The sequence below is a fragment of the Streptomyces sp. NPDC004435 genome (genome assembly GCF_042873895.1).
Lineage (GTDB): Bacteria > Actinomycetota > Actinomycetes > Streptomycetales > Streptomycetaceae > Streptomyces.
Genome location: NZ_JBIAMB010000006.1, coordinates 115,344 through 230,686 on the forward strand (window position 1 = coordinate 115,344; position 115,343 = coordinate 230,686).

The 115,343-nt window shown below is 70.7% G+C and carries 95 protein-coding genes and 1 riboswitch (2 of these 96 cut by a window edge); of the genes, 63 read left to right on the forward strand and 32 right to left on the reverse strand.

The genetic code is table 11. The features are described from left to right. Positions 1 to 691 carry the 3' portion of a CobW family GTP-binding protein gene (locus tag ACFYT9_RS12680; RefSeq protein ID WP_389162871.1) on the forward strand. 359 nt of this gene lie to the left of the window's left edge, so the window shows 691 of its 1,050 coding nt (coding positions 360–1,050); the start codon falls outside the window, past its left edge; the stop codon is at positions 689 to 691. A 10-nt stretch (positions 692 to 701) separates the two neighbouring features. Here ACFYT9_RS12680 and ACFYT9_RS12685 read toward each other — a convergent pair whose 3' ends face one another. Continuing rightward, positions 702 to 2,189 carry an FAD-dependent monooxygenase gene (locus ACFYT9_RS12685; RefSeq protein ID WP_389162874.1) on the reverse strand — a complete coding sequence of 496 codons (1,488 nt, stop codon included), beginning with the start codon at positions 2,187 to 2,189 and terminating at the stop codon, positions 702 to 704. 93 nt (positions 2,190 to 2,282) lie between these two features. Here ACFYT9_RS12685 and ACFYT9_RS12690 point away from each other — a divergent pair, with 93 nt between their 5' ends. Next, positions 2,283 to 2,948, forward strand: a complete 666-nt coding sequence (locus tag ACFYT9_RS12690) for a TetR/AcrR family transcriptional regulator C-terminal domain-containing protein (RefSeq protein WP_389162877.1) — start codon at positions 2,283 to 2,285, stop codon at positions 2,946 to 2,948. 133 nt (positions 2,949 to 3,081) lie between these two features. Here ACFYT9_RS12690 and ACFYT9_RS12695 read toward each other — a convergent pair whose 3' ends face one another. Further along, on the reverse strand, positions 3,082 to 5,541 hold the full coding sequence (locus ACFYT9_RS12695) for a DNA topoisomerase (ATP-hydrolyzing) subunit A (RefSeq protein ID WP_387275033.1): 2,460 nt from the start codon (positions 5,539 to 5,541) through the stop codon (positions 3,082 to 3,084). Between the two features lie 182 nt (positions 5,542 to 5,723). Between ACFYT9_RS12695 and ACFYT9_RS12700 the strand changes: the two genes are divergently transcribed. From ACFYT9_RS12700 to ACFYT9_RS12715, 4 genes are all read left to right on the forward strand, one after another. Beyond that, positions 5,724 to 7,088 carry a M16 family metallopeptidase gene (locus ACFYT9_RS12700; RefSeq protein WP_387275031.1) on the forward strand — a complete coding sequence of 455 codons (1,365 nt, stop codon included), beginning with the start codon at positions 5,724 to 5,726 and terminating at the stop codon, positions 7,086 to 7,088. Positions 7,089 to 7,114: 26 nt separating this feature from the next. Then, positions 7,115 to 8,479, forward strand: a complete 1,365-nt coding sequence (locus tag ACFYT9_RS12705; RefSeq protein ID WP_389163346.1) for a M16 family metallopeptidase — start codon at positions 7,115 to 7,117, stop codon at positions 8,477 to 8,479. A 196-nt stretch (positions 8,480 to 8,675) separates the two neighbouring features. After that, positions 8,676 to 8,836: riboswitch (cyclic di-AMP (ydaO/yuaA leader) on the forward strand. An 8-nt stretch (positions 8,837 to 8,844) separates the two neighbouring features. Then, on the forward strand, positions 8,845 to 9,615 hold the full coding sequence (locus tag ACFYT9_RS12710; RefSeq protein WP_376600079.1) for a M23 family metallopeptidase: 771 nt from the start codon (positions 8,845 to 8,847) through the stop codon (positions 9,613 to 9,615). 193 nt (positions 9,616 to 9,808) lie between these two features. Continuing rightward, positions 9,809 to 10,492, forward strand: coding sequence for a GntR family transcriptional regulator (locus tag ACFYT9_RS12715; protein WP_389162881.1), 684 nt, complete (start codon positions 9,809 to 9,811; stop codon positions 10,490 to 10,492). 177 nt (positions 10,493 to 10,669) lie between these two features. On the opposite strand, the gene ACFYT9_RS12720 is transcribed toward ACFYT9_RS12715, so the two are convergent. Continuing rightward, the gene (locus ACFYT9_RS12720; protein WP_360318181.1) at positions 10,670 to 10,951 is read right to left on the reverse strand and encodes an HPr family phosphocarrier protein; all 282 of its coding nucleotides are present in this window, start codon (positions 10,949 to 10,951) and stop codon (positions 10,670 to 10,672) included. Positions 10,952 to 11,155: 204 nt separating this feature from the next. On the opposite strand from ACFYT9_RS12720, the gene ACFYT9_RS12725 reads away from it, so the two are divergent. The 7 genes from ACFYT9_RS12725 (at position 11,156) to ACFYT9_RS12755 (ending at position 22,163) form a co-directional block, all read left to right on the forward strand. Next, entirely contained in the window at positions 11,156 to 14,266 is a 3,111-nt protein-coding gene (locus ACFYT9_RS12725) for a GNAT family N-acetyltransferase (protein WP_389162884.1), read from the forward strand. A 39-nt stretch (positions 14,267 to 14,305) separates the two neighbouring features. Further along, entirely contained in the window at positions 14,306 to 14,905 is a 600-nt protein-coding gene (locus tag ACFYT9_RS12730; RefSeq protein WP_031010889.1) for a DUF5998 family protein, read from the forward strand. Next, positions 14,905 to 16,110 (forward strand): alkaline phosphatase family protein, encoded by a 1,206-nt coding sequence (locus ACFYT9_RS12735; RefSeq protein WP_389162887.1) that lies wholly within the window; start codon positions 14,905 to 14,907, stop codon positions 16,108 to 16,110. Before ACFYT9_RS12730 ends, ACFYT9_RS12735 begins: the two co-directional genes overlap by 1 nt. Before the next feature lie 53 nt (positions 16,111 to 16,163). Further along, positions 16,164 to 16,814, forward strand: a complete 651-nt coding sequence (locus ACFYT9_RS12740; RefSeq protein WP_189851994.1) for a thymidine kinase — start codon at positions 16,164 to 16,166, stop codon at positions 16,812 to 16,814. 232 nt (positions 16,815 to 17,046) lie between these two features. Further along, a complete protein-coding gene (locus ACFYT9_RS12745) occupies positions 17,047 to 19,782 on the forward strand; it encodes a YfhO family protein (RefSeq protein WP_389162890.1) in 2,736 nt (911 codons plus the stop codon). A 63-nt stretch (positions 19,783 to 19,845) separates the two neighbouring features. Further along, entirely contained in the window at positions 19,846 to 20,811 is a 966-nt protein-coding gene (locus tag ACFYT9_RS12750; protein ID WP_376604973.1) for a glycosyltransferase family 2 protein, read from the forward strand. A 2-nt stretch (positions 20,812 to 20,813) separates the two neighbouring features. Then, positions 20,814 to 22,163 carry a polysialyltransferase family glycosyltransferase gene (locus ACFYT9_RS12755; protein WP_389162894.1) on the forward strand — a complete coding sequence of 450 codons (1,350 nt, stop codon included), beginning with the start codon at positions 20,814 to 20,816 and terminating at the stop codon, positions 22,161 to 22,163. Positions 22,164 to 22,184: 21 nt separating this feature from the next. On the opposite strand, the gene ACFYT9_RS12760 is transcribed toward ACFYT9_RS12755, so the two are convergent. Beyond that, a complete protein-coding gene (locus ACFYT9_RS12760) occupies positions 22,185 to 22,958 on the reverse strand; it encodes a VOC family protein (protein WP_389162897.1) in 774 nt (257 codons plus the stop codon). 159 nt (positions 22,959 to 23,117) lie between these two features. On the opposite strand from ACFYT9_RS12760, the gene ACFYT9_RS12765 reads away from it, so the two are divergent. Beyond that, positions 23,118 to 23,945: a sulfurtransferase gene (locus ACFYT9_RS12765; protein WP_389162900.1), complete on the forward strand. Its 828-nt coding sequence runs from the start codon at positions 23,118 to 23,120 to the stop codon at positions 23,943 to 23,945. 61 nt (positions 23,946 to 24,006) lie between these two features. On the opposite strand, the gene sepH is transcribed toward ACFYT9_RS12765, so the two are convergent. Then, positions 24,007 to 25,065 (reverse strand): septation protein SepH, encoded by a 1,059-nt coding sequence (sepH, locus tag ACFYT9_RS12770; RefSeq protein ID WP_389162903.1) that lies wholly within the window; start codon positions 25,063 to 25,065, stop codon positions 24,007 to 24,009. A 378-nt stretch (positions 25,066 to 25,443) separates the two neighbouring features. Here sepH and ACFYT9_RS12775 point away from each other — a divergent pair, with 378 nt between their 5' ends. Beyond that, positions 25,444 to 26,493, forward strand: a complete 1,050-nt coding sequence (locus tag ACFYT9_RS12775) for a hypothetical protein (protein ID WP_389162906.1) — start codon at positions 25,444 to 25,446, stop codon at positions 26,491 to 26,493. Between the two features lie 7 nt (positions 26,494 to 26,500). Here the strand turns inward: ACFYT9_RS12775 and ACFYT9_RS12780 are convergent, their stop codons facing one another. Together ACFYT9_RS12780 and ACFYT9_RS12785 are read right to left on the reverse strand one after the other, a co-directional pair. After that, positions 26,501 to 27,838 carry a D-arabinono-1,4-lactone oxidase gene (locus tag ACFYT9_RS12780; RefSeq protein ID WP_389162909.1) on the reverse strand — a complete coding sequence of 446 codons (1,338 nt, stop codon included), beginning with the start codon at positions 27,836 to 27,838 and terminating at the stop codon, positions 26,501 to 26,503. Beyond that, positions 27,780 to 29,039, reverse strand: coding sequence for an MFS transporter (locus tag ACFYT9_RS12785; protein WP_389162912.1), 1,260 nt, complete (start codon positions 29,037 to 29,039; stop codon positions 27,780 to 27,782). Before ACFYT9_RS12785 ends, ACFYT9_RS12780 begins: the two co-directional genes overlap by 59 nt. A gap of 159 nt (positions 29,040 to 29,198) precedes the next feature. On the opposite strand from ACFYT9_RS12785, the gene ACFYT9_RS12790 reads away from it, so the two are divergent. Both ACFYT9_RS12790 and ACFYT9_RS12795 read left to right on the forward strand, forming a co-directional pair. After that, a complete protein-coding gene (locus tag ACFYT9_RS12790) occupies positions 29,199 to 30,326 on the forward strand; it encodes a ferrochelatase (RefSeq protein WP_389162915.1) in 1,128 nt (375 codons plus the stop codon). A gap of 11 nt (positions 30,327 to 30,337) precedes the next feature. Then, positions 30,338 to 31,147, forward strand: coding sequence for an inositol monophosphatase family protein (locus tag ACFYT9_RS12795; RefSeq protein ID WP_389162918.1), 810 nt, complete (start codon positions 30,338 to 30,340; stop codon positions 31,145 to 31,147). 216 nt (positions 31,148 to 31,363) lie between these two features. Here ACFYT9_RS12795 and ACFYT9_RS12800 read toward each other — a convergent pair whose 3' ends face one another. Continuing rightward, positions 31,364 to 31,546 carry a hypothetical protein gene (locus ACFYT9_RS12800; RefSeq protein ID WP_376603374.1) on the reverse strand — a complete coding sequence of 61 codons (183 nt, stop codon included), beginning with the start codon at positions 31,544 to 31,546 and terminating at the stop codon, positions 31,364 to 31,366. Positions 31,547 to 31,897: 351 nt separating this feature from the next. On the opposite strand from ACFYT9_RS12800, the gene ACFYT9_RS12805 reads away from it, so the two are divergent. The 4 genes from ACFYT9_RS12805 (at position 31,898) to ACFYT9_RS12820 (ending at position 35,565) form a co-directional block, all read left to right on the forward strand. Beyond that, on the forward strand, positions 31,898 to 32,551 hold the full coding sequence (locus tag ACFYT9_RS12805; RefSeq protein WP_376603373.1) for a response regulator transcription factor: 654 nt from the start codon (positions 31,898 to 31,900) through the stop codon (positions 32,549 to 32,551). Between the two features lie 4 nt (positions 32,552 to 32,555). Beyond that, a complete protein-coding gene (locus ACFYT9_RS12810) occupies positions 32,556 to 33,794 on the forward strand; it encodes a sensor histidine kinase (RefSeq protein WP_387279869.1) in 1,239 nt (412 codons plus the stop codon). 396 nt (positions 33,795 to 34,190) lie between these two features. Next, complete coding sequence (locus ACFYT9_RS12815; protein ID WP_003955561.1) at positions 34,191 to 34,487, forward strand: DUF4193 domain-containing protein; 297 nt, start codon at positions 34,191 to 34,193, stop codon at positions 34,485 to 34,487. A 13-nt stretch (positions 34,488 to 34,500) separates the two neighbouring features. Continuing rightward, the gene (locus ACFYT9_RS12820) at positions 34,501 to 35,565 is read left to right on the forward strand and encodes a hypothetical protein (protein WP_389162921.1); all 1,065 of its coding nucleotides are present in this window, start codon (positions 34,501 to 34,503) and stop codon (positions 35,563 to 35,565) included. Positions 35,566 to 35,651: 86 nt separating this feature from the next. Here the strand turns inward: ACFYT9_RS12820 and ACFYT9_RS12825 are convergent, their stop codons facing one another. Continuing rightward, positions 35,652 to 36,158 (reverse strand): DUF3093 domain-containing protein, encoded by a 507-nt coding sequence (locus ACFYT9_RS12825; protein ID WP_387279867.1) that lies wholly within the window; start codon positions 36,156 to 36,158, stop codon positions 35,652 to 35,654. A 58-nt stretch (positions 36,159 to 36,216) separates the two neighbouring features. Here ACFYT9_RS12825 and ACFYT9_RS12830 point away from each other — a divergent pair, with 58 nt between their 5' ends. The 8 genes from ACFYT9_RS12830 to ACFYT9_RS12865 all read left to right on the forward strand — a co-directional run bounded on the left by ACFYT9_RS12830 (position 36,217) and on the right by ACFYT9_RS12865 (position 43,797). Next, positions 36,217 to 36,801: a PaaI family thioesterase gene (locus ACFYT9_RS12830; protein WP_360321775.1), complete on the forward strand. Its 585-nt coding sequence runs from the start codon at positions 36,217 to 36,219 to the stop codon at positions 36,799 to 36,801. Further along, positions 36,801 to 37,313 carry a dUTP diphosphatase gene (gene dut / locus ACFYT9_RS12835; RefSeq protein ID WP_387279865.1) on the forward strand — a complete coding sequence of 171 codons (513 nt, stop codon included), beginning with the start codon at positions 36,801 to 36,803 and terminating at the stop codon, positions 37,311 to 37,313. Before ACFYT9_RS12830 ends, dut begins: the two co-directional genes overlap by 1 nt. 1 nt (position 37,314) lies before the next feature. Next, on the forward strand, positions 37,315 to 38,082 hold the full coding sequence (locus ACFYT9_RS12840; protein WP_387279863.1) for a DUF3710 domain-containing protein: 768 nt from the start codon (positions 37,315 to 37,317) through the stop codon (positions 38,080 to 38,082). Positions 38,083 to 38,434: 352 nt separating this feature from the next. Then, entirely contained in the window at positions 38,435 to 39,103 is a 669-nt protein-coding gene (locus ACFYT9_RS12845) for an ABC transporter ATP-binding protein (RefSeq protein WP_389163349.1), read from the forward strand. Between the two features lie 111 nt (positions 39,104 to 39,214). Beyond that, positions 39,215 to 41,761 carry an ATP-binding protein gene (locus ACFYT9_RS12850; protein ID WP_387269972.1) on the forward strand — a complete coding sequence of 849 codons (2,547 nt, stop codon included), beginning with the start codon at positions 39,215 to 39,217 and terminating at the stop codon, positions 41,759 to 41,761. Positions 41,762 to 41,911: 150 nt separating this feature from the next. Further along, positions 41,912 to 42,598, forward strand: a complete 687-nt coding sequence (locus ACFYT9_RS12855; RefSeq protein WP_376605655.1) for a response regulator — start codon at positions 41,912 to 41,914, stop codon at positions 42,596 to 42,598. A 44-nt stretch (positions 42,599 to 42,642) separates the two neighbouring features. Next, positions 42,643 to 43,041 (forward strand): OB-fold nucleic acid binding domain-containing protein, encoded by a 399-nt coding sequence (locus tag ACFYT9_RS12860; protein WP_376605653.1) that lies wholly within the window; start codon positions 42,643 to 42,645, stop codon positions 43,039 to 43,041. 3 nt (positions 43,042 to 43,044) lie between these two features. Further along, positions 43,045 to 43,797 (forward strand): DUF3159 domain-containing protein, encoded by a 753-nt coding sequence (locus ACFYT9_RS12865; RefSeq protein ID WP_376605652.1) that lies wholly within the window; start codon positions 43,045 to 43,047, stop codon positions 43,795 to 43,797. 64 nt (positions 43,798 to 43,861) lie between these two features. On the opposite strand, the gene ACFYT9_RS12870 is transcribed toward ACFYT9_RS12865, so the two are convergent. Next, complete coding sequence (locus ACFYT9_RS12870) at positions 43,862 to 44,536, reverse strand: potassium channel family protein (protein ID WP_376595272.1); 675 nt, start codon at positions 44,534 to 44,536, stop codon at positions 43,862 to 43,864. Beyond that, a complete protein-coding gene (locus ACFYT9_RS12875) occupies positions 44,536 to 45,204 on the reverse strand; it encodes a TrkA family potassium uptake protein (protein ID WP_189852669.1) in 669 nt (222 codons plus the stop codon). Before ACFYT9_RS12875 ends, ACFYT9_RS12870 begins: the two co-directional genes overlap by 1 nt. 235 nt (positions 45,205 to 45,439) lie before the next feature. Here ACFYT9_RS12875 and ACFYT9_RS12880 point away from each other — a divergent pair, with 235 nt between their 5' ends. The 6 genes from ACFYT9_RS12880 (at position 45,440) to ACFYT9_RS12905 (ending at position 56,817) form a co-directional block, all read left to right on the forward strand. Further along, positions 45,440 to 47,491 carry an APC family permease gene (locus ACFYT9_RS12880; protein ID WP_389162929.1) on the forward strand — a complete coding sequence of 684 codons (2,052 nt, stop codon included), beginning with the start codon at positions 45,440 to 45,442 and terminating at the stop codon, positions 47,489 to 47,491. Between the two features lie 159 nt (positions 47,492 to 47,650). Then, positions 47,651 to 48,979, forward strand: a complete 1,329-nt coding sequence (locus tag ACFYT9_RS12885; RefSeq protein ID WP_389162931.1) for a class I SAM-dependent RNA methyltransferase — start codon at positions 47,651 to 47,653, stop codon at positions 48,977 to 48,979. A 953-nt stretch (positions 48,980 to 49,932) separates the two neighbouring features. Beyond that, positions 49,933 to 51,204, forward strand: coding sequence for a Wadjet anti-phage system protein JetD domain-containing protein (locus tag ACFYT9_RS12890; RefSeq protein WP_389162934.1), 1,272 nt, complete (start codon positions 49,933 to 49,935; stop codon positions 51,202 to 51,204). Next, the gene (locus ACFYT9_RS12895) at positions 51,201 to 52,472 is read left to right on the forward strand and encodes a hypothetical protein (RefSeq protein ID WP_365684454.1); all 1,272 of its coding nucleotides are present in this window, start codon (positions 51,201 to 51,203) and stop codon (positions 52,470 to 52,472) included. Before ACFYT9_RS12890 ends, ACFYT9_RS12895 begins: the two co-directional genes overlap by 4 nt. Continuing rightward, positions 52,469 to 53,689: a hypothetical protein gene (locus tag ACFYT9_RS12900; protein ID WP_389162936.1), complete on the forward strand. Its 1,221-nt coding sequence runs from the start codon at positions 52,469 to 52,471 to the stop codon at positions 53,687 to 53,689. Before ACFYT9_RS12895 ends, ACFYT9_RS12900 begins: the two co-directional genes overlap by 4 nt. Beyond that, positions 53,686 to 56,817, forward strand: coding sequence for a hypothetical protein (locus ACFYT9_RS12905; RefSeq protein WP_389162939.1), 3,132 nt, complete (start codon positions 53,686 to 53,688; stop codon positions 56,815 to 56,817). The genes ACFYT9_RS12900 and ACFYT9_RS12905 overlap by 4 nt, the downstream gene beginning before the upstream one ends. A gap of 266 nt (positions 56,818 to 57,083) precedes the next feature. On the opposite strand, the gene ACFYT9_RS12910 is transcribed toward ACFYT9_RS12905, so the two are convergent. After that, positions 57,084 to 58,409, reverse strand: coding sequence for a hypothetical protein (locus tag ACFYT9_RS12910; protein ID WP_389162941.1), 1,326 nt, complete (start codon positions 58,407 to 58,409; stop codon positions 57,084 to 57,086). A gap of 560 nt (positions 58,410 to 58,969) precedes the next feature. On the opposite strand from ACFYT9_RS12910, the gene ACFYT9_RS12915 reads away from it, so the two are divergent. From ACFYT9_RS12915 to ACFYT9_RS12990, 16 genes are all read left to right on the forward strand, one after another. Beyond that, complete coding sequence (locus ACFYT9_RS12915; protein ID WP_389162943.1) at positions 58,970 to 59,923, forward strand: hypothetical protein; 954 nt, start codon at positions 58,970 to 58,972, stop codon at positions 59,921 to 59,923. Positions 59,924 to 60,003: 80 nt separating this feature from the next. Continuing rightward, the gene (locus ACFYT9_RS12920; protein WP_389162946.1) at positions 60,004 to 60,912 is read left to right on the forward strand and encodes a hypothetical protein; all 909 of its coding nucleotides are present in this window, start codon (positions 60,004 to 60,006) and stop codon (positions 60,910 to 60,912) included. Between the two features lie 20 nt (positions 60,913 to 60,932). Continuing rightward, positions 60,933 to 61,958 (forward strand): ImmA/IrrE family metallo-endopeptidase, encoded by a 1,026-nt coding sequence (locus ACFYT9_RS12925; RefSeq protein ID WP_389162949.1) that lies wholly within the window; start codon positions 60,933 to 60,935, stop codon positions 61,956 to 61,958. Between the two features lie 155 nt (positions 61,959 to 62,113). Then, entirely contained in the window at positions 62,114 to 62,398 is a 285-nt protein-coding gene (locus ACFYT9_RS12930) for a DUF3892 domain-containing protein (protein ID WP_389162952.1), read from the forward strand. A gap of 108 nt (positions 62,399 to 62,506) precedes the next feature. Further along, positions 62,507 to 62,767 carry a multiubiquitin domain-containing protein gene (locus tag ACFYT9_RS12935; protein WP_033204305.1) on the forward strand — a complete coding sequence of 87 codons (261 nt, stop codon included), beginning with the start codon at positions 62,507 to 62,509 and terminating at the stop codon, positions 62,765 to 62,767. Further along, on the forward strand, positions 62,742 to 63,911 hold the full coding sequence (locus ACFYT9_RS12940) for a ThiF family adenylyltransferase (RefSeq protein WP_389162955.1): 1,170 nt from the start codon (positions 62,742 to 62,744) through the stop codon (positions 63,909 to 63,911). The genes ACFYT9_RS12935 and ACFYT9_RS12940 overlap by 26 nt, the downstream gene beginning before the upstream one ends. Before the next feature lie 50 nt (positions 63,912 to 63,961). Beyond that, positions 63,962 to 64,312 (forward strand): DUF6527 family protein, encoded by a 351-nt coding sequence (locus ACFYT9_RS12945; protein ID WP_370416900.1) that lies wholly within the window; start codon positions 63,962 to 63,964, stop codon positions 64,310 to 64,312. 212 nt (positions 64,313 to 64,524) lie between these two features. Next, on the forward strand, positions 64,525 to 65,184 hold the full coding sequence (locus tag ACFYT9_RS12950) for an HAD-IA family hydrolase (RefSeq protein ID WP_389162958.1): 660 nt from the start codon (positions 64,525 to 64,527) through the stop codon (positions 65,182 to 65,184). Between the two features lie 90 nt (positions 65,185 to 65,274). Continuing rightward, a complete protein-coding gene (locus ACFYT9_RS12955) occupies positions 65,275 to 66,477 on the forward strand; it encodes a helix-turn-helix domain-containing protein (RefSeq protein WP_389162961.1) in 1,203 nt (400 codons plus the stop codon). A 193-nt stretch (positions 66,478 to 66,670) separates the two neighbouring features. Beyond that, complete coding sequence (locus ACFYT9_RS12960) at positions 66,671 to 67,117, forward strand: hypothetical protein (protein WP_389162964.1); 447 nt, start codon at positions 66,671 to 66,673, stop codon at positions 67,115 to 67,117. A gap of 254 nt (positions 67,118 to 67,371) precedes the next feature. Then, on the forward strand, positions 67,372 to 68,259 hold the full coding sequence (locus ACFYT9_RS12965; RefSeq protein ID WP_389162967.1) for a glycosyltransferase family 8 protein: 888 nt from the start codon (positions 67,372 to 67,374) through the stop codon (positions 68,257 to 68,259). Between the two features lie 101 nt (positions 68,260 to 68,360). Continuing rightward, complete coding sequence (locus tag ACFYT9_RS12970) at positions 68,361 to 69,140, forward strand: aminoglycoside phosphotransferase family protein (protein ID WP_389162969.1); 780 nt, start codon at positions 68,361 to 68,363, stop codon at positions 69,138 to 69,140. Beyond that, a complete protein-coding gene (locus tag ACFYT9_RS12975; protein WP_376319788.1) occupies positions 69,137 to 69,868 on the forward strand; it encodes a glycosyltransferase in 732 nt (243 codons plus the stop codon). Before ACFYT9_RS12970 ends, ACFYT9_RS12975 begins: the two co-directional genes overlap by 4 nt. Further along, positions 69,865 to 70,791, forward strand: coding sequence for a PIG-L deacetylase family protein (locus ACFYT9_RS12980; RefSeq protein ID WP_389162972.1), 927 nt, complete (start codon positions 69,865 to 69,867; stop codon positions 70,789 to 70,791). The genes ACFYT9_RS12975 and ACFYT9_RS12980 overlap by 4 nt, the downstream gene beginning before the upstream one ends. Next, positions 70,785 to 71,399 carry a hypothetical protein gene (locus tag ACFYT9_RS12985; protein ID WP_389162975.1) on the forward strand — a complete coding sequence of 205 codons (615 nt, stop codon included), beginning with the start codon at positions 70,785 to 70,787 and terminating at the stop codon, positions 71,397 to 71,399. The genes ACFYT9_RS12980 and ACFYT9_RS12985 overlap by 7 nt, the downstream gene beginning before the upstream one ends. Positions 71,400 to 71,405: 6 nt before the next feature. Beyond that, a complete protein-coding gene (locus ACFYT9_RS12990) occupies positions 71,406 to 72,437 on the forward strand; it encodes a glycosyltransferase (protein WP_389162978.1) in 1,032 nt (343 codons plus the stop codon). Here the strand turns inward: ACFYT9_RS12990 and ACFYT9_RS12995 are convergent. Then, on the reverse strand, positions 72,434 to 73,480 hold the full coding sequence (locus tag ACFYT9_RS12995; RefSeq protein WP_389162980.1) for a phosphotransferase: 1,047 nt from the start codon (positions 73,478 to 73,480) through the stop codon (positions 72,434 to 72,436). The two genes, ACFYT9_RS12990 and ACFYT9_RS12995, sit on opposite strands and share 4 nt — an antisense overlap. A 161-nt stretch (positions 73,481 to 73,641) precedes the next feature. Here ACFYT9_RS12995 and ACFYT9_RS13000 point away from each other — a divergent pair, with 161 nt between their 5' ends. Together ACFYT9_RS13000 and ACFYT9_RS13005 are read left to right on the forward strand one after the other, a co-directional pair. Further along, positions 73,642 to 74,610 (forward strand): FAD-dependent oxidoreductase, encoded by a 969-nt coding sequence (locus tag ACFYT9_RS13000; protein ID WP_389162982.1) that lies wholly within the window; start codon positions 73,642 to 73,644, stop codon positions 74,608 to 74,610. Then, positions 74,607 to 75,143 (forward strand): flavoprotein, encoded by a 537-nt coding sequence (locus ACFYT9_RS13005; protein WP_389162984.1) that lies wholly within the window; start codon positions 74,607 to 74,609, stop codon positions 75,141 to 75,143. Before ACFYT9_RS13000 ends, ACFYT9_RS13005 begins: the two co-directional genes overlap by 4 nt. A 110-nt stretch (positions 75,144 to 75,253) precedes the next feature. Here the strand turns inward: ACFYT9_RS13005 and ACFYT9_RS13010 are convergent, their stop codons facing one another. From ACFYT9_RS13010 to ACFYT9_RS13030, 5 genes are all read right to left on the reverse strand, one after another. Then, the gene (locus ACFYT9_RS13010; RefSeq protein WP_389162987.1) at positions 75,254 to 76,927 is read right to left on the reverse strand and encodes a relaxase/mobilization nuclease domain-containing protein; all 1,674 of its coding nucleotides are present in this window, start codon (positions 76,925 to 76,927) and stop codon (positions 75,254 to 75,256) included. Further along, positions 76,928 to 77,374 carry a plasmid mobilization relaxosome protein MobC gene (mobC, locus tag ACFYT9_RS13015; RefSeq protein ID WP_389162989.1) on the reverse strand — a complete coding sequence of 149 codons (447 nt, stop codon included), beginning with the start codon at positions 77,372 to 77,374 and terminating at the stop codon, positions 76,928 to 76,930. A gap of 240 nt (positions 77,375 to 77,614) precedes the next feature. After that, entirely contained in the window at positions 77,615 to 78,427 is an 813-nt protein-coding gene (locus ACFYT9_RS13020; RefSeq protein ID WP_389162992.1) for a DUF2637 domain-containing protein, read from the reverse strand. Positions 78,428 to 78,535: 108 nt separating this feature from the next. Continuing rightward, a complete protein-coding gene (locus ACFYT9_RS13025; RefSeq protein ID WP_389163352.1) occupies positions 78,536 to 79,234 on the reverse strand; it encodes an ATP-binding protein in 699 nt (232 codons plus the stop codon). Then, the gene (locus ACFYT9_RS13030) at positions 79,231 to 80,133 is read right to left on the reverse strand and encodes a hypothetical protein (protein ID WP_389163355.1); all 903 of its coding nucleotides are present in this window, start codon (positions 80,131 to 80,133) and stop codon (positions 79,231 to 79,233) included. The genes ACFYT9_RS13025 and ACFYT9_RS13030 overlap by 4 nt, the downstream gene beginning before the upstream one ends. A gap of 270 nt (positions 80,134 to 80,403) precedes the next feature. Here ACFYT9_RS13030 and ACFYT9_RS13035 point away from each other — a divergent pair, with 270 nt between their 5' ends. The 3 genes from ACFYT9_RS13035 to ACFYT9_RS13045 all read left to right on the forward strand — a co-directional run bounded on the left by ACFYT9_RS13035 (position 80,404) and on the right by ACFYT9_RS13045 (position 82,359). After that, on the forward strand, positions 80,404 to 80,688 hold the full coding sequence (locus ACFYT9_RS13035; protein ID WP_389162995.1) for a helix-turn-helix domain-containing protein: 285 nt from the start codon (positions 80,404 to 80,406) through the stop codon (positions 80,686 to 80,688). 315 nt (positions 80,689 to 81,003) lie between these two features. Beyond that, the gene (locus ACFYT9_RS13040; protein ID WP_389162997.1) at positions 81,004 to 81,210 is read left to right on the forward strand and encodes a helix-turn-helix domain-containing protein; all 207 of its coding nucleotides are present in this window, start codon (positions 81,004 to 81,006) and stop codon (positions 81,208 to 81,210) included. 213 nt (positions 81,211 to 81,423) lie between these two features. Beyond that, a complete protein-coding gene (locus tag ACFYT9_RS13045) occupies positions 81,424 to 82,359 on the forward strand; it encodes a tyrosine-type recombinase/integrase (protein WP_389163000.1) in 936 nt (311 codons plus the stop codon). Positions 82,360 to 82,630: 271 nt separating this feature from the next. Here ACFYT9_RS13045 and ACFYT9_RS13050 read toward each other — a convergent pair whose 3' ends face one another. Next, positions 82,631 to 82,783 (reverse strand): phosphotransferase, encoded by a 153-nt coding sequence (locus tag ACFYT9_RS13050; protein WP_389163357.1) that lies wholly within the window; start codon positions 82,781 to 82,783, stop codon positions 82,631 to 82,633. A gap of 340 nt (positions 82,784 to 83,123) precedes the next feature. After that, positions 83,124 to 83,288: a hypothetical protein gene (locus ACFYT9_RS13055; RefSeq protein WP_389163003.1), complete on the reverse strand. Its 165-nt coding sequence runs from the start codon at positions 83,286 to 83,288 to the stop codon at positions 83,124 to 83,126. Positions 83,289 to 83,445: 157 nt separating this feature from the next. Here ACFYT9_RS13055 and ACFYT9_RS13060 point away from each other — a divergent pair, with 157 nt between their 5' ends. Beyond that, entirely contained in the window at positions 83,446 to 84,366 is a 921-nt protein-coding gene (locus tag ACFYT9_RS13060) for a hypothetical protein (RefSeq protein ID WP_389163005.1), read from the forward strand. A 203-nt stretch (positions 84,367 to 84,569) separates the two neighbouring features. Here ACFYT9_RS13060 and ACFYT9_RS13065 read toward each other — a convergent pair whose 3' ends face one another. Together ACFYT9_RS13065 and ACFYT9_RS13070 are read right to left on the reverse strand one after the other, a co-directional pair. Then, the gene (locus ACFYT9_RS13065; protein WP_389163008.1) at positions 84,570 to 85,349 is read right to left on the reverse strand and encodes a DUF4145 domain-containing protein; all 780 of its coding nucleotides are present in this window, start codon (positions 85,347 to 85,349) and stop codon (positions 84,570 to 84,572) included. Positions 85,350 to 85,614: 265 nt separating this feature from the next. Next, positions 85,615 to 86,904 carry a hypothetical protein gene (locus ACFYT9_RS13070; RefSeq protein WP_389163010.1) on the reverse strand — a complete coding sequence of 430 codons (1,290 nt, stop codon included), beginning with the start codon at positions 86,902 to 86,904 and terminating at the stop codon, positions 85,615 to 85,617. 1,488 nt (positions 86,905 to 88,392) lie between these two features. Between ACFYT9_RS13070 and ACFYT9_RS13075 the strand changes: the two genes are divergently transcribed. Both ACFYT9_RS13075 and ACFYT9_RS13080 read left to right on the forward strand, forming a co-directional pair. Further along, entirely contained in the window at positions 88,393 to 89,622 is a 1,230-nt protein-coding gene (locus ACFYT9_RS13075) for an IS701 family transposase (RefSeq protein WP_389163012.1), read from the forward strand. A gap of 314 nt (positions 89,623 to 89,936) precedes the next feature. Continuing rightward, positions 89,937 to 92,054 carry a DUF2075 domain-containing protein gene (locus tag ACFYT9_RS13080; RefSeq protein WP_389163359.1) on the forward strand — a complete coding sequence of 706 codons (2,118 nt, stop codon included), beginning with the start codon at positions 89,937 to 89,939 and terminating at the stop codon, positions 92,052 to 92,054. Positions 92,055 to 92,111: 57 nt separating this feature from the next. Here ACFYT9_RS13080 and ACFYT9_RS13085 read toward each other — a convergent pair whose 3' ends face one another. The 4 genes from ACFYT9_RS13085 to brxD all read right to left on the reverse strand — a co-directional run bounded on the left by ACFYT9_RS13085 (position 92,112) and on the right by brxD (position 98,069). Further along, on the reverse strand, positions 92,112 to 92,240 hold the full coding sequence (locus ACFYT9_RS13085; RefSeq protein ID WP_222517947.1) for a DUF6408 family protein: 129 nt from the start codon (positions 92,238 to 92,240) through the stop codon (positions 92,112 to 92,114). A gap of 266 nt (positions 92,241 to 92,506) precedes the next feature. Then, the gene (locus ACFYT9_RS13090) at positions 92,507 to 94,378 is read right to left on the reverse strand and encodes a DNA/RNA helicase domain-containing protein (protein ID WP_389163015.1); all 1,872 of its coding nucleotides are present in this window, start codon (positions 94,376 to 94,378) and stop codon (positions 92,507 to 92,509) included. Between the two features lie 146 nt (positions 94,379 to 94,524). Next, on the reverse strand, positions 94,525 to 96,735 hold the full coding sequence (locus tag ACFYT9_RS13095; RefSeq protein WP_389163018.1) for a DEAD/DEAH box helicase: 2,211 nt from the start codon (positions 96,733 to 96,735) through the stop codon (positions 94,525 to 94,527). Then, positions 96,735 to 98,069, reverse strand: coding sequence for a BREX system ATP-binding protein BrxD (brxD, locus tag ACFYT9_RS13100; protein WP_389163021.1), 1,335 nt, complete (start codon positions 98,067 to 98,069; stop codon positions 96,735 to 96,737). The genes ACFYT9_RS13095 and brxD overlap by 1 nt, the downstream gene beginning before the upstream one ends. 149 nt (positions 98,070 to 98,218) lie before the next feature. Here brxD and ACFYT9_RS13105 point away from each other — a divergent pair, with 149 nt between their 5' ends. Together ACFYT9_RS13105 and ACFYT9_RS13110 are read left to right on the forward strand one after the other, a co-directional pair. Further along, the gene (locus ACFYT9_RS13105; RefSeq protein ID WP_389163024.1) at positions 98,219 to 100,042 is read left to right on the forward strand and encodes a DUF262 domain-containing protein; all 1,824 of its coding nucleotides are present in this window, start codon (positions 98,219 to 98,221) and stop codon (positions 100,040 to 100,042) included. Then, complete coding sequence (locus tag ACFYT9_RS13110; RefSeq protein WP_189832562.1) at positions 100,039 to 101,085, forward strand: CBS domain-containing protein; 1,047 nt, start codon at positions 100,039 to 100,041, stop codon at positions 101,083 to 101,085. Before ACFYT9_RS13105 ends, ACFYT9_RS13110 begins: the two co-directional genes overlap by 4 nt. 9 nt (positions 101,086 to 101,094) lie before the next feature. On the opposite strand, the gene pglZ is transcribed toward ACFYT9_RS13110, so the two are convergent. The 4 genes from pglZ to ACFYT9_RS13130 form a co-directional block, all read right to left on the reverse strand. Beyond that, complete coding sequence (pglZ, locus tag ACFYT9_RS13115; protein ID WP_389163027.1) at positions 101,095 to 103,989, reverse strand: BREX-2 system phosphatase PglZ; 2,895 nt, start codon at positions 103,987 to 103,989, stop codon at positions 101,095 to 101,097. Beyond that, positions 103,986 to 107,885, reverse strand: coding sequence for a phage resistance protein (locus ACFYT9_RS13120; protein WP_389163029.1), 3,900 nt, complete (start codon positions 107,883 to 107,885; stop codon positions 103,986 to 103,988). The genes pglZ and ACFYT9_RS13120 overlap by 4 nt, the downstream gene beginning before the upstream one ends. 181 nt (positions 107,886 to 108,066) lie before the next feature. Then, positions 108,067 to 108,309, reverse strand: a complete 243-nt coding sequence (locus ACFYT9_RS13125; protein WP_389163031.1) for a hypothetical protein — start codon at positions 108,307 to 108,309, stop codon at positions 108,067 to 108,069. Further along, complete coding sequence (locus tag ACFYT9_RS13130) at positions 108,306 to 108,536, reverse strand: hypothetical protein (RefSeq protein WP_389163034.1); 231 nt, start codon at positions 108,534 to 108,536, stop codon at positions 108,306 to 108,308. Before ACFYT9_RS13130 ends, ACFYT9_RS13125 begins: the two co-directional genes overlap by 4 nt. Positions 108,537 to 108,724: 188 nt before the next feature. On the opposite strand from ACFYT9_RS13130, the gene ACFYT9_RS13135 reads away from it, so the two are divergent. Then, a complete protein-coding gene (locus ACFYT9_RS13135) occupies positions 108,725 to 109,567 on the forward strand; it encodes a helix-turn-helix domain-containing protein (RefSeq protein WP_389163037.1) in 843 nt (280 codons plus the stop codon). Then, positions 109,549 to 109,758, forward strand: coding sequence for a DUF397 domain-containing protein (locus ACFYT9_RS13140; RefSeq protein ID WP_389163039.1), 210 nt, complete (start codon positions 109,549 to 109,551; stop codon positions 109,756 to 109,758). Before ACFYT9_RS13135 ends, ACFYT9_RS13140 begins: the two co-directional genes overlap by 19 nt. 69 nt (positions 109,759 to 109,827) lie before the next feature. Here the strand turns inward: ACFYT9_RS13140 and pglX are convergent, their stop codons facing one another. Further along, positions 109,828 to 113,436, reverse strand: a complete 3,609-nt coding sequence (gene pglX, locus ACFYT9_RS13145; protein ID WP_389163041.1) for a BREX-2 system adenine-specific DNA-methyltransferase PglX — start codon at positions 113,434 to 113,436, stop codon at positions 109,828 to 109,830. Then, positions 113,433 to 115,343 carry the 3' end of a BREX system serine/threonine kinase PglW gene (gene pglW, locus ACFYT9_RS13150; RefSeq protein ID WP_389163044.1) on the reverse strand. The gene runs 2,730 nt beyond the window's last position, so only the last 1,911 of its 4,641 coding nucleotides appear in the window; the start codon falls outside the window, past its right edge; its stop codon occupies positions 113,433 to 113,435. Before pglW ends, pglX begins: the two co-directional genes overlap by 4 nt.

A 115,343-nucleotide genomic window follows, 5' to 3' on the forward strand; every position in this document is an offset into this window, starting at 1 on the left:
CGGCGGTCTCGTCGAGGTGGTCGACGCCGCCGAGTTCGGCGCCACCCGTCAGCGGCACCCCGAGACCGACCGGCACCTCGCCCTCGCCGACCTGGTCGTCGTCAACAAGGCCGACCGGGTGCCCGAGGAGGAGCTGCGGGCCGTCCGGGAGACCGTCACCGGGCTCGCGGAGCGGGCCGTGGTGGTCGAGGCGGACCACGGCAGGATCGATCCCGAGCTGCTCTTCGACCGGGTCGTCCCGGAGGGGGAGATCGCCGGCCAGATGTCGATCGAGGACATCCTCTACGCCGACGAGGACGGGCACGCGCACGTGCACGCCGCCTACGACACCGTCTCGCTGACGACGGCGGTGCCGCTGCACCCGCGCCGGCTGATGGCCTTCCTCGACTCCCGCCCCGAGGGCCTGTACCGGCTCAAGGGCTTCGTGGACCTCGGCGCCGCCGACCCCGACCACCGGTACGCGGTGCACGCGGTCGGCCGCTTCCTGCGCTTCTACCCGGAGCCCTGGCCGGCCGGGGAGGAGCGCCTCACCCAGCTCGTCCTGATCGGCTCCGGCGTCGACGCGGGCGGCCTGCGCAAGGAACTCGCCGCCTGCGAGGTCGGCGGTCCTGAGGACGCTCCGGACGAGCACAGCATGTGGGGCCTGCTCCGGTACGTGCCGCGGGCGGACGAGCCCGAGGCCGAGGCGTAGGGCCGGTCGCTCAGGCCGGTACGCCCGCCGGTGCCAGGCCGACGGCCGTCAGGTACGCGTCGAAGGAGGCGTCGGCGTGGTGGCCGGCCCAGCCCACGTACCCGTCCGGGCGGATCAGGAAGACGCCGGTGCCGTAGGGGCCGCCGGCCGGGATCCGGGCGCGGCGGACCCGCTCGGGCAGGTCCGCCGGCGGTTCGGCGGGTCCGGCCGTGAGCAGGGTGAAGTGCGGGCCGCGGAAGAGGTCGAAGAGCCGGTCCTCGCCGTACCGGCCGTCCGGGGCGCGGTCGCCGGCGCGCACGGCCTCCTCGGGGGTCTCCGGGCGGGTGTCCACCGCGAGGTCCGAGTCCCGGTAGCCGAGGCCGAGCTGCTGCACGTCCCTGCCCCGCTGGACGGCCGCGCCGCCCGCGCTCGCGCGGTGGAGACGGGTGCTGAGGCCCAGGACGTCCGCCGCCACCGGGCGGCGCTCGGCCTCGTAGCTGTCGAGGAGCGCGGCCGGGGCGCCGTGGAGCAGGACCTGGGCGAGCTTCCAGCCGAGGTTGTACGCGTCCTGGACGCCGGTGTTGAGGCCCTGGCCGCCGGCGGGGGAGTGGACGTGGGCCGCGTCGCCCGCGAGGAAGACCCGGCCCTCCCGGAAGCGGTCCGCCAGCGCCGCCCGGACGCGGTAGTCCGAGGCCCAGGGCACGTCGGTGATCGCCTCTTCGGCCAGCGGGGTCCGGGCGGCGAGCAGGGCCCGGACGCCGTCCGGGGTCGTGTCCACGGCGGCCGACTCGTCCTCGAAGGTGGCGGCCAGCTGGAACAGTCCGTCGTCGCCCGGCAGCGGGCAGAGCGCCACCCCGCCGTCCGCCGCGCGCCAGACGTGCCAGTGGTCGCGGTCGGCGAGCGTTCCGGGGGCGATCCGCACGTCGGCGACGAGCATCGGGCGCGGGTCCACGGTCTCGCCGGTCATGCCGATGCCGAGCGCCCGGCGGACGGTGGAGCGGCCCCCGTCGGCGCCGACCAGACAGCCGGCCCGGACCGTCTCGCCGGTACTCAGCCGCACCTCGACGCGCTCGGCGTCCTGACGGAATCCGGTGAGGGCGGCTCCGAACCGGACGCCGCCTCCCAGGGCCGTCAGGCGCTCGTACAGGAGCTCCTGGGTGCGGGACTGCGGGATCAGCAGGGTGTCGGCGTACGGCACCTGCTCGGTGGGCTCGGAGCGCTCGATCATGTCCCACTCGCCGCGCCGCTCGGTGCCCTCCCAGGCCAGCATCCGCGGGTACGGCCCGCCCGCCGCGAGGACGCCGGGGAGGATTCCGAGGTCGTCCAGGACCTCCTGGCTCCGCGGCTGGAGCCCCTTGCCGCGCGAGCCGGGGAAGAGCCCGTCGGCCCGCTCCAGGAGGAGCGCGCGGACGCCCCGGCGGACGAGGTCGAGGGCGAGCACGAGCCCCGTCGGGCCCGCCCCGCAGATGACGACGTCGGTGTCGCGGTGCGCGGCAGTTGCAGGCGTGGGCTCGGACATGGGTGACCGCCTCCATTCCTTAACGGTGTTAAATGACGGCTCCCCAAGCATCGCCTTAACGGTGTTAAGGAGTCAAGGGGATACCGTGACGGGGTGGCGACCAAGAAGACGGCGAAGCTGGACCCCGGCCAGGTGGCGGAGACCGCCCTGCGGCTGCTGAACGAGCGCGGCCTGGAAGGGCTCACGCTCCGCGCCATCGCCCAGGAACTGCACGTCCAGGCACCCGCCCTGTACTGGCACTTCAAGAACAAGCAGGCCCTGCTCGACGAGATGGCGACGGTGATGTACCGGCGGATGGTCGCCGAACCGGAGGCCCGCGCGGCCGTCGGGAGCGGCTGGCAGGAACTGATGCTCACCGCCAACCGGGGCCTGCGGGCCGGGCTGCTCCGCTACCGCGACGGAGCCAAGGTCTACAGCGGCGCCCGGTTCACCGGCACCGACCACGCCCAGGACATGGAGCGTCAGCTCGGCGCCCTCGTCGACGCGGGGTTCACCCTGCGCGAGGCGGTGCGGGCCAGCACCACGGCGTACATGTACACGCTCGGCTTCGTCACCGAGGAGCAGGGCACCGAGCCGCTCCCCGGCGAGCCACGCGAGGGCTTCGACATCGACGAGCGCGCCCGGCGCCTCGCCGCGTACCCCCTCGCGGCGCAGGCGGGCGCGGAGCTCTTCGCCGGCTACGACGAGCGCTTCGAGGAGGGGCTGCGGCTGATCGTCGCCGGGATCGAGACGGTGTACGCCCCCGGCGCACGGCCCTGAGGAACCGCTCCGCGCACGACGAAGCCCCCGCTCCGGGTACGACGAAGCCCCCCAACCCCACGCACGACGAAGCCCCCCGCTCCGGGTGGGAGCGGGGGGCCTCGACGCGTACAGGGCCAGCGGGTACCGGCGGCTAGCTCGCCGGGCCGGCCACCACGTCCACCGGCTTCGGCAGCGGGGTGCCCGAGCCGTCGCGGCGCGGGTCCGGCTCCGGCAGCTCGACCGGGGTGCCGTTCTTCTGCGCGGCACGGGCCGGGAGGGCGCCCGCCCAGGCCAGGATCAGCACGTCCTCGCCCTTCAGGAAGCGCTGGCAGCGCACACCGCCGGTGGCCCGGCCCTTGCGCGGGTACTGGTCGAACGGGGTCAGCTTCGCAGAGGTCGCCGCCGAACCGTCCAGGGTGCCGGTCGAGCCCGCCACCGTGAACACGGCCGCGTCGGCCGCCGGGTCCACCGCGGCGAAGGACAGCACCTCGGCCCCGGCCGCCAGCTTGATGCCCGCCATGCCGCCGGCGGGCCGGCCCTGCGGCCGCACCTGGGAGGCGGGGTAGCGCAGCAGCTGCGCGTCGGAGGTGATGAAGACCAGGTCCTCCTCGCCCGTCCGCAGTTCGGTCGCGCCGACGATCCGGTCGCCGTCCTTGAGGGTGATGACCTCCAGCTCGTCCTTGTTCGCCGGATAGTCCGGCACCACGCGCTTGACGACGCCCTGGAGGGTGCCGAGCGCCAGGCCGGGGGAGGACTCGTCCAGGGTGGTCAGGCAGACCACCGTCTCGTCCGCCTCCAGGGAGAGGAACTCGCTCAGCGGCGCCCCGCCCGCCAGGTTCGGCGAGGCGGCCGTGTCGGGGAGCTGGGGCAGGTCGATGACGGCGATCCGGAGCAGCCGGCCCGTGGAGGTCACCGCGCCCACGTCGCCGCGCTGGGTGGCGGCCACCGAGGAGACGATCGCGTCGTGCTTGGTCCGCTTGGCGTCCGCCTCGACCGGCGGCAGCTCCGCCGAGACCGTCCTGGCCAGCAGACCGGTCGTGGAGAGCAGCACCCGGCAGGGGTCGTCGGCGACCTCCAGCGGGACGGCGGAGACGGGCGCGCCCGCCGACTCCAGGAGGACCGTGCGCCGGTCGGTGGCGAACTTCTTCGCGACCGCGGCCAGCTCGGCGGAGACCAGCTTGCGCAGCTCGGAGTCGGAGTCGAGGATCCCGGTCAGCTCGTCGATCTCGCCGGTCAGCCGGTCGCGCTCGGTCTCCAGCTCCAGGCGGTCGAACCTGGTGAGCCGGCGCAGCGGGGTGTCCAGGATGTACTGGGTCTGGACCTCGCTCAGCGAGAAGCGCTCCATCAGGCGCTCCTTCGCCTGCGCCGAGTTCTCGCTCTCCCGGATGAGCCGGATGACCTCGTCGATGTCGAGGAGCGCGACGAGCAGGCCCTCGACCAGGTGCAGCCGGTCGCTCTTCTTGCCGCGGCGGTACTCCGAGCGGCGGCGGACGACCTCGAAGCGGTGGTCGAGGTAGACCTCCAGGAGCTCCTTGAGGCCGAGGGTGAGCGGCTGGCCGTCCACCAGGGCCACGTTGTTGATGCCGAAGGACTCCTCCATCGGCGTCAGCTTGTAGAGCTGCTCCAGGACGGCCTCGGGCACGAAGCCGTTCTTGATCTCGATGACCAGACGGAGCCCGTGGGCCCGGTCGGTGAGGTCCTTGACGTCGGCGATGCCCTGGAGCTTCTTGGAGCCGACCAGGTCCTTGATCTTGGAGATGACCTTCTCGGGGCCGACCGTGAAGGGCAGTTCGGTGACGACGATGCCCTTGCGGCGGGCGGTCACCGTCTCCACCGAGGTGGTGGCGCGGATCTTGAAGGTGCCGCGGCCCGTCTCGTACGCGTCCCGGATGCCGTTCAGGCCGACGATGCGGCCGCCGGTCGGCAGGTCGGGGCCGGGGACGAAGCGCATCAGCGCGTCCAGGTCCGCGTGCGGGTAGCGGATCAGGTGGCGGGCGGCCGCGACGACCTCGCCGAGGTTGTGCGGGGGCATGTTGGTCGCCATGCCGACCGCGATGCCCGAGGCGCCGTTCACCAGCAGGTTCGGGTACGCGGCGGGGAGCGCGACCGGCTCCCGCTCCTGGCCGTCGTAGTTGGGCGCGAAGTCGACCGTGTCCTCGTCGATGGACTCGGTCATCAGCAGGGCGGCGGGGGCCATCCGCGACTCGGTGTACCGCATCGCGGCGGGCGGGTCGTCATTGCCCAGCGAGCCGAAGTTGCCGTGGCCGTCGACCAGCGGCACGCGCATGGAGAAGGGCTGCGCCATGCGCACCATGGCGTCGTAGATGGAGGCGTCGCCGTGCGGGTGCAGCTTGCCCATCACCTCGCCGACCACGCGGGCGCACTTGACGAACCCGCGGTCGGGGCGCAGGCCCATCTCGTTCATCTGGTAGACGATGCGCCGCTGGACCGGCTTCATGCCGTCGCGGGCGTCGGGCAGCGCACGCGAGTAGATGACCGAGTAGGCGTACTCGAGGAAGGAGCCCTGCATCTCGTCGACGACGTCGATGTCGAGGATCCTCTCCTCGTACGCGTCGTCCGGCGGCGGTGTCTTCGTGCTGCGGCGGGCCATCGCGGCTGCGGCTCCTTCTCCGACAAAGCTTGATCTGACGCGGACCATTGTGGACCGTGCCACCGACAACGCGGACCGCGACCCGGACGAGGGACATCTCAGGGGTCCGGGAACTTCGCCAGGTGTCGGCGCGCTTGCATACAGTGGCAGCACTTTTCCAGATCGCGATCGAAGGGACGTACATGCCCATGGGTCACACGGCCACGGCCGAGGCCGGCTCCGGCGGCCTGACAGCGACCGAGCACCGGCTGGCGAACGGCCTGCGGGTGGTGCTCTCCGAGGACCACCTGACCCCGGTCGCCGCGGTCTGCCTCTGGTACGACGTCGGCTCGCGCCACGAGGTCGAGGGCCGCACGGGCCTCGCCCACCTCTTCGAGCACCTGATGTTCCAGGGCTCGCAGCAGGTGCACGGCAACGGGCACTTCGAGCTCGTGCAGGGCGCGGGCGGCTCGCTCAACGGCACGACCAGCTTCGAGCGCACCAACTACTTCGAGACCATGCCCACCCACCAGCTGGAGCTCGCGCTCTGGCTGGAGGCGGACCGGATGGGCTCGCTGCTCGCCGCCCTCGACGACGAGTCGATGGAGAACCAGCGGGACGTCGTGAAGAACGAGCGCCGCCAGCGGTACGACAACGTGCCGTACGGCACCGCCTTCGAGAAGCTCACCGCGCTCGCGTACCCCGAGGGCCACCCCTACCACCACACCCCCATCGGCTCGATGGCGGACCTGGACGCGGCCACGCTGGAGGACGCGCGGAACTTCTTCCGCACCTACTACGCGCCCAACAACGCGGTCCTGTCGGTGGTCGGCGACATCGACCCGGAGCAGACGCTCGCCTGGGTCGAGAAGTACTTCGGCTCCATCCCCGGCCACGACGGCAAGCCCGCCCCGCGTGACGGCGGCCTGCCGGAGGTCATCGGCGAGCAGCTGCGCGAGGTCGTCGTCGAGGACGTCCCGGCCCGGGCCCTGATGGCCGCCTACCGGCTGCCCGAGGACGGCACGCGCGCGTGCGACGCCGCCGACCTCGCCCTCACCGTGCTGGGCGGCGGCGAGTCCTCCCGTCTGCACAACCGGCTGGTCCGCCGGGACCGCACGGCCGTCGCCGCCGGCTTCGGCCTGCTCCGGCTCGCCGGCGCGCCCTCGCTCGGCTGGCTGGACGTCAAGACCTCCGGCGGCGTCGAGGTCCCCGACATCGAGGCGGCCGTCGACGAGGAGCTGGCCCGCTTCGCCGCCGAGGGGCCCACCGCCGAGGAGATGGAGCGCGCTCAGGCCCAGCTGGAGCGCGAGTGGCTCGACCGGCTCGGCACGGTCGCCGGCCGCGCCGACGAACTGTGCCGCTTCGCGGTGCTGTTCGGCGACCCGCAGCTCGCCCTGACCGCCGTCGACCGCGTCCTCGCCGTCACCGCCGACGAGGTGCGCGAGGTGGCCGCGGCCCGGCTCCGGCCCGACAACCGCGCGGTTCTGGTCTACGAGCCCGTCGAGCACGAGGCGAACGAGGCCGCCGAGGCCGCAGACAGCGACGAGGAAGAGGGAGCGGACCAGTGACGGACACCGCCGAGCCCCTGACCAGCATGGATTTCCACCCGCAGCCGCAGGCCGGCGCGGCCAGGCCGTGGGCCTTCCCCGCCCCCGAGCGCGGCGCGCTCGACAACGGTCTCACCGTGCTCCGCTGCCACCGCCCCGGCCAGCAGGTCGTCGCCGTCGAGATCTTCGTCGACGCCCCGCTGGACGCCGAGCCGGAGGGTCTGGACGGCGTCGCCACCATCATGGCCCGCGCCCTCTCCGAGGGGACCACCGAGCGCGGCGCCGAGGAGTTCGCGGCCGAACTGGAGCGCTGCGGCGCCACCCTGGACGCGCACGCGGACCACCCCGGCGTCCGGGTCTCCCTGGAAGTCCCGGTCTCCCGGCTCCCGAAGGCCCTCGGGCTCGTCTCCGAGGCGCTGACCTCCCCGGCCTTCGACCCCGACGAGGTCAAGCGCCTGGTGGCCAACCGGCTCGACGAGATCCCGCACGAGGCGGCCAACCCGAGCCGCCGCGCGGCCAAGCAGCTCTACAAGGAGCTCTTCCCGGCCACCGCGCGGATGTCCCGGCCGCGCCAGGGCACCAAGGAGACGGTGGAGGCCATCGACGCCGCCGCCGTCCGCGCCTTCTACGACGGGCACGTGCGGCCCGCCGCCGCCACCGCGGTCGTCGTCGGCGACCTGACCGGCGTGGACCTGGACAAGGTCCTCGCAGAGACCCTCGGCGGCTGGACCGGCAAGCCGGCCGCGCCGCGCCCGATGCCGCCGATCACCGCCGACGACACCGGACGGGTCGTCATCGTCGACCGCCCCGGTGCGGTCCAGACGCAGCTGCTCATCGGCCGGATCGGCCCGGACCGCCACGACGCCGTCTGGGCCGCGCAGGTCCTCGGTGTCTACTGCCTGGGCGGCACCCTGACCTCCCGTCTGGACGCGGTGCTGCGCGAGGAGAAGGGATACACGTACGGCGTGCGCGCCTTCGGGCAGGTGCTCCGCTCGGACGGCGAGGGCCACGGTGCCTCGCTGCTGGCCATCAGCGGCTCGATCGACACCCCCAACACCGGCCCGGCCCTCGACGACCTGTGGAAGGTGCTCCGCACGCTGGCCGAGGGCGGTCTGACCGACGCCGAGCGCGACGTCGCCGTGCAGAACCTGGTGGGCGTGGCGCCGCTCAAGTACGAGACGGCCGCCTCGGTCGCGGCGACCCTCTCCGACCAGGTCGAGCAGCACCTGCCGGACGACTACCAGGCCCGGTTGTACGCGCGGCTCGCCGAGACGGGCACGGTCGAGGCCACTGCCGCCGCCGGCAGCGCCTTCCCTGTGGACCGCCTGGTGACGGTCCTGGTGGGCGACGCCTCCGAGATCGAGGAGCCCGTGCGGGCCCTCGGCATCGGTGAGGTGTCCGTGGTGAGCTGACGCCTCGTCGGCCCGGCGGAGGTCTCCGATGTGATGAAGCGTCGGAGACCTCCGCTTTGTCCGTTATGGCGCCAAGGGTGATCGTTTGCCCTGTGGCGTGTCTTACAAATCAGCGAGACCGTTTGGTGATTGACATCCCTCCGGCCTAGCGTCGTCCCGGCTGTCCGACCGACGCACGCGCCGCACCCGCGGCACCGGGCAGCCATCGCCGAGTCCCCGTCAGGCGCGAGCCTGGGGAGCCGGGGACCCACACAGTCCCTGGGGTGAATCGGACGCCTTCGCCGCGCGGAGGGGCCCGTAGGAGACCTTCCTGCTCCGAACCCGTCAGCTAACCCGGTAGGCGAGAAGGAAGGAAAGGAACCGTCTTGGCGTTCACCCGTGCCACCGGGAAACATCGTGGTGCGAGCCGACTGGCTCGCCGCAGCGCCGGCATCGCCGGCGTGGCCGCCCTCGCCACCACCGGTGTCGTCGGCACCCTCGCCTCTCCGGCGCTCGCCGCCGACACGGACGACCGTTCCCCCGAGGACACCGGCCTCACCCGGGTGATCGCCGACGAGTCCATCGCCGACCAGCTCAGCGCCCAGGCCGCCGCCCAGGAGCTGGAGGTCGCCGAGGCCGATGCCCGCGCCAAGGCGCGCGCCGAGGCGAAGCGCCAGGCCGAGGCCCGCGCCCAGGAGATCCGCGAGGCCAAGGAGCGCGCCGCCCGTGAGGCCGAGCGCCGTCGGCTCGCCTCCTTCAACCTCCCGGTCGCCGGCTCGTACGTCTCCACCGGTTACAAGACCGGCGGCTCCCTCTGGTCCTCCGGCAGCCACTCCGGCGTCGACTTCCACGCCGCCTACGGCAGCTCGGTCGTCTCCGTCGGCTCCGGCACCGTCGTCGAGGCCGGCTGGGGCGGCGCGTACGGCAACAACATCGTGATCCGGATGAACGACGGCACCTACACCCAGTACGGCCACCTGTCGTCCATCGGTGTCTACGTCGGCCAGTCCGTCGAGCCCGGCCAGCAGATAGGCATCTCGGGCTCGACCGGCAACTCGACCGGCCCGCACCTCCACTTCGAGGCCCGTGCCACCGCCGAGTACGGCTCCGACCTCAACCCCGTCGCGTACCTCCGCGCCCGCGGCGTCAGCCTCTGACCCGTCACCCCGCGTCGAAACGGCCCCGGCTCACACGAGCCGGGGCCTTTTCGTGTCTCCTCGCCCGATACGGGCGCTGCCGCGGAGCGGGCGAATTCCGAGGGGGCATCGGAATTTCCGGCGCACTGCAATAGAGTCGCGTGAGAAGCGCCGCTCGAATTCGGTGCGCGCGGAGCGAAAGCGGAGGTCGGACATGCGGGTTCCCGCGCAATCGGTATGCACGGCGATCCGGGACGACATCGTCTCGGGGGTCTTCGGGCGCGGCAGCCGGCTCACCGAGGAGCAGCTGGCCCGCCGCTACGGAGTCTCCCGCGTCCCGGTCCGCGAGGCGCTGCGCACCCTGGAGTCCGAGGGCTTCGTGGTCAGCCGGCGCCATGCGGGCGCCCAGGTCGCCGAGCCCACCGAGCAGGAGGCCGCCGACCTCCTCGACGTACGGGCGCTGCTCGAACCGCTCGGCGCCGCCCGGGCCGCCCAGCGGCGCACCGACGCCCACCTCAAGGTGCTGCGCGGCCTGGTCAGGCTGGGGCAGGAGAGGGCCCGCCGGGGGCAGGGCGAGGACCTGCGGGCGCTTGGCGCCTGGTTCCACGAGACGCTCGCGCAGGCGTCGGGGAGCCCCGCGCTCTCCGCCCTCCTCACCCAGCTGCGCCACAAGATCGCCTGGATGTACGTGGTGGACCAGCCGGACCGGCCGGTGGAGGCGTGGGCCGAGCACGGGGCGATCGTCGACGCCGTCGCGCGCGGGGACGCCGAACGGGCCCGCGCGCTGACCGCCCTGCACGCCGAGCACACGCTCCCGCTGCACCGGCTGAAAAGGCCCGAGCGGGGCCACGTGAGGGTTTCGCAACATGCCGTCAACACGGCGAGCGTCCGGAATTAACACGGGCGCCGTATACAAAGAATAGCAATCCCGGAGTGCATTTCGTGCTGCCCGGAAACCGAATTGCCGAGACCCGGGATGCCGGGATTCATCCTTCCCGTAAATGCCGAACGGCCGTGTCGCCCGGGAATTCCGGGGACACGGCCGTCCGGGAGGAGAAGGAATCGACCCGCTGGGTCAGACCGTCTCGGGAAGCTCCTCGAGACCCTCGGCGACGAGCTTGGCGAGGCGCTCCAGCGCGGCCTCGGCGCCCTCGGCGTCCGAAGCGAGCACGATCTCCTCGCCGCCCTGCGCGCCCAGGCCGAGCACCGCGAGCATGGAGGCGGCGTTCACCGGGTTGCCGTCGGCCTTGGCGATGGTCACCGGGACACCGGAGGCCGTGGCGGCACGGACGAAGATGGAGGCGGGGCGGGCGTGCAGGCCCTCGGCCCAGCCGACGTTGACGCGGCGCTCAGCCATGGTGTTGCCCTTCAGGTCTTCAGCGGTTGTCTAGACCAGTCTCTCACGGGAAGCGGCGTGGTCCGGCCGACCGAGGTCCCGCATCCGTGCGACGTTCGGCCCTCCTACCTTGCACGGGGCGGCAGGGGTGCGCGAGCCGTACACGCCCGGGGAGTGGGCGCGCGAACGGTGCCGGTGTCGCACCCCGGCCGTAGGCTTTGCCCCATGCGGAGCGCGTCGGAGCAGGCGGACGGGACGGGCGGGGCGGCGGGGGCGGGAGCGGGGGAGCACCCGAGCCCGGAGGAGCCCACGGCCCCGGGGAAGCCCACGGCCCCGGAGAAGCCCCCGGCTCCGGAGGAGCACGCCTACCCCGACCACTGGGAGGCCGACGTCGTGCTCCGCGACGGCGGCACCGCGCGCGTCCGGCCCATCACCGCCGACGACGCCGACCGGCTCGTCAGCTTCTACGAGCAGGTCTCGGACGAGTCGAAGTACTACCGCTTCTTCGCCCCCTACCCCCGGCTCTCCGCCAAGGACGTCCACCGCTTCACCCACCACGACTTCGTCGACCGGGTGGGCCTCGCCGCCACCGTCGGCGGCGAGTTCATCGCCACCGTCCGCTACGACCGGATCGACGCCCGGGGCCTGCCCGCCTCGTCGCCCGCCGACGAGGCCGAGGTCGCCTTCCTCGTCCAGGACGCCCACCAGGGCCGCGGTGTCGCCTCCGCCCTCCTCGAACACATCGCGGCCGTGGCCCGTGAGCGCGGCATCCGCCGCTTCGCCGCCGAGGTGCTCCCCGCCAACACCAAGATGATCAAGGTGTTCACGGACGCCGGCTACACCCAGAAGCGCAGCTTCGAGGACGGCTCCGTCCGGCTCCACCTCGACCTGGAGCCCACCGACCGCTCCCTCGCCGTCCAGCGCGCCCGCGAGCAGCGCGCCGAGGCCCACTCCGTCCAGCGGCTCCTCGCCCCCGGATCGGTCGCCGTCCTCGGCGCCGGACGCACCCCCGGCGGAGTGGGCAGGACCGTGCTGCGGAACCTGCTGGGCGCCGGCTTCACCGGCCGGGTGTACGCGGTCAACCCCGCGCTCGACGCCCCCGCGGCCGAACTCGACGGCGTGCCCGCCTTCCCCTCCGTCGCCGCCATCGGCGCTCCCGTGGACCTCGCGATCGTCGCCGTCCCCGCCGAGCGGGTCCCCGAGGCCGTCGCCGACTGCGGCGAGCACGGCGTGCGCGGCCTCGTCGTCCTCTCCGCCGGCTACGCCGAGAGCGGCACCGAGGGCCGGGAGCGGCAGCGGGCACTGGTCCGGCAGGCCCGCTCGTACGGCATGCGGATCATCGGGCCCAACGCCTTCGGAATCATCAACACCGCCGACGAGGTCCGGCTCAACGCCTCCCTCGCCCCCGAGATGCCCGCCACCGGCCGCATCGGCCTCTTCACCCAGTCCGGGGCCATCGGCATCGCCCTCCTCGCCGGACTGCACCGTCGTGGCGCCGGCCTCTCCTCCTTCATCTCCGCCGGCAACCGCGCGGACGTCTCCGGCAACGACTTCCTCCAGCACTGGTACGACGACCCGGCGACCGACGTCGTCCTGCTCTACCTGGAGTCGATCGGCAACCCGCGCAAGTTCACCCGGCTCGCCCGCCGCACCGCCGCCGTCAAGCCGGTCGTCGTCGTCAAGGGCGCCCGCCACAGCGGCAGCGCCCCGCCCGGCCACCGCGTCCCCGTCACCCGTATCCCGCACGCCACCGTCTCCGCGCTGCTCCGCCAGGCCGGCGTCATCCGCGTCGACACCGTCACCGAGCTGGTCGACGCCGGCCTCCTCCTCGCCGGACAGCCGCTGCCCGCCGGACCGCGCGTCGCGATCCTCGGCAACTCCGAGTCCCTCGGCCTCCTCACGTACGACGCCTGCCTCACCGAGGGGCTGCGGCCGCAGCGGCCCGTGGACCTCACGACCGCCGCCACCGCCGCCGACTTCCGGGACGCGCTCGGCGCGGCCCTCGCCGACGACACCTGCGACGCGGTCGTCGTCACCGCGATCCCCTGGGTGGGCATCGAGGGCACCACCGAGGTGCTGGCCGCATCCCTCCGCGAGGCCGTCGCCGGCGGCGGGGCCACCGGTGCCGCCAAGCCGGTCGTCGTCGTGCACGTCGAGATGGGCGGCCTCGCCGAGGCCCTCTCGGCCGCCACCAGCACCCGCCCCGCGCCCGCGCGCCCCCGCCGCCCGGCCGCCGCCCCCGAGCCCGGGGGCACGGGGGACGCCCGGACCGCGCAGGACGCGCAACCCCGGCAGGACCTACAGCACACGCAGGACGCACAGAACACACAAGGCGCGCAGGACGCACAGCACACGCAGGGCACGCAGGACCCCCGTCCCGGCACCCCCACCGACGGTCCCCCCACCGGCCCCGACCCCGCTTCCGCCCCAGCCCCCGCCCCTGCTCACACTCCCGTGCGGAACATCCCCGCCTACCCCGCCGCCGAACGGGCCGTCCGCGCGCTCGCCGAGGCCGTGCGGTACGGCCAGTGGCGGCGGCAGGCCGCCGAGCCGGGACGCGTACCGGAGTACGACTCCATCGACGAGGCCGGCGCCGCCGCCCTCATCGACCGGGTGCTCGGCGAGCGGGGCGCCGGCCAGGAGTCCCGGGGCGTGACCCTCACCACCGACGAGGCCGGCGCACTGCTCGGCCGGTACGGCATCGTCCTCCGCCCCGCCCTCCCCGCCCCCGGACCCGACGCCGCCGTCGCGGCCGCCGCCCGGCTCGGCTACCCGGTGGCGCTCAAGACCACCGCCCCCCATCTGCGCCACCGCCCCGACCTCGGCGGCGTCCGCCTCGACCTGGCGAGCGAGGAGCAGCTGCGCACCGCCTACGCCGAGCTGACCGACGCCCTCGGCAAGCCCGAGGAGCTCCAGCCGGTCGTCCAGGCGATGGCGCCCCGGGGCGTGGACACCGTGGTGCGCGCCGCGATCGACCCGGCCGCCGGCGCGGTCCTCTCCTTCGGGCTCGCCGGGGCCGCCTCCGAACTCCTGGGCGACACCGCCCACCGGCTGGTTCCGGCCACCGACCGGGACGCCGCCGAGCTGGTCCGCTCCATCCGCACCGCCCCGCTCCTCTTCGGCTGGCGCGGCTCGGCCCCCGTCGACACCCCCGCTCTGGAGGAACTGCTGCTCAGGGTCTCCCGGCTGGTCGACGACCACCCGGAGATCGTCTCCGTCGCCCTCGAACCGGCCGTGGTCGCCCCGACCGGCGTCTCCGTCCTCGGCGCCGTGGTCCGGCTCGCCCCGGCCGCACCCACCACGGACCTGGGCCCACGCCGCCTGCCCAGCTACTGAAGGGCCGGAGGGGGTCCACAGCCCCGTAGGATGGAGTCCATGGCGAAGACCGGTACGACGACCCAGGGGCTGCGCGCGGCGATCGAGCGCAGCGGCTACTACCCGGCACTCGTGGCCGAGGCGGTGGAGGCCGCCGTCGGCGGCGAGGACGTCGCGTCGTACGTGGTCCACCAGGAGACCACCTTCGACGCCAACGAGGTCCGGCGCCACGTCACCGTCCTCGTGCTGACCCCGAGCCGCTTCATCGTCAGCCACACCGACGAGCAGGCCGCCGACAACAGCTCCCCGAGCCCGTACGCCACCACGTCCACCGAGTCCGTGAAGCTCGACCGGATCTCGTCGGTCGTGGTCAGCCGGGTCGTCGCCAATCCGGAGTCGTACACCCCGGGCACCGTGCCCCGCGAGGTCGTCCTCACCATCGGCTGGGGCGCCGTCTCCCGGATCGACCTGGAGCCCGCCGCCTGCGGCGACCCGAACTGCGACGCCGACCACGGCTACACCGGCAACGCCACCGCCGACGACCTCAGCCTGCGGGTCAGCGAGGCCGGCGACGGCCCGGACACCGTCCGGCAGACCCTCACCTTCGCCCAGGCGCTCTCCGAGGCCACCGCCGCGACCGCCCCGACGGCCGGCCGCTGATGGCGCAGCCGACCTCCGTCGCCCACGGCTGGCCCGACGAGCCGGTGCCGCTCGCCCCGGAGACCGCTCCGGTCCCCGAGTACGGCTCCGGCTCCCTCGCCGACCTGCTGCCCACCCTCGTCGCGGGCCAGGGCGTGCCCGGCTTCGACGCGCGGATCACCGAGCTGGCCCCCGCCGACCGCGTCTGCGTCTTCCTCGTGGACGGGCTCGGCTGGGAGCAGATCAAGGCCCATCCGGACGAAGCGCCCTACCTGACCTCGCTGCTCGGCTCCTCGCGCGGCGGCACCGGTCGGCCGATCACGGCCGGCTTCCCCGCCACCACCGCGACCTCGCTCGCCTCCGTCGGCACCGGCCGCGCCCCCGGCACCCACGGCCTCGGCGGCTACACGATCCGCAACCCGGAGACCGGCGAGCTGATGAACCAGCTCAAGTGGCGCCCGTGGACCCCGCCGAAGGTCTGGCAGCCGTACCCCACGGTCTTCCAGCTCGCCCACGACGCCGGGATCCACACCGCGCAGGTGTCCTCGCCGATCTTCGCGCAGACCCCGCTCACCCAGATCGCGCTCAGCGGCGGGACCTTCCACGGCCGCCTCTCCGGCGAGGAGCGCATGGACCTCGCCGCCGAGCAGCTGGCCGCCGGCGACCGCTCGCTGGTCTACACGTACTACAGCGAGCTCGACGGCGCCGGGCACCGCTTCGGCCTCGACTCCGACGCCTGGCGCGGCCAGCTGATGCTGGTCGACCGGCTGGTCCAGAGGCTCGCCGAGCAGCTGCCCGCCCGCTCGGCGCTCTACGTCACCGCCGACCACGGCATGGTCGACGTCCCCTTCGACGAGGAGCACCGCATCGACGTCGACGAGGACTGGGAGCTGCGCGCCGGCGTCGCCCTCCTCGGCGGCGAGGGGCGCGCCCGGCACGTCTACGCCGTCCCCGGTGCCGAGGCCGACGTCCTCACCTGCTGGCGCGAGGTCCTCGGCGAGCAGTTCTGGGTGGCCGGCCGGGACGAGGCCATCGCCCTCGGCTGGTTCGGCGACACGGTGGACGAGCGGGTGTACGGCCGGATCGGCGACGTCGTCGCCGCCGCCCACGAGGACGTCGCCCTCGTCGCCTCCGTCGGCGAGCCGCTGGAGACCCAGATGGCCGGCATGCACGGGTCGATGACCCCCGCCGAGCAGTACGTGCCGCTCCTCGAAGTCCGTTCCTGACCCTCCCCGCCACCACCGTCCCGCCCCCCGACCCGAAAGGTCCCCGACCCGTCATGCCCGAGCTGGTGTTCTTCTCCGGAACGATGGACTGCGGAAAGAGCACGCTGGCTCTCCAGATCGCGCACAACCGTGACGCGCGCGGCCTCCAGGGCGTGATCTTCACCCGGGACGACCGGGCGGGCACCGGCAAGCTCTCCTCGCGGCTCGGCCTGGTGACCGAGGCCGTCGAGGCGCCGGAGGGCATGGACGTGTACGCGTACCTGGTCGACCAGCTCTCCCAGGGCGGCAAGGCCGACTACGTGATCGTCGACGAGGCGCAGTTCCTCGCCCCGGCCCAGATCGACCAGCTCGCCCGGATCGTCGACGACCTCGGGCTCGACGTGTACGCCTTCGGGATCACGACCGATTTCCGCACCAAGCTCTTCCCCGGCTCGCAGCGCCTGATCGAGCTCGCCGACCGGATCGAGCAGCTCCAGGTCGAGGCGCTGTGCTGGTGCGGTGCCCGCGCCACCCACAACGCCAGGACCGTCGGCGGCCACATGGTCGTCGAGGGCGAGCAGGTCGTCGTCGGCGACGTGAACACCGCGGCGGAGGTCGTCGGGTACGAGGTGCTGTGCCGCCGCCATCACCGCCGCCGGATGACGAGCGCCAGCAGCCGGGCCGCCTCCCTGTCGCCGGACGTGCTGCCGGTCACGCCCGCCTGAGGCGGTCCTTTCCGGAGCGGTCCTTCCGGGGCGTTCCCGGCCGGAGCGGCTCCTCCGGACCGGTCCTTCCGGAGCGGTTCGTCCGGGTGGTGACACCGGGTGTTCACCTCCGGGCTGCCGGGGGATCGCCGAGTGATCCACTTCGGGTCGCCCGAACCAGGAGTAATGGGTTCGTCCCGCCGTGCGATCGCCGCGGGTGATCGACGAGAGCCCCGTGCTCCCTGGAGGACCCGTGCCACCCGCCGTCACGCCCGTGCCCGCACCCGACCGGGACGGCGCGCGGGGCGGCCCCCGCCCGACGCGGAACCCGCTGCTGCTCGCCCCGGCCGGCGCCGGACTGCTCACCGCCGCCGTCTTCGTCCTGGCCACCGCGCTCGCCCGCAGCCACCCCCTCGGCCCGTACACCCGGAACGTCGTCGACCTGGGCCAGCAGTACCTGCCGTACCACGCCTACTGGCGCGCCTTCCTGCTCGGCGACACCCACGGCGACGCCTTCCTCAACTGGAACTCCGGCTTCGGCGCGAACTTCCTCGGCGACATCGGCACCTACCTGAGCAGCCCCTTCTCGCTGCTCGTCGTCCTCTTCCCGGCCGACCGGCCGGAACTGGCGCTGTACGTCATCACCGTGCTCAAGATCGCCGCGGCGGGGGCCGCGATGGCCGCCCTGCTGATCCGGCTCCGTCCGGCCGGCCGCCCCGGCCCCTGGCCGCTCGCCGCCCTCCTGGGGGCCGCGTACGCGCTCTCCGGCTGGACCTTCAACCACGGCGCCTCCGTGCCCATGTGGCTGGACGGGCTCATCGCCTTCCCGCTGCTCTGCCTGGTGGCGGAGTGGGCGAGGACCGGGCGCCGCCCCGTCCTCGGCCCGCTGGTCGTCGCCGTCGCCTGGACCGCCAACTTCTACACCGCCTACATGGCGACCCTCGGCGCGGCGCTCTTCCTCGCCGTCCGGCTCCTCACCGCCGACCCGGAGGGCAGCACCACGCGCCGGTGGCCCGCCGTCCTGCTCCGCGCCGCGTGGACCGTGGGCGTCGGCGTCGGGCTCGCCGCCCCACTCGTCCTCGTCGTCTTCCGGGGCACCAAGTACGCCGACCCGACCCCCGAGACCGTCTTCGCGCCCGCCTCCTGGGGCGAACTGCTCGGCCGCTTCCTGCCCGCCACCGCCAACGTGGACACGCCGGCCCTCTTCATCGGCACCCCCGCCCTCCTCCTCGCCCTCACCCTGCCCTTCAACCGGGCCGTCGCCCCCCGCGTCCGGCTCTGCTGGTCGGCGCTGATCGTCCTGGTGACGCTCTCCCTCCAGTGGGGGCCCACCCACCTGCTCTGGCACGCGGGCGCCTCGCCCAACGGCAACCCCTACCGCCAGACCTTCGTCCTGTGCGGCCTGCTCCTCGTCGCGGCCTGGCTCTCCACCGTCCCCGGACCGCCCCGCCCGGCCGCGCTGCTCGGCGCCGCCGCCCTCGTCGGGGCCTTCGCCCTCGGCGCCCGCGGCAGCTCCGACATCGACGCCTGGACGTACCCGGCCACCGGCGCCGCCGTCCTGCTCGCCCTCGCCGCCGCGCTCCTCGCCCTCCGCGCCGCCCGCCCGGAAGCCGGCCACGCACCGGCCGGCACCGCACCGGCCGACGGCGAACCAGCCGGCAGCACACGAGCGGGCAGCGCACCGACCGACGGCGCACCGGCCGCCCGCCCGCCGGCCTCCCGCGCGCTGCCCGTCGCCGCCGCCGTCCTGCTGCTCGCCGCGCAGGCCGGCGAGACGGCCGTCAGCGGGATGCGCGTCGAGCGGCAGCAGCGCGCCGATGTCGCCTGGGCGCCCCGGATCGGCCCCTGGCAGCGGGCGGTGGCCGCCGAGGTGGCCCGCTCCGACGCCTGGCCGGCGTACCGCACCGACCCGGGCCCGCTGCCCGGCGGCAACGAACCGCTGCTGCTCGGCGGCGAGGGCGCCGACGCCTACTCCAGCCTCACCACCGAGAACACCTCACGGACCCTGGACTCCCTCGGCTTCGGCCACTACGCCAAGGGCCGGCACCCCGAGACCCTCGACAACCCCGTCACCGACGCGATCTTCTCGATCGGCACCCGGATCCGCTCCGAGGCCACCGGGCCGGTACGCCAGGACGCCGCGCCCGACGGCACCGCGACCGCCACCACCACCCCCGTACCGCCGCTCGTCACCGTCCGTCCGGCAGGAGACGCCCGAGTCGACCCCGAGGAGTCCGCCTTCCGCAACCAGGAACTCCTCCTCGGCTCCTCCGTCTACACCCTGCCCGCCGTCGACCGCGCCGGCAGCACGCTCACCGCCCGCTGCCCGGCCGGCGCCGAGCTCTGGTTCTGGGCGCCCGAGTTCAAGGGCACCGCCGCCCTCGCGGGCGCCGCCCCCGCCAACTTCGACGGCCGGCCGCCGGCCGTCCGCGCCGCCATGCGGGCCCTCGGCACCGTCCCGCCCGGCGGCGACATCCGCGTCGACCTGGCCGGCGACGGGGAGATCACCCTGCCCCGGCAGCCCGTCGGCTGCCTCGACCGCGCCCGGCTCGCCGCCGCCGTCACCCGGCTCACCGCCGGCGGCGCGACCCGCGTCACCACCACCGGCCACTCCCTCACCGCCGAAGTGCCGCTCGGAAGCACCGGGGTCGCCGTCGTCGCCGTCCCCCGCGCCACCGGCTGGCGGTGTGCCGCCGGTGACGCCGAACCCGTCTCCGCCCGCTCCCACCGGGGCCTGCTCGCCGTCCCCCTCGACGGCCGCGCGACCCGCGTGAGCTGCTCCTTCCGGCCCCCCGGCGTCCGGCTCGGCGCCGCCGTCGGCGCCACCGCGCTCCTCGCCCTCCTCGCCACCGCACTCCTCGCCCGGCGCCGCGCACGGCGGGCCGAGGACGGTTCGCACGAGGGACGGCAAGAGTTCACCGGCCGTCCACGCGAGGCTCGTTCGAGCGGCCAGGACGCCGATTACGCTGCCCGCCGTACCGGCGCCTGACAGCCCGAAGACACCCCCGATTCCATCCGTGTCCGCCTCCGATCCAGTGTGGGGATTCTCCGCGTGCCCAAACTCTCCGTCGTCGTCCCCTTCCACAACGTCGGGCCGTACGCCCCCGACACCGTGCGCAGCCTCGCCCGCAACGCGGACCCGGACTTCGAGTTCCTGCTGATCGACGACTGCTCGACCGACGAGACCCCGGACGTCCTCGACCGCTGGCAGGACCGGATCCCGAACGCCCGGGTCATCCGCCACGAGACCAACCTCGGCGTCGCCCAGGCCCGCAACACCGGCATCGACGCCGCCACCGGCGACTACCTCACCTTCCTCGACGGCGACGACTGGTACGCCCCCGGCCACCTCCGCGCCGCCGTCGACGGCATCGAGCGCCTCGGCGTCGACTTCGCCCGCACCGACCACGTCCTCGCCGAAGGACGCAAGCGGCACGTCAAGTACGCCCCCGCCAAGGTCCGCGACGCCGTCATGGACCCCCGCGACGGCATCGCCCCGGCCAGCATGATCACGATGGTGGACTACCCCTTCGTCCCCTTCGGCGTCTACGGCCGCACGCTCTTCGAGAACGGCGAGTCCCGCTTCGAGACCAAGCTGCGCACCGCGGAGGACCGGCTCTGGGTCTGGCGCCTCCACCTCAAGGCCCGCACCTACGCCGCCCTCTCCCTGCACGGCGTCTTCTACCGCCGGGGTGTCACCACCTCGCTCACCCAGATCAGCGACAACCGCCAGCTGGACTTCATCCCCTCCTACGACCTCCTCCTGGAGGAGGTCTCCCGGGACCGCGACGCCGACCGCTTCCTCCCGAAGGCCGTCCGCACCTACTGCGCCATGATCGCCTTCCACGTCAACAAGGCGGGCAAGTACGAGCCCGAGGTCGCCGCACGGCTGCGCACCGACGTCGCCGACGCCCTGCTCCGGATGGACCAGGACGTCCTCGAAGAGACCCTCGCCACCATGGACACCCCCCGCGCCACCCTTCTGCGGAACCTGCGCGAGACCGGAAGGACCCTCTGACCATGACCACCGACACGGCCACGGGACCGCTCCCGGTCCAGATCTTCCAGGTCTCCACCCTCTACGGCGCCGCCACCGTCGCCGCGGCCGTCGACGCCGGTCTCTACGGCGCCCCCGGCGACGCCCGCCGCCTCCTGCTGCTCTCGCACAACGCCGAGATCCCCGAGACCGCGCTCCGCCTGGAGACCATGACCGGCTACGCGCGGATCGCCGCCCGCTTCGACGGCGTCCTCGACTGGAACCGGACGATCCACCCGTACCACCCGGCCGCCTGGGCCCCCCGTCCCGAGGAGACCCCTCTCTGGCAGCGGGTGCTGCGCACCGCCTGGAACCTCGGCACCGCCCGCGTCGACCTGATCGTGGAGTCCATCCAGGTCAACCCGGCCAAGGCACTCGGCGCCTGCTTCCCGGAGAGCTCCGTCGAGGTGTACGCCGACGGGCTGATGAGCTACGGCCCCACCCGCACGGACGTCGCCCAGTCCCTCGCCTGCCGCATCCGCCGGCTCCTCCACCTCGATCTGGTGCCCGGCCTGACCCCGATGCTCCTCACCGAGTACGGCATCCGCTCCGAACTGGTGCCCGACTCCGCGTTCCGCGCGGTCCTCGCCGAGATCGCCGCCGACGCCGGGGACGACCCGGCGGTCGCCGCCGCCGTGGCCGCGGAGCCCACCGCGCTCCTCCTCGGCCAGTACCTCGCCGCGCTCGGCCTCCTCACCTTCGAGGAGGAGGAGGAGACGCACGTACGGATGCTCCGCGGCGCCGCCGCCCTCGGACACACCTCGATCGTCTTCAAACCGCACCCCACCGCCCCCGCCGCCTACTCGACCGTCCTCCAGGAGGCCGCCGACGAGGCCGGCGTCCGGCTCACGGTCCTCGACGTGCCGCTGCTCGCCGAGACCTTCTACGAGCGCTGCGAGCTGCGGCTCGTCGTCGGCTGCTTCTCCACGGCGATGCTCACCGCCGCCGTCTACTACGGGGTGCCCGTCGCCCGGGTCGGCACCGAGGAGCTCCTCGAACGGCTGACCCCCTTCGAGAACAGCAACCGGATCCCGCTCACCGTGGTCGACCACCTCGTCCCCGCGCTGGAGGGCGACGAGGAGCCGGCCGTGCCCGGCCCCGCCCCCGACTCGCTCGCTCCGCTCGTCCGGGCGGTCGGCTACTGCATGCGCCACAAGGCCCACCCCGGCCTGCGGGCCGAGACCGAGCTGTACCTGGCGGCCCACCACGCCGACCCGGCGGTGGCCCACCACTTCGGCACCGTACGCCTCACCCAGCTGGGCCTCCCGGGCGCCGCGCCCGCCGCGGCCGCGGCCGCGCCGCGCCGCCGCGGCCTGGTCCGGGGCCGCCGCTGACGCCTCCGGGACGCGGCGGCGTCAACGGTCGCGGGACCTCACGAGGGTGAACACCGCGCCCTCCGGGTCCGCGACCAGGGCGAGCCGTCCGGCCGTGGCCTCCCGGGGCGGGCGCAGCACCCTGCCGCCCAGCTCCGTGACCAGCTTCGCCGCCGCGTCCACGTCCTCCACCTCGAAGTACGTCATCCAGTGCGGGCCCCGGTCCCGGGGCAGGTCCTCACCCACGCCGTGGAGCGAGGCGACCGGGCGCCCCTGCACGTGCAGGGTCGCGTAGTCGAGGTCGGCCGAGCCCACCGGCTCGACCTCGTACCCGAAGACCGTCCGGTAGAACTTGCCGACCGTGGCCGTCTCGTACGTGAGCAGCTCGTTCCACACCGGGGTCCCGGGCGGTCCCGCGAGCGCGGTGCCGTGGTGGGCCTCCGCCTGCCAGACGCCGAAGACCGCACCCGCCGGGTCGGCGCAGACGACCATGCGCCCCGCCTCGCCCGCGTCCAGCGGGCCCACCGCGACCGTCCCGCCGCAGCAGCGGATGGCCTCGGCGGTCTCGTCGGCGTCCGGCGTGGCCAGGTAGGTGGTCCAGGCGATGTTCAGATGCCGGTCCGGGGGCAGCTGCCCGATGCCGGCGACCTCCTTCCCGCCCAGCAGCGCCCGGACGTACGGGCCGAGCTGCTGCGGTCCCGGGACGAACTCCCAGCCGAAGAGTTCCTGGTAGAACTGCTGCGTCGCCTCGATCCCGTGCACCATCAGACTCACCCAGCAGGGTGTACCCGGGCTGCGCCGAGCCGCCTCGGTCATGGTCACTCTCTCCTCGGCCCTGATGGTCGCCGTGCCCCGCCGCCGGTGGTGGTGCCGGATCGCGCACGGCGCGCCCCGGTCGCACCCTTCCTGGCGCGATCCTGCGGGAGGACGCCGGGTCCGTCCTCCGCGCGGGCATGGCTGCGCGAGGATGGCCCCATGAAGCCCATCATCTCCGCAAGGGAACTCGTGAGCGAGTCGGCGGGAGCCCGGCCGCCGGTCCTCCTGGACGTGCGCTGGACGCTCGGGGGCCCGCCCGGCCGCCCGGACTACGAGGCCGGTCACCTGCCCGGCGCCGTCTACGTGGACCTCGACAGCGAACTGGCCGGGCCGCCCGGGGAGGGCGGCCGGCACCCGCTGCCCGACCCGGAGGTCTTCGGGTCGGTCATGCGACGGGCGGGGGTCCGCGCCGATCGCCCGGTGGTGGTGTACGACGGCGGGCTCGGCTGGGGCGCCGCCCGCGCCTGGTGGCTGCTGCGCTGGACGGGACACCCGGACGTGCGGGTGCTCGACGGCGGTCTGGCCGGCTGGCCGGGGGAGCTGTCGGTGGAGGTGCCGGAGCCGGAGCCGGGCGACTTCACGCCGAAGCCGGGCGCGCTGCGGCTGCTCGACGCGGACGAGGCGGCGGCTCTGGCCCGCTCGGGGCTGCTCCTGGACGCCCGGGCCGCCGAGCGGTACCGGGGCGACGTGGAGCCCATCGACCGGGTCGGCGGCCACATCCCGGGCGCCCACTCGGCCCCGACGACGGAGAACGTGGCCGGGGACGGCCTCTTCCTGGCGGCCGGCGCGCTCCGCGACCGGTTCGCCGCGCTGGGCGCGACGGAGGCGGCGGAGGTCGGCGTCTACTGCGGTTCCGGCGTCTCCGGTGCCCACGAGGTGCTGGCGCTGGAGCTTGCCGGCATCCCGGCGGCCCTCTACGCCGGCTCCTGGTCGGAGTGGTCCTCGGACCCGTCCCGTCCGGTGGCCACCGGACCCGACCCCCGGTAGGGGGACGCGGAGGGGCCCGCACCGGTTCGCCCGGTGCGGGCCCCTCCGTACGCCGGTGGCGTCAGTCCTGCTTCTTCCTGCGGGTCCCGAAGACGATCTCGTCCCAGCTGGGGACCGCCGCGCGGCGGCCCGGGCGGACGCCGTCGGCCTCCGCCTGGCGGTCGGTGGCGCCGTGCAGCCGGTCGCGGTGGCCGGAGACGGAGCGGGGCATGAGGACGTCGGCGTAGGCCGTGCCCGCCCCGGCGGAGGCGGCGGGAGCCGGGGGCTCCTCCGCCTCGACCTCGTCGGAGGGCTCGCCGTCGGGCTGCTCCGGGACCACCAGGTCGCCGCGGAAGCTCGGCACCGCCTCCAGGAGGCTGGTGAGCGAGTCCCGCTCCTCCTCCGGCTCCGGCGGCGGGGCCGGGGCGATCCGGTCGAGCTGCCGGTCCAGGGCGCGGTCCAGCGGCCGGTCCCGGGGCAGCCGGGCGATCCTCGGCACGAAGGGGAAGCTCGGCTCCGGCGCGGCGGCGAGGGTGTCGTCGGTCTCGCCGATCAGCGCCCGCGCCTCGTCGTCCACGGCCTGGACGAGCCGGCGGGGCGGGTCGTACGTCCAGCTGGCGGTGTGCACCTCGCCGGCGACCCGGTACACGAGCAGCACCTCCCAGGTGCCGTCGTCGCGCCGCCAGGAGTCCCACTGCACGGTGTCCTTGTCGGCGCCGCGCAGCAGCAGCCGCTCCTGCACGGCCTCGCCGAGCTGGGGTCCGCTGTTCTCTCCGGGCCTGCGCACCGGGGTCTTCCGGGCGCGCTCGGCCATGAAGGCGCGCTCGGCGAGCACGGGGCCCTCGAAGCGGCGGACGCGGTCGACGGGGATGCCGGCGAGCTGGGCGACCTCCTCGGCGGAGGCACCGGCTCGTATCCGGGCCTGGATGTCGCGGGGGCGGAGGTGGCTCTCGACCTCGATCTCGATCTGTCCGAGGCGCGCGCGGTCGTTGCGCACGGCGGCCCGGAGCCGCTCGTCGATCGGAAGCGTGTACTCCGTGCTGTCGGCAGCCTTGAGCACCAGTCGTGTGCCGTCGTTGGAGACGGCCACGACACGCAGTTCGGGCATGGGGACCTCCCGGGTGGTGCCTGCCGACGTCACGTGCGTCGCTGCTTCCGCTAGTCGAGTGTGGCCTGCCCGGGTGCAGCCTGCCACTACCTTGCCGAGTTGCCCGGCGTGTCGGGCGTGGACCCTGGTCCGCCGTTATGGCACGGTTACCTGTTCACTACCCGGAGTGACTGGAGGTCACACTGGGTAGCGGTTCCGTTCCCGGGCGCCCCGGAAGGCGTCCGGGCCCAGGGTTCGTCAATGTACTCCATTCGGGCCACTCGGGTGGACCGGCGCGCCGCCCAACTTCTCGGGGTGCGGGGGAGTTGGGCCCCCGTCCTCATTCCTCCCGCGTGGCACTCTTCACAGAGCCCCCTGAACCGGAACTATTCGCTTCGCTCATTTGTCCCTTCTGGGTGCACGGTGGAACAGATGACCAGGCAGAGGGTGGAGATGCGTCAGAGGCAGCCGACCGACACGGACGAACCGGAGATACGGACGCCGGAGGCCGGTGGCGAGGCCCCGGAACCCGGCCCCGAGAGCAGGCGGAAGGTCGACCTGAGCGTGCCTCAGGTGGCCGGCAGCGCCCTCGCCGCGGTGATCGCCGCCAAACTCGCCTCCACCCTCGGCGTCTACGGGACGATCCTGGGCGCGGGCGTGATCAGCGTCATCGCCACCTGCGGAGGCCCGCTCTTCCAGCTCCTCTTCTCCCGCACGGGCGAGCAGGTGCGGGACGCGACCGCCGCGGCCAAGCCGAAGGCGCGTCAGGTCCCGTCGCCCTCAATCGCGTCGCCCGCCCGACAGGCCTCCCCGGCCGACGACCGGCACACCCTGATGCTGGGCACCGTCCCCGGACCCGCGGCGCCCTTGCCGTACGACGAGGACTTCGGCACGGCCACCACCCACGGCACCCGGCTGCGCGGCTGGAAGCGCCCGATGCTGGCCGCCGCGCTCGTCTTCGGCGTCACCATGGGCGGCATCACCACCTACGAGCTGGTCTCCGGCGAGGACTTCAGCGGCACCAAGGGCACCACCACCTTCGGCTCCGTGGTCCGCGGCAGCGGGGACGGCGGCCGGCAGGACGCCCCCGACGAGCGGCAGGAGCGGGACCAGGACCAGGAGCGCGGTCAGGAGCCGCGGACGCCCGCGCCGACCGGCTCCGCCGGCCAGGAAGGCGGCCGGGACGCCGGGGAGGACACCGGGCCGGACGCGGGCACCCCGTCCGCCGGCACCACCCCCGACTCCGGGGCGGGCACGCCGAGCGGCGCCCCCGCGACTGACCCCACGACCGATCCCTCGACCGGTCCCGCCCCGGACCCGACCGGCTCCGCCGACGGCGGCACGACCCCGACGCGGGAGCCGGTGGAACCCACGGAGCCGACGACGGCGCCGACGGCTCCGGAGACGCCACCCGCCCCCACCGGCACCGGCCAGGCCCCCCAGGAGGCCCCCGCCACCCCGTCCGGCGCCGGCGCCGGGTGACCGTCCGTCAGTCGCCCAGGACCCGCCGCAGGTAGTCGTTGGCGAAGCGGCGGTCCGGGTCGAGCCGGTCGCGCAGGGCCGTGAACTCGGCGAAGCGCGGATAGACCTCCGCCAGATAGGCGGCGTCCCGGGTGTGGACCTTCCCCCAGTGCGGCCGGCCCCCGTGGGCGGTCATGATGCGCTCCACCGCGGTGAAGTACCCGCGGTGGGGCGTTCCCCTGTAGAGGTGCACGGCGATGTAGGCCGTCTCCCGGCCGGAGGCCGTGGAGAGCGCGATGTCGTCGGCGGGCGCGGTGCGCACCTCCACCGGGAAGCTCACCTTCAGCGGCGAGCGCTCCACCATCGCCTTCAGCTCGCGCAGCGCCGTCGTCGCGGCCTCCCTCGGCAGGGCGTACTCCATCTCCAGGAAGCGGACCCGGCGCGGGGAGGTGAAGACCTTGTACGGGATGTCGGTGTACGTACGGGCCGACAGGGCGCGGCTGGAGATCCGGGCGATCGCCGGGATGGCGGGCGGCACCGCGCGGCCGAGCGAGCAGGCCGCCTGGAAGACGCCGTTGGAGAGGAACTCGTCCTCGAACCAGCCGCCGAGGCGGGGCAGCGGGGCGGCGGGGCCGGCGCTGCGGTTGTTGCGCTTGGTGTTGCAGTTGTCCGTGTGGGGGAACCAGTAGAACTCGAAGTGCTCGTTCTCCGCGTGCAGCTCGTCGAAGTCGGCGATCACCCGGTCGAAGCGCATCGGCTCCTCACGCGCGGTGAGCAGGAAGACCGGCTCGACGGCGAAGGTGATCGCCGTGACCACGCCGAGCGCGCCCAGGCCGATCCTGGCGGCGGCGAAGACCTCCGGGTTCTCCTTCTCGGAGCAGGTCATCAGGGTCCCGTCGGCCGTCACCAGCTCCAGGGCGCGGATCTGGGCCGCGATCGAGGCGGAGTCGCGGCCGGTGCCGTGGGTGCCGGTGGAGGTGGCCCCGGCGACCGTCTGCTCCATGATGTCGCCCATGTTCGTGAGCGACAGGCCCTCCCGGGCCAGCGCCACGTTGAGCCGCTTCAGCGGAGTGCCGGACTCCACCGTCACGGTCATCGCGGCGCGGTCGATCCGCCGGATCCCTGTGAGCAGGTCGGGGCGGACCAGGACGCCGTCGGTGGCCGCGATCGAGGTGAAGGAGTGACCGGTGCCGACGGTCTTCACCCGCAGCCCGTCACGGGCGGCCCGGCGGATCTCGGCGGCCAGCTCCTCGGCCGAGGCCGGACTCACCTCCCGGACCGGGCGGGAGGTGACGTTCCCCGCCCAGTTACGCCACGGGCTGCCCGCCGTCCTGGCGCTCCCCGGTCCCGCTGTCCACGTGCTCATCTCGCCCCTCCCGGTCCGTCGCCGGCGTACGCAGCCGGCGGTGGCCGAGCACGGCCACCACGACCGCGAGCGCGCCCGAGACGACGGGCACCACGTACGCCGACTCCGCCCCCGAGGCGTCGACCACCCAGCCGGCGGCCGAGGAGCCGAGCGCGACACCGACCGCGAGTCCGGTGCCGGTCCAGGTCATGCCCTCGGTGAGCTGGGTGTGCGGTACGTGCTTCTCGACGAGGGCCATCGTGGTCACCATCGTCGGCGCGATGGAGAGGCCCGCGACAAAGAGCGCCACGGCCAGCAACGGCAGGTTCCCGGCCAGTAGGAGGGGGATCATACTCACGGCCATCGCACAGACGCCCAGCAGCCAGCGGCGGGACGGCTCGCCCTTGAGGTGCAGCAGCCCGAAGACCGCGCCGGCCAGGCAGGAGCCCAGCGCGTAGACGGCGAGGACCAGGCTGGCGGCGGCCTTCTGGCCGCTCTCCTCGGCGAAGGCGACGGTCACCACGTCCACCGAGCCGAAGATCGCGCCGGTGGCGACGAAGGCCAGGGCGAGGACCTGGAGGCCGGGGGAGCGCAGCGCCGACGGGGTCTTCACGGAGGTCCGCGGGTGCGGCGCCGGCTCGGTGTCCCGCTGGGCGGTCAGCCAGAAGACGCCGATGGCGAGGAAGACACCGGCCAGCAGCGGGCCGGCCTCGGGGAACCAGGTGGTCGACAGGCCGATGGAGATGATCGGCCCGAAGATGAAGCACACCTCGTCGACGATCGACTCCCACGAGTACGCGGTGTGCAGCGACCGCGCGTCGCCCCGGTAGATGCCCGCCCAGCGGGCCCGGGTCATGGCCCCGACGCTCGGCACGACGCCGATCACGGCGGTGAAGGCGAAGAGCGTCCAGTCCGGCGCCTTCTGCTGCACGCAGAGCAGCAGGCCGGCGGCGGCGACGAGGGAGATCAGGGTGACCGGGCGGAGCACCCGGCGCTGCCCGTACCGGTCGACGAGGCGGGAGACCTGCGGGCCGAGCACCGCGGCGGACATCGCCAGCGTCGCCGAGAGCGCTCCGGCCAGGCCGTACCGGCCGGTGACCTGGGAGATCATGGTGACGATGCCGATGCCCATCATGGAGAGAGGCATCCGGCCCAGGAATCCGGCCACGGAGAACGAGGTGGTACCGGGCGCCGAGAAGATCGCGCGGTAGGGACTGGCCAAGGGGTTCTCCGGCTGTGCGACGCGGCGTGCCTCCCGCGCACGGCGGTCAACACGTGTAATTAACAGCTAAAGCCTAAGGGTTCGAAGCCGTCCGGTCACCCCTGAATTCCGGACGGGCCGCGCCCCGGGCCGCCAGTGGCGGGTGGGAAGATCGGTGCCATGTCCGATCAGCACGATCCCGCCCCGTACGACGCCCTGCTGCTGCTCTCCTTCGGCGGCCCCGAGGGCCCGGACGACGTCGTCCCGTTCCTGGAGAACGTGACGCGCGGCCGCGGCATCCCCAAGGAGCGGCTCAAGGAGGTGGGGCAGCACTACTTCCTCTTCGGCGGCGTCAGCCCGATCAACGGCCAGAACCGCGCGCTGCTCGACGCGCTGCGGGACGACTTCGCCGGGGCCGGCCTGCGCCTGCCGGTCTACTGGGGCAACCGGAACTGGGCCCCGTACCTCACCGACACCCTCCGCGAGATGGTCCACGACGGGCGCCGCCACATCGCCGTCCTCACCACCAGCGCGTACGCCTCCTACTCGGGCTGCCGCCAGTACCGCGAGAACCTCGCCGACGCGCTCGCCGTCCTGGAGGCCGAGGGCCTGCCGCTGCCCCGGGTCGACAAGCTCCGCCACTACTTCAACCACCCCGGCTTCGTGGAGCCCATGGTCGAGGGCGTCCTCGCCTCCCTCGCCGAGCTCGACGACGAGGACCGGGCCGGCGCCCACCTGGCCTTCACCACCCACTCCATCCCGGACTCCGCCGCCGACTCCTCCGGCCCCGTCGCCGACCACGCCCCCGGCGGCGCCTACGTGAAGCAGCACCTCGACGTGGCCCGGGTCATCGTCGACGCGGTGCGCGAGCGGACCGGCGTCGACCACCCCTGGAAGCTCGTCTACCAGTCCCGCAGCGGCGCCCCCCACATCCCGTGGCTGGAGCCCGACATCTGCGACCACCTGGAGGAGCTGCACGCGGCCGGCGCCCCCGCCGCCGTCATGGTGCCGATCGGCTTCGTCTCGGACCACATGGAGGTCCTGTACGACCTCGACACCGAGGCCACCGCCAAGGCCGCCGAGCTGGGCCTTCCGGTCCGCCGCTCCGCCACCGTCGGCGCCGACCCCCGGTTCGCCGCCGCCGTCCGCGAGCTGGTCCTGGAGCGCGCCGCCGCGGAGCGCGGCACGCGCGCGGAGCGGTGCGCCCTGGGCGCCCTCGGCCCCTCCCACGACCTCTGCCCGATCGGCTGCTGCCCGGCCCGCGCCGAGCGCTCCGCCGCCGCCGGCGCCGACAGCCCCTACGCCTGAGGAGCCACGCCGTGACCCCCGCACCCGCACCCCTGCTCGCCGAGCTGCTCGACCTGGCCCTGGAGGCCGCGCGGCGGGCCGGCGCCCTGCTGCGCGACGGCCGGCCCGAGGACCTGGCCGTCGCCGCCACCAAGACCAGCGCCATCGACGTCGTCACCGAGATGGACATCGCCGCCGAGAAGCTGATCACCGGCTTCCTCGCCGAGCACCGCCCCCAGGACGGCCTGCTCGGCGAGGAGGGCGCCGCCACCCCCGGCACCAGCGGCGTCCGCTGGATCATCGACCCCCTCGACGGCACCGTGAACTACCTCTACGGCCTGCCGTCGTGGGCGGTCTCCATCGCCGCGGAGCTCGACGGCGAGACCGTCGTCGGCGTCGTCGAGGCGCCGCTGCGCGGCGAGACCTTCCGGGCCGTCCTGGGCGGCGGCGCCCACCTGGGCGAGCGCCGGCTCGCGGTCCGTACCGCGCCCCCCTTCGACCAGGCCCTGCTGGGCACCGGCTTCGGCTACGTGCAGGCCCGCCGTGCCCACCAGGCCGAGGTCGTACGGGAGATCCTGCCGCTCGTCCGGGACATCCGGCGCGGCGGCTCGGCCGCCATCGACCTGTGCGACGTCGCGGCCGGCCGGCTCGACGCGTACTACGAGCGCGGCCTCAACCCCTGGGACCACGCCGCAGGGGCCCTCATCGCCCGCGAGGCGGGCGCGCGCACCGGCGGACGCCCTGGACAGCCCGAGTCCGGCGAACTGGCCGTAGCGGCCCCCGAGGGCCTTTTCGAGCCCCTCCAGGAGCTGCTCGACCGGCTCGGCGCCTGGCACGACTGAGACCGGCCCCGACGCGACCGGCTCCGACGCGGCTGAGACCGGCTCCGACGCGACCGGCCCCGACGCGACCGGGACCGGCCCCGACATGACCGGGACCGGCTCCTTCCCTGGCTGAGACCGGCCCACGACCGGGACCGCCCCCCCGGACACGACGGTGCCCCGGAGCCGACCGGCTCCGGGGCACCGTCGCGGCACTCCCGGGGGGAGCGCCCTCGCTCAGGCGGTCTGCGCGCAGACCTGCCCGACCTGCACGCCGTGCTCCGCGGCCAGGCGGTGCAGGTCCTCCAGCTCGGCCTGCTCGACCTCCGCGAGGTATTCGTCGCCGGTCTCGCGGGCCCGCGTGAGGTCCGACTGCGTGGTCCTGATGCGGTGCAGCAGCCCTGCGGTGAACGCGTCCATGCGCCCCTCCTCGTGGGTCCTGCGGCACTGGGGAGTGCCGGGGGGTGGGTGGATCACACACTGTTCCGCTCCCGGGGGACGGAAGAGCGCCGTGGACGTGCCACGTACAGGGCGTGATCGCGGGGTGTGCAGACCTCCTCCCCACGCCTTCCCGCACGGAAACCTCAACTGGCGCGCGCTTCAGGTGAATTCTTCGTGCCCCCGCGTGCGCCCGCGCCTTCCGGGGCCCCGCGGACCGCCGTCTTACAGCCGGTTTACGCGCGTACGGGGCAGGATGGACACGCACAGTCAGTGTTCACAATCGCCCCCCGGTCCGCCCGGACCCGGAGCGCCGAAGGAAGGAAGAACGACGTGCGCGTACTCGTCGTCGAGGACGAGCAGCTGCTCGCCGATGCGGTGGCCACCGGACTGCGCCGGGAGGCCATGGCCGTCGACGTCGTGTACGACGGCGCCGCCGCCCTGGAGCGCGTCGGGGTCAACGACTACGACGTCGTCGTCCTCGACCGCGACCTGCCGCTGGTCCACGGCGACGACGTCTGCCGCAAGATCGTCGAGCTGGGCATGCCCACCCGCATCCTGATGCTCACCGCCTCCGGCGACGTCAGCGACCGGGTCGAGGGCCTGGAGCTGGGCGCCGACGACTACCTCCCCAAGCCCTTCGCCTTCACCGAGCTCACCGCGCGCGTGCGCGCCCTCGGGCGGCGCACCTCCGTGCCGCTGCCGCCGGTCCTGGAGCGCGCCGGCATCAAGCTCGACCCCAACCGCCGTGAGGTCCTCCGGGACGGCCGGGAGGTCCAGCTCGCCCCCAAGGAGTTCGCCGTCCTGGAGGTGCTGATGCGCTCCGAGGGCGCCGTCGTCTCGGCGGAGCAGCTCCTGGAGAAGGCCTGGGACGAGAACACCGACCCGTTCACCAACGTCGTCCGGGTCACCGTCATGACCCTCCGCCGCAAGCTGGGCGAGCCGCCCGTCATCGTCACCGTGCCCGGCTCCGGCTACCGGATCTGATCCGATGGCCGCGACTCCGGCGCCGCACCCGCAGGCGCCACCGAAGCCCACCTGGGACCCGCGGGACCCGGTCAGGCCGCTGCTCCGGCCGACCATCCGGATACGCCTCACGCTGCTGTACGGCGGCATGTTCCTGATCGCCGGCATCCTGCTGCTGTCGATCATCTACCTCTTCACGGCGCAGGCGCTGAGCAACAGCGCCGCCCAACTGCCGTTCAAGATCGTCACTGGTGAGGTCCAGCCCACCACCTCCTGGTGCAACCTGCCCGACAAGGGCACCGGCGAGCAGTTCAACCACGCCGTCTCCATCTGCCTGAGCCAGCAGTCCGACCGGGCCCTGGAAGACCTCCTGCGCCGCTCGCTCTTCGCCCTGCTCGGGCTCAGCATCATCGCCTTCGCCTTCGGCTACGCCATGGCCGGCCGGGTGCTCTCGCCGCTCGGCCGGATCACCCGCACCGCCCGCCAGGTGGCCGGCTCCGACCTGGCCCGCCGGATCGAGCTGGACGGGCCGGACGACGAGCTGAAGGAGCTCGCGGACACCTTCGACGAGATGCTGGAGCGCTTGGAGCGGGCCTTCAGCGCCCAGCAGCGCTTCGTCGCCAACGCCTCGCACGAGCTGCGCACCCCGCTGGCGATCAACCGCACGCTCCTGGAGGTCCACCTCTCCGACCCCGGGGCGCCGGTGGAGCTCCAGCAGCTCGGCAAGACCCTGCTCGCCACCAACGAGCGCAGCGAGCAGCTGGTCGAGGGCCTGCTGCTGCTGGCCCGCAGCGACAACCAGATCGTCGAGCGCAAGGCCGTCGACCTCGCCGAGGTCGCCGATCGGGCCGTGGACCAGGTGCTGGAGGAGGCCCGGGCGAAGGGCGTGGAGATCCGCGGCGAGCGGTCCCCGGCCGTCGCCCAGGGCAACGGCGTCCTGCTGGAGCGGATCGCCCTCAACCTGCTCCAGAACGCCGTGCGCTACAACGTCCCCGAAGGGGGCTGGGTCGAGGTCTCCACCGAGGCCCAGCACGGCCAGGCGGTGCTGGTGGTGTCGAACACAGGTCCCGTGGTCCCCGCGTACGAGGTCGACAACCTCTTCGAGCCGTTCCGCCGGCTGCGCCAGGAGCGGACCGGCAGCGACAAGGGCGTCGGTCTCGGACTGTCGATCGCGCGCTCGGTGGCCAGGGCGCACGGCGGACGCATCTCCGCGGAGCCGCGCGAGGGCGGTGGCCTGGTGATGCGTGTCACTCTGCCGATCTGACAGACTGCAGGGGCGGAGCCCGATCTGTTCGCTTTGAGCGGAATTCCAGGACCTCCGCCCTGAGACGGGCGTGTGTGATCGATCACAAGCGCGAGTGCCTGCGGCATCGCACTCCGTGACCGTGAATTCCCCGGGAAAACCCGGAAAAGTCCGGGTTTCCCGGGCGCCGGGCGGCGGAAAGTACACGGGGTGGCGGCGCACGCGGTTTGCCCCAGGACCGTGTACGGTCCGCATCGCCACTCGTACCCGATCACTCGTGAGAGCGCGGGACGGGTGTCGATTGAGTAACAGACCTTGATGTGAGGCAAAATCTGCGCCTCAGGTCGGGCACAAGTCCGACCTCTCACGCGTTACGTGCGCTGAGACACCCGCAACCACCCAGAGGGGGAGAGCGACATGGCAACGGATTACGACACCCCACGCAAGACCGACGACGACGTCGACTCGGACAGCCTCGAAGAGCTCAAGGCTCGTCGGAACGACAAGTCGACCTCCACGGTCGACGTAGACGAGTTCGAGGCCGCCGAGGGCCTGGAACTCCCGGGCGCCGATCTCTCGAACGAAGAGCTGGCCGTCCGGGTCCTGCCCAAGCAGGCCGACGAGTTCACCTGCATGAGCTGCTTCCTCGTGCACCACCGCAGCCAGCTGGCGCGCGAGAAGAACGGCCAGCCGATCTGCCGCGACTGCGACTGAGTCAGGCGCGGCCGTGGCAGGCGACACACCGTCCCGGAAGCGGCGTCTGAGGCTTCCCGCGAAGCCCTGGACGTACAAGGGCGGCACCGGCCCGACGGAGGGCGCCCAGGAGGCTCCCGACGCCGCGCAGGCCGCCCCCCTGCACCCCCTCGGCGTGGCGGACGACGAGCGAGGCCCCACGGCCTCGCTCGAAGCCGCCGTCGTCCCCGGGCAGGGCGAGGCACCGCTCCCCGCGGAGCGGGACCCCGAAGGCCCCTCGGTCCCCGAGGTGCCCGAGGACCGTGACGGAAGCCGTCACGACAGGCTGGGCGCCGTCAGGCGACTGGCCAACCCGGCACGCGCGCAGATCGACCGCATCAAGATCGACGCCGCGCGCATCGACGCCGTCCGCCGCAGCGTGGAAGGCGTCAAGCAGGGCGTGAAGCGGAGCGGCGACGGAGCCAAGGCGGGCATCGGCTATCTGGCCGACCGGCTCATCGACCTGGCCCCGCGCGTCCCCGTCCGCGACCTCGCGACCCTGCGCAAGCAGTTCCCCGGGCTCGGCCCCGAGGAGCTGGCGGACAAACTGGTCTTCGGCGCGGCCAACGCCAGCTCGACCGTCGGCGCGGGCATCGGCGCCGCCGCCATGCTGCCCGTACCGCCGGCCATGCCGGCCGAACTGGCCGCGGAGATCACCGGCGTCGCCGCGATCGAGCTCAAGCTCATCGCCGAGCTCCACGAGGTCTACGGCCTCCGGCCGCCCGGCACCCTGCCCCAGCGCTCGGCCGCCTATCTGACCTCCTGGGCCGAGGAGCGGGGCATCGACCCCACCAAGCCCACGACGATCAACGCGGCCCTCGGCGGACAGCTCAAGCGCGAACTGCGCCAGCAGATCATGAAACGCATGGTCCGCAACCTGCCGAACCTCACCCCGTTCATGGTCGGCGCGGCCGTCGGCGCGGTCATGAACCGCCGCGACACCAAGAAGCTCGCCGGCCACATCCGCAAGGACCTCAGGGCCCGCCAGGTCCCCTGGGACAGGCTCGCGGCGCTCCCGCCCCTGGAGCAGCCCGAGAACCCCAAGGAACTGGGCTTCTAGCCGCCCCGGGCCGGCTTCTGGCCGCCCCGGGCCGCCGGGCGCGGCCTCGGGACGGACACCCCGACGGGAAACCGCGGAGGGGGGCCTCAGCCCTCCTCCCGCACCGCCTCCACCGCCGCCGCCAGGCCCTCCGGGTCGCGCGTCGACAGGTACAGGTACGGAGTCGGGTCCGCCGGGTCCGTGACGACGACCCGCACCGCGCGCGGCACGTAGCTGCGCATCAGCATGAAGGCGCGCGGATCGGCCTTGTGCGTGCGCCAGGCGCGCGCCTCCTCCTCGTCCAGCACCTCGACCGCCCCCAGCGCCGACACCGGCACCCGGGCCTCGCCGGCCACCAGGGAACCGGCCACCACCCGGATCCGGGCCGAGCCGTACGAGGACGCCGCCACACCGGCCGCCACGCCCGCCGCGATCACGCCGCCCAGCGTCGGCACCGTCCCCAGCGGGAACATCACCAGACCACCGGAGAGCGCCAGCAGGCCCACGATCGCCCACCACGAACCGGGCACGGTCAGCCGCTCGTCGAAGCGCGGCGCGGCCGGGGCGGCGGGGGACTCGGGGGAGGGGGCGGGGGAGGGCGCGGAAGGCTGCATGCGTCCAAGCTTGGCACGGCGCGACCGACGCCCGGCCGCGCGGGTAAGGTCTGCGCCTGTGACTGCAACATCTGCCGCCCTCACCCCGCCGCCCGACGCCGTGGCGCCGGTCCGCCACCCGGACGCGCCCGCCCCCGGCGAGCCGCTCGGCTCGCACTACGGGCACTGCTTCGGGTGCGGCGACGGACAGCCCCACGGCCTCCACCTGGAGGCCCGCGCGGGCGACGGTGTGACCGTCACCGCCGAGTTCACCGTCACCGCCGACCACCAGGGCGCCCCCGGGCTCGCCCACGGCGGCGTGCTCGCCACCGCGCTGGACGAGACCCTCGGCTCCCTGAACTGGCTGCTCCGCGTCATCGCCGTGACCGGCCGCCTGGAGACCGACTTCCGCCGGCCCGTGCCGGTCGGCACCGTGCTCCACCTCCAGGCCGAGGTCACCGCCGTCCACGGCCGCAAGATCTACTCGACCGCCACCGGCCGCATCGGCGGCCCCGACGGCCCCGTCGCCGTCCGGGCCGACGCCATGTTCGTCGAGGTCAAGGTCGAGCACTTCATCGACAACGGGCGGCCGGAGGAGATCCAGGCCGCCATGTCCGACCCCGACCAGGTCCGGCGCGCCCGCGCCTTCGAGGTGAACCCCTGATGCGCACTCCCGTCGACGTACTGATCCGCCGGGTGGACCCGGACGTGCCGATCCCGGCCTACGGCCACCCCGGCGACGCCGGCGCCGACCTCGTCACCACCGAGGCCGCGGTGCTCGCCCCCGGCGAGCGCGCCGTGCTGCCCACCGGCGTCTCGATCGCCCTCCCCGACGGCTACGCCGCCTTCGTCCACCCCAGGTCCGGCCTGGCGGCCCGCTGCGGAGTCGCGCTCGTGAATGCCCCGGGGACGGTGGATGCCGGGTACCGTGGAGAGATCAAGGTGATCGTGGTCAATCTCGACCCGCGCGAGAGCGTCAGGTTCGAACGGTTCGACCGGATTGCCCAACTTGTCGTCCAGCAGGTCGAGAAGGTGCGCTTCCACGAGGTGGCGGAGCTTCCCGGTTCGGCGCGGGCCGAGGGGGGCTTCGGGTCCACCGGCGGTCATGCCGCCGTGGACGGCACGACGGGTGGGAATCGATACGCTTCGGTCGTATCCGACCGGGAAGGACAGTGACGTGTTCGGACGTCGCAAGAAGAGCGGTGCCGCCGACGAGGCGGGCGAGGCCGAGCAGGTCGTCGACGAGGTGACCGGCGAGGACGCCGCCGACGCGGCCGACCAGCCGCGCAGGGTGAACCTTCCGCCGGCACCCCGGCCGGACGGTCCCTGGGACATCTCCGAGGTCGCCAAGCCCGAGGAGGGCCGCGTCGACCTCGGCGGCCTCTACGTGCCCGGAGTCGAGGGCATGGAGCTTCGCGTGGAGGTGGCGGGCGACGCGATCGTCGCCGCGACCATCGTGCTGCGCGACAGCGCCGTGCAGCTCCAGGGGTTCGCGGCGCCCAAGAAGGAAGGCATCTGGGGCGAGGTCCGCGAGGAGATCGCCACCGGCATCGTCCAGCAGGGCGGCGCCATCGACGAGGTCGAGGGCCCCCTCGGCTGGGAGCTGCGCGCGCAGGTCCCCGTCCAGCTGCCCGACGGCAACCGCGGCGTGCAGATCGTGCGCTTCGTCGGCGTCGACGGCCCGCGCTGGTTCCTGCGCGGTGTCATCTCCGGCCAGGGCGCGGTCCAGCCCGAGGCCGCCGGCCTCCTGGAGCAGATCGTCCGGGACACCGTGGTCGACCGCGGCGAGGGCCCGATGGCCCCGCGCGACCCGATCGTCCTGAAGCTGCCGAACGACGCGCAGATGGTGCCGGACGGAGTCCAGCAGGAGGAGCAGGCCGGGTCCCGCTTCTCCGGCGGCATGGGCCAGCTCCAGCGCGGTCCGGAGATCACCGAGATCCGCTGACGCGATCCCGGACGCCCCGGGAGACCGGCCACGTGGGCCGCCGTCCGTACGCACGACGTACGGACGGCGGCCCACTCGCCTTTCCCGGGGCGCACGGTGACCGGCGGCCGCAGGCCCGTACCCCACCCTGCCCTTTCCTCTGCCCTGACCTGGTCTCCGGGAGGTCCCGGTGTCCGGTGCCCGGGGTCCTCCGTCCGAAGATCGGGGTCGGATCGGGGTGCCGGGCTCTGGTCTCGCGGGCGGGCGCCGACCATACTGGCCAGCGCAGGTGTGCGAGGAGGGGGAGCGCAGGGTGAGCGAGAACAGCACGCAGTCCGCGACGGCCGTCGCCGAGGACCCGGCCGGGGGGCCGATGATCCGCGTGGAGGAGCTGCGCCGGACGTTCGGCGAGGGAGAGGCCGCCGTCCACGCCCTCAAGGGCGTCTCCTTCGAGATCCCCCGCGGCGAGCTGGTCGCCCTCAAGGGCCGCTCCGGCTCCGGCAAGACCACCCTGCTGAACCTCGTCGGCGGCCTCGACAGCGCCGACGGCGGCCGGATCGTCATCGACGGCACCGACCTCTCCACCCTCGGCGAGGACGGCCTCCTGGAGCTCCGCCGGGACCGGATCGGCTTCATCTTCCAGTCCTTCGGCCTGCTGCCCATCCTCTCCGCCGCGGAGAACGTCGGCGTCCCCCTCCGCCTGCGCAAGGCCGACCCCGCCGAGCGGGACGAGCGGGTCGCCCTGCTGCTCGCCCTCGTCGGCCTCGCCGACCACGCCAACCAGCGCCCCGGTGAGCTCTCCGGCGGCCAGCAGCAGCGCGTCGCCATCGCCCGCGCCCTCGCCAACAAGCCGGCCCTGCTCATCGCCGACGAGCCGACCGGCCAGCTCGACGCCGAGACCGGCCTCGCCGTGATGGAACTCCTCCGGGCCGTCGTCCGCAGCGAGGGCTGCACCGCCCTCGTCGCCACCCACGACCACCAGCTCCTCGGCCTCGCCGACCGGGTCCTCGAACTCCGCGACGGGGAGATAGCCGAAGCCTGAGCCCCCGGGCACCCCGCCACGGCCCCGGCACGCATCAGAATCACGTCAATACCGCATCGGGGTGTTCCCCCACGTGCGGAATGTCCGATCAGCCGGACGTATGGTCGGTCCATGGCACGTGGCAAGCTTCGGATCTACCTCGGCGCGGCGCCCGGCGTCGGCAAGACGTACGCGATGCTGGCCGAGGCCCACCGCAGGGTGGAGCGCGGCACCGACTGCGTCGTGGGCTTCGTCGAGCACCACGACCGGCCGCGCACCGAGGTGCTGCTGCACGGCCTGGAGCAGGTGCCCCGGCGCGAGCTGGAGTACCGGGGCGCCGCCTTCACCGAGATGGACGTCGACGCCGTCCTCGCCCGCCGCCCCGCCGTCGCCCTCGTCGACGAACTCGCCCACACCAACGTCCCCGGCTCCCGCAACCCCAAGCGCTGGCAGGACGTGGCCGAGCTCCTCGCCGCAGGCATCGACGTCGTGTCAACCGTCAACATCCAGCACCTCGAATCGCTCGGCGACGTCGTCGAGGCGATCACCGGCGTCCGGCAGCGCGAGACCGTCCCCGACGAGATCGTCCGCAGGGCCGACCAGATCGAGCTGGTCGACATGTCGCCGCAGGCGCTGCGCCGGCGCATGGCGCACGGCAACATCTACAAGCCCGACAAGGTCGACGCGGCCCTCTCCAACTACTTCCGCCCCGGCAACCTCACCGCCCTGCGCGAACTGGCCCTCCTGTGGACCGCCGACCGGGTCGACGAGTACCTGCGCCAGTACCGCGGCGAGCACAACATCCGCTCCACCTGGCAGGCGCGCGAGCGGATCGTCGTCGGCCTCACCGGCGGGCCCGAGGGCCGCACCCTGATACGGCGCGCCTCCCGGCTCGCCGAGAAGGGCGCGGGCGGTGAGGTCCTGGCCGTCTACATAGCCCGCAGCGACGGCCTCACCGCCGCCTCGCCCAAGGAACTGGCGGTCCAGCGGACCCTCGTCGAGGACCTGGGCGGCACCTTCCACCACGTCATCGGCGACGACATACCGAACGCGCTCCTGGAGTTCGCCCGCGGGGTGAACGCCACCCAGATCGTCCTCGGCTCCAGCCGCCGCCGCACCTGGCAGTACGTCCTCGGCCCCGGCGTCGGCCAGACCGTCGCCCGCGAGTCCGGCCCCGACCTCGACGTCCACATCGTCACCCACGGCGAGGTCGCCAAGGGCCGCGGCCTCCCGGTCGCCCGCGGCGCCCGCCTCGGCCGCTCCCGGATCATCGGCGGCTGGCTCGTCGGCGTCGCGGGACCCGTCGCGCTCGCCCTGCTCCTCACCCACACCGACGCGGACCTCGGGCTCGCCAACGACATGCTGCTGTTCCTGGCGCTCACCGTCGCCTCGGCGCTGCTCGGCGGCTTCCTGCCGGCGCTCGCCTCGGCCGCCGCCGGCTCGCTGCTGCTCAACTGGTTCTTCACCCCGCCGCTCCACCGCATCACCATCGCCGACCCGCTGAACATCGTCGCCATCGCGGTCTTCTTCGGCGTCGCCATGGCCGTCGCCTCCGTCGTGGACCTCGCCGCCCGCCGCACCCACCAGGCGGCGCGGCTGCGCGCCGAGTCCGAGGTGCTCTCCTACCTGGCCGGCAGCGTGCTGCGCGGCGAGACCAGCCTCGACGCCCTCCTCGAACGGGTCCGGGAGACCTTCTCCATGGAGTCCGTCGCGCTGCTGGAACGGGCCGACGGAGCCGAACCCTGGCACCGGGCGGCCGCCGTCGGCCCTCACCCCGCCGCCCGGCCCGAGGACGCGGACGTCGACATGCCCGTCGGCGACCATCTGGCGCTCGCCCTCACCGGCCGGGTCCTGCCCGCGGAGGACCGGCGGGTGCTGGGCGCCTTCGCCGCGCAGGCGGCCGTCGTCCTGGACCGGCAGCGGCTGGTCGGGGAGGCCGAGGAGGCCCGCAAGCTCGCCGAGGGCAACAAGATCCGCACCTCCCTGCTCGCCGCCGTCAGCCACGACCTGCGCACCCCGCTCGCCGGCATCAAGGCGTCCGTCACCTCGCTGCGCTCCGACGACGTCGAGTGGTCCGAGGAGGACCGGGCCGAACTCCTCGAAGGCATCGAGGCCGGCGCCGACCGCCTCGACCACCTCGTCGGCAACCTCCTCGACATGTCCCGCCTCCAGACCGGCACCGTCACCCCGCTCATCCGCCCCGTCGACCTCGACGAGGTCGTCCCCATGGCCCTCGGCGGCGTCCCGGACGGCAGTGCCGAGGCCGACGTCCCCGAGACCCTGCCCATGGTCGAGGTCGACAAGGGCCTCCTCGAACGGGCCGTCGCCAACATCGTCGAGAACGCCGTCAAGTACAGCCCCGACGGCGTTCCCGTCCACGTCGCCGCCAGCACCCTCGGCGACCGCGTCGAGCTCCGGGTGGTGGACCGGGGCCCCGGCGTCCCCGACGAGTCCAAGGAGGGCATCTTCGAGCCCTTCCAGCGCTTCGGCGACGCTCCGCGCGGCTCCGGCGTCGGCCTCGGCCTCGCCGTCGCCCGAGGCTTCGTGGAGGCCATGGGCGGCACCCTCGGCGCCGAGGACACCCCCGGCGGCGGTCTCACCATGGTCCTCACCCTCCGGGCGGCCGGCGGAGGAGCCCCGCCGCCCGCCACCGACCAGCCGGCCCACGCCGTGAGCTGAACCGGCGCGCCGCGCCCGCGCCCCGCGACGACACACGCGCCGTACCGCAGCACCCCCGCCCCACGCTCCCCGTCCTCCGGCTCCCCGCCCCAGGCTCCCCGCACCCGCACCCCGCATCCGCTCACGTACAGCAGAAGGAAGGCCCCCGACATGACCCGGGTCCTCGTGGTCGACGACGAGCCACAGATCGTCCGCGCCCTGGTGATCAACCTCAAGGCGCGCAAGTACGAGGTCGACTCCGCCCCCGACGGCGCCACCGCCCTCAAGCTCGCCGCCGAACGCCACCCCGACGTCGTCGTCCTCGACCTCGGCCTGCCCGACCTCGACGGCGTCGACGTCATCAAGGGACTGCGCGGCTGGACCCGGGTCCCGATCATCGTCCTCTCCGCCCGGCACACCTCCGACGAGAAGGTCGAGGCGCTCGACGCCGGGGCCGACGACTACGTCACCAAGCCCTTCGGCATGGACGAGCTCCTCGCCCGGCTGCGCGCCGCCGTCCGCCGCGCCGAGCCCGTCGGCGGCGCCGAGGACGGCGTCGTCGTGGTCGAGACCGAGGACTTCACCGTCGACCTCGCCGCCAAGAAGGTGCACCGCGACGGCAAGGACGTCCGCCTCACCCCCACCGAGTGGCACCTCCTGGAGGTGCTGGTCCGCAACGGCGGCCGCCTGGTGAGCCAGAAGCAGCTCCTCCAGGAGGTCTGGGGCCCCTCGTACGGCACCGAGACCAACTACCTCCGGGTCTACATGGCGCAGCTGCGCCGCAAGCTGGAGACCGACCCCTCGCACCCGCGCCACTTCGTCACCGAACCCGGCATGGGGTACCGCTTCGAACGTTGAACCGGGCAGCTTCCGGCCGGAGCCGTGGCCGGTACGCTTTCGGTATGAGTGCTGCACCCCGTACCGACAAGCCGGCGGGCCGGTTCCGCCGGATGCTCGACCGGCTCTCCTCCTCGCCCGAGGACCTGGAGTCGGAGGAGCTCCAGGAGGACTCGGCGGCCTCGGGCTGCACGCGGATCTGTGACTGCTCCGACCGCCAGATAGTCAAGGTGACTGGTACCTTGCGCACGGTCACCCTGCGCCCCCGGGCCGGTGTCCCCGCCCTGGAGGCCGAACTCTTCGACGGCACCGCGCCGCTCGACGTGGTCTGGCTGGGCCGGCGCTCCATCGTGGGCATCGAACCCGGCCGCAAGCTGATCGCCTCCGGCCGGATCTCCATGAGCCACGGCCGGCGGGTCCTCTTCAACCCCAAATACGAGCTCCGACCGCTCGGACAGGAGTAGCCGGTGACGTCCGTCGACAAGCCGACCACCGCACCGCCGACCCCGGACCAGGACGCCCGGACCGACAAGGCGGTGACCGAGGCCGCGCTCTTCGAGGCGTTCGGCGGCATCCGGGGCATGGTCGAGACGGTCCTGCCCGGACTGCTCTTCGTCACGATCTACACGATCAACAAGAACCTGCAGCTCTCGGCCATCGCCGCGCTCGCCGTCTCCCTCGTGCTCGTCGCCGTCCGGCTGCTGCGCCGCGACACCGTCAAGCACGCCTTCAGCGGCGTCTTCGGCGTCGGCTTCGGCGTCGTCTTCGCGATGATGACCGGCAACGCCAAGGACTTCTACCTCCCCGGCATGATCTACACGCTCGGCCTCGGCCTCGCGTACATCATCACCACGCTCGCCGGCGTCCCGCTGATCGGCCTCATCCTCGGCCCGGTCTTCAAGGAGAACCTCTCCTGGCGGACCCGGAACCCGGGACGGAAGAAGGCGTACGCGAAGGCCAGCTGGGCCTGGGGCCTGATCCTGCTCGCCAAGTGCGCGATCCTCTTCCCGCTCTACTGGTGGGCCGACACCACCCAGCTCGGCTGGGTCCTCGTCGCGCTGAAGATCCCGCCCTTCCTGCTCGCCGTCTACCTGACCTGGGTCTTCCTCGCCAAGGCGCCGCCGCCGATCGACGTCTTCGCCGAGATGGAGGCGGAGGAGAAGGCCGAGAAGGAGCGCGAGGCCGCCGCCCGCGCCGCCCGCTCGGGACCGGAGGCGTAACAGCCGGCACGGAGAAGGGCCCGGGACCTCACAGGTCCCGGGCCCTTCCGCGTACCGTACGGCTCTACTCCGCCGGCTCCCGGCGGACCTGGAGCAGCTCCTCCAGCTGCTCCTCGCGGGCCTGCGCCGCCACGAACAGCAGCTCGTCGCCGGCCTCCAGGGTCTCCTCCGGGCTCGGCGTCAGCACCCGCGAACCGCGGATGATCGTCACCAGGGAGGTGTCCTGCGGCCAGTCGACGTCGCCCACCTGCGTACCGGCCACCGCCGACTCCGGCGGCAGCGTCAGCTCCACCAGGTTGGCGTCGCCGTGGCTGAAGCGGAGCAGCCGGACCAGATCGCCGACGCTCACCGCCTCCTCCACCAGGGCCGACATCAGACGCGGCGTCGAGACGGCGACGTCCACGCCCCACGCCTCGTTGAACAGCCACTCGTTCTTCGGGTTGTTCACCCGGGCGACCACCCGCGGCACGCCGTACTCGGTCTTCGCGAGCAGCGAGACGACCAGGTTCACCTTGTCGTCACCGGTGGCCGCGATGACCACGTTGCAGCGCTGCAGCGCCGCCTCGTCCAGCGAGGTGATCTCGCAGGCGTCGGCCAGCAGCCACTCCGCCTGCGGCACCCGCTCCACCGAGATGGCCGTCGGCGCCTTGTCGACCAGCAGGACCTCGTGGCCGTTCTCCAGGAGCTCGCCCGCGATGGAACGGCCCACCGCACCCGCGCCCGCAATCGCGACACGCATCAGTGACCGCCCTCCTCGGGACCCTCGGCGAAGGCCGCCTCGACCTTCGCGATCTCGTCCGTCCGCATCATCACGTGCACCAGGTCCCCCTCCTGGAGGACCGTCTGGGAGGACGGGATGACCGCCTCGCCGAGCCGGGTGAGGAACGCGACCCGCACGCCGGTCTCGTCCTGGAGCCGGCTGATCTTGTGCCCGATCCACGCCGGGGAGGTGTGCACCTCGGCGAGCTGGACGCCGCCGCTCGGATCGCTCCACAGCGGCTCCGCGCCCGAGGGCAGCAGCCGGCGCAGCATCTGGTCGGCGGTCCAGCGGACCGTCGCCACGGTGGGGATGCCCAGACGCTGGTAGACCTCGGCGCGCCGGGGGTCGTAGATCCGCGCCGCCACGTTCTCGATGCCGAACATCTCGCGGGCCACCCGGGCCGCGATGATGTTCGAGTTGTCGCCGCTGCTCACGGCGGCGAAGGCACCGGCCTCCTCGATCCCCGCCTCACGGAGCGTGTCCTGGTCGAAGCCCACACCGGTGACACGCCGACCACCGAAGCCGGACCCCAGGCGGCGGAAAGCCGTCGGGTCCTGGTCGACGACGGCGACCGTGTGGCCCTGCTGCTCCAGGGTCTGCGCGAGAGCGGCTCCCACTCGCCCGCAGCCCATGATGACGATGTGCACGTCCCCGCTACCCCGCACTCCTGATCGCCTTGCTGACCTGCGAAAACACCCTGCTCACAACTTTCCTCGCCCGATCGGCCCGGGCCGTGGCGGACAACACCCTGCCGGGTTGCCCGGTCCGAGCTTAAGCGGCAACGCTGGCCGGGACCGCATCCGAGGTGATACTCAGGGATATTCGGTGCCGATCGGGGGTGCCGGTGCGCGTGGCTCTTTTCGAACGCTTACGATCCTCTGCGTGTCCAAACTGACCGACGTGCCCAAACGGATCCTGATCGGGCGGGCCCTGCGCAGCGACAAGCTGGGGGAGACCCTCCTCCCCAAGCGGGTCGCCCTCCCCGTCTTCGCCTCCGACCCGCTCTCCTCGGTGGCGTACGCACCGGGCGAGGTCCTCCTCGTCCTCTCCGTCGCCGGTCTGTCGGCCTACCACTTCAGCCCGTGGATCGCGCTGGCCGTCGTCGTCCTGATGTTCACCGTCGTCGCCTCGTACCGGCAGAACGTGCACGCGTACCCGAGCGGCGGCGGCGACTACGAGGTCGCGACCACCAACCTCGGGCCGAAGGCCGGACTCACCGTCGCGAGCGCCCTGCTCGTCGACTACGTCCTCACCGTCGCCGTGTCGATCTCCTCCGGCATCGAGAACCTCGGCTCCGCGATCCCCTTCGTCGTCGAGCACAAGGTGGCCTGCGCCGTCGCGGTCATCGTCCTCCTCACCGTGATGAACCTCCGCGGTGTGAAGGAGTCCGGCAGCCTCTTCGCCATCCCGACGTACGTCTTCGTCTTCGGCGTCTTCTGCATGATCGCCTGGGGCGCCTGGCGCGGTCTCGTCCTCGACGACACCATGAAGGCCCCCACGGCCGACTTCGAGATCAAGCCCGAACACCCGGGACTCGCCGGCTTCGCCCTGGTCTTCCTGCTGCTGCGCGCCTTCTCCTCCGGCTGCGCCGCCCTCACCGGCGTCGAGGCCATCTCCAACGGCGTCCCCGCCTTCCGCAAGCCGAAGTCGAAGAACGCCGCCACCACCCTCGCGCTCATGGGCGGCCTCGCCGTCACCATGTTCTGCGGCATCATCTTCCTCGCCGGGGCCACCGACGTCCGGATGGCCGAGAAGCCCGCCCAGGACCTGCTGCTCAACGGCGTCCCCGTCGGCGAGGGCTACGTCCAGGACCCGGTCATCTCCCAGGTCGCGGCCGCCGTCTTCGGCGACGGAACGTTCTTCTTCATCCTCCTCGCCGCCGCCACCGCGCTCGTCCTCTTCCTGGCCGCCAACACGGCGTACAACGGCTTCCCGCTCCTCGGCTCGATCCTCGCCCAGGACCGCTACCTGCCGCGCCAGCTGCACACCCGCGGTGACCGCCTCGCCTTCTCCAACGGCATCGTGCTCCTCGCCGGCGCCGCCGCCCTGCTCGTCGTGGTCTACGGCGCGGACTCCACCCGCCTCATCCAGCTGTACATCGTCGGAGTCTTCGTCTCCTTCACGCTCAGCCAGATCGGCATGGTCCGGCACTGGAACCGGCACCTGAAGACCCAGAAGGACCCCGCCAAGCGCCGCCACATGATCCGCTCCCGCGCGATCAACGCCTTCGGCGCCTTCTTCACCGGCCTCGTCCTCGTCGTCGTCCTGGCCACCAAGTTCACCCACGGCGCCTGGGTCGCGCTCCTCGGCATGGTGATCTTCTACGTGACGATGACCGCGATCCGCCGCCACTACGACTCCGTCTCCGAGGAGATCGCCGCCGCCGAGCAGCGCCCCGACGAGTACGTGCGCCCCTCCCGGGTCCGCTCGATCGTCCTCGTCTCCAAGCTCCACAAGCCCACCCTCCGGGCCCTCGCCTACGCCAAGCTCCTCCACGCCAGCGAGCTGGAGGCGCTCACCGTCAACGTCGACCCGGCGGAGACCAAGGCGCTCAAGGAGGAGTGGGAGCGGCGCGGCATCAACGTGCCGCTGAAGATCCTCGACTCGCCGTACCGCGAGATCACCCGCCCGGTCATCGAGTACGTGAAGAACCTCCGCAAGGAGAGCCCCCGCGACGCGGTCTCGGTCTACATCCCCGAGTACGTCGTCGGCCACTGGTACGAGCACCTGCTCCACAACCAGTCCGCGCTCCGCCTCAAGGGCCGGCTCCTCTTCACCCCCGGCGTCATGGTGACCTCCGTCCCGTACCAGCTCCAGTCCTCCGAGGCCGCGAAGAAGCGGGCCCGCAGGCGCCAGGACTGGAACGCGCCCGGCTCGGTCCGCCGCGGCCCGGTCGAGAAGGCCAAGAAGGAACCGTCCGCGAAGAGCGACTAGCGAAGAGCGGCGCGCGGGGAGAGACGCGCGGAGAGCGACGGGCGACGAGCGGCGAGCCACGAGCAGCGAGCGGAGAGCGTCCGGCGAAGTGCAACTAGACTGGTGGGCTGCTGTGCGAACAGCGGCCCATCTCTCTTCTTCGCTACGGAGCCCCCGATCATGCAGAACACCCCTGTGACGTCACTGATCGGGGAGGAGTACGAGGTCGAGGTCGGCCCGGTGGCCCACGGCGGCCACTGCATCGCGCGTACGGAGGAGGGCCGGGTCCTCTTCGTCCGGCACGCCCTGCCGGGCGAGCGCGTCACGGCCCGCGTCACCGAGGGTGACGAGACGAGCCGCTTCCTCCGCGCCGACGCCGTCGAGATCCTGGACGCGTCCAAGGACCGCATCGAGGCCCCGTGCCCCTTCGCGGGCCCCGGCAAGTGCGGCGGCTGCGACTGGCAGCACGCCAAGCCGGGCGCCCAGCGCCGGCTCAAGGGCGAGGTCATCGCCGAGCAGCTGAAGCGGCTCGCGGGCCTCACCCCCGAGGAGGCCGGCTGGGACGGCACCGTCGTCCCCGCGGGGGGCGACAAGCTCCCGGCGGGCGAGGTCCCCCAGTGGCGCACCCGCGTCCAGTACGCCGTCGACGCCGAGGGCCGCGCCGGACTGCGCAAGCACCGCTCGCACGACGTCGAGGTCGTCGACCACTGCATGATCGCGGCCCAGGGCGTCTCCGAGCTGGGCATCGAGGCCCGTACCTGGGAGGGCATGGCCACGGTCGAGGCGATCGCCGCCTCCGGCTCGAACGACCGCCAGGTCATCCTCACCCCCCGCCCCGGCGCCCGCCTCCCGCTCGTCGAGCTCGACAAGCCGGTCTCCGTGATGCGCGTCGACGAGAAGGACGGCGGCGTGCACCGCGTCCACGGCCGCGCCTTCGTCCGCGAGCGCGCCGACGAGCGCACCCACCGGGTCGGCAGCGGCGGCTTCTGGCAGGTCCACCCCAAGGCCGCCGACACCCTCATGAAGGCCGTCATGCAGGGCCTCCTCCCGCGCAAGGGCGACACCGCCCTCGACCTCTACTGCGGCGTCGGCCTCTTCGCGGGCGCCCTCGCGGACCGGGTCGGCGAGCAGGGCGCCGTCCTCGGCATCGAGTCCGGCAAGCGCGCCGTCGAGGACGCCCGCCACAACCTCGCCGACTTCCCCCGCGTCCGCATCGAGCAGGGCAAGGTCGAGTCGGTCCTCCCGCGCACCGGCATCACCGAGGTCGACCTCATCGTCCTGGACCCCCCGCGTGCCGGCGCCGGCAAGCAGACCGTCCGCCACCTCGCCGGCCTCGGCGCCCGCCGCATCGCCTACGTGGCCTGTGACCCGGCCGCCCTCGCCCGCGACCTCGGCTACTTCGCCGAATCGGGCTACCGGGTGCGGACGCTGCGGGCGTTCGACCTGTTCCCGATGACGCACCATGTGGAATGCGTGGCGATCCTGGAGCCGGTGAAGAAGGATGCCTGACCTGCAGTTTCGCGGGTGCGCGGTATGCGCCGTGTGAGCGTTACGGGCGATATCTTGACGCTCAGATGACGCTCGCGGAGGTATCTCGACGCTCATTTGACGCTCGTCTTGATGGTTCGTCAGTTGAGCTGAGGGGCTGGTCAGATGTCCCGTCGATCTTCGCGGCGGGACACAAGAACTGAGAACGTTCCGACGTTGAGCCCCGGCCCGCCCCTGCGGTGTGGCGGTGTACTCGCGGTCTGGCGCTGGACCACGCTCCACATGGGCAACTGCCGCTGGAAGCGGAGTGCTTTTCCTCGGTCAGGGCCTGCTGGAGGGCCTCAAGAGTCTGCCGGGCCACCGCCGGCCCGGCAGAGCCGTGGTGCGCGCGTGGCCAGCCGAGTCCACACCGACCAGTTCCAGCCCCACCGACTTCGGGCGGCGGTCCCCGCGATCAGAGCCTCTATCAGGTTATGGATCCCTTTCGCCGTGGACCAGGTTCTGGACCGGGGATAGACGGCGGGCCGCCGTTGTCGCTCCACAGTCGGTTCGGGTCGTCCGTGGCGGGGCGGGCGAACGACTGCGCTCAGTCGCTCGGCACCTGCCCTGGGGGCGTGTGCACTGCACCGACCACCGCTCCGGACTCCACGTCAGATGTTGCTCAGAGTGAGACGACTGCAACCCTTCGCGGGTTCCAGTGATGCAGATCGTGTGAAATTCAGTCACTGACTGTCTACCCTTGGTGTCATATCGTGCGCTGATCGCCCTGACTTCCTGGGTGCCGTGGACGATCACTGCAGCTACGGGGGGATCTTGTGGGGCAGCACACGGGACAGGGAATGCTGTTCGGCGAGGCGTACGGCCGTATTTCGATTGGAGTCGGCGGCCTTCCAGCCGGTGTCAGTGCAGTCACGGTACCGGTCAGGCGGTCCAGGGAGGACCGGCTGCCTCGTGACCGTCGCGGGCGCCTTCGGGTGCACGCCGTCGACCTCGTCCCGGGCTGTCCTGCCGACCTGTTCGAGCCCCCGTCCGTGTTGTCCTCTGCCGACCTGCTTTGGGTGCTCGCGGCGGAGCGCCGCGCGTGGAGCACGGTGGTGGGTCGGTTCGGAGAGGCCGCCCTGCAGGTGGCGACCGATCTGGTGCGATGCGGCGGTGTGGTGCTGCGCTGTGAGGTGGACGAGTGGGTGGCGCTCGGTGCCCCCACCCAGTGGCGGCTGTCCCAGGCGTGGTCACTCCAGGCAGAGGATCGCATCGCCGAGCTTCGCGGCGCCCGCGAACCCCGACGTGCCCGAGCCGATCTCATGGAGGTGATGGAGCCGCTGGAGCAGTTGACCGCGGAGCGCAAACTGCTGGCAGCGGTGGACCCGGCCGCCGGACTCGTGGTGCCTGCAGGCAGCCAGACGGCGGCGAAGGCGTGGTCTGTATACGAGGCCGCGATCCGAGCGGGCGCCTCCTGGTGGTCTCTCCGGGCCCAGGGAGAGGAGGAGGTGACCCTCAAGCAGCTTGCGGCGCTCGCCCTGGGTGGCTCCAAACGGTGGACCGCACAGCAGCAGGCAGCGTTCGCGAACCTGGTGGGGTCGGAGTTCGAGGAGGCGGTACACGAGGAGGACACCGCGCTCCGCGTCAAAGGCCCGCTGTCATGGCACATCGGTTCAGTGGCCGCCGACGCGGCGGTGGCCCAGCCGTGGGTCGGCCTTCCCGCCAACAGCCTGCGCCTGCTCGGGAATGCTGTCTGTGATGCCGTGGGCGTGCTGGTGGTGGAAAACTCGGACACCTTCGGAGTGGTCTGCCGCCGTCTGCCGGAACTGACGTCGCGTTGGCTCTGTGTGTGGGGCAGCGGGTACGCCACGGACCAGCTAGTGGCTGTCCTCGACTGGCTTTCGCCGCTTCCGGTTGCTGCGTGGTGCGACCTGGACGCCGACGGCATCGCGATCGTCGACAACCTGTCGCGGCGGCTGGGTAGACCAGTGCACGCCGTGGGGATGCATGTCGACGAGTGGGAGGCAGGCCCCTATCGGCAGCGCCAGAAGCCGAAGGAGGACAGGGAACGCGACCGCCTTCTCGCCGCCGAGCTCGCCGAGCGGGTGGACGGTGACCTCCGCGAGCTCGCGCTCGCCATCGCCGCGAGTGGAGAGTCCCGGGAGCAGGAGACCCAGTACACCTCGGTCCTTCCTGGTCTTCCCTCGGTCCTGGAACAGTTCGCTCAGCGGCCCCTGCTCCGGCTCAGCCAGGAGGCTGCGGGGTGAGCGGGATCCAGCTCTCCTGGGACGACACCGAAGACGATGAGGTGATGCTCGCGCCGGCCGACCGGTTCGCCAACTGGCGTGCGTTTGTGGCTCCACTGGCAGCACACCGTGAGGTGGTCGTCAAGGACCCGGAGGCGGTGCGACTGGCGAGAGATGTGGTGGCGGTTTTTGCCGAGCACTCCGCCCTCAGCGGGCTCACCCGTGCCCAGCTGCTGGACCTCCTCGGCCCGGCGGGCCGAGGCTGGCCCGTGCCCGTGGTTGAGTCCCGCCTCAGTCTGCTGATCGACATGGGCTTCCTGGAACCGTACCTGCTTAAGGCCCACCAGGATCGCTACGTTGTGCGCCCGGCCGGTCTCGCAGGCGCCTTCGCGGCCGAACGGCTGTCGCTGTACGGCGGCGTGGACGAGTTGGTCGGATTGCTGGACCGCACCCGCGAACTATTCGAGCTCGCTGATCCCGACCCGGCGAAGGCATTGGAGGCACTACAGGACTGCCGGCACGGTCTGCTGGTGTTCGCGCTCGACCTACAGCGACAGGTGGCGAACGCCACTCTGGACGAGCTGATTCGTACTCAGCGGCGGCATGACCGCACCGACTTTCCCAAGCAGGTGGTCGCACTGAACGGCCTGGTCACACGTGCGTTCTCTGGTCACCTTCTGCTCGAAGACGCGGCAACCGCCCTGATCGAGGCTGCTCAGTTCTACCGCCAGGCGTTGCTCGCCGCTGTCGGAAAGATCCTGGACAACGGAGGCGGGAGCCTGAACCTCGATGTTCTTACTCCCGCCGAGTACCACCAGCTCACCCGGACAGCCGGCCTGGAGCAGCTGGGCCACTTTGGCGGCCAGCTCGTCTCGGACGCTCCGCCGCCGTGGGTTGACGGCCAGGCGATCGTGGACACGGCTGCCGAGTACACGCCGTCATCACCGCCCAAGGGCCGGCCGATGCCGCCGCAGGTCCGGGGGGAGAGCCAGTCGGACCCCTTCGCCTCGCTGGAGGAGGCGGAAGCTCACGAAGCCGTTAGGCGCCAGGTGCTGGTGGAGGACCTGCTGGCGGGACTGACCGAGACTGACGTTACTGCCGTACTGGAGGACCAGGGCTGGCCCGCTGCCGCGCGTATCCTGGTGGACCTGCTGGCCTGCGACGAGGACCCCGAGGTTCCGGTGCGCGTGGAACTGGCCGTTCCGGTGCGCGTCGACAGCACTGCCACTGTCACCTACCTCCACCGGGTGACCCTCCACCTCTCCCCGGGATCCGGAGACGGCGGATGACGGACGATATCGAGCACCGGGCAGCCCTGCTGCTCGCAGCCCTCCGGGCCGAGGGCCAGGCCGAGTATCCAACCGACGCTGCAGTGACAGCGCGGGCGGCACAGGCCGCCGCACTGGCGGGCAGGGCAGTGCTACAGGTCCACGATGCCGACCACGCACAAGCGGTGCGCCTGGGATGGCCGGCGGGGAACGCCCCGAACGAGGACCATCTGGGCAGTCAGCTACCCTCTCCGCTCTCCCGCGTCATCAGGCTGGTGTTCGCGGTGTGCCTGCGAGCGGCGTGGCCTGACCCGTCGCTCCCGCCGTACCCGGGGCACGTCTTCGATGCCGACCTGGTCGCGCAGACCTGTCTTGACCTGGGCGCCAGGACCGACAGGATCGCGGCCGCACTTGATCGCGTGCTCCCCGGCCACGGCCTGATCGTCGGCACCGGCGCCCAGTCGTACCTGGGCCCGGCAGTGGCTGCGCTGCCCGGCCCCGTGAAGGCCGCGCTACGAAGGGGGCACCACCTGCTGCCGCGGCTTGCCTCCGACAGCGCTCAACCGCGCGCGGAGGCGCCGGTATCTCCCCCGGCGGACCTGACCGCCCCAGACCAGGCGCCCCCGTCCAGCAACCTCCAGGTCGCACGGTCCCTGGTGACTGCTCTGGAGACGGCACACGGCCCACTCACCGTCCGTGAGGTCGGGGCACTCGCAGATCCCGGTACCAGGGCGCAGGTCGAGGAGATCCTCGCCGGCATGGGGCGTTGTTTGGTTCGCACTCCCAGCGGCACCTGGACCACCGGCTACCCTGACGCCGTCGCCGCAGAGCTGAGCGCAGCGGGGGTCGGCGCCCTGAGCAGCGCCGAACGTGCCGTTCTGGCGCTGGTCCTAGTGCACACCGTCGCCCTGCCGCGTGCTCTGGGGCGCCATACCCACGACCAGTGGGACAGCCGCAGGCACCCGGTCACCGTGACTGAACTGGCCCGCAACCGTGCGTTGGCCCAGACCGTCATCCGGCAAGCACTGCGCACCCTCAGCGCTGCCGGGATGGTGGACACTGCGGGCCCCGGCAACTTCGTCCCCGGTCCGGCCCTCCAGCGCTTGAGCCCCGCACGAGTCAGTGCGTTGTGGGAGGACTTGATCATCGCGGGACGCCCAGACGGTCACCTGGCCCGCGCCATTCTCGAACGCCGGGCAGCCGAGGAGGCGGCCCCTGCACACCGGGAGTCACCGTGACGACCGACCCCGCAACTGGCACCCCCACCGGGATCATCGGCGCCCGACCGCTGGTCGCCGTCCAGACGTTCGGGATCGCACGGCTGACCAGCGACCCGATCGCGCTCATCCCGGGAACCTTCGTTGCCGTCACCGGCCGTGGACCAAAAGACTCCAACGAATCGGGCAAGACGAGCTTCTTGGCAGCGGTGTCCCTGCTGCTCGGTGATCCGGAGTGGCAGGCCACTGGAAACGGCACCGCCAACACCGCCACGCTACTGTTCGAACCGATCGTCGCCGGGGCGTCTGCGCAGCTTGTCGGGGCCGCGGACCGCGGTTACGTGGTGGGCCTGTTCGCCGAGGCAGGGAAAGCCCGACCGCACACCGTTTGGCTCCAGATCAGCAGCGACAGGCCGCACCTCCAGGTCCGCCACCAGCCAGGCGTCCACCTGCTGACAGAGGGCGACGACGACGAACGCCATCGTGCGGCACCGGAGTTCTTCCGTCAGCTCGGCGGCCGTCCGCTTGGCTCCAGTGAGTACGCACAGCACCTGTACGGACGCTCGCCGAAGGTCCTCGCCTACGTTGCCTCGCGCGGTCAGGTGCGGTCACGGCCCTCGCTCCTCAAGCTGGAGGCAGCGACGTACACGCCGGACCGTATCGGAGAGGCCCTGCTGACGCTCTCGGGCCGGTCGAGCGTCCTGGAGCGCGACCGGCAGCAGCGTCGTGAGCTGGCGGACCGCCGGGGGGACTACGCTCGTGCGCTCACCCAGCATGACATCGATCTCGCCCGCGAGGATCAGCTCCTCGAAGCCGTGGCGCTGCGCGAAGACCTCCGCGCCAAGCTGGGCAGTGCCCTGGCGGACCAGCGGTCGTGTCTGGCGCGGTCCGTGCTGGACGCCGTCGCACGGCAGCGCAGCGCCGAAGCATTACTCCCCGCCACCCACGCGCTCCTGGAGTCAGCCCGCGACACCCTGGGAGTGCTTCGAGGGGAACGCGTCGCCTACGAGGACGTCCGGGCGCTGGAGTCAGCAGTACGTGCCGCCGGGAAGGAGCACCGGCAGGCACAGGAGGCATGGCTCGCCTGCCAGAAGGACGAGCTCGCAGCTGAGCGGGACCTCACCGACGCCGAAGCGGACCTCGTCAGGTTGCGCGAATTGGCAGGACGGCATGCAGGCGAATCCGCAAGCGTCCTGACAGCGCGCCTCGCGACCCTGCGTGACGAGAAGGAGGACGCACAAGTCGGCCAGCGCATCGCGGAAGGCGACGCCGCCCTTGCCGAACAGGAGCTCACCAAAGCGACGCAGGGGCAGGCCGGCAGAGTCGGCGAGCTCGTTGCCACCCTGGGCCACGCAGGCATCGACGCGGTCGGATTGTACGATCAGACCGAGGTCGACCCCTCCGCACGCGACTTGTGGGAGGCCGTCCTGCATCCATGGCGGGAGGCCGTCTGCGTACCCCGAAGTGCGCTCAGCGCGGCGGTCGAGGCCCTCCGGGATCATCCGGGAGCCGTTCTGGTGGCCTCTCCTGAGGTCGGCATCGCTGGGGCAGACTCCTCCGACAGCCCGGCCCTGCCAGTCGGCGTTCTTTCGGCCCCCGACTCCGCCCGCGGCTTCCTTACCGCCCTGTCGAGTCAGGGCCACTGGACAGGCGCACCCCCGCACGCCTCCATGGACGGGCTCGGCGTCCATGTGGTCGGCGCGTTTCCCGAACCGGTGCTGGGCCGTGAAGCGATCTGCTCCCACCTGCGCGATCTGCGGGACGCCGCCCTCACGAGGATGACCGATCTGAGTTCTCTCCTCTCCGGTCTCGCTACGAGGTTCAGTGTCACCGAGGCCCAACTTGCCTGCGCTGCAGCCGTCGAGTCTCTGCCGGGGGCAATCGCGAAGCACGATGTGGCCCTACGTTCCCTCACAGCGATCCGCGCCGCCCTGCCTGGTCTCAAGAAACAGACCGACACCGCAGCGGACGTCGTCACCACGGCGAAGGCAGCCGTCGCCAGCCGCGAGCAGCGCATCGCCGTGCTTGACCGGGACATCGCCGGCGCGGACAAGGAGATCAAGGAGTTGGAGGAGCGTCTCACGGTCCTTGCCGGCTCTGCAGGCACCGAGCAGATCGCACGCGCCATCGGTCTGTTCGGTGGCGACGAGGAGACCGCCCGGACAGAGCTGGGATGGCCGGCCGTCTGGCTCCCCGAGAACCATGCCGAACTCCTCACCGAAGCTCCGCCCCCGTCAACTGTTGCCTCTCCCGAGCAACCCGTTGAGTGCCGCAGTGCCGCCGATCTCCACCAGGCTGTCGTCAGCACGGTCGACGTTTGCCGTACCGTCCTGCGGGTGGAGGCCCGCACCAAGGGCTACCCAACCCACGCCCTGGCCCGCGCTGCCGAGATGCACGAGGCCGCCCCGGACGTGCGTACCCAGCCCACCCTCCGCGCCCTCGCCGACTGGCTCGACGACAAGGCGGACGCCGACGCCGCTGCGGACTCAGAGATTGCTACCCTGAGGCAAGCCCGCCAGCGGGAGCAGGACTTCATCGCCTCGTCCGTCGACAAGCTCGATGAGGAGCTGCAGCACACCCAGGCGGTCATCATCCAGCGAGTCAGCAGCGCGCTCGACAGCATCGCCACTGCGCTGAACCGGCTCGACCGCGGCTCTCAAGGGTTCGGCGCCGACCTCAAATACCGCATTGACCCGCCAACAGGAGCCGACCACCACTGGCGCTGCTCCGTCACCCCGCGGTGGCGGCGCAATCCCAACGGGCCGCTGCTCTCCTATGACACGGTCACCAACACCGCGCAGGAGAAGCTGTTCTCCATCAACCTCGTACTGGCGGCGCTGCTGGCAGCCCCTCACCCGCAGGGACGGGTACTCATCCTGGACGAGCTTGGCGACTCGCTCGGCAAGGAGCATCGCCGGGAGGTGCTCAGTGCCATCAGCAGCGTCGCCACCGAATACGGCATCACCGTTCTCGGCACCTGCCAGGACACCATCCTGAAGGACGCCGCACCGGTCTGCGGAGAGATCCTCTACTTCCACTACCCCTCGAAGTCGGAGTACCTGAACCTCCCCACACGCATGTACGGGTTCGACGAGGACTCCCTCCGTGTCGAACTCACCGCGGAGCAACTCCTGCGCCATTCTGGCTGAGCCCGCGTGTAGATGTACCGGGGCAGCACCGCCGTCAGGCCCGGAGACAGCACGGATAGCGGCGTGTGGGGCGGGTTCAATCCCCCGGCTGACGCTGGGCAGGCTTGCGGGCCACCTGCTAATGATCATGGCCGGGGTGGGCGAGCGCTGAGAGCAGGCGTTTAGAAGGCACTCGGTGTGATCCGTGTGTTGGGGCGCGTGACCTGCGTCTTTGTCGGCGCTCGCAGGTCACGCGCTTGATCTTCCGGCGTTTTCGGGCCGGTCCGCTAGCTGCGCTTCACGCGCTGACCGGGCAGCAGACGGATGGCGAGGACGGATCCGTCGGCGTGGACGGACACGGGGCCGCCCCACTTCTTGTCCCAGGCGAGCTGGGGGCGAGTGTGCCGGGCCGCGTGTACGCGGAGGCGGTACTCCTCGACCTCCCCTTCGGCGAGGAGGTCGAAGAGTTCCCTGTCCACGCCGGAGAACGCTTCGACGCGCGGCCCGTTTAGGCGGAACACGTGGTCGGTGCCTGCGTAGGTGCGCCCGAGGAGGCGGTGGCTGATGTCCTGGACGCTGCCGGCGGCAGCGTGTTCGAAGTCGTCGAACCGTTCGTTGCCCTGCCGTTTCGTGAGGTAGCGGGCAGTGCCCTGGCCGGAGCCGGTGAAGGCCATGAGTCCGGCCGCCGCCGTATGTCCTAGGACCTGCTGGAACCACCTGAAGTACTCGGGGGTCAGGTGGCAGCCGGGTACCGGCTCGCGGGCCGCCCCTCCCACATGGGGCGGCTGGATCCCCGGAAAGGGGTTCTCCTCCGATGGGGCGGTGTCCAGGTCGGCTTTGCTCTCGCCGGAGGGGTCGGCGAGCCAGCCGTCACGGCCGGGAGCCTGCAGCGCGTGGACGGTTACGGTACCGTCCGCGGGCAGCTCCGTGCTGAACAGGAGGCTCGGGGTCTCGTTCCACGCGCCGATGTGCACGGCCTCGGCGTGCACCGACGCGGACGCCAGCTGGCCGGCCGAAATCGCCGCGTTGCTGTGGTTGCCCTTGGTCGCGATGGGGATCACGAGGGACGGTTCCCCAGGACGCCAGACCTCCGCGAAGTACTGCGGCCGGTACCCGTACCCGATCTTGTTGCCCTTCTCCCTGCTCGTGAGAGCCCACCCGGCGCGCAAGACTGTGTCGGCCGGGACGATGCTCACGGAGTGCTCGGGGAACCGCCGCCCGAGCACCTGCTTGGCGAGCGTGAGCCCGAAGGCCATGCCGAGCTCGTGCGACTGGATGGTCTTGTACCGTTCGGCGATCTTCCGCCCTTCGGTCGAAAGCCCGAGGAACGAGTCAGGACCACCCGCCAGCGCCTGGCTGTACTTCAGGGCTCCCCAGTGCTCTGCAAGGCCGCGTCCGGCCCCCTTCCAGGACAGCGTCGTGGCCCGGCCGAGTGTGTGCAGCACGTCCCACATGGAGACTCGCACCCGGCAGTCGAGCTCGTTGCCCGGGATCCCGGACAGGACCGGTTTGCGGCGGAGCGGCTCGGCCTCCCTCTTCTTGCGCGCCTTGTCGTCCGCAGCGATCGCGGACTGCACCTTGCCGAGCAGTTCTTCGTTGGATCGGATGGACACGTTCGACGATGCGTCGAGGTCGAGGGGTACCTTCTTGGCTGGCTTCAATGAGTCCCCTACGGCTCGCACGGGCACTTCAAGAACCCCGCGAAGGTACGGTTGCGGCAGCCGGAGCACGCAAGTGCGCAGGGGCGCACAAGGCATGGACGACCCGCCCGCGAAGCGAATCGACCCATCGACAACGTTGATCTCGGTCAAGCTATTGGCGACGTCACGCCTCGTCACCGGCCGTATGGAACCGGATTCACCGGCACCCTTGCCTTCGTACGAGTCGACACCAAACGCACGGTAGGGCGCTGATGTTGTGACCTCTGTAAAGGGCTTCGGGTTCGCCCTCGGGATCGGACGCTGCTTGCTCGAACTGCACCGCGTCTCTGCCGCCGTCCGTGCCGCCGCGTAGAGAACGTGACACCTCCTTGTCCGGATAGCGGGTGGGCCCTTCTGCGCGACGAGGGGAATATGCGTGTGTCGCATGCCGCGGAGGGAGATGCTGGTGTATGCAGACTGGAAGCCCCGTGGCTGCAGGCGCCGGGGCGGGGGTAAGGGATCGGGGGTGGCTCGTGACAGGCGGGGCTTTCGAGGAGCTGACACGGACGGGCGAGCTGGGGCCGGTCTCGTTCGACCTGCTGCGGCGACTGGTCCACCAGGTTCGCCGCTCCTACGGCTTTCCACCGCCCGAGGGGCACGCGGAGTGGAGCGATGACGCTGCCTATGAGGTGGTCCTGGCGATGCTGACCCGCGAAGGGAAAGGACAGAAGTTCGTCACAAGCTGCTTCGCGCTCGCCACGGACGATGCTTCGCTGGAACGTGTGTATCTCGCGACGATCAAGCACTACTTCATCGACGAGGCGAAGAAGACGCCGCGGGGCAAGCTTCGGCGCCGTATCGCCCGGCTGATGAGCGGGGACCTGGCCTACCGGAAAACCAAGGGTTCCCCTCCCCGCTGGGCGCTGGCCGACCATGCCGATGGAGCTGTATGGCAGGGAGAGCTGGACGATCTCATCGCCCGGGCCGCGCGGGTGACAGGGGTCGGCATCACCCGCTGGAACCATGCCGGCCCCACACCCAAGCAGACGGTCCATGCCCTCAAGACCATCCTGCTGTGCGTGCTGCAGCATGCGCAGGGCGCGGTGCGGGAGGAGGACCTCGCCAAGGTCCTCGAGGCCCGGTTCGAGCTCCTGGCACCGGCCCGCTTCACCCCGCTGTACGCCGACGAAGGCACCGTCGCCGAAATCGTCGAACGGCAGGCGGCCACCACCGCACCGGACCCGACCGGGGTCGACGCAGTTGCCGAGGACATCTGGCAGCGCCTCTCACCCAATGAGCGCCTGCTGCTCCCGTACCTCGACAAGGACGCCCATCACGCGGCGCAGCTGCTGGAGATCCGGCAAGGCCATGCGGCCATGGTCCTGTCCAATCTCAAAACTCTGCTCCGTGACGCCCTATCCGTGGACAGTGACCCGCAGGCAGTCATGACCGCACTGCTGCGGCGCTGCGGCGACGCTCCTTCGTGAACCGTCCCAGTTACGTCGTCTGGATCCAGTGAGAAGAGAATGCGCTGATGGACCACAGCCGAGGAGACGGGGGAGACGGCATGAGCTCTGTCCACACCACTGCCTACCAGAGGTTGGTAGCCGCCGCGGCGGGATTGAAAGTGCCCGACGCCGTCCACCGGGTGGCCACCGCACCACCTCAGGACCCACGTCCGGGCCAGATCTGGCGTGCGGCATGGGAGGACACCATCCAGCTGCTGCTGATCACAACGATCGGTGACGATGACACCGTGCGTGCCGTGCCGACCTCCTTCGAACGGTACGTTGACAGCGACACCCTGCTTCTGCCCGCTCAGGCGACCACCCTGGAACAGCCGCTGGCATTGTGGTGGGGCTTGGAGACGACGCTTCCGTGGTGCGTGCTGGACCGGCAGGTCGGCGAGCTGACCAACCGCCCTGACATCCTCACCTCCCGCACACTTGCCGATGCCATCGCAGGCACCAAGCGGGGCAGCGGCGCTTTGCCGTCCGCGGCGGCCGACGAGTACCGCGCAGTCCTCGCCGACCGCCTTGAGGCCTTGGCCTCGGCACAGTGGGCTCCCCAAGGGGCGGGAGGCCTTTCCCAGCTTTTTCGTGCCCACGCCATCACCGCCCCGCAGCTCGCGGCCGCATTGAATCTGCTGCCGCCCCAGGCGCTCGCCGTATGGAGAGGACAGCAGGCCCTCACCGCCGACCAAGCCGCCGCACTCGCCGAGCGCCTCGGCCAGCCGGCCGGGTACCTGCTCGCGGTCAACCCCGCGTTGCCACCTGTCGTCGTCCACGAGCTGAACCGCCCGCTGCGCCGCACGCAGATCAAGAAGCTCGCCGCTCAGTACGACGAGACTGAACGCGACGGCCGACTGCGCGCCGCCTACGGCATCTTCACGCTCGCGGCACGCGACGATGACCGCGCCCAGCCGAACTGGACCGCCCGCACGGACCGCTACTTCGAACTCATCCTCGACAAATAGAGGAAAAGGGGGCACCTCGCGTGGTCAATTACGTGCTCGCCGGCGCAGCCCGCACTCAGGCCGCCGCCATGATCAAGGAAGTCGAAGCGGCTCGCCCCGGTGCCCTCGAACGCCTGACACAAGGCGCCCTCGCGGAACTGCGGACCTGGCCCGAGCTCACCGTCAAAGACGTTCCCGAGGGCCAGGCGGCACAAGGCTGTAGCGTCGCCGGAGCATACGACTACGGCCCGCCGCCGCGCCTGTCGGTCGCCATGTCCGCCAGCCAGGCACGGCGGGACTTCACCGCTCTGCACGAACTCGGTCACCACCTGCAGAAGAGCAGCTTTGACCTTATGGAGCCCTTCAGCCGGGAACCCGACGGCGGCGTCCTCCTCGAGGATGCCGCCTGCGACGCGTTCGCCGCCGAGATCCTGCTCCCCGCGCACCTCGTCGGTCATCACCTGGACGTCAAAGGACCCACCGCCTTGGCGATCACCCACTTGTGGCGGGCGAGCAACGCCTCCCGCATGGCCGTCTGCGTGCGAGCAGCCCAGCACCTCCCCGCTCCTGGTCACGTTCTCCTCCTCGATCCCACCGGACACCTCGCCTTCGCCGCCTCGCACGGAGAGCGCCCCCTGCGACGTGGCAGCTTCCAAGGTGACATCCCCATCATCGACCGTGCCCTGACCGGCTCCGGCCGCGCACAAGGGCGAACCCAGGTCCGCTACCGCGACGGCATCCTCGGACGCGAACTGCACACTGACACCGCCCCCATGGACGGCTACATCGTCGCCGTCCTCGTCACCGACTCCGCCCCCTGGCGCGCCTTCACTCCGCCCACCGCAGGCAGCGGCCCCCAGTCGCGCAACTACATCTGCGCGAACTGCGACGAGGAGTACCGCTCCTTCGAACCCGCCTGCCCAAGCTGCCGCGTTCCTCAGTGCCCCGACTGCGGCCGCTGCGCCTGCCCGCCCCGTGTCCCGGGCCGCGCCTGCCCCGGCTGCTTCATCGTGCACCCGCCCGCGATGTTCCCCCCGAACAGCGACCGCTGCTTCGACTGCTCCTGACGCCCCGCCGGCCCCGCGAACCGCACGCGTCTTCCTACCCGCGAGTTACGTCGTCCGTCCCAGGCGAAGCACCCCACCCAGGGTGCCCAAGGAACCCGGCGCCGGCTGCGGGAACCCGTCGGAACGTCGCCGGCAGGAACAGCAGGGACAGCAACGTGGCCATTCAGATCACCGCGGTACGCCTGACGGCCGGCGGCACCACGCACGAGCACATCACCCACCTGTGGTGGACCAACCAGACGTCCGGCGAGGCAAGCAACAGCACCCGGGCGCAGATCGTCGACTGGATCGAGAACCAGGCCGGCAAGGCCTACACCAGCGACGCAGCCGGCCACCGCACGGAAGTCGCCGTCGTGACGCCCGCCCGAGGCGAGAAGTACCTGCGGACCCACGCCGACGGCGTGTGGACCAACAACCTCCTCGCTCTTCACCGGCGCTGACCCGCCACCGCGAAACCGCCGTCCGACGTGCCGCCTCCTGCGGCGGCACGCCCGACACCCCCGGTACTCACCAGTCCGAACACGCGCTCCCCACTTCAGGAGGACCCCATGTCCCAGGACAGCCACGGGCCCAAGCCCGTCACGATCATCGTCAACGCCCGCCCCCACACCTGGGAGGCGAAGGCCATCACCTACGAGCAGGTCGTCGACCTCGCCTACCCTGGCCAGCCGCCGAACGACCAGGACACCTACACCGTCCGCTACAGCCGCGGACACGACGGACACGGAGCGGGAAGCCTCACGGCCGGCCACAGCGTCCGCGTGAAGGAGGGGATGGTTTTCGATGTCTATCGCACTTCTCGCTCGTGACCCCGACCTGTCCCGCCTCCTCGACGACGGCTACGACGTCGTCGTGCGCGCTGGCCACATCGTCGTCCAGCGCATCCCGTACGTCACCGAGAACCGCACCGTCGAGTACGGCTTCCTCGCCTACCCCGTGACCGTCAGCGGAGACCGAGTCGTCTCCGACACCGACCACCGCATCTGGTTCGGCGGCTCCACCCCGTGCACCGAGCACGGCCGCCCCCTGACCCTCGCCAACCCGGAGACCCGGGTGATCGCCGAGGACATGCAGGCGAACTTCATGCTCTCCAGCAAGCCCACCCCCAACGGCTACCCCGACCAGTACACGAAGATCACCGCATACGCGCGGATCATCGCCGACCACGCCTACGCCCTCGACCCCTCAGCCACGCCCACCCCCGGCGCCGCGTGGCAGGAGATCGACGACGATAGCCCCTTCGCCTACCGCGACACCGCCACCTCCCGCGCCGGCATCACCGCCATCAACCGCCGATTCCGAGGACAGCGCATCGTCATCGTCGGCCTCGGCGGCAGCGGAAGCTACATCCTCGACCAGGTCGCCAAGACCGAGGTCGACTCGATCCTCCTCATCGACGGCGACACCTTCGACAACCACAACGCCTTCCGCGCACCCGGGGCCCCCACCCTCGACATCCTCCGCACCCGTCCGCCCAAGGCCACCTATCTCGCCTCGGTCTACGCCAACATGCACCGCAGTGTGACCGGCTGCGTGCAGTACCTCGACGAGTGCAACCTCGACCTCCTCGAAGGGGCGACGTTCGTGTTCCTCGCCTCCGACGACGCGGCCAGCAAACCGGCCATCATCAACTGGATCGAAGCGCACGACGTGCCATTCATCGACGTCGGCATGGGCATCGAAGAGATCGACGGCCGCCTCAGCGGACTGCTCCGCATCACCACCAGCCTCCCCGGTCGCCGAGAAGCCGCCCGCCGACGTATCCCCAAGCCCGCGCCCGAACGCGACGCCTACGCAAGCAACATCCAGACCTCGGACCTCAACGCGCTCAACGCCATCCTGGCCGTCATCCGCTGGAAACGCGCCCTCGGCATCTACGCCGACGCCACCGACGAGGCCCACACCACGTACTCGCTGATCACCAACGAGATCGCCAACGAGGACCGGCCGTGACTCCGCAAGACACCCTGAGCCCGGTCTTCACCGAGACCTTTCCCCAGGCCATGGACGCAGGGGTGCTCTACATCTCGATCCCCTACCGCACCTGCGGCCACTTGTGCTGCTGCGGATGCGGGCACGAAGTCGTCACACCGCTCTCCCCGGCCCAGTGGTCCCTCACCTACGACGGCGAGAATGTTTCCCTCACCCCATCGATCGGCAACTGGTCCCTCCCGTGCCAGTCTCACTACTGGATCCGCGACGGTCGCGTTCACTGGAGCCGCCGCTACTCGGCGGCAGAAATCGACCAAAACCGGGACCGAGACCTCCGTTTGCTGGTCGTCCATGACAGGGGAGAGCAGCGGCCGCGACGAACGGCTGGTCTCCGCCGTTATCTGAGGCTTTGGCGTCAGTAAACCGGCACTGCGCTCCGTTTGATCGGATGACGACCGAGGTTGGGTCTGGCGGTAGTCCGACTCCAGCTCGCGCTGGAGTTGCTGGTGCGTTGGGCGAGGTACTTCCCGCCACCAGGTCGTACCCTGTGGTCGACTTCTGCCCGTGTGTTCCGGTTGGTGGTTGCACGGTAGCGTCGCCGTGCGAGACCGATCTCGGAAGGGGCGAACACCGGATGGTGCGCGGGAACAGCATTGACGGGTATGAGCAACTGGGACTGATCCTGGATTTCGCGGGGGTGCTGACCGCCAGCCCCATCGAGGTTCACCGGGCCTGGTGCGTGTCCGAAGGACTGGAGCCGGGCGCGTGGCGTGCCACCCTCAACGATCATCCCGAAGGCCGGCGGCTGTACGCGGCGCTGGAGATCGGGGAGATCGGGCAGGCCGAGTGGAATGAAGGAACAGCAGCTCTGCTGGGCGAGCACGTGGACCCCGTGAACCTGATGGGGCGGGCCTGGGCCGAGGTGCCTCCGGCGCGTCGGATGATCGCGCTCACCCGGGCCGCGCAGGCTGCCGGGCATCGGCTCGCGCTGCTGTCGAACAGCTTCGGGCTCGACCCGTTCAACCCGTACGAGCACGTGGGGATCTGGGACCTCTTCGACGTGCACGTCGTGTCCGAGCTCGAGGGGATGGCGAAGCCGGACCCAGCTATCTACCGGCTGGCCCTGGAGCGGATCGGGCTGCCTGCCGAGCAGTGCGTGTTCGTGGACGACCATGAGGTGAACCTGCCGCCCGCTGCCGAGCTGGGCATCACGACTGTTCACGCCACCGACGAAGACAGGGCGGTCGCCGAGCTGGAGGCTCTTCTCGGCGTCACGGCTGTGCTCACGGTCTGAGCGTCAACTGCCGCCTGGCCGAAGGCTGTCCACCGCACCGCTTCTGTGAGTACTGTCCGTGTGGGGCCCATCACGCGGAGGTTCTGGAGCATGCAGTGGTCGGAGTACACCACCTCTGAGCGCTTGAAGGCGTTGCGCGGTGCCATGACGCAGGAGCAGTTAGCCGAGGCCGCCGGTGTGTCCGTCGGCGTCGTCCGCAAGCTCGAACGCGGCGGGACGGCTTCCCTGCCGTCGCTGCTGTCGATCGCCGACGCGCTCGGTACGGACATCGCCGTGCTCCTCGGGCAGCAGGCGCCCCGCCGGTCCATGGACCGCGACGAGCGGGCCGCGCTGCGCCTGGTCTCCGCGGCGACCCACGACGCTGCCATCGGCATCCCTGCCGAGGTCGAGCCGGGAAGCGTCGAAGAACTTCGAGCGGTCGTTCGTCGCGCGGACGCCGCCTACTGGGAAGGGCGGTACACCGAGCTCGGTACCCTCCTCGGGCGGCTCCTTCCAGAAGCCCGCGCCCGGTTCGACGCCGTCGGCCTCGATGAACGGGAGGCCGCCGCCGGAGTCCTGATCGACACCTTTCAGACCGCGGGCATGGCCGCCAATGTGCTCGGCTCGCGAGACCTGGCGTACGCGGCGTTGACATACGGGCGGCAGATCGCCGTCCAGGGCGGTGACGAGCTGCGCGACGCCCATCTCGCCGCTACGACCGCGTGGGTCAATCTCCGTGATGGCCGCACCAAGCAGGGCTTCCTCCTCGCGGCGGCCCAGGCGGACCGGATCGAGCCCAAGATGAGCGAGCACGATCCGGACCGGCTCAGCGTCTACGGTCAGCTCGTCACGAACGCCGCCGTCGCCGCCTCCCGGGGCGGGGCGAGCGCGGACCACGCCCGCGAGTACCTCTCCCAGGCGCACGCCGTCGCAGCCCGCATCGGAGACGAACACGCCCGCGGCTCGCACGCACAGCCGTACGGGCCGATGTACGCCGCCACGCAAGCGATGAGCATCGCGGTGGCGCTCGGCGATACGGGCGGCGCTCTGCGCCTCATGGACACCGTCCGTCTGGACGCCAGCGTGCCGCTGGCCACCCGCGCCCGCTTCGGCCTGGACGTCGCTCTCACCCAGGTGGAATGTCGACGGTGGGAGGCCGCCGCCGACACCCTCCAAACGGTGTGCGAGACGGCTCCCGGCTGGGTGCGCCACCAGATGCTGCCCGGCGTCATCATCAGCAGGCTCGCCGGCGTGTCCGTCAGCCGACTGCGCGGGCTGGCCAACTCCGCCGGTGTCCCGCTCGGGGTGCGCTGAGGAACGGGCCGCGGTACCACGGTCCGTAGTAGCTCCGCGGGTGCCGCCGGCATGACTGCTACGGGCCGTGTCAGCCCCACGGCGGAGTCCGCGTCCGCTGCCACGGGACGTGGCAGTCGAGTCCGATACGAGGTTCCTCCGCTGCGACGGGCCATGCCTGGGCCCGAGCCTCGCAGGTCAGCAGCCTGGAGGTATGCCGAACAACCCGCCCGGCGGTCTCGGGCACGTACCCGTTGCCGTCTACTCCTGCGCCCCGTCCTCCACCGCTCTCGGCGAGAGCGAGGAGCGTGGCCGCTACTACGCCGACGCCCGGCACTGGCACGTCGCCGGGGCCTGGTCCGACTCCGACCCGGCGCTGCCGCTCGCTGAGCGGGCAGGATGGCAGGCGGTCACGGCCGCCCTGTCCGCCGGGATGATCCGGGGCGTCGTCGTCAGCGCGGCGGCCCATGTCGCCTCCGACGCAGCCCAGTTCGCGGCCCTCGGCGTGCTCCTCCGCGATCGGGGAGGGTTCCTCGCGGACGCGTCGAACGGCACCCCGGCCCGCCGTACGCCCGGTCAGGCCCGACGCCGACGCGACCTCGCGGACGCCGCGTCCGGCTGGTTCACGCAGACCGAAGCATCCGAGGAGGGCACCTCGTGAGCGCCCGGCGCGCGTGGGTCGGTGACCTCGTCAGGGACGGAGACGGGAGGCGGGCGATCGTCACCGACGTCCGTGCCGGCGGCACCGTGTGGGTGCTGCGGCCGTCGGCCGGGGGCGGGTCCTGCTGGGAGACCGACGACCCCGACAGCCTCGAAGTCCTCGCCCCCCGGCGGCGGGGACAACCGGTGAGCTTCCGCGCTCACCGTCCCGTCCCTCATTCCCTTCCGTGCACCACGCCTGAAAGGCGACGTCCCGTGTACGCGTTCGGTCTCTGCATCGACCAGCAGTACCTCGTCCCCGGCCTCGCCGCGATCGCGGGTCTGGCCGACAGCCTCACCCCCGTCGCCCGCCGCCATGCGGCGGTACGGGTGCTCACCCTCGACCTCGCCCCGGCGCAGGCCCTGCTCCTCTCCGACTTCGCCAAGCGGACCGGCTTCGGCTCCTTCGACCTCTGCCGCTGCGCCCCCCTGCGCGCCTCGCGCATGGCGGACGCCTCGTACATCACCGTCACCACCTACCTGCGGTTCGAGTTCACGCCGGACTTCGTCCGCCGGCCCTACCTGATCTACGTGGACGCGGACGTGCTCGTACGCGGGGACATCACCGATCCGCTCGGATCCCTCCGGGAGGACGAGATCGGTGCCGTACGCGACGAGTTCAACCCGGCCGTAGGGGAGTGCCCGGCGCTGCCCGGGACCGCCGAACGCTGGCCCCACCTGCGCGGCCGTCCCTACTTCAACGCCGGAGTTCTCTGGACACGCACCGGCCACATGCCCGTCGTCCGCAAGGGCGTCGAGCACGCGCTCGTCCACGGCCGCCGCCACATCCTCCACAACGACCAGGACGCCCTGAACCTGTGGCTTCTGCACTCCGGCCGCGCGCGGCCGGCCGCCGCCGGGCTCAACAGGTTCGAGACCGGCCGGTTCCTGGAGCGGGGCAACTGGGTGCGGCGGGTCGTCACCCGGTCGCTCAGGCCGGACCCGGCCGCGGCCCTCGTGCACTTCGTCGGCCCGGAGAAGCCCTGGCAGGCCGACTGTCCCCACACCGAGGACGTGGCCGAGTACAGGCGGCATCTGGCGGCCACCCTGCGGCACGTCCGCCGCCTGGGTTCCTGCGGGGCGGAACCGGCGGGGGCGTGGTGAGTACGACGAACGTACCCCCGGCCGTGGCGCGGGCCGCCCTCGGTCTCGTGGGGGTTCCGGTCCGTGCCGCACACCGCCTGTCGGCACGGTCGAGGACGGTCGTGTACCGCACCTTCCTGGCCGACGGCCGGAGCGTGGTCATCAAGCTGTACGCGATCACCGCCCGTCGCAACGCCGCCACCGAGGCCGCGGCGATCCGGGCCGTCGCCAAGCACGTCCCTGTACCCGCCGTCCTCGCGTACGGACACGTGCCCGGCCACGAGGTGACCGCTCTCATCACCGCCGACCTCGGCCCGCTCACCCTGGGAAGCGCCGTGCGGTCCGGCCGGGTGGGCGACGAGCGAGCCCTGAGAGACCTCGGCGGCCTGCTCGGCCGCCTTCACCGGGCCCCGGTCCAGCCGTGGGCCCCGCGCCGACCGCTCCACGAGCAGGTCACCTCGATCGCCCGCCGCTGCCCGCCCAGCACTCTGGACCGCATAGCGCCCGCCCTGGCCGCCATCGCCGACGCCCCCGCGGCTGCCCCGGTATGGTGCCACGGCGACCTGCACGGCGACAACGTCGTGCTCGCCGGGCCCCGAGCCGTCCGCCACCTCGTCGACTTCACCGACGCCGCAGCCGGCCCCCGCGAGTCCGACGTGGCCCAGACCCTGGTCATGTCCGGCGCCATCGCCTCCGACCGGGCCCGCACGGTTACCGACGCCTATCCGCTCGCCTTGGACCACCACCAGCTGACGGCCTGGGCCGTCTTCCATACGCTGCGCTGCTGGGCCCACTCCGAACCCGGCGACGACCGCGCCCGGTGGGCCGGCCGCCTGGACGAGCTGAGCCGACGGACCCCGCACCTCTTCCGCGTACCCCGTCCCGAAAGGACGTACCGATGACCACCCCTGCCTTGTCGGTGGTGATCCCGGCCTTCAACGAGGTCGCCTACCTGCCCCGCTACTTGCCCTCCGTCCTCGCCTCCCTCGCCCGCTGGGAGGAGGTCACCGGCCGCACAGGGGAGGTGATCGTCGTCGACAACGCCAGCACCGACGCCACCGCCGACATGGCCGCCTCCTTCGGCGCCCGCGTCGTCACCGAGTCCGTCCGCAACATCGGCCGGGTACGCAACACCGGCGCGAGCGCCGCCCGCAGCGGCCGTCTCTTCTTCACCGACGCCGACGTGGCCCTACCCCTGGAAGCGGTCACGGCCGCCGCTGCCGCCATGGACGCCGGCGCCGTCGGCGGCGCCATCCCGCCGCTCTACACACCCGAGCGGCTCGGAGCCCGCCTGCTGTGCGCCTACTGGGACCACTACCGCACCCGGCGCGGCGGAGCCCAGGGCGTCAACCAGTTCTGCACCGCCGACGCCTTCCACCACGTCGGCGGGTACCGGGACGACCTGTTCATGAGCGAGGACGTGGAGTTCTTCACCCGGCTCAGCGCCCACGGCCAGGCCACCGGACGGCCCGTGGCGATCCTCGACGACCTGCGCGTACGCCCGTCGACCCGCCGCTACGACCAGTGGTCGAGCCTGCGGATGCTCTGGTGGCAGAACCCCGTCACCGCCCGCCTGCGGCTCCGGTCGCCCCGCATGTGGCGCCACTGGTACGAGACCACCGTGCGATGACGAAGGAGACCCCCGTGCGGCCCCAGCCCAAGACCCTGCCCGCCGTCGGCCTGCCGGTTTCGGACGGCAGCGGCATCTACACCTTTCCCGACGACCTCCACCGCGCCCACCGGGCGCACATCCAGCAGCTCGCCGCCCGCCACCGGGCCATGGACCACCGTGTCCTGGAGGTGACGGCGCCCCACACCCGCGTCCCCTACTACGTCGAGGCCCGCACCCCTGCCGGCCGCCCGGTCCTTGTCATCGAACCTCACCACGACGACTTCGCCCTCTCTGCCTCGGGTGCTTTCCTCGCCCGCCCCCGACCGCTGACCGTGGTCACCGTCTTCACCCGCTCCCGGAGCGTGCACCCCGCCCTGGAAGCCACGTACGCCGATGTCGGCACGGTGTCCGAGCTGCGCGACCGGGAGGGCGCCGCCGCGCTTGCACCGTTCGCCGCACGCCGACTCCTTCTCGGACACAAGGACGCCGAGCCGCCGTACAGGCCCTACGACCCCGAGCTGCTCGACCGGATCACCGAGGAGCTGCGCCGGATCGCCGCGCTCCACCCCGATGCTGAGCTCCTCGCCCCCGCCGCTGTCACCCGCCACCCCGACCACCTCCTCGTCCACGAGGCGGCCGTCCGTCTCGGCTGCACCTGGTTCTGGGAGGACCTCGCCTTCTGGGCGACGTACGCGCTCGCCGGCTGCGACCAGCACCTGTTCCATACGCGTACGGGGGCGGACATGCGGCCCGAGCTGGTCGACATCACCGACGTCGTCCTGGACAAGGTCACCGTCCTGAGGATGCACGGCTCGCAGATGCACCCGGCCCGGAAGATGTACCGGCCGATCCGGCACGCCTTCACCACGGCGGCCGACCTCGTCGACGGGCCCGGCCCGTACGCCGAACGCTTCTACCGGACGGAGTCGCCGGCGTGCTGATCATCGCCCTGGAGGGGCCCTCCTACGCCGGCAAGTCCACGGCGATACGCCACCTCCGCCGCACCGCCCTCGGCTCACGGGCGTACGTCTCGGACTGCTACGTTAAGCACATCGCCCACCGCGACGACATCCCTCCGGCCCGCACCGACTCGGCACCCGCCCAGCTCGCCGCCTTCGAGAGGTTCATGGAGATCGAGGCGACCCGAGTCGCCGAGGCCACCGCGAGCAGCAGGCAGTTCGTCGTCCTCGACCGCTCCGTGGACACCCTCCTTGCCCACGCGTACGCTCTGGACGCCCTGTTTGGGTACGGCGTGCACCACCAACTCCGCCACCGGCTCCAGACGCTGCCGTTCCTGCGCCCCGATCACACCCTCTACCTCGATGTACCGGCCGAGACACTCCACCTCCGCCGGAAGACCGCTGGCCACACCGCCGCCGAGTCCGAGTACTTCCTCCACGAGCCGGGCTTCCTCCGCCACGCACGCGACTACTTCGTCCACACGGCCCGTCGGCCCATGACGCGAGAGCTCACGGTCCTCGCCGCCGACGCCGACCCGGACGAAGTCGCCCGGGCCGTGGAAGCCCTCGTCGGTTTCTGGGCGAGGTGACCGCCGGTGCCCACCGCCCTCTTCGCCTGGCGCCGCACCCCGCCCCCCTTCCTCATCGGCGGCGCCGAGGTCACCCAGCAGCTCCTTGCCGAAGAACTCGCTGCCGCCGGCTGGCGCGTCACCTACCTCGGCTCACACGAGGCGCCATGGGACGGAGCCACCCAGCTCCCCGACATGCGCGCCCATCTCGACAGGCATCGCGTCCCGTACGACGAAGCGGACGACACCCTGCGCTACCGGTGGAACGGGGTCGAGTGCGCGGCGTTCACACAGAACAACGTGGAGCACGCACTGGGCAGCCTCCTGGGGGAGATTCGCCCCGACGTTGTGTTCACCGCCCAGGAAGGATCAGCGAAGCTGGCCGAACTGGCGAAGCCGACCACCCTCGTCGCCGGCCTGCTCCACTCCGTCTCCGCCATCGGCCTGGGCGTGCTCACCGGCCGCCCCCACTACGGACTTGCCGTGTCGAAGTTCGTCCGCGACCGGGCACCCAGCACGCCCGGCACCCGCATCGACGTGGTGTACCCGCTGTTCGCCCGCCCACGACCGGCTACGGACACGGAGCGCACCCCAGCCGTACTGATGGTCAACCCCATCCCCGCCAAGGGCGCCGAGCTGCTGCACCAGCTCATCCGCCTCATGCCGGAACAGCCCTTCACCCTGGTCGAGGGCTGGTGGGACACGTCTGCCGACTTCGCGGCCTATCCGAACGTCAGGTACGTGCCCCGCGTCTACGACATGGAGCCGCTGTACCGCAGACACCGCCTTCTGCTGGTCCCGTCCACCGTGGAAGACGCCTTCCCCCGTGTGATCGTGGAGGCCGCCCTCCACGGCGTCCCGACCATCGGTACCAACCGGGGCGGGATCCCCGAAGCCATCGGCGACGCCGGAATCGTCCTGCCCGCCACCGCCGGCCCCGAGGCGTGGGCGCGAGCGATCCGCGACGTGGACCGCGAAGCGCTGGGGGAGCGGGCACGGACCAGAGCGGCACGTTTCACCCGCCCGTGCCTCCCAGAGCTCCGGGAACTGGGGATCTAGAAAGCGCCGCCGAACGCCCGCTCCACCTCGTCGAGCCGCTCCGTCCACCAGTGAAGGAGCGCCTCGTCGGCGATGAACAGGTCGTCGCAGGAGTGGTCGCCCCGGTCGTAGTGGAATTCGAGCTGCCAGAAGTCCGTCATCCGCTTCCACCACAGACGGCGTCCGGCATCGAGCAGCGCGGTCGGCTCCAACGGGACCACCGACCGGTAGCCGCTCACGAAGGCCTCCGCCCGTTCCAGGTCAAAGACGCCCTCCACCCCGAACTGCACCTGCGCCGTACGGACGACCTCCTCGGCGTACGGGCGGACGCCCAGCCGGTCCCAGTCCAGGACGGCCGTCAGCTCGCCTTCGGCCCAGAGGAGGTTCCGGTACTGGAAGTCGCCGTGCGTCCAGCCGTACGGCCCTGCGGGAACGTTCCCCGCAGGGCGCAGGGCCGCGTACTCGGCGAGCAACACCCGACGCTTGGCGAGGGCGTCGAGAGCCGCCGCGTCGAAGGGGTCGCCCGTACCGTGGGCGCGCGCAGCAGCGGCGAGTCGGTCGGCCTTCTCCGCCGCCAGTTCCGGCGTGACGACGTCCGCGGCGAGGCTGTCGGGAACGGCAGCGAGGGCCCCGATTTCGGCGGCGTGGCGGAGCGCAAGGTGGAGCTTGCCGAGGATTGCGCCGAGTCGCCGCACCTGAGGGAGAGGGAGGTCCACGCCACGTACGTGCGCTCCTCGTGCCCAGGGAAACAGGCAGTACCCGCTCCCACCCACCTCGACCACGACCCCACCCGAGGAGGCCACCACAGGGACGATCACGGGAATGCCGCCCTCAGCCAGTGCCGGCAACACGGCAAGATTGCGGCGCAACCTGTCGAGCGGCACATCCGTGACCCGCTTGAGAGCGAAGGGCCCTGCCGGAGTGTCCAGCCGCCAGTTCACGTTCATCAGGCCATCGGCCAGATGATGCCAGGCGACGACGTCGCCGAGGACGAACTCCTTGATTAGCTCCGCAAGATCATCGGATGAGATGCGGTGCCTGCTCGCCACATGCGCGTTGGTCACCTTGGCGACGATACGTGAGCCGGGCACCCGGGTGCACAAGGATCACCGCGCGGTGTCAGAGACCCAGGGCAGTGTGTACCCGCACCGTCTCGCCGCGCCGATGGCAGTCGATTTCCTCGGTGTGCCTACGGCGTCGGAGCGTGACCTCTAGGGTCAGAGACGTGACCGCAGGGGAGCGCGTTGTCGTTGTCGGTGCTGGGGTGGCGGGTCTCACCACCGCCGTCGTTCTCGCCGAGGCCGGAGCCTTGCTGCACGTGATCGCCGAGCAGGTGCCGGGCGTCACGTCACTGGCGGCCGGGGCGATGTGGGGGCCGTACCTGGTCGAGCCGAAGGACAAGGTCGACCAGTGGGGGCGCCGGTCCCTGGAGATCTTCCGCCAGCTGGCGGAAGACCCGTCCACGGGCGTCCGGCTCACCAGTGGCATCGAGGCGTCCCGCACGGCCGAGGCGCCGCCGGACTGGGCCACCTCCCTGCCCGGCTTTCGGCCGTGTGAGCTGGCCGAACTGCCGTCCGGGTTCTCGGTCGGCTACCGGTTCACGGTGCCGCTGATCGACATGCCCACCTACCTCGCCTACCTCCTGCGCCGGCTCGACGTTGCTGGAGGAACGGTCGAGCAGCGGCGCCTGGCCTCGCTCGCGGACGCCGGCCCTGCTGTCGTGATCGTCAACTGCACGGGCCTGGGTGCCAAGGATCTGCTCCCGGACCCTGGCGTTCGTCCCATCCGCGGCCAGCACATCGTCGCCACCAACTCGGGGCTCACCGAGTTCTTCTCCGAGGACACCGGCCTCTCGCCCAACCTGCTGTGCTTCTACCCTCACGGCGACACCGTCGTCCTGGGCGGCATCGCCATCGATGGCGAAGGCGACCTCGGCCCCGACGACAAGGCGGCGGTCGGCATCCTCGCCCGCTGTGCCGAGGTCGAACCTCGTCTCGCCCAGGCCCGCATCCTGGAACACCGGATCGGCGCCCGACCGACCCGGGCCCGGGTCCGGGTGGAAGCAGAGCGGACGGAGGACGGCACCGTGGTCATGCACAACTACGGGCACGGAGGCGCCGGTGTCACCCTCTCGTGGGGCTGCGCCGAGGAAGCCGCAAGGCTCCTGACCACGGACAGGGGAGACGGGCAGTGAACGACCATCCGAGGAAGCCCTTCCTCTACGTCGTCGTCTGCGCCGCTGGCATCGCGGGCAACGCCCACAAGCTGATCACCGCCGCGCAAGAGCAGGGCTGGGGCGTCGGCGTCATCGCCACACCCCAGGGCCTCGGCTTCCTCGACACCGAGGCGATCGAGGCCCAGACCGGCTACCCGATCCGCTCGGCCTGGCGCAGTCCCGGCGACCCGCGCCCGCTCCCGCCTGCCGACGCCATCGCCGTCGCGCCGGCCACGTTCAACACGATCAACAAGTGGGCCGCCGGCATCGCCGACACCCTCGCGCTGGGAATCCTGTGCGAGGCGTACGGGATCGACATCCCGACGGTCGTCTTGCCGTACGTGAACGCAGCCATGGCCACACACCCGGCCTACGGCCGGAGCCTGGACCAGCTGCGGGAGATGGGCGTGCTGGTCGGGTCGTACGAGCCGCACCGGCCCAAGGCGGGCGGGGGAGCGGACCGCTTCCGGTGGGAGGAGGCGTTGGAGCTGCTGGAGGGCAAGATCGACTGAGCGTGATCCGGTCTACCTTCTCAGCATCGGGGCGAGTGGGCGCCGAAGCGGAACGCGAGCGATGTTCACCCGGTGAACATGCGGATGCGCTGCTCGCGGCGGGGTCTGCGTCAACGGCTCCTTGGAAGGGAGTCTGACTGTGCCGCCCTGGGCGTGAGTGTGGCGGGGCCAGGCCGAACTCCGCCTACTGTCTTGTCGTGCGGCAGCCTGTCGACGGTCAGATCCGGAAGGCGCCTCAGGCGCCAGATGAGGACTTCGGTGAGGTTGGTGGCGGTGCCGAGTTCGCGGTGGCGGGCGGCTTGGGCGAGGAGTGCGGCGGGGTCGACGTGACCGGCTGCCGTGGCGTCGTTAAGGGTGGCGGCGAGGGCGGGCCAGGCAGGTTCGGCGAGGATCTGCTCGGCCAGTTCGGGCAGCGCTTGGCGCACCGTAGCGGCCTGCCGTTCCACGATCGGTCGGGTGAGGCGCCGACCCCGGTGGTGGATCACGGCCACAGGCTCTGCGGCTGCGGTCCTGTAGGCGACATGGAGGTGCTCGGCTGATCGTCGGGCGGCTTCGGCCTGCTGGGTGTGATTGCGGGTGCGGTGCCAGTGCTGGGCGGCGATGACCGCAAGGAGGAGGGCGTCGAGTACGGTCGCGAGGAGGGCTCCGTCCCTGGGCGGGGGTACGCGCAGGATGGCCTTCACCGCTCGTCGTGTGGCCTGGGTCTGCTGATGGTGGGCGTCAATGCGGGAGCGGCTGGCGCGCTCGAACGCTGTGGCTGCCCGCACCAGCTGGGCCTGGAGGCTGACAGGTGCGACCAGGGGGAGTGCGTCGAGGACTTCGGCGAGGACGGCGATGTGAGCCTGTCCGGCCTGGTCCTCGCCATGGTCGAGGTAGTCGGGCGTCCGGTCGACGGCGATGGTGAGTCGTCGCCAGGCCGTGGCTTCGCTCCGCTCCGTCTGTGTTGGCGCGGTGGCCGTGAGACGTTCGGCGATCTTGGGGTAGGAGAGGTCGGCGGCCAGGGTAGAGCCGGAGAACCAGACCGGTTCGCCTTGGGCGTTGGTGTCGCCGTCGAGGGCGACCTTGTAGCCGCGGACGTCCCCGGACGGGAAGTACTGGACATCGATGAGGGCTCCGGCCTCCTCGATGATCCGGAAGAACTCCTCGGTGGTCGTGGCGACCGAGACGGCGGTGCGGACGATGGTGCGCAGGCGCTCGCGGGAGGTCCGGGCCTTTCCCGTGCGGCGGGCCTTCTCCTGCTCGGCGCGGGTGGGGCGCTTGGCGGCGGTGCGGTCGCCGCGCGGGACCTGGCGGAGCCCGTACTCCTTCTCGATGGCGACGAGTTCCTTGTCGGCGCGCAGGAAGTCGTTCCAGTTCCGTGGCGGGCGGAGGTCGCCTCGGACCTTGGTGGCGACGATGTGGATGTGGTCGTCGGCGTGGCGGACGGCGACCCAGCGGCAGGCGTCGGGGTCGCCAGCCGGGGCGATGCCGGTGGCGTTCAGCACACGGCGGGCGATGGTGGCCCACTCGTCGTCGGTCAGGTGGCGGTCCTCGGGCGCGGCGCGGATCGAGCAGTGCCAGACGTGGTTCTTCGGCGCCTTCGGTCCGGCCTGCTTGACCCGCAGGTTGAGGATGGTGGCGAGCTGGGCGAGGGTGGCGTCCGGGTCGCGGCCGGGGTCGGGGGCGAAGCCGTCCCATGAGGCGACGAGGTGGGGGTCGGTGTGCTCGTTGGCGCGACCGGGCCCGTAGAGGTAGTTCAGGACGCCCCGGGTCTTGTGGCCGGGCTTGACAATGTTCGCGATCAATCAGGCCGCCCGGCGGTTCGTGGCGGCCACATCGGCGGCGGCGTCGACCGCCGAGACCGCCTGCCGCACCGCCGCTACGAGCTGGCGGGCCTTGGCGAGGACGGCGGCGTCCACAGGATATGCCTCGCCGCCGACGTTGAGCCGGTGGGCGATCTGGTTCGCGTTCGTGCCGATCCTGGCGAGCTCGGTACGCAGCGCGGCGTACTCATCGATCAGGTCGTCGGCGGTGGTGCGCTGGTCGGGCAGGGCGAGGTCGCCGTTCAGGTGGGCCATGACGATGGCGCCGACGAGGTGGGCGCCGGCCAGGTTGTGGCGGCGGGCTTCGGCGAGGATCGCCTGCTTCTCGTCGATGCTGTAGCGGACGTCGACACGCTCTCGACGCTGCACGTCCTGGCGGGCGCGGCGGTGGGCGACTCGGCGCAGCGCGGCCTCGTCGGCGGCACGCATGCCCCCTGGCTCCGGTGCGCCCTCGCGCCGGGGTGCTGCCTCCGCCACCCCTGGGGCGGAGGCTTTCGCGTTGGACCGGCCCTTGGACGGTCCAACGCCATACCTTGCTCCGCCCGGGGCAGGGTTGGTGGCCACCAACGGCTGGTTGGTGGGGGCCTCGGTGTGGCTGTCGTGCATCGGGGTGTTCCTTCGGAGTGGGTGCTGGAGGGGCGCCCGTGTAGGCATGGGGTGACAGGAGTGTCAGGCGGTGGTCGCCAGATTCTTGGTGGTGGCCGCTTCCTCCAGGACGGTGTCGGCGGCCTTCTGGGCCCGGGCCCTGTCGACGGTGTAGCCCTGGGCACGGGCGATGCGCTCCAGGTCGGTCCGGCGGACGGTGCCGGTCTCGTAGCGCATCTGGCGGGCGAGCTCCAGGAGGTACGCGTCAGGGGCGCTGGCCTTGCGCCCGCCAGGTTTCGGCGTCGCTTTCCTCGGCGGTGTGGCGGTGGCGGGAGGCGGCGCCGTGGCGGTCGTGGCGGGGGAAGCCAGTGCGGCGGGCGGCTTCAGCTCTGGCGTGGCGGCCGGCTGCGCCAGGCGCTGCTTGGCGGGTATGGCGGTGGCGGCGGACTCGGCAGCGGGCGGTGGCGGTTCGCCACTGGGTGCCTTGGCGGTTGGCGGTTCGGCCGCCATCGCCTTGTTGGCGGCGAGGTGGCGATTGATGACGAGGTAGAGGTGGACGGCGCCGGCGAGAGCGAGTGGGGCGATGGCGGACAGGGCGCCGACGGTGGCGTTGTTGAGATGGAGACGGGCCTGTTCGTTCAGGCGGATGGCGTGCAGGGCGTTGGCCCAGATGCTGGCGCCGGTCGCCAGGGTGACGAGCGTCCACACGTACAGGCGGGAACGGAGAGGGGCGGTGCGCAGGATGAGCAGGGCAGTGACGCCCAGCGCGATGAAGCCGTCGATGACGAGGGGGAAGAGGTAGGTCAGCGGTCCACTGATGTGGGCGGCGACGGCCATCTGCCGCAGGGCGTCGTAGGAGAGGACGAAGCCGACGGCGGCGATCAGGGTGATCCCCATGAGGAGGGGACGGCCTCGCCGTTCGAAGGCAGGGCGTATCGGGGCAGAGGAGGGCAAGAGCAGGAATCTCCGGGTGTGGTGCAAGGGGGCGGGATGGCGCTGTCGGGGTCAGGCGACGGGCTTTTGACGGCGACGGTCGTCGCCTTCGAGGGTGACGCGTTCGGTCATCTGGGCCAGGCGGGAGGCGACGCGGTCGCCGAGGGCCGCCCGCAGGGTGTCGGTGGTGAGGTTGCTGGTGATCAGGGTGGGGCGCAGGTGCTCGTACCGGTGGTTGATCAGCCGGTAGGTCAGCTCCTCGGTCCATTCGCTGGTCTTCGCCGCCCCGAGGTCGTCCAGGAGCAGCAGCGGGCAGCGCATCAGGCTCTGCAGGTCACGCTCGCTGTCGCAGCCGGGGCGCGGGCGCAGCCGGGCGTACAAGTCGGCGGCGGTGACGGCTTCCCAGCGCAGGCGGACCCCGGCGGCCAGCAGGGCGCGGATGGCGCCGTAGGCCTGGTGGGTCTTGCCGGTGCCGGTCGGGCCGACGATCCGCAGCGAGGGGCCCTCCGCGATGCCCGGGGCGCCGCCGGGGCCGGGGCGTCCGGCGCGGGCGATCGCGTCCGCCCAGGCGGTGACCTGGGGGTGGTCGGCGAGGGCGTGGCGGAAGCGGGCGGGGATGCGGGCTTCGGCTTGTTGCAGTGCGGTGACGGGTTCGGGTGCCGGCTCCTGGGCGGCGGTGTCGGGGGCGATGCCGCGCTGGGCCAGGATGTCGCTGAGTCGGCCGGTGATCCGGGCGGGCTGCTGCGGATCGCGGGTGAGGGTGGTGGTCAGAGTTCACCTCCGTAGGCAGCGGCGGTGTCAGTGGGGTTGGTCCACGGCCGGTGGGCAGTGGTGGCGGCGGGGGTGGCGTTCATGGCCTCGTGGACCAGGCTGGGCAGGGTGCTCGGGTGCAGGCCCTTGGCACGGTGGCGGTCGAGGCCGGCGCGGATGTGGTCCGGGGAGATGCCCTCGGCGAGGAGCTTCTTCACCTCGTGGCCGAGGTGGCTGAGCACGTTCCGCGGCGGGCGGTTGGGGCATGCGGCGGTGTACTCGCCGATCAGGTCCTTCGTCGAGATCGAGATCGAGTCCGGGCCGGGTGCGGGGGCGCTTGCGCCCCCCAACGGGGTAGATCCTAGATCCCTGTTCCTAGGTCCTAGATCCGGACGGTGAGGGCTCACGGAGGGTTCGGTGAGCCCTCCACGAGGCTGCGGCGAGTGCTCACGGAATCGCCTCTGACCTGCGGATTCGTCGTTCACGGCGAGCTCCGTGAGTCCTCCCGGACGACTCGCGGAAGTCCCCACGAGAGCTCCCTGTACCTGCGGTGAGGGCTCACGCGGAATCCCGAGATCGTGATGCGGGCACGGGGGAGTGCGGACGCCGCTGGGCCGGTTGATCTTCTGGTGCTGGGCGAAGGTGACGATGTGCAGGTACCGCTTGCCGTCCCCGCCCTCGTACCGGCAGATCAGCCCGGCACCGTGGAGCTGGATCAAGTCGTCCTCGACCGCCTCCGGGCCGTGCTCGCGGCGCAGCGACCACAGCTGGCCGGCGATGACCGCGGCCTGGTCGCGGAACCGGCCCTGGTCGTCGGCCTGGGTGAGCAGCCCGAAGAAGGTCCGCTCGGCGGACAGCGACACCGCCGCGAGGGACTCGGACAAGAACGCCTCGGGCTTGATGGTGCGGATACGGGCGATGGCGATCGACCACCTTTCGGGAGAGGGCTGGGGAATCCGGCGTCGCCGGGGTGCATGGCCAACACAGCCACACCTGGGGCGCAGAAGTCCAGACTTTGCGCTGGAATTCCGTACAGCCCGGCGGCATGCCCCGTCGGCGAGTCCCGCAACTGTAGGGCCGAATTCCCGGTCGCCGAAATCGCCGCCGGAAATCGCCGGGTGATTTGCATCGCTCACGGCAGACAGGAATGCCCTTCCGGACCGGCCGGCGCGCAAGCTACAACACCACCCATGCCGCCACGCCCCCTCACCATCGGACCCGCCGGACACGCCGCCGCCCACGCCATCGAACGCACCCGCACCGCCCGCGGCTACTCCCAGCGCCAGCTCGCCGCCCGGGTCACCGCACTGGGCCGGCCCATGACCTTCACCGCGCTCTCCCGCATCGAACGCACCGTCCGCCGCTGCGACATCGACGACCTCGTCGCCATCGCCACAGCCCTCGGAATCGCCCCGCAGACCCTCCTCGCCGACCCCCTCACACCCCCAGGGGCGGCCGGGGTGGGCGAAATATAGCCGACGATCCCCGGTTAGCGAAACCGGGGATTCTCCGGATGATTGGGGGTCCCGGAACGCTCGTCGTGCCGGTCCCTGCCAGAAGTCTGCCCACCTCCCCAGAGGATGCCTTGCTCGATTTGCCTACGCGCCGATTTCATATTCCCCGCCGCGCACACGTAGCCCCGCTCGCTTCCTCTTCTGCTCCGCTCGGAGATCCCGGCCGTACGTAGAAGCCCTATTCGACGATCTCGCGGAATCGGCTGGGCTTGTTGCCTCCCGTCCCAGTTAGATCTCTCCATTCCCGTCGCTCTTTCTCACGCAAAGGAACCGCCTATGGCCCCGCGCCTGCTGTCCATACCCGCCGTCGCCGCCGCCCTGGACGTTGACCGCCGCACGGTCTACCGCTTCATCGCCGCCGGCGAGCTGCCCATCGTCGACCTGCGCACAGGACCGGCTCGCTCTCGCGTTCGCGTCCCCGCCGCGAGCCTGGACGACTTCATCAACAGCCGGGCGGTCTCCTCGCCCGCGCGCCGCCGCTGACCAGGACCAAGTCCCTCCGTACGCGAAACAGGAAGGAACGGAACCACGTACCTCCGGAAGCTGAACTCCGGCAAATGGCAGGCGACCGTCCGCAACCGGGCTGGAGACCGGTTCAGCGAGTCGTTTCCCCTCAAGGCACAGGCCCGTGCCTGGGGTGCCGAGATGGAGACCCAGTTCGCCCGCGGAAGCATGCGGGACCCCCGAGCCGGCGAAATGGCGTTTCACGAGTGGCACGCCCGCTGGTGGCAGGCCCGCGTCGTCGAGCCCCACACGCTGCGCGGCGACGCCTCCAGCATCAAGAACCACGTGCTGCCCCATTGGGCCGACTGGGAGATGCGGGCCGTCACCCGCATGGAGGTCCAGAGCTGGATCCGTGGACTGGTCGAGAAGGGGGTCGGCGCCTCGGCGATCAAGAGGGCGTACAACCTGCTGTCGTCCATCATGCGTGCGGCCGTCGACGACGATGTCATCGCGGTCAGCCCCTGCAGGAACATCGACCTGCCGCAGATCGCGATCAAGCCCCCGCAATGGTTCACCCTCGACCAGGCGCAGAGCATCGTCGACGAGCTCTCGGCGCCGTGGCGCACCATGTGCCTGCTCGGCTTCTACACGGGCCTGCGCTGGGGCGAACTCGCCGGCCTGCATCGCCATCGGATCGACCAGCGCCGTTCCCGCTTGTTCGTGGTGGAGGTCAACACCAAGAGCGGCATCAAGGAGTACCCCAAGAGTTCGAGGAGCCGCCGGGAGGTCCCGCTTCCACCGCACGTCCTGGACGCCCTCGAACGGCACATTCACCCGCTCGACTGCGACGCCCTGGTCTTCACCACCATCACCAAGGGCCGCGCCGGTCGTCGGCTCGACGACGGCAACTGGCGCCGCCAGACCTGGTGGCCGGCCATCGAGAACGCCCACTACTTCGGCACCGACGGGGAGCAGCTTCCCGTCCCGCACTATCCGCCCCACTCCATGCGCCACACCTGCGCCTCGTGGCTCGTCCAGAAGGGAGTCTCCCTCTACGAGGTCCAGCACCTCCTCGGCCACGAGAGCTTCCAGACCACCCAGCGCTACGCCCACCTGCAGCCGGACGCGCATAAGGCCGTGCTCGGGGCCTGGGAGCGCCTGGACACTCCCTTGATCGTTGCCGCGTGAACGACTTCCCGCCCTGTTCCACGTGGACAGGGCGGAGATGTTTGCCCGCTTATAGCGGCGGTGACAGCGATGGGACTGCGACGGACCGTGGTTTACGAGGGAAGGAGTGGATACAGCTCTCGCCCCAAGCGAGCCCGACCGCGTTGCCGTACGACCGGATCGGTGCTGAGGGCTGCGCCAGCGAGCTGATGAATGCGCCAGTACATCTGGACTCTGCGAACGTCGTTCGGAGCGGGCTGGTGGGCGACCTGAAGCGCGTCGGCGGGGTCGGTCAGGTCAGACGGACGGCGAGGCGGGCGAGGTCGGACAGCGGGTCACTGAAGGCTGCGAGTTCCCAGTCCAGCAGCAGCGACCCGCCAGCCGCGGGCCTGACGAGGTCGCCCGGCTGCAGGTCGTGGTGGAGCAGTCTGGGCTCGATGTCCAGGTCTGTGGTGTCGAGTCGGCGGCGTTAGGGCTGCCTCGGCGGGCGCGAGGTCGGGTGCGGCAGTCGTGTACGTGTCGAGACGGCCGCGAAGGTAGCAGTGCCAGGTGCGGGACTGCCGGGTTCCGGCGAATCGACCGCTATGGGGACCTGTGATGCGGTGAACGGCGGCGAGGGGGACGGCCAGTTCAAGCAGCCGATCGCCGCCCTTGCCACGGGCTCGAAGTCCTGGTGAACCCTCGGTACCTGCTCTCGCCGCCAAGACCACGACAGAGTCAAGTTAGGGGGCCACTGAGATGCCGCGCCCGGCAGGCCCGGGCGAGGCATCTCCCTGGTCTTCAGGTCAGCACGAGAAGACGGACATGTGGACCAGGTGCAGCAGCTCGCGGACCAGGCCGCCAGCCAACGTGGTGGAAGCGGCGTAGAACGCCGCCTGCCCGAGGCCCCGGACAAGATGGTGACGGGCGCGCCGCCGCTTCGGGGCGGGACGGTGCGTACGGTGGGACATGACGGTCTCCGTTCAGGGGATGAGTCGGCTGCCCCCGCACCGGGTGTTCCTGCCAGGGATACGGTGCGGGGCGCAGTATCTGCTGTTCCCAAGCCTTATGGCTGACGTGCGCTGAATGCAGCTTCCGGGGCTCGAATCTCGATGTAAGTTCGGCGCCATGAACGGAAATCAGGCCACCACGTGGGTCGAGGGGACCGCGGCTGATCTGGTTGCCGACGCGCTCGCGCTGGGCGTGAAAGCCAGTCCCAGGATGGTGACCTCCTGGGTCGAGGACGGCATGCTTGCCAACCCAGAGCCGCGCAAGACCAGAGCGCACGGCAGCGATCCGCGAGTCTTCCCACCCGAGCAACGCGAGTTGTTCACCAGACTTCTCGAAGCCCGAGAGCGTTCCCCGCTGGGGCGCATCCCACAACGCTCCCTGATCCGCGTCGTGCTGTACCTATGGCTGATCGACGACACGATCGTGCTCACCCCGCAGGCGCGCCGAGCCTGGCGTACTCACGCGCGCGCCACCGGCCAGACGACCGCCGTTCGGCGCAGGGAGAACGTCCGCGCCATCCTTGAGCAACTCGCCCACCCCTCGGCCACCCCCAAGCAACGGCGCGCCGCCCAGCTCGTCCTCGAGGAAGGCGAGCGGACCGGCCGGATCGACATCGACAGGCTGACCGCGGTCCTCACGGAGTTGCACTCGCCCTGGCCGGCCCAGCCCGGTATGCCGAGGATCGAACGAGCCCTTCCCGGACCCTTCGGGCCGGTCTCCGTCCAGCACCACATCGCGATGTGGAGGGCCCAGGAGCAGACAATCCGCCGCCTTCGACATGAGGAGATCGACGAAGCCGAGCTCGACCGAGTGCGCGCCGTCTACAGAGCGATGTGGGCCGACTACCAGGCCCGTCGGCCCGTCATGGCGACCATGGGTGCAGGAGAGTTCGCAGCGTACTTCGCAGAGCCCGACACCATGGAGGGCCGCGCTATCGAGGCGGTCAATGCCTTCGTAGGAACGCTCGCCGGTGAACTCGGGCTGATCGAAGCCGCCTCTCATGCCGTAGAGACGGCACGCCTCAAACTGGAGCGCTGATGATTTCTGAGCCCGGCCCGCCGCATCCAGCCCAGGGAGGGTCTCGCCCTCTGGAGCCTGTCCGGCCGGCCACCCAGTAGAGGAGGTCGGCCGTGGACCGTAGCCTTGTCGAGCCGCCCCGTTTTTGAGTTGCCTGAGGGATTAGAGCAACCTGACCTGTCCCGGCTGGCCCGCGTCCATGGTCATGATGAGGCGGTGATGGTTCAGCTGCTGGGTCGTCCCCGTCGTGCAGTTACCTCGGCTGCCCTCTTCTTGATGTCATCGTGGTTGGTGTCGTAGATCAGTGACAGGGCATGGTCCAGAAACTCGACTCCCTCCAGGACGTCAGGGACGCGGAGAACGCCCTCGTGGCTGCCCACGTTCCCGATCCACTTCACGGCCAAGAGCATGCCAGCGGCTTCCGCGTGCTGAGGTAGCGCTACCTTGAATGTAGAGATTCGTTCGTCGAGGCTGATTCTGGAGGGCTTCCCCCTGCGGCCGGCCTTGTATCGGATGATTCCGTGCTCGTCCATTAGGGCCTCGACGGCCGACCGGATCCGGTTCGCAGCAGAGTTGGGGTCGAGCCAAAGGATCTTTGCTGCGATATCCACCCGATCGCCTACCTCCTTGGGGCAGAGGCTGCGGCTCTGGATCAAGGGCAGCGGCGGAAAGAACATGGTGGGGGTCAAGTGCACCTCGTACTGTTCCTCGCTCCACTCGCCTGTCCATCGGACCCTGCTGTCCCCGACGACGCGCACACGGTCACAGGTTGCGTTCGAGCAGGTGAGGATGCACAGGAAGTCGCCCTGAATCCAATCGGGGTCCCAGGCCTCGTGGCTGTGCCAGGACTTACTGGTGACCGTCTCTTCATTGACGAAGGAGTCGGAGACCGGGCGCAAGGCCCCTCGGACGCACGTGGGACACGGGATGTGGGGCCACTCCTCCAGCTTCTCGGAGAAGCCCTTCGAGATTTCCCGTAGATCCTTGATCAAGACGTTTGCCATGGTGTCTCATCCTGCCAGCGACAACGCACCCATGGGCGAGGTTTTCCGAGGACGTAGAAGGACGGCTCTAGCGCACTCGCCAACCCCAGGTTACGTAGACCGGACAGTCCTACGGGCTCCCCAATTGGGGAGCCCGCCACAGAACTTCAGCAAGGGCGGAGCGGCGGGCACGGCATGCGACCTTGCCGGCAGCCCTCATCCGATGCCCGGCTCTGTGCGGCGGCGGCCCCCCTCAGCCGAGGGCGTCGACCGGGCAGCATCCCGGTTACCCAGCGGCCGGGTACGCGGTCAGGTCATCTTCCGGGGACAGGGCGAGTCCGGTGTACCTGTTGACGAGGAAGGGCGCGACATCCGGGCGGGTCGGCAGGTCGGCTCCGGTCCGTGAGTCCAGAGCGAGGGGGCCGTTGTCCGTCTTGCCGTAGATCCGTCCGTGCCAGACGGCTGTAACCCGCGGCGCGATGCGATTGGCAGTCTGGTCTGGCAGCTGCCACAGCAGGGAGGCGGTGCGGTCGTTGAAGGCCCAGACCTTGTAGAGGTTTCCCTGGTTCCAGGAGCAGACAACGGTGTTCTGTCCGTCATGGTCACAGCGGGAGCCGGCGATGTCCTCCGGGGCCTCATGCTTCACCGTGCCGGTTGCGGGATCGAGGAACTGCTGGATATGTACGCGATAGTCGTCCTTGTTCTGTGCCTGGACGAGGAGGAGGTGCGGTCCGGCGGGTTTCACGTCGAGGTTGAGACGGTCCTCTCCGCGCCAGCGCTCGGTGCCAGTGAGCAGGTCGTAACCGCGTGCGGATTCGTAGGTCCCGTCGGAGGTTTCCAGCTCGCCTGCCACGATCTCCCCGGTTACGGCGGTCGCCTCGAACCGGTCCTTGGTCCACACGACACGGCGTGCGGTGAGGTCGATGCCATAGGTGGTAGCAGCGGAGAACAGCGAGGACGCGCCGGTGCTGACCGTCACGATGGCGACCTTCTCCGAGGCTCCTACGACCGAGACGGTGCGCGGGCTGCCGTCCTTTGTCCAGGACGGCAGCGTCAGGGGCAGTCTCCAGCCGACCTTGTCGCTGGACGCGTCGGTGGCAGTGAGCTCGATGAAGTTGGTGGCTGCCTGAGTTCCAACTCCGGTCCGCCGTACGAAGAACGGCGCGAGGACCAGCGGATTGGCGCCTAGGGTGACGACCGGAGGAGCGGCGTTGTTGCGGTCGTTCTCGCTGAGCACACTCAGCGCATTAGCCGTGGGAGTGGTAGTGGCTGTGAGCGAACCGGTGGTCGTGTTGAAGGCCAGCAGGCGGTCGAGGGTCGCCACGTAGACCTTGTCCTTGTGGAGCGCCACCGGGATCTTGCTGTCACCCAGCCAGGTTCCGCCGACGCTCAGCAGCCCGGATGTGGCCTCCCAGGGCATGAGGACGCCAGCCTGGGTGTCGAACTTCGCCGGGGGATCGTAGACGGCGCGGGCCGGTAAGGTCTGCTCGCCAGTCGGGGCGGGAGGGGCGGAATCGACACGGTCGGGCTGCTGGCTGCAGCCAGCAGCGAAGACCATCGCGAGGGCGGCGATCAAGGCTGAACTGCTCGACTTACGGACTGAATTCACGAGGCGATGCACCTTTCTCAGTAGTCAAACGATCACCCTATGGCAGCGGTTGCGAGAGCCGCACGGCCGTCTCGGATCGGCGCGGTCGGCAAGGCTCATCTCGGCAGCCGCCCGGCGACGGCGACCTTGCGCGGCGCGGGGGTTCGCGGCCTGAGCATCGCCAGCGAGGCAGCCGCCGCCTACGTGCTGTCGCCGCAGCGAGAATTGCAGAGATCACTCAGCCGCCAGTCCGCCCGCGTAGCGTGCCCGCGGCCGTTCGTCTACGACCAGCGCATGTCCAGGGCGGACAGCTCCTCGCCCCGCTGAAGCGACAGCTTCCCGGCCTTGACTCGCTGCTGGCTGATCCAGGCCCCGGGCCGCACGGTTTTGCCGTCGGCCTGCTCCCTGCGGCTGCTGGGGCACGTTGAGGTGGCCCTCGCGTGCGTGGTACTGGGCAGCCGCCCTCAAGGTGGTGGGGCCCACATCTCCTCGCGGGTCCGCTTCACCCTGCCGGAGGCCTGCGTGATGCCGAGCGTGGTAGCCGCTCGTCTGGTGGAACGAGCACGCCGCCGACGAGCGGCTATGCGGGATACTCGGTGGGGCGAACGTTGTCTGATGCGGCACTAGCAGAAGCGCGGGCCCGGTTCTCTTTGACGCTCATCTGACGCTCGGGCGACTTCACCGGTCGCCGGAGAGGCAGGAGTAGGCCCTCTGACCTGTGCTTTCTTCAGTCCCCGCTCTCCGTGACATCTTCCCGATGACGCACCACGTGGAGTGCGTGGCGATTCTGGAGCCAGTGAAGAAGGACGCTTGAGCTGGGGTTTCCTGGTCTTCGTGAGCTGCTCGACCTGTTTCTGGGCCAGCAACGCGTGAAGGCGCGTCGGTCCTGCTGAAGCAACCTGACCTTGCAGTTTCAGTACGGGACGTCGCGGTCCTAGCTAGCGGCATCAGGGCTCTCCTCGGGCCGCTGACGCTCAATTGACGCACGTTCTGAAGCCCCATCACGTTGGCCCGGCCGCGTCCACGGACGCGGCCGGGCCAACGGCTTGGTCGCCGACCCGCAAGCCGCTGGCCTTATGACATCGCGAATGCCAAGCCTGACTTTTGGCTAATGACACTCACTCGTTGCCGGGTGGCGCCCCAGTGGCGGTTTCTCAGCGTCACTGACCGCAGCCATTCTCGACGAGCGGCTGCTGGACTTCGAGGGCCTGTCCGTAAGGCGTTACTCGCCGGCTTCAGGACTTGCGGCCCGTGTCCCGAGAACATGCCGCCGTCGTACTGGTGGGCGGATCTCGGACTGCCTGCGACAGGGTCGACGGAGCCCGCCGGGAACAGCGGTGGGCAGCTGGCGGCGGTCGCCCGGGAGTTTCCGGCCCGCGCAGTCGGCGCCCCGAGAATGAGCTGAGTTGCCAGCTCGAGATCTAGTAGTGCTTCGTTACGTTGGGTGATCTTCCTGCTGGTGGGCATCTTCCGGTTATGAAGTTGGGGGAGGTGGAACGGCTCCGGGGCGAGTTATCGGAGTTCGTTGGCGATGTGTTCGCCTCGTTGCCGCGGCGGGATCAGCGGCGGTGGGGCGGGTGTTATCTGCGGGGGCTGATGCTGGACGGGCGGCGGAAGTCGGTCCAGTCGATGGCCGAGCGGCTGCCGGACGGGAACATGCAGGCCCTGCAGCAGTTCGTGAACCAGTCGCCGTGGGATCCGCTGCCGGTGCGGCGGCGGATCGCCGAACGGCTGAGCGAGGCGATCAGCCCGGAGGTGTGGGTGATCGACGACGTGTCGTTCCCCAAGTGCGGCACCGCTTCGGTCGGGGTGGCCCGGCAGTACTGCGGAGCTCTCGGGAAACGGGCGAACTGCCAGGTCGCGGTCAGTGTCCACGCCGCCACCGACGCCGCGTCCTGCCCGCTGGACTGGCAGTTGTACCTGCCGAGGGAGTGGAGGGACGAGCCGGACCGCTGCCATCGGGCCGGAGTGCCGGACGAAGCCGTTGCCCATCGGGAGAAGTGGCGCCTGGCGCTCGGCATGCTCGCCGGCTGGGAACTGGGGGCGCCGGTGGTGGTCGCCGATGCGGGCTACGGCGTCAGCACCCCCTTCCGGACCGGCCTGGAGGAGCGCGGACTGTCCTATGTCCTCGCCCTGACCGGCGAGGAAGTCGCCCATACCGAACAGGCCGAGCCGCACCGGCCCGCCTATGGCGGGCTCGGACCGCCGACCCTGCCCCGCTACCGCACCCCGCCCCGAGCCGTCATGGCCCTCGCGGCAGAAGCCGGCCCGGAGCAGTTCGCCGAGGTGACCTGGCGCCAGGGCAGCAAAGGCCCGATGACCTCACGGTTCACCGTCCTGATGGTCCGGCCGACGGGCAAGCAGTCCCTGGCCGTGGCACAGACCGCGGGCGGCGGCCGCAACCGGTGGGACGGTGTCCTGCCCGCACGAACCCTCCTGGTCGAGTGGCCTGAAGGGCAGGACGCCCCGACGGGCTACTGGATATCGAACCTGCCCGCCACCACCCCGGTCGCCGACCTGGTCCGCTGGGCGAAGATGCGCTGGCGCATCGAACACGACTACCGTGAGCTCAAGCACGGCCTCGGACTGGACCACTTCGAAGGCCGCACCTGGCGCGGCTGGCACCACCACGTCACCCTCGTCACCGCCGCCCAGGCCTTCCTCACCCTGCGGCGCCTCGACCCCAAAGCCCACACGCCGGCCTGACCCTCTACCAGGTCCTCGACACCCTCCAGGACCTGCTGCAGTGCTGGACCGGCACCTGGACCACCTGCGGCCGATCCCTACCCCGCAACAGAACCAGACGAAGAACCTAACGAAGCACTACTAGGGTCCATGACTCGTACTGCGTGATCCAGCCATGATCGACGCAGTTCTCGCCGACAGCCGAGGTGTTGTTCTTCGGCAGGTCGGGCCTTACTAAGATTACTCCAACCGATTGCGGCCCGACGGGCTTCCTGAACAGGACATGCCCCCACCCGCACGAGTCACTCGTGCCCTGGGGGAACCACCTCGTGTCCATGCTCCTGCTGAAACTCTCGGCGGAGGATCTGCTCACTTTGAATTCGCGTCGCAGAATGGTTCCGCATCTTGCTGCCCGATGGCGCCACTTCAGGGGCGCGGACGCCTCGTTGTCGGAACGTTCCGCTTGGGCGGAAAGCCTGGTGAGCCTGGCGAACGACCTGGTCGCGGCGGAGCGCGGCAACGTGGAGATGATCGTCGAATGTGCCGCCACGCTCGACGAGGTGAACCGTTCCGAGAACCCACGCCTCATCGACGTCGTTCTGGTTGGCCGACACCCGGAACGCAACGTGCCGTCGGTCCAGTTGGTCGAGCTGAAGCGCTGGTCGACGGTGACCAGAGTGGAGCAGGCCACTGCAGACCTGCTCTACGTGCCGGCCATGGACGAGGTGAAGCAGCACCCGGCACTGCAATTGCGCTCGTATTACGAGGCGTTCACGAGTGACAGGGGCCCCTTCCGGCGCTCGGACTTCGAATGCGGAGGCTTCGCCTACCTGCACAACGCCGCGGATGATTCGGTTCGGCCCTTGATCGACGTGGATGCGCCGACAGGTGCCTACGCCCGCGTGTACACGAGCGACCGGCGCGCACAATTGCTGTCCGACCTCCAGCGGCACTTCGCCGTTGAAGGCGCGGCCTCAGAGGCCGAGAGGATGCTGCAGAACATGGGGTTGCGCAACACCCCGCTGCTCGACGCGATGATCTGGTCCCGCGGGGCCGACACCGTCTTCACCCTCCGTGGGCGCCAGAAGGCAGTGGCCGACCAGGTCCTGGAATCGGCCGCCAAGGTTCTACCGGATCCCGAGCGTCCCACCTTGGTCCCGGACGAACAACGGGTGATCTTCCTGGTGACCGGTGGCGCCGGAACGGGAAAGAGCGCCATCGGACTGCAGATCAAAGCGGAGCTGGAGGCACAGGGCCGCACGGTCAACTACGCCAGCGGAAGCAGGGCGTTCAACGGCGCGCTCCAAGAGCACGTCGGATACGGAGACCGGGAGTTCAGGGAGTCGTTCACGTACTTCAGCAATTTCGTCAAACCACCGGAGCCACCCCTGGACGTGTTGATCTGCGATGAGGCACACCGGCTTCGCGACCGCTCGACGAATCGATTCTGGAAGCCCGAGGACTGGGGTACGGGCCCGCAGGTGGACGAGCTCCTCGCCGCTTCGCGACTGACGGTCTTCTTCATGGATGAAGGGCAGTCGGTGAGGCCGAACGAGGTCGGTACCGTACAGCTGATCAAGGAGGCTGCTGCCCGCCACGATGCTCGCCTTGTTGAGGTCGGGCTTCGCGAGCAGTTCCGCTGTGGCGGCAGCGACGCCTACCCCCGTTGGGTGCGCGCCGTGCTCGGTGTGACGGACGAGGAGACCGAGTGCTGGCGCCCGGACGGCCTGATGCACGTCGAAGTGGCGGACACCCCTGAGGAACTCGAACGGATCATCCGTGCCGAAGCGCTGGCCGGTGCGTCTGCGCGCATGGTCGCCGGCTATTGCTGGCCCTGGACCAAGCCACTCGGCAAGGAGAGGCGACTGGAGGCCGATGTGCGCATCGGCGACTGGCACCGGCCGTGGAACGCGGACAGCGACACCTTCTGCGCTGACGACGTGCCCCCGTCCAAGATATGGTCCGTGCACGAGAACGGCCTCGGCCAGATCGGTTGTGTCTATACGGCGCAGGGCCTCGAATGGGACTGGTGCGGCGTCATCATGGGCGAGGACATGGTGCGCCGAGACGGCCAATGGGTGTTCCGTCGGGGCAAGGAGCGCAAGGACGAGGAGTCCGACGCCAAGCGAGTGGCTCGCCCCGGCTCGTTCGACCCGAAGGTGAAGGCGGGCAGTGTCGACGACGAGGAATTCGCCAGACTCGTCCGCCACGCTTATCACGTGCTGATGACCCGGGCCAGCCGGGCAACTGTGCTCTATTCCACAGACGAGGAGACCCGGACCTACCTCAAGGAACTCGTCGGGCCGGTCGAGATCCACGCGTTGCGTCCTACGTGGGAGAATCTGCCTGCGGAGGCGCGCAAGCCGCACCTGCCCCGGCCCAGCAGGGGAAGACGTGGCAAGAGGAATCGGAAGGCGCGCAAGTCGCAGGGGCCCGATCTGACGCTGTTCTGAACGCGCTTTCGCGTTCGGTGTGAGTGGCGGGCTCACCGGGCCCGCCACCCGCCCGCTCTAGAAGAGCAGACCCGCAATCGACAGCAAGGCCGTCACCACAAGATTGGTGACGACTCCGACGGCGATCTCGATCAGGATCTCGCGGATCCGTTCACGACGCGCAGGCTTGTACTCGACCGAGGTCATGGCCGCTCCAATGCAGTGAGATCGGAATGGCAGGGGGACGCCCTGCGGGCATCCACGCTCGCGTCGTGTGTCGCCACACGACGGGCACAACCATTCGTCGCTCACAAGTCATTGGGGCAGGCGTACCGACCCGTGCCTCGTACCCTCCGGGAAGGTGCGCAGCGCGATCATGCTATCTCGCGGCCCGGCCCGCGCGTCGTGGTTTTCGCAGTGCTCCAGTGGCGAGAGCGCCCTGATTTCCGCGGCGCCTCGAAGGCGGTTGGTGCTCAAGGCGTCGGAGGGATCAGCGTGCGGAGCATCTCGCGGGTCTCGGGATCCGTCGAATAGACGACCGTCCCGATCATGCCCCGGGTGAGAAGCACCTTGTACGTATTGCGCACGAGGCGATCCACGTCGTCGTCCGATGTCGCCTTCGTGAACGAGGGATCCTTCGACGCTGTGCGGTCCACCACCCAGCGGTCGGTCCGCCAGACGAGGTCCGGGCCCATGATGACACCCGACCAGTCGTACTCGAAGCCCTGCGCGGTGTACACACATCCGACCTGCCCGAACCCCTCGGGGGCGGTGGCCCACAGTGGCGCCGGCGGTGCGCCGAGCAGGGCTCGGTCACCGTAGAGGTTCCATGGCCTCGCCCAGTCACCGATGACCACGTCGGTGGGCAGCGCGCTCATACTGGAAGTGATCTTCGTTGTCCACTTCCAGCAGTAGCCCGCGGACATGCGGGCGCCGTAGCCTTGCGCCCTGTGAGCGGCCAGGAAGTCTTCGAGCTCCTGCGGGGTGTCGACGGTCATCAAACGGACTTTGTCGTCGGGCTCCCACACGGTGGGAGCTCGACCTTCGAGCCCCAGAAGGTCAACGACCCACCGCAGGTATGCGTCGCTGCCACCGCATCGGAACTGACTGTCCAGTTCCACCACGGTGCATGCGAGCCCCAATGCGGCGGCTGCTTCCCGAATCTGCTCCTCCGTCCCCATCTCGCCCGGTCGGACCACTTGGTGCTGGTCCAGCAGGAAGACCGGAACCCGAGCCGCTGCCATCAGCTCCGCGACCTGCGGTCGGCCCGTGCGGAGCGTCGCCTTCGTGTAGCGGTTGGCGGAGGTCTTGCGCAAGCGGTGCGCCTCGTCGCAGACAAGGACGTCGAGATCGTTGGGCTCAGCCTCCATGAAGCTGTTGAAATAGCGGAAGAGCCGCTGCACTTCGGGCTTGCGGGTGCCGGCGATCTTGCGCATCGTCTTGGTGAACGACTGCGAGCCGGTGGCGTGCAGGGCGGGCACCCCGCGCCGGTAGAGGTCTCCGAGGAGAGACAAGGCGATCACGCTCTTGCCGGAGCCCGGCCCCCCGGTCACCACGACGACCTTTTTGTGATCCGCTTGTCGCGCCCGCCGCACTGCGGCCATGACCGTCTCGTAGGCGAGCCGCTGTTCATCGAGCAGGACGAACTGTTCCCGGTCGCGCACCTCTGCGGCAGCAACGGCCATCAGCTGCCTCGACGGCCTGACCTTGGCCTGCAGCAAGGCATCGGCCGCATCCGCACCGGGTTTCGCGGCCAGGCGCGAACGCAGGTAGTTCAGGAAGGCGCCGCGCTGATCACCGGTGAACATCCGGCCGCGATCGTCTTCTGCGACATGGCGCAGGCCCGCCACTTTGGCCTCCGTCGCGTTGTGCAGGTATGCCACGCCGACGACCGACTTCGGATCGTTCTCCAGAGCCCCGTTGAACGAGGTCAGGTAGTCGCAGTAGCCGCGCACCTGCTCGATCGGGTTGAGGATCGGATGGTCGTAGGCGTCGATATGGCAGAGCAACGGATCCTCCGGCTCGGGGTGGGCTTCGCTCCACTGCTTCAGTTCGACCACCACGTACGACGCCTCACCGGTGGCCGGATGCACGCCGGCCAGTATCACGTCAGCGCGCTTGCTGGTCAGCGGCAGCCCGTACTCCAGCAGCATCTCCACTTCGCCGAGCCCGGCTTCCACGAGCACGTTGGTGAGTGCCGGGATGCTGCGCTCCCAAGCCCGGACCTCTGCCGGCTGGGGCCGGTGACGGTGTTGGTGCAGGAAGTTCTCCGTCAGGAGCCGCGCCAATCGGCCCTCGACGTGGGTGCGGGTGGCCAGTGACGCCGCAGACTCACGGAACAGCAAGAGAATGCCCCCAGGCAGCACGAAGTAGCTCGTGCGGGTGGGGGCATGTCCTGGTTCCGCGGATGCGGAGCGGAAGCCTGTCGGGCCGCTGAGTCTGTCGTGGCCATTCTAGAACAGGCAGTGGATCAAGAGCCTGGCCTCACGTTTCAACGGGTGGACGCGGTGTGGAACCGTACGGTGTCGTGCAAGGCCGCTCGCGCGCCGTCGAAGTCGGCCAGTCGCGCGGCAACGGTGGCCACCGCGAGACGCTGGGGGAGTGCTGCTGAGAACTTCAGACCGTGTACGGCTCGGTGATCGACATCAGGCAACACCAGCGCGTTTCCGCCGTCGGCATCCGCACGCGCTACTCGCCACATGTCGGGTGTCAGGTCTTCCCTCAGCCGCACGTAGCAGTCCGTCGGTCGTTGAACGGGATCACTGATCGACGGAAGGGTGGCGGCCAGTGTCGCGTTCGCTCGGTAGCCGGCCCACGTCCACCAACGCACATCCGCGCCCAGGCGGGTGATCAGGGAGCCGCCAGCATCCGTGATCTGTGGAGCATCTTCCTCACGCCACTCGGTCAGGCACGCCTCGGCCCGACGGGTCAGAGAAACCAGAGGGTCTGCTCCGAGAAGTACGTCGCGCATCGAGCGGGTCAAGGCATACGAGAGACCGGCGAGGGAACCGCCCGTCCATTTGGCGACGCCACCACCGTCGGCCGGCTCGACGAAGGCCCGCTTGCGCCCCCAGTCGATGAACGTCACTTGCCAGCTGCGTCCGCCGAGCAGCAACCGGCGCGGCCCCGGCCGCTCTTCCGTCAGCACGGAAGGGTCCGTCTGCCCGAGCTCGGTACGACCGGACAGAACCGTGAACTGCGGGGGAGCGGTGAAGGAAGCGGTCAATTCGATGAAGTGACGCCGGCCGAAGCGTCGCTCCGCCTCGGGGCCGATGAAGAGCATGCCGGCGTCCTCGTCGAGGAACCCTTCGTTCACCAGGTGTCGCAGGATGGGAGCCGCTGACCGGTCGAACGGGGCCAGCCCGTTCCACATTCCTTGCCATGTCCGGTCACCGATGCGGTGCTGCTGGAGCGTGGCAGCGAGCAGCTGCTGCGCCACGAGGTGGCGAGGTTCTGGAGGCGGTGTTACAGGTTCGACCCAGCCGCGGCCCCAGAGCAGCAGGAGAGCGGCGGCTTGCAGCAGGGTGTCCTTGCCGGTGGCGAGGAACAGACAGTTGCGAGTGGTCCCCGAGCGCCTGCCGGTACGGCCGATGCGCTGGAGGAACGATGCCACGGTGCGGGGCGAGTCGATCTGGATGACGCGGTCCAGGTCGCCCACGTCGATGCCCAGTTCCAGTGTGGAGGTGGAGACGATGACACAGTCTCGTGCCTCTGCGAAGGCCTGTTCCGACCTGGCTCTTTCGTCGGCCGAGAGCGAGGCGTGCGAGAGGAACACCGTCACTTCGCGCGCTCGCAGGGCGGCTCCCAGCTCCTCCACCTGTCGTCTGGACTCGCAGAACACCAGCCGCTTCTCTCCGCGGTGCAAGGCGGCGATCAGCTTGGACGCGTTGTCGAGCGACCCTACGTAGTCCAGCTCCACGTCGCCTGGAGGCCGGAGGTTCCTCGTCGTGGGGGCGACGGTCGGCGCGGCATCCGTGGTGAGGGTGAGGTCGGGGGCTACGACTTGCCCCGGGCGGTTGCCTGCACCGGATCCTTGGAGCCAGGTGAGGAGCTGTTGAGGGTTCCCGACGGTTGCGGAGAGACCGACGCGCTGGATGGGGCGTCCCGTGACCTGCTCCAGACGTTCCAGAACCGCGAGCAGATGCCAGCCTCGGTCGTCGCCCGCGAACGCGTGCACCTCGTCCACCACGACTGCCCGGACCCCGCCCAGGAGGTGCGCGTGGTCGGTCTTGACTCCGATGAGCATGGCCTCAAGGGACTCAGGAGTGGTGAGGAGGATGTCGGGTGTGTCCGTACGGATGCGCCTGCGCTGAGACTCCTTCGTGTCTCCGTGCCACAGCTCGGCTCGGCGGCCGAGCCACTGAGCGTAGGAGTCGACGCGGACGACCAGATTGTTGAGGAGTGCTTTGAGCGGGCACAGGTAGAGAACGGACGTTCCGGACCAGCCCTCGTGGGACATGGCCGACAGGATGGGCAGGCATGCTGCCTCGGTCTTGCCGCCCGCGGTGGGCGCGAGCAGTACGGCGTCCTCGCCGTCCATGAGCGGGTCGATCGAGGCCCGTTGCAGAGGCCGGAGGTCGGGCCAGCCGAGCGTGTTCACGACATGGTGGAGGATGACGGGGTCGAGTCGGTCGACGGGGTCTGTGCCTTCTCGGTGGGCGCCGGCATTGGCGGACCCTCCACCCGCTTCGTCTCCACTCATCACACGTCCAGGTCGATGTCGTCGGCCGAGCCGGATGCCGCGTGATTGCGCTCCACGTCCGTGAGCTCGTTGCTCGTCACGGTCAGTCGGTAGTGCTGACGAGGGTCGAAGTCCTCGAACTGGTCGACACGGTCCAGGACGTCACCGACCAGCTTCTTGAGGAACAGCCGCGGCGCCACACCTGCCTTCCCCCCGAGGGCACCGCCCACCGCGCGGGCGAGGTCGGCAACGTACGCGTCGTCGACGAGTGACTTCACGCGTTCCGGCGAAGCGGCACCTTCCGCGTAGAGGTCTCGAATGGTCTCTCCGAGGCCGACCAGCGACTCCTGTGTGAAGCCCGGCAGTCGCACTTGCACCGCACGTGGGTTGTCGAAGCGCGGGTCGGTGGTGAAATCGGTGGCGAGGCGCTGGGCGAGAGGAGCGAGCCGCTGGACCCCCTGCTGGCCGTCGTAGAACGCCGGTGTTCCGGTGATCAGGAGATAGAGGCCGGGGAACCGGCCGGAGTGCACCTCGTCGATGAGCTGTCGAAGGGCGTTCAGCGCCTTGTCCCGCGCATCCGAACGGACGCGCTGCAGCGTCTCGACCTCGTCCAGGACGACGAACAGGCCGTTGTGTCCGGAGTCGCGCAGTACGGTCAGGAGCCCTTGCAGGAAGCCGAAGGCCCCGAAGTGATCGAGGTCCCCGCGGACTCCGGCGGAGCGCCGGGCTGCCGCTGCCACGTGCGGCTGGCCGCCCAGCCATGCCAGGACTGCCGCTGCCGTCGCCTCGTCGCCCCCGGAGAGGGCTGACTTGTAGCCGCGCAGTGCCGTGGCGAACGAGGGTGCGTGCCGGGACACCTCGGTCAATCGTGCCGTCAGTAGCTTCTCCACCGCCTGCGGGAGAGCTTCCTCCTCCGCGCCGTCCGCGAGGGCGTCCTCTTCCAGGGTGTAGAACCATGCGTCGACGACCGGCCGGAGCGCGCTCGGGGGGAAGCTTGCGGTAGCCAGCCGCTCGGTGAGGCGCCGGTAAACGGTCTCCAGCTTGTGGAGGGGGGTCTCCGTCTCGGAGATCTGGATCTCCGCCAACGCGAAGCCCCTCCGCTTGGCCCGTTCGCCCAGCCACCGGGTGAAGAAAGTCTTGCCCGACCCGTACTCCCCGCGGACGGCCTTGAACACCGACGAACCGGATGCGACCGTGTCGAGCTCGGCATCGAGTGCTGCCTCGAACCGGTCCAGGCCGGTGGCCAGGAGGTCGAGCCCGCTTTCGGGGACGGCGCCGCGACGCAGGGCGTCGATCACCGCACGGCGACGCGCCGCACTGGCCGGGGAGGGACGGGAGGAAGCAGCGGTACTCACGTCACCAGTGTCCCATTCCAGTGGCGCCGGGCGGTTGGCCGAAGTCGACTGTCGGTGCGGCCGATCTCGTTGACCTCCATGTCACGTGATTGGTCTAATCGCCGCTCGCGTGAAGAAAGCGCAGCACTGCGAGGGTGGGGAACAAGCACGTGGCCGGACTCGACAATGTGAAACTCAAGACGCTCCTGGCAGATGTGGCGTCAGGCTCTCTTCAACTCCCCGACTTCCAGCGGGACTGGAAGTGGGACGACGATCGAATTCGCGCCATTGTCGCGACGGTGACGCTCGACTACCCTCTGGGCGTGGTGATGACGCTCGAGACAGGGGGCGACTCACCCTTCCGCGCCCGAGCCCTCACCGGCGCGCAGGTGGCGGAGGACGTGGCGCCCGGCCTGCTGCTCCTCGACGGACAGCAGCGTCTCACTTCGCTGTTCCAAGCTCTGTTCCAGGACAGTCCCGTCGAGACCACTGATGCGCGTGGCAACCCTGTCAGGCGCTGGTATTACGTGGACATCAAGAACGCCATCGGCTCGCCCGCGGATCGCGACGAGGCCATCGTGTCCGTGCCGGAGGACAAGGTCCAGCGGTCCAACTTCGCCCGGAACGTCGTTCATGACCTGACCACCGCCGAAGGCGAGTGCGCTGCAGGACTCTTCCCCCTCAGCATCGTCTTCGACACCGCGAAGGTGAATGCCTGGCGGCGAGCGTACGAGAAGATGGACGACGGTCATTTCGACCGGTGGAGCCGCTTCGAGGAGCAGGTTCTCGAACCCGTGCGCTCCTTCCAGGTGCCCATGATCAAACTGGCCGCCTCCACTTCCATGGACGCCGTGTGCGCCGTCTTCGAGCGAGTGAACACAGGGGGTGTGCCCCTCAACGTCTTCGAGCTCCTGACAGCTACCTACGCCGGTGACCGGGCCTACCGCGAGCGGACCGGCGACTACTACCAGCTACCCCTGGTCTGGCGGGCGATCAAGGAGGATCTGGCCGGCCGTCATCCCGTGTTCGGACGGCTCGAGGCGGGCATCGACGACGGACTCAGCAGCAGCGATTTCCTGCAGGCCGTGGCACTGGTGCGCACGTGGTCCCGGAAGCAGGACGGGCAGGGCACCGGCGTCTCCTGCAAACGCCGTGACCTCCTCGAGCTCCCCCTGGCGGACTTCGAGTCGCTCGCGCCGCGGCTCGCCACGGCGTTCGCATGGGCGGGCGCCTTCCTGGAGAAGCAGTGCATCGTGCGTGCTGCCGAGCTGCCCTACCGCACCCAGCTGGTACCGCTCGCCGCGGTCAGGGCCATCCTCGGGGAGGCGACCGACACGCTCGCTGCGGAAGACATGATCACGCAGTGGTACTGGTGCGGCGTGCTCGGTGAGATGTACGGCGGCTCCACCGAGACCCGCTTCACGCGGGACGTCGAACAGCTGGTGGCATGGGTCCGGCGTGAGGGGCCCGCCCCGGAGACCGTCACCGACGCCTACTTCTTCCCGGAGCGGCTGGACACGCTCACCACCCGGAACAGTGCTGCCTACAAGGGAATCTATGCCCTGCTCATCAAACAGGGCGCTGTGGACTGGCACTACACGGAGACGCCGCTGAAGCCCGGCCTGATGGACGAGTACGGCGTAGACGTCCGGCACATCTTCCCCCGAGCCTGGGTGCGCCGGCAGTACGGCGGGGCCAAGACCTTCCCAGCCAACTCCATCGTCAACAAGACACCGCTGTCTCTGCGCGCGGCCCAGGCCCTCACCGGCGCACCCGGTACCTATCTCGACTCACTCGCCGCTGCCTCCGACATGCGCCGTGAGTGGTTCGACGACGTCATCGCGACGCATCTGATCGATCCGTACTTCCTGAGGACGAACGATTACGAGGCGTTCTACACGGCACGGGCCAAGCAGCTCGAGGACATGGTGTACGCAGCCATGGGCAAGCGGACGATCCTGCGCGACATGACCGATGGCAAGGCGGCCAAGTGAGCCAGAAGCCGAGCACCGAAGACCTTCTCGCGCTCAAGGGGACAGAGATCCCCCTCCGGGAACTGCTGGACCTGTTCGATGTGCGGGTGCGCCGGCCGTGGAACGTGCACGATATCGCGCAAGCGCTGACCGACGCAGGACTCGCCACTCTGCCGGACTTCGCCAACTGCGCTCCGGGCGAGCGGGTCCAGATCGTTGCCTTCGCCACTGCCGCCCAGGTCACACCCGAGCCCGACGACGCGGACGATGCAGAGAGGGATCCGCTTCCGTCGGCCGCGCTGCCGCAGCGGCTCCGGATCGGTGACCTGCCCTCCGCGCGCGGCGGGGTGCGATGCGTGTCCATCACTTCTGAGCTCTCTCAGGCGACGTACCTGATGCGCCAACGCGGGTACGCCCAGATCCCCGTCACGACGGGCATGACGACCCTTCACGGAGTGATCACCTGGCGTTCCCTGGCCCTCATGTACGAGGTGGGTAAGGAGAGCAGCCTGGAGAACGCCATGCAGCAGGAGTCACTGCCGGTGGCCGACGCGCGGCAGGAGTTCTTCGCGTGCCTGCCCATGCTCTCGGAGCACGGCTACCTTCTGGTCCGAGGCGAGGACGGAAGTCTGTCCGGCATCGTGACCCAGTCCCACGTGGTTCACCGCTTTGAGAGCGCCGCCCGCCCCTTCTTCCTGCTCGGCGAGATCGAATCTCTCCTGCGCCGGTGGCTGGGAGCCAAGCTCACCGAAGAAGCGATCAAGGCGGTTCAGACGAACAAGAAGGCCGAGCACCGCTCCGGACGGGTCGAGGATCTGACGTTCGGCGACTACGTCTATCTCCTCAACGGGGAGCAGAAGAAGCAGGCCATGGCACAACAGGCGGACCTCAACTGGGCCGCTCTCCAGTGCGAATCCCTGGACCGCGGCCAGTTCGTCCGTCATCTGCAGCGTGTGAAGGACGTTCGGAACCGCATCGCTCATTTCGATGCGGAGCCTTTGCCTCTCGCGTCGATGCGGGAGCTGACGGCCTTCACGACCCTGCTGCGGGACTACGTCGGCTGACCCACCGCCTCACACCCCGAACTGCAGCTGCAGCAGACTCCTGTCGAGACGGAGGGTCCGTCCGTCCGGCAGGGTCTGTAGGACCTGAACCCCGTCGTAGTTGAGGAGCTGCCGCAGCACCGCGGCGAAGCCGTCCGCGCGGGTGGCGGGGTAGTCGACGCGCTGTGCCACAGCCGTCACGGGCAAGGTGCCTCCGGCCTCCAGGAGTGCCCGGATCGCCTTCTCCAGCTTGTCCAGGGGCGGCTTGCGGGCCAGTAGCCCGACCTGGTCCTGGAACGCCTCGGACGCGAGCAGTGCCGTGATCAGCGCATCGTCCGGCGCGACCAGAACGGGTGTGACCAGGGCGTCCTCGTGTTCGGCCGCCGGAACCAGAGCGACGTCGAAGAGGGAGTCGTGCGTCTGGGCCAGTTCGGCCTGCGCCTTCGTCGGCTTGTGCCGGTTCTGCTTCTCCGGACGGGCGGCACCCGACGCGGAGACCGGAACCGCGTTCTGGAGGGGCGTGTGCCCGTCGAGCAACCACCATGCCGGACGCTGATCACCCAGCTCTCGCCAGCCGCCGGGCGGAGTGGCGCCGAAGGGCAGGAAAGCGAGTACGGGGATGGTGAACTCACGCAGGGCCGCGCCGCCGTGGTAGCCGGCCTTGAGCGAGGTGTAGCGGGAGTCGGCGTCCCAGAGGGCGACGATCGAGCCGCCCGGCTCGGGCCAGACCACGCGGGGGCCCGACAGGGCGACCTCCGTGGCTTCCAGGGGGCCGCCGGGGGAGCGGTGGCGGGCGGAGTCCGGTGCACCGGCATCCACCTTGACCCCACGCCGGTCCACGACGTGGCCATGGTCGCTGGTGAGGATCACCGCCATGCCCTGAGCCGCGGCGACCCGCAGCAGATCGCGCAGCCGCCCTATCTCGTCGAGGTGCCAGGCCCCGTCACCGAGCTTCTGCTCCTTTGCGAGCCGGTCGTCGATGGTGTTCAGTACGACCGCGACGTGCGTGCGCCCGTCAGCGAGGGCCTCCGTGAGTGCCGGACCGAACGTGTCCCCTGAGCCGTCGGCGCGTAGATCGTCCTTGTGGAAGACCGCGGCCGGCTCCCCGCCCCAGAAGGCGTGGGCGGGGAAAAGCTTCTTCTCCTCCGCCTGTGTGCCCTTCAGCAGTCGGCCCGCGAACAGGGACGTCCGGCAGACGGCCGTCAGCGTGGGCAGAGCCGCGGCCATCGCGCGACGGCGGGGTGCACCTTCCTCCAGCGGATCGAACTCGGCCCATGAGGCCCGCAGTTCCTCTCCAAGCTCGCTGGCGATCGAGGCGCTCATCCCGTCCAGGACCAGCAGCAGCACGCGGCGGTCGGCCCCGCCCCGTACGACGGGCTTCACCACGCGGTCGAGGAAGGTCTCCACGGTCAGCATCGTGCCGGGTCGGGTACCGGCGGCGGTCCATCCGGCCAAGGCGCGTGCGAAGTCACCGTCGATCTCGTGGCGCTTGCAGCGCACCTGACGGCCGAGCGTGTCGTACGCCGATTTCAGGACGGGGTCCGGGTCGCCGCCCGCCTCGATGTGCTCGAGCGCCCGGTCCACCCACCCGGTTTCGGTGATGTGGCGTTGCAGGGCGTCGGCCACCGTGTCCGAGGTGACGGCCGGGTCACCGGCCAGCCACTGGGCCAGCCGCCGACCCATCCGGGCCCGTTCCACCCGGGCCCGTGCCTCCGGCCTGTCGGCCTGCCTGTGCTCGCCCAGGGCGCGTACGGCGTCCGCGACGGTGTGGGGCTCCCCGGCGGTCAGAGCCCGGCCCACTGCTGCGAAACGTGCTTCGAGGCCCGCGGCCAGCAGCGCGCTGGCCTTGGCGGCATCCTCGGCGCCGAACTGGCGGACCAGCGCGGAGGCCCGGTCCAGGACGGTGTCACTGAGTCGGCGGGCCTCGCGCACCGCTTCCGCGTCGCCGCCGGCGCGGGACGCGGAGGTCAGCAGCGCGGCCACGTACTCCTCGGAGGCGATCCCGAACCGGGACACGACGAGGTCGAGCTCCTCACCCCTGGCGAGGGGCTGCTCGCCCAACCACCGTTCGGCTCGCCCGCGAGCCCGGTAGACGGCGGCGTCCGGCTCGCAGTGGACCCACAGCGCGGCGCAGAGGAGCCCGAAGGCCACCGCGTCGGGGCCGTGTTCGGCCTCGACCAGCGCGAGGAGTGCCCGTCCGGCGTGACCCGCCTGGTCCTCCTCGCCGAGGAACGCGGACAGCCCCTCCCGCTCCGGACGGCGGAGCTTCAGCAGGAGTTCGGGCCCGCCGGCGGTCAGGGACCAGCCGAACAGCGTCTGCGGGTCCAGGGTGTCGCCGGCCGGGGCCCGGCCCGAGGACTCCGCCTCGCTGTCGTACCGGCCCAGCCGCAACCTGCGCAGGGCCAGGGAGCTGAGGGCGGTGCGCCGGGAGAGCATGCCGCCGGCGACGGGCGGCCAGCCGCCCTTCGGCGGGGTCGCGTCCAACAGTGCCTCAGCGGCCCAGTTGGAATCCTTGAGCCGGGGATCGACCTGCTGGGCGCGGAATGCGTCGCGGACCACGTCCCAGCTGTCGACGGTGTCGACGCGCTTCTTGTGCGCGCGCGCCAGGATGGCGGGATCCAGCTCGTTCTGCTCGCGGTCGGTCAGGACGACGAGTACGGCCGGTCCGGGCAATGTGCCGTCGAGATGGTCCAGCAGCAGCTCGTGCACTGCCAGTGGCGACGGCGCGGCTGCGATGCGAGCCGTCAGCCCGTCCCCCCAGGAAGGCTCGGCCGGACCCTCCCACTGCGGCGCCGAGCGCAACAGCACGGCACGGCGCCGGTCGTTGCCGCTCAGGGACGCGGTGAGGGAGCTCTGGGACGACAGGTACTGGGTGACGGTCGCGAGGTTCAGGCGCACGGCGACGGCGGGGGAGGCGATGCTCATCGGCCGACCACCCGCCACGTGATCTCCACGGTGACGCCGGGCTCGGCAGCGGCCAGCTCGGCCAGCTCCGCCTGGAGCTCGGCCACCGCGTGCGAGGCCGTCGTCGTACGCACCCCGCTCGTGCGCTGCTTCCGGGCAGGGGTGGACGGCTCCGTCGGAGACCCCTCGTAGGGAATCCGCGGATCGCTGGTCTTCGTGTCCAGCGGAACATCGGCCGGGCCCTGGGGGCCGGGACTCGGGGCCACCGGAGGCGGCGGAGAGACCGCACGGTTCCGCTTGAGCAGAGCCAGCACCTCGCGCTGGGTGCGGACGAGGGCTTCCTCCAGCTTGTCCGTCCGCTGCTGGTCGCTGCGGGCGACATTGCGCAGGGAGTCGAGGAGCGCCTCGCCCTCGGGGCCTTCGGCCGAGGCCAGCTCCAGAGTGCTCCAGGAGGTCGCGGCGAGTGCTTCGGCCACCTTCCGGGCCTGCTTGACCGAGGTCCCGTACTGTTCGGCGGTCATCGCGCCGAGGTCGAAACGGGCGAGGGCCTCCACCGTCTTCTTCGCTCCGGCCGCTCCCTGGCCGGCCGTGCCGGTCAGGGCCTTGAGCAGCTCCACGGCCCGCCGGGCGAGTGCGAGGCGCCCGGTCTCGGCCGTCTGGTCGAGGTGCAGGAAACCGGCGTGCTCGTCCAGCCGCTCCGCCAGCTCGGCGGCGGCCTCCTGGACTCCGCGGGCCTGCTCGGTGATCTGCCGGGCGAACTGGTTGACGATACGTCCGCGCAGCAGGGTGGGCGCCGGCTGCCCGAAGACGGCCGCGAAGCGCTGCCTGGCGGACTCCCAGTCCTCGAGGGAGGGCAGGGGCTGACTGCGCAGGGCGTCGCGGTCCTTGATCTGCGCCAGCTCGGGAGCCGGGTCGAGCGGCATGCCTTCGCGCACCCAGACCCGGTCGTCCATCTCGGCGAAGGCCGCCACGACGAGCCGCCCGAGGAAGTCCGGCAGCCCGCGCGGGGCCGGCTTGTCGGTCCAGTCGGTGAGCGTGATCAGGGTGAGGTCGCCGGTGGCGCCGTTCTCGCGGGCGAGCTGGCGGAAGTGGTCGGCCCAGTACGGGGACAGCTCGAAGTACGCCTCCTTCTGCTGCCCGAGACGCAGCGGCCCCGCGATCCGCTTCATCAGCGCCCGGTCGCCGGCCGGAACCTCGGCGCGGCCGTCGCGCGCCTCGGCCGCGGCACGGACGTGCGTGAAGACCTTCTTGGCATCGGCGGCCTTGACGACCGTGCCGGTCTGGTCGGGGTCGAAGTCCGGGTGGTCCGGGAACTGCGTCGCCAGCAGCTTGCCCGCGATGTGCCGGATGCCGTCGCGCAGCGACTGGCCGAAGGAGAGGGTGAGCCCGTCGACCTCGCGCAGCGATTCCAGGTGGTCGCCGAAGCCCAGCTCCACGTCCGTGGGCTTCTTCTCGGCGAGTCCGTACGCCTGCTTGAAGGCTGCCTTGACGGTCTTGAGCAGGGACTCGCGCTGGGTCTCCAGGAGCCCCTTGGCCCGGGCACGGTTGTCGGCGTTCAGGTGGCCGGCGTACTGGCTGTCGAAGCGCTGGTCGTCGGCGAGGGCCTTGTCGATGACGACGAGGCGGCAGAAGTCCCCGTACCGCTGGCTGGAGAGGTGGGTGGGCAGCCAGGCGACGGTGCGCGACCGCTCGCCCTGCTGCTTCTCGCGCAGGCGCCGGATGCGGTTGGCGTCCTCGACGGGACCGTACTCGCCGTCGTCGAAGGGGAGGTCGACGGCGATGCGCCAGCGGCCGTCCTCGCGGGGCATCAGGTCGTGGTCGGGCAGCTCGTCCTCGTCCGCCATGTTCCCGAAGATGACCTCGACGGAGCGGTTCGTACCGCGCCAGACGAACTGCAGCTCTTCGACCAACTGGCCGTGGCTGACGTCGAGTTCCTCGGCGAGCAGGCGCTTGGCGAGGGCGAGGCGGTTGCCCGGGTTGTTGTTGACGTTGGCGTTCGCGATGACCGAGTCGACGTCGACGCCGGAGAGCTCCAGGCGGACGCCCGGGTTGGTGTCGGTGCCGGTCTCCTTGATCTCCGGGAAGCGGCCGGCCCAGTCGGCGACCTTGTTCTTCAGGATGCCGTACTCGCGGCCGGGGATCGGGGCGACGACCGAGCCGTAGTTGAGTGCGGACAGCCTGCGGATCGTCAGGTCGGCGAGGGCCGGCACGCTCGGCGCGAGGGCGGAAAGCAGGAGGGTGCCGATGATCCGGTTGTCACCGACGAAGGTCTTCACTCGGCCGCGCAGGGCCGCGTCGGTGATGCTGTCGGGGCGGTGGGTGTACTGCTCGATGTCCTCCTCCGACACGTTGTACGTGGCGAGGAGGAACGGGCGCAGCTTGGTCCGGTACAGCTTGTCGGCGGCCTCGAAGACGACCTTGAGGCTGTCGGTGAACGGCTTGTCGCCGCCCGCGGTGATCAGCGGATACAGGTCGCCGACCGGGATGAGGTCGCCCAGACGCAGCTCGTGGCGGTGGTCGGCGAGGAGCTGGCCCATCAGCTTCATACCGGTGCGGTTGCGCTGGAGCGCGGAGGAGACGTGGACGAGGGTGTCCATGAAGGCGGGGGAGAAGGGGTAAGTGAGCCGGAAGCTCTCCTCGTCGGCGCCGACACCATCCGCCCCGCGGTCGGAACCGAGGAGGGTGTCCCACACCTCCTGGCGGACCTTACGGGTCTTCTCGAACTCGGCCGTGATGAGCGCGGCAGCCTCGGTGTCCTTGGGCTGGAGCAGGCGGGCGTGCGCGACCTGGGGGAGGTTGCGGTCCTCCAGAGTGATCTTGTCGAACCGGCCGGACGCCTGGTTCAGGGTGTCCTGGATGGAGGACTCGGCGGCCCCGGACAGCTCCTCGCCGACCAGCTCGCGCAGGTCGCGCTGGCGGGCGATGAAGGACACGATCGGGATGGCGCGGCGGGCGTCGGCGCCCTCCACGAAGTTGGTGATCTTGCCGGCCTCGCGGCCCACGAACTTCTGGTCGTGGATGAGGGTGGCCAGCCAGAGGATCAGCTCGTCGAGGAAGAGGATCAGGCCGTCGTACCCGAGGGACTTGGCGTGCTCGGCGATGACGGACAGGCCGGCGTCGAGCGAGATGAAGCCGTGCTCGTTCTCGTGCGCGTTCTGGGTGAAGCCGGGCAGCAGGTTCGTGCTCGCGTCCTGGACCAGACGGGCGCGCAGCTCCACGGCGGTGGAGGGGGTGACGAGGTTGAGCGCGTACCCCGACTCGTGGATCTCCTCGGCGGCGAGCGCGGTGTCGAGGAGGGCGGAGGTCCAGGCGAAGGACTCGCCCCACTCGTCGTCCTCGTCCGCCTCCTCGCCGATTGCGCCCAGGCCCTTGATGACGGCCTCGTCTCCCATCCGCTCGCGCATGGCGTGGATGTCGGCGAAGAGGGAGTCGGTGCGGTAGACCCGGGGGGTCGGCGCCTCGGGGTGGAGCTTCTTGACGTGGCTCACGTACGTGCCGAGGACCCGCTGCTCCAGGGCCTTCGCGCCGAGCATGTGGTATGGCACGAGCAGGAACTTCTTGCCGTCCGTGCTCAGCCACTCGTGCTTGGTGAGGACGGAGTCGAAGTCGGAACGGCGGTGGGCGGCCGGGCTGCCGCTGAGCAGGGCGTGCAGCACGGCCATGAAGTGCGACTTACCGGAACCGAAGGAACCGTGGAGGTACGCGGCCTTGGAAGTGTGCCCGTCGAGGGAGGCCTTGATGAGGCCGAGGGCCTCGTCGAAGTTCTCCAGCAGCCGTTCCGTGACGACGTAGTCCTTGAGCGCGAGCTCGGCACCCTCGGGGGTGGTGGCCTCGGAGAGCTGAAGGACGAAGTCGGACGTGGAGATCGACTCCTTGATGTTGATCACATCGCGGAGGAGGGGCGGCTGCTGGGCCATTGCGCGTCTCGCTCACCTTCTGACGGCCGTCGCCGTCGCTGTCCGTGCCGGTACCGGGACAAGTTCCTCGGCACATTGTCCGACATCATCGCTGGTTACGGGGCTGATGGCCGGAAATCTCCCGTGGATCAGGATGGCATCGGGCACTGACAACGACGGGCCGAGGGGGCGGGAGGCCGGCTCACCCGCCCGGACGGGGCTTGCGGCTTCGGGCGTTCACCTCCGCGAGGCGGGCACGGAGGGCTTCTGGTGGGCTGAGGGGCTCGGTGTCTTCCGGGTCCGCGTCCCATTCCCGGCCGCCGGAGAGGGGGCGGAGCCGGAGGTACGGGCCGAGGCGGTCGGTGACGATGCCGAGGCGGTTGTGGTGGGTGTCGCGGACGATTTCGCCAAGGGCGGGGCGGCCGGGGTGAGGTTCGGCCGTCACCGGGAGGCGCCCTTCGTGATCACTTCCGCGAGGGCGTGGGCCACGGGCGCCGAGCAGATCCCGAGGTGGACGAGGGCGTAGCGGGACTCGTCGGCCCAGGGGGTACGGACGTCCATGGCGGGCAGCTGGATGCCGGCCTGAGTGAGGGCGGCGGCGAGGGCGTCGCGGGCGTCCAGGGCTTCCTTGATCTTGCGCTGGTTGGGGGTGGTGGGGCGGGAGGTGGGCATGGCGGACTCCTTTGGCTGGCCGTGCTCTGGTTTCCCGGGCCGGAGGGTGTGGGGTGGATTACGGTGCGTAGCCCGGGCACTACGAGCATGGATTCCGCAGGAGGCTGGCGACACTGTGGACGGGGTCTGGTTCCTCGGCCCACAGCGGTAGTTCCACACCTTCCACGGAGATCAGGGGAGGAGCCGCGATGCCGCCACGTCGGGTGGTGACGGGTCGGAGCCAGGAGCCGCGGCAGAGGTTCGCGGAGGAGCTGCGGCACCTGAGGGCGCGGAGCGGCGCGAGCCTGCGGCAGCTGGGGGACCGGCTGGGGTGGGACTGGTCGCTCTTCGGGAAGATGGAGAAAGGCGAGACCTTGGGCGGGCCGGAGGTGGTGCAGGCGCTGGACCAGCACTACGGGACCTCGGGGATGCTGCTGGTGCTGTGGGAGTTGGCGCGAGGGGACAAGACGCAGTTCAAGGAGCGGTACCGGCGGTACATGACGCTGGAGGCCGAGGCGGTGAGCCTGTGGCACTTTGCGGTGAGTGTGCTGCCGGGGTTGCTTCAGACTCCCGGATACGCGCGCGAAGTACTGGCTGCTGGTGGGCTGCGCGGGGACGAGCTGGAGCAGCAGGTCGAAGCACGGATGGGACGTCGGGACTTGCTGGAGGGGGAGGAGGCGCCGCCGTTTCGGACGATCCTGTCGGAGGCGGTGCTGAGGACGGCGCTGCGGGATAGGCAGGCCTGGAGTGAGCAGTTGGAGTGGTTGGCCGAGGTGGCCGAGCGACCGAACGTGAACCTGCACGTCCTGCCATTCAGCGCCGGTCCATGCGGCTTGGACAGCACCGACGTGATGTTCCTGCGGTTAAGCGACGGGCGTACCGTTGCTTACACGGAGAACGCCTATCGAGGTGAACTCATCGAGGACAACAGGCCGGTTGAGCGACTGCAACGTGCTTACGATGCGGTGCGTGACCTGGCACTCTCCCCGGCCGAGTCACGAAAGTTCATCCTGCGCATGTTGGAGGAAGTACCGTGCGACCCATCGACCTGAGCGACGCAACCTGGCGCAAGAGTTCTCACAGCAATTCGGACGGCGGCCAGTGCGTCGAGATCTCTGACGACTTTGCTGCCGTCGTCCCCGTGCGGGACAGCAAGAACCCGCACGGTCCGGTGCTCGTGTTCCCGGCGGGCGGCTGGTCGGCCTTCGTCACCGCCGTCAAGGACTACCAACTACCCCGCTGAGGAACGACCACAACCGGACGGCCTCCAAGAACCCTTGGGTTCACGGAGGCCGTCGGATTGTCGGTGGCTCTACTTCTTGGTGGCGCGTCGACCGCGTGTGGCGGCGGCCGGGCGCCAGGCGCGCAGGTCGTCGTCGGTCAGGCCGTGCTCGCCTTGCACCATCTGCCGGTCGCCACGGAAGAATGCGGCCGGTGAAGCGCCGAAGTTCGCGTCGAAGTCGTCGTGCCACTGCTCAAGCCAGGGCTGGAGTTCCAGCAGCCCGGCAAGGAACGGGGTCAGTTCCTCGGAGGTCAGCGCCTCGTGGGAGGCGATGTACGCGTCGAGGGCGTACGCCTGCTCCCGGTGGTCCCAGCCGGCCCAGCCGTAGAGGTCGGGGGTGGGGGTGTTGGTCTGCCCGTACGAGATGAACCGCTCCTTGGGCACGTCGAGCTTGCCGCGCGCCTTCCAGTAAGAGGGCCGCAGAAAGTCCGCCGAGGTGTACTTCGATGGTACGGGGATGGTGTCCCGGATCTTCCGCTTGGCCGGCTCGTCCGGGGCGGCGTCCTCCTGCCGCTGGAGGTCCCAGACGTGCTCCCAGTCCTGACGCTTCTTCAGCCCAGAGGGCTTGTAGCGCAGGGCGGGGAGGAACGGCACGTGCTCGTCGGCCATCAGCTCGGCTACGACGGCGGGCAGTTCCTTGCGGGGCGCGTAGATCTTGGCGACGGAGACGAAGTCCTCGTCGCGAGAGAGAGCGTCCGTGAGGCGGGAGAGACTGATGAGGGAGGGCATCCCGTTCTCATCGAACCAGTGATCGCGGTTCTCGATCCGACCGAGCAGCCAGGACCGAAGCGCCTTCTCCTGAAGCGCATCCCACCCCTCGGTAGCCCATCGCCTCTTGTACTCCGGCCGTTCGACCATCCCAATAGCGCGCGACGACTCAATGGCATCGATCCGCTTCTGGACGACTGTCTGATAAGCGGTGGGCCAGTGCGAGGGGATTTCTGTGACGGGTGTGAATTTGTGGTTGTGGTGCTTAAACCAAGAGGTGCTGACCTCACCTCGTTCGACCCTGCGGGCCAGAACAATGGCGAAAGCGCGCTCTGCAGGGGCGATCGGGGGAACGTCAGAAATGGGTGCGGTCATTGATGCACCGAGCAGGTCATATAGTTCGTAGACCTGCCAGTCCAGCTCCTCTTGTAGGGCGATCATTTCGCCACGGATCGACTCCCAGATATTTCTCCCATTTCGAAGATCCGCGCCAGTAGGTACGCCGGAGCGCACAACGGAGGCAGGGCTTGCGGCGGCGAGTCTGATGGAAAGTGAATCCAGGGAAGATGCGAGCGATTTAGGGAATTCGCGCGGGAGTGGGAATTCTGAAAGATTGGTTCCCGTAAATTCGAATCTGTGCTCCCATGGTTCGTCGGCCCCGGCGACGTCAGCGCCAGGTCGGCCCTTGTCGTGACTGATTTGCCGTAGCCAGAATCCCGCAGATGAGCTGTTCAGTACTCCAAGCAGCCGAAGATGCTCTTCCTCGCTCACTCCTTCCCGCAACTTCACCATTGGCGCATGGCGATTGAATACCACTCCCCCTCGTCCTAGAGCGAAGTGATTGTGGGTAGCCACGAACGGAAACGTGATGGACATTGAGGTGAGGAGCTTTTCTCGATAGAGCTCTCTGTATTCGTACCAACTGAACCCGGGGATTGAACTGACGACCTTGCCGAAGCGCTTTCGGTTACGCAAGAGCTGGCGGTTCGGCCATAGGAATCTGACAGTCCCTGCCAGCTGGCTCTCTTCAATGAGATGCCAATCTTCGTCGTATGGCCAAACCGTGGTAATTCCAGGAGTCATGCCGTGGTCGCGGACTGCCTCGCCGGTCACCATAGGCAAAACGTGTTCAACCTTGAGGCGGCGAGCGGTGGCGTTGTCAGGAAGGAAATATGCTCCGTCCTCGCCTGAGATAGCCCCGAATCCGATACCGAGGGCGAGATGGGAACGCAGGCGGCTCGCCATAGCCGATTCCATCTGTGCGATCATCTCGCGACCGCCAGCTCCTAGAATCCATGGATGAGTGCCAAAAAACTCGTCACGAGGAAGGTCATCTACAGAAACCCACTGGTCAGCATACCCGGGGGTGTCAATCTGCTTTGTGATCGCCTTCCAGACCAGTCCATCCTCACCCCTCGCTGGCGCTGAGGGCTCGCCCTGCACGCTCCGCACCGTACGGATTGTTGCTGATCGCCGATTCCCCTCGCGACGCCTTCCGATGAGAATGGCAGTTGGCGTCCCGTGTCCGGGAATGTATGCACCAGATGTGTCGATTACCTCCGTCAGCTCCACACGGTTATGGAAATATTGCTCGATTAGCTTGGTCCCGAACTCACGCTTCATGAATGAATTCGCTGTGATCTGCCCGACCATGCCATAGTTGCTTCCGTCAACGTTGCCGCGTTTTGCTAGATCGAAAAATCGCTCGGCGAACGGAACTGATAGCGCATACTCCATTGCGCAGCTTTTATAGAGTTCTCGATATAGCTGATTTAGCCTCTTGTCCTTCACTGTGATGTATGGCGGATTGCCCACCACTACGTGATAACGCCCTGGCTGCAGAATCCCTGGGTGTTCGTGCACATCCTCGGTGGCATATGCGAACGAAGCCACAGGGTCGTTTTCCTCCGCGTCGCCCAGCGTTAGCTCTAGCTGTCGGGCCTTGATTAGCGAGTCGCCCACTGCGAGGTGGATCGGCCACTTGTACCGGGCCGCATCCGGCAGGGTTCGAATATTGCTTGCTGCCATTGCCGCGACCAGCAACCGGAACCGGGCCACTGCCACCGCGAACGGGTTCAGGTCCACTCCGTGCACCGAATCCAGCGCGGCTCGTACCCTCTCGTGCACGTCCTTGCCGGGCTGGCCCTCACCCCACAGCCGCACCAGTCGCCGAAAAGCGCCCAGTACGAAGTGGCCAGACCCACATGTTGGGTCAATCATCCTGAGGCCCTCGTAGCCGAACTCACGGACGGCCGGGTCCATTGTGCGGTCGAGGATGAACTCCTCAACGAACTCCGGGGTCTGGAGCAGGGCGTACGTCTGACGCGCTGCCTCGCTCAGGTCCTGGTAGAGGTCGCCCAGAAAGCGGGTGTCCCAGCCCTCTGTGCCGTCCTCGTTCAGCTTGTCCGTGAAGTCGTGGACCAGGACACCCGCCTCGTCACGCTCGCGCCAGAAGGTGATGAGTTCGCGCGCGCCGTCGTGGGACAGCGGGATCTGGAACAGGGGATTGTGCTTGCGGTCGAAGAGGAGGCGGCCCGCCTGGCCCGCGCCCAGGTCCGCGAAGGCGCGCTCCAGCCAGCCGCGGAAGGTCGGGTCCGCGTCCTTCGCCACGTACTCCTCGTAGCGGGCCAGGGCCAGGTCACGACGGTCCGGGTCCGGGGCCGTCAGGTACGGCTCCGGGATCAGCTCGTTGTCCTCGCAGAAGCGGACGAAGACCGTGCCCAGGACCCAGGCCACCGCGACCTGCGTGACCCGCTCGTCCAGCCAGGAGTTCCACGTCGCCGCCGTACGCCCCAGCTTGCGGGCCTGCTCGTATTCGGCACGGAGGCGGGTACCTACCTCGGTGACAGCCTTTACTTGCTTGCCGAGGTCCGTCTCGACCGCTTTGACCTGCTTCTTGAGGTCTTCCAACAGGGCCTTACGGTCGATCACTTGGTGTCTCCCTCGGGTCGTTCGGCTACTGCTGTCGTGTTCGTCCTCGAGTCTTTGACCCACGAGTCCGGAAGTTCGATCCACTCACCCAGCCCGGCCTGGTACGCCACTGCGACCTGGCCCAGCTTCGGCTCTCTGGACGGGTCGCCCTGCGGTACCAGCAACCACAGGCCGCGACCGCCCTGGCGGGCGGCCTCCGCCAGGCGGTCCAGGACACCCATCGCGTCGTAGCGGGCGAAGACCGCGGCCTCTGTCAGGAGGACCGGGCCGGAGCCGGCGGAGGAGTCCAGCAGGCTCCGGACCTGCGGCTCCACCGCACCCCACGCCGTCCGCGCGTACTCCGCGAACTTCACCGCGCCCCGCGAGCCGGCCTCCGCCACGTCCGCCTTCAGCAGCGTCTCCCACGTCGGCTTCGACCCCTCCGGGGCCAACGCGTGCATCGCCTCCAGGAAGAGGGCCGTCACCGAGACGGCCTGGGCACCGATGGGTGCCGCGCCCAACGCCCGTACCGCTTCCTCCGGACGGTGGTGGTGCACGGTCAGGACCCGGTAGCCGTCGCGGCGGGCCGAAGCGGCCAGGCGTTCCTGCGCGCGGACCGCGCCCGCCAGTGCGGGGTCGTCCGCGTAGCGCGTCACCGCCCCGACATCGGTGGCCTGCCGCCAGGCGCCCGTGGTCAGGTAGCTGGACGCGCTGTCCATCCGGGTCGGGAGGTAGCGCAGGGTCTTGGTGTCCTCGCGCGTGGACAGCGTGAGGTCGAAGCCCGCGTCCCGCAGGGCCTTCGTCAGAGGGCCGGCCGTCGGGAGGTCGTGGGAGAAGCCGCCACGAGAGTCAGGAAGGACCAGCTCGGGGAAGCGGGCCCGGACGCGCTCGTGGACGTCCTCGCCTGTCACGCCCGGCTGGCGGGCCTCTGGTACGCCGGGGATGAGCCGGACCAGACCGGCCTGGGTCAGCCTCAGGGCGCGTACGAGCGACAGGTCGCGCTGGTAGATCTCCAGGCGGGGCGTCGCCGCCGCGTTGAGGGAAGCGGCGGCTGCCAGCTCCACCAGGCGGCGTTCGTCCCACTCCACCGAGCCGGGCGGCGGGGTGAGGGAGCCGAGCTCGCTCAGTACCGTCGTCGCCGTCGGCAGGGTTTCGAGCTTGGCCAGGCGATCGGCCGTTTTCCCCAGGCGGGCGGCGTAGTCGAGCAGACCGGGCGCCGTCGGGGTGTCCGGGGCGTCGTCCTCGCGGACGTCGAGGGCCAGCAGGCCCGCGCCCAGGGCCTCCTCGGTGGCCTTGCGGTTGGGCTGGTGCTGGAACTCGGCTTCCTCCGGTTCCAGTTGCTCCACCTCCACCACGGCCCGTACGGCGGCCAGCGCCAGCGCGCGCCGCTGCTCGCGCTCGGACAGCTGCGTACCGCGCCGCACGGCGAGGGCGTCGGCGATCTCGGCGGCGGAGGCGACCCGGCCCAGGTCGGTGAGGAGATCCATGATCTCGGCGCGCAGGGCCTGCACTGCCGGGTGCTTCTTCCAGCGCTTGCGCTCCTCCTTCAGGAGCTGCGGGATCCGGCCGGCCGACAGGCTGAGCGCGTCCGCGACGTCCTTCTGCTTGGGCCAGACCCCGATGTCGGGGAGCTCGCCCTGCGCGTCGGGAAGACGCAGGAGCAGGCGTACCGTCTCGACCTTGTTGTGGTTCGAGCGGTTGTTGTTGAGCTCAGGTACGAAGATCGTGGCCAGCGTGTCCAGGCTGACCGCGCGCAGCGCGGAACCGGTGAGGCCCCCGGCGGCGTCCCTACTGGCCAGGGTGCCGAGCAGAGCCGACTCGGTGGCGGACAGCTGGGCCAGTTCCTCCTTGGCCTCGGCCCGGCCCCTCGGGGTGAGCGGCGAGATCGGGGTCTCGCGCAGCCGGTCGCCCCACTCGCGCTGGCGACG

Excerpts from the sequence above, each read along its gene's own strand:
- ACFYT9_RS12740 (WP_189851994.1), top strand. The coding sequence starts at position 16,164 with ATGCCCGAGCTGGTGTTCTTCTCCGGAACGATGGACTGCGGAAAGAGC.
- ACFYT9_RS12800 (WP_376603374.1), bottom strand. The coding sequence starts at position 31,546 with ATGGACGCGTTCACCGCAGGGCTGCTGCACCGCATCAGGACCACGCAG.
- ACFYT9_RS13085 (WP_222517947.1), bottom strand. The coding sequence starts at position 92,240 with ATGACCTCGGTCGAGTACAAGCCTGCGCGTCGTGAACGGATCCGCGAG.
- ACFYT9_RS13045 (WP_389163000.1), top strand. The coding sequence starts at position 81,424 with ATGGCGTTTCACGAGTGGCACGCCCGCTGGTGGCAGGCCCGCGTCGTC.
- ACFYT9_RS12975 (WP_376319788.1), top strand. The coding sequence starts at position 69,137 with ATGACCACCCCTGCCTTGTCGGTGGTGATCCCGGCCTTCAACGAGGTC.
- ACFYT9_RS12825 (WP_387279867.1), bottom strand. The coding sequence starts at position 36,158 with ATGCAGCCTTCCGCGCCCTCCCCCGCCCCCTCCCCCGAGTCCCCCGCC.
- ACFYT9_RS12960 (WP_389162964.1), top strand. The coding sequence starts at position 66,671 with ATGCCGAACAACCCGCCCGGCGGTCTCGGGCACGTACCCGTTGCCGTC.
- ACFYT9_RS13120 (WP_389163029.1), bottom strand. The coding sequence starts at position 107,885 with ATGGCCCAGCAGCCGCCCCTCCTCCGCGATGTGATCAACATCAAGGAG.
- ACFYT9_RS13020 (WP_389162992.1), bottom strand. The coding sequence starts at position 78,427 with ATGGGGATCACCCTGATCGCCGCCGTCGGCTTCGTCCTCTCCTACGAC.
- ACFYT9_RS12775 (WP_389162906.1), top strand. The coding sequence starts at position 25,444 with ATGACCAGGCAGAGGGTGGAGATGCGTCAGAGGCAGCCGACCGACACG.
- ACFYT9_RS12685 (WP_389162874.1), bottom strand. The coding sequence starts at position 2,189 with ATGTCCGAGCCCACGCCTGCAACTGCCGCGCACCGCGACACCGACGTC.
- mobC (WP_389162989.1), bottom strand. The coding sequence starts at position 77,374 with ATGCGTGCCGCCGACGAGGCCGCGCTGCGCCGAGTCGCCCACCGCCGC.
- ACFYT9_RS12945 (WP_370416900.1), top strand. The coding sequence starts at position 63,962 with ATGGACGCAGGGGTGCTCTACATCTCGATCCCCTACCGCACCTGCGGC.
- ACFYT9_RS12700 (WP_387275031.1), top strand. The coding sequence starts at position 5,724 with ATGCCCATGGGTCACACGGCCACGGCCGAGGCCGGCTCCGGCGGCCTG.
- ACFYT9_RS12790 (WP_389162915.1), top strand. The coding sequence starts at position 29,199 with ATGTCCGATCAGCACGATCCCGCCCCGTACGACGCCCTGCTGCTGCTC.
- ACFYT9_RS12980 (WP_389162972.1), top strand. The coding sequence starts at position 69,865 with ATGACGAAGGAGACCCCCGTGCGGCCCCAGCCCAAGACCCTGCCCGCC.
- ACFYT9_RS12860 (WP_376605653.1), top strand. The coding sequence starts at position 42,643 with ATGAGTGCTGCACCCCGTACCGACAAGCCGGCGGGCCGGTTCCGCCGG.
- ACFYT9_RS12765 (WP_389162900.1), top strand. The coding sequence starts at position 23,118 with ATGAAGCCCATCATCTCCGCAAGGGAACTCGTGAGCGAGTCGGCGGGA.
- ACFYT9_RS13060 (WP_389163005.1), top strand. The coding sequence starts at position 83,446 with ATGAACGGAAATCAGGCCACCACGTGGGTCGAGGGGACCGCGGCTGAT.
- ACFYT9_RS12920 (WP_389162946.1), top strand. The coding sequence starts at position 60,004 with ATGAGCTCTGTCCACACCACTGCCTACCAGAGGTTGGTAGCCGCCGCG.
- ACFYT9_RS12845 (WP_389163349.1), top strand. The coding sequence starts at position 38,435 with ATGATCCGCGTGGAGGAGCTGCGCCGGACGTTCGGCGAGGGAGAGGCC.
- ACFYT9_RS12735 (WP_389162887.1), top strand. The coding sequence starts at position 14,905 with ATGGCGCAGCCGACCTCCGTCGCCCACGGCTGGCCCGACGAGCCGGTG.
- dut (WP_387279865.1), top strand. The coding sequence starts at position 36,801 with ATGCGCACTCCCGTCGACGTACTGATCCGCCGGGTGGACCCGGACGTG.
- ACFYT9_RS12730 (WP_031010889.1), top strand. The coding sequence starts at position 14,306 with ATGGCGAAGACCGGTACGACGACCCAGGGGCTGCGCGCGGCGATCGAG.
- ACFYT9_RS12870 (WP_376595272.1), bottom strand. The coding sequence starts at position 44,536 with ATGCGTGTCGCGATTGCGGGCGCGGGTGCGGTGGGCCGTTCCATCGCG.
- ACFYT9_RS12760 (WP_389162897.1), bottom strand. The coding sequence starts at position 22,958 with ATGACCGAGGCGGCTCGGCGCAGCCCGGGTACACCCTGCTGGGTGAGT.
- ACFYT9_RS12940 (WP_389162955.1), top strand. The coding sequence starts at position 62,742 with ATGTCTATCGCACTTCTCGCTCGTGACCCCGACCTGTCCCGCCTCCTC.
- ACFYT9_RS12935 (WP_033204305.1), top strand. The coding sequence starts at position 62,507 with ATGTCCCAGGACAGCCACGGGCCCAAGCCCGTCACGATCATCGTCAAC.
- ACFYT9_RS13035 (WP_389162995.1), top strand. The coding sequence starts at position 80,404 with ATGCCGCCACGCCCCCTCACCATCGGACCCGCCGGACACGCCGCCGCC.
- ACFYT9_RS13130 (WP_389163034.1), bottom strand. The coding sequence starts at position 108,536 with ATGCCCACCTCCCGCCCCACCACCCCCAACCAGCGCAAGATCAAGGAA.
- ACFYT9_RS13065 (WP_389163008.1), bottom strand. The coding sequence starts at position 85,349 with ATGGCAAACGTCTTGATCAAGGATCTACGGGAAATCTCGAAGGGCTTC.
- ACFYT9_RS12885 (WP_389162931.1), top strand. The coding sequence starts at position 47,651 with ATGCAGAACACCCCTGTGACGTCACTGATCGGGGAGGAGTACGAGGTC.
- ACFYT9_RS13135 (WP_389163037.1), top strand. The coding sequence starts at position 108,725 with ATGCCGCCACGTCGGGTGGTGACGGGTCGGAGCCAGGAGCCGCGGCAG.
- ACFYT9_RS12705 (WP_389163346.1), top strand. The coding sequence starts at position 7,115 with ATGGATTTCCACCCGCAGCCGCAGGCCGGCGCGGCCAGGCCGTGGGCC.
- ACFYT9_RS13080 (WP_389163359.1), top strand. The coding sequence starts at position 89,937 with ATGCTCCTGCTGAAACTCTCGGCGGAGGATCTGCTCACTTTGAATTCG.
- ACFYT9_RS12950 (WP_389162958.1), top strand. The coding sequence starts at position 64,525 with ATGGTGCGCGGGAACAGCATTGACGGGTATGAGCAACTGGGACTGATC.
- ACFYT9_RS13075 (WP_389163012.1), top strand. The coding sequence starts at position 88,393 with ATGAAGTTGGGGGAGGTGGAACGGCTCCGGGGCGAGTTATCGGAGTTC.
- ACFYT9_RS12725 (WP_389162884.1), top strand. The coding sequence starts at position 11,156 with ATGCGGAGCGCGTCGGAGCAGGCGGACGGGACGGGCGGGGCGGCGGGG.
- ACFYT9_RS12720 (WP_360318181.1), bottom strand. The coding sequence starts at position 10,951 with ATGGCTGAGCGCCGCGTCAACGTCGGCTGGGCCGAGGGCCTGCACGCC.
- ACFYT9_RS12815 (WP_003955561.1), top strand. The coding sequence starts at position 34,191 with ATGGCAACGGATTACGACACCCCACGCAAGACCGACGACGACGTCGAC.
- ACFYT9_RS12855 (WP_376605655.1), top strand. The coding sequence starts at position 41,912 with ATGACCCGGGTCCTCGTGGTCGACGACGAGCCACAGATCGTCCGCGCC.
- ACFYT9_RS12850 (WP_387269972.1), top strand. The coding sequence starts at position 39,215 with ATGGCACGTGGCAAGCTTCGGATCTACCTCGGCGCGGCGCCCGGCGTC.
- pglZ (WP_389163027.1), bottom strand. The coding sequence starts at position 103,989 with ATGAGCATCGCCTCCCCCGCCGTCGCCGTGCGCCTGAACCTCGCGACC.
- ACFYT9_RS12695 (WP_387275033.1), bottom strand. The coding sequence starts at position 5,541 with ATGGCCCGCCGCAGCACGAAGACACCGCCGCCGGACGACGCGTACGAG.
- ACFYT9_RS12955 (WP_389162961.1), top strand. The coding sequence starts at position 65,275 with ATGCAGTGGTCGGAGTACACCACCTCTGAGCGCTTGAAGGCGTTGCGC.
- ACFYT9_RS12715 (WP_389162881.1), top strand. The coding sequence starts at position 9,809 with ATGCGGGTTCCCGCGCAATCGGTATGCACGGCGATCCGGGACGACATC.
- ACFYT9_RS13095 (WP_389163018.1), bottom strand. The coding sequence starts at position 96,735 with ATGAGTGGAGACGAAGCGGGTGGAGGGTCCGCCAATGCCGGCGCCCAC.
- ACFYT9_RS12900 (WP_389162936.1), top strand. The coding sequence starts at position 52,469 with ATGACGGACGATATCGAGCACCGGGCAGCCCTGCTGCTCGCAGCCCTC.
- ACFYT9_RS12780 (WP_389162909.1), bottom strand. The coding sequence starts at position 27,838 with ATGAGCACGTGGACAGCGGGACCGGGGAGCGCCAGGACGGCGGGCAGC.
- ACFYT9_RS12810 (WP_387279869.1), top strand. The coding sequence starts at position 32,556 with ATGGCCGCGACTCCGGCGCCGCACCCGCAGGCGCCACCGAAGCCCACC.
- ACFYT9_RS13040 (WP_389162997.1), top strand. The coding sequence starts at position 81,004 with ATGGCCCCGCGCCTGCTGTCCATACCCGCCGTCGCCGCCGCCCTGGAC.
- ACFYT9_RS13055 (WP_389163003.1), bottom strand. The coding sequence starts at position 83,288 with ATGTCCCACCGTACGCACCGTCCCGCCCCGAAGCGGCGGCGCGCCCGT.
- ACFYT9_RS12755 (WP_389162894.1), top strand. The coding sequence starts at position 20,814 with ATGACCACCGACACGGCCACGGGACCGCTCCCGGTCCAGATCTTCCAG.